The 115,343-nt window shown below is 37.6% G+C and carries 107 protein-coding genes, 1 tRNA gene and 3 pseudogenes (2 of these 111 cut by a window edge); 93 read left to right on the forward strand and 18 right to left on the reverse strand.

Annotation, left to right across the window (positions count from 1 at the left end; translation table 11 throughout):
• The 10 genes from typA to holA all read left to right on the forward strand — a co-directional run.
• On the forward strand, positions 1-1,435 hold the 3' portion of the coding sequence (gene typA, locus H5R88_RS04730) for a translational GTPase TypA (protein ID WP_182578223.1). It extends 410 nt beyond the left edge of the window; 1,435 of the gene's 1,845 nt are visible here — the last part of the coding sequence; its start codon lies beyond the left edge, outside the window; its stop codon occupies positions 1,433-1,435.
• Between the two features lie 91 nt (positions 1,436-1,526).
• Positions 1,527-2,750, forward strand: a complete 1,224-nt coding sequence (locus tag H5R88_RS04735; protein ID WP_182578224.1) for an FtsW/RodA/SpoVE family cell cycle protein — start codon at positions 1,527-1,529, stop codon at positions 2,748-2,750.
• On the forward strand, positions 2,743-3,027 hold the full coding sequence (locus tag H5R88_RS04740) for a YlbG family protein (RefSeq protein WP_182578225.1): 285 nt from the start codon (positions 2,743-2,745) through the stop codon (positions 3,025-3,027). Before H5R88_RS04735 ends, H5R88_RS04740 begins: the two co-directional genes overlap by 8 nt.
• Positions 3,024-3,587, forward strand: coding sequence for a 16S rRNA (guanine(966)-N(2))-methyltransferase RsmD (gene rsmD, locus H5R88_RS04745; protein ID WP_182600387.1), 564 nt, complete (start codon positions 3,024-3,026; stop codon positions 3,585-3,587). The genes H5R88_RS04740 and rsmD overlap by 4 nt, the downstream gene beginning before the upstream one ends.
• Entirely contained in the window at positions 3,587-4,108 is a 522-nt protein-coding gene (gene coaD, locus H5R88_RS04750; protein ID WP_182578227.1) for a pantetheine-phosphate adenylyltransferase, read from the forward strand. Before rsmD ends, coaD begins: the two co-directional genes overlap by 1 nt.
• Positions 4,092-5,144: a SepM family pheromone-processing serine protease gene (locus H5R88_RS04755; RefSeq protein ID WP_182578228.1), complete on the forward strand. Its 1,053-nt coding sequence runs from the start codon at positions 4,092-4,094 to the stop codon at positions 5,142-5,144. The genes coaD and H5R88_RS04755 overlap by 17 nt, the downstream gene beginning before the upstream one ends.
• Before the next feature lie 1,308 nt (positions 5,145-6,452).
• Entirely contained in the window at positions 6,453-7,085 is a 633-nt protein-coding gene (locus H5R88_RS04760) for a helix-hairpin-helix domain-containing protein (protein ID WP_182578229.1), read from the forward strand.
• A gap of 63 nt (positions 7,086-7,148) precedes the next feature.
• Positions 7,149-7,634 carry a ComE operon protein 2 gene (locus tag H5R88_RS04765; RefSeq protein ID WP_182578230.1) on the forward strand — a complete coding sequence of 162 codons (486 nt, stop codon included), beginning with the start codon at positions 7,149-7,151 and terminating at the stop codon, positions 7,632-7,634.
• A 165-nt stretch (positions 7,635-7,799) separates the two neighbouring features.
• Positions 7,800-9,911, forward strand: coding sequence for a DNA internalization-related competence protein ComEC/Rec2 (locus H5R88_RS04770; RefSeq protein ID WP_182600446.1), 2,112 nt, complete (start codon positions 7,800-7,802; stop codon positions 9,909-9,911).
• On the forward strand, positions 9,881-10,918 hold the full coding sequence (holA, locus tag H5R88_RS04775; RefSeq protein WP_182578231.1) for a DNA polymerase III subunit delta: 1,038 nt from the start codon (positions 9,881-9,883) through the stop codon (positions 10,916-10,918). The genes H5R88_RS04770 and holA overlap by 31 nt, the downstream gene beginning before the upstream one ends.
• A gap of 177 nt (positions 10,919-11,095) precedes the next feature.
• On the opposite strand, the gene rpsT is transcribed toward holA, so the two are convergent.
• Positions 11,096-11,350, reverse strand: coding sequence for a 30S ribosomal protein S20 (gene rpsT, locus H5R88_RS04780; RefSeq protein ID WP_003666832.1), 255 nt, complete (start codon positions 11,348-11,350; stop codon positions 11,096-11,098).
• A 261-nt stretch (positions 11,351-11,611) separates the two neighbouring features.
• Here rpsT and rpsO point away from each other — a divergent pair, with 261 nt between their 5' ends.
• The 8 genes from rpsO to H5R88_RS04820 all read left to right on the forward strand — a co-directional run bounded on the left by rpsO (position 11,612) and on the right by H5R88_RS04820 (position 20,113).
• A complete protein-coding gene (rpsO, locus tag H5R88_RS04785) occupies positions 11,612-11,881 on the forward strand; it encodes a 30S ribosomal protein S15 (RefSeq protein ID WP_003666833.1) in 270 nt (89 codons plus the stop codon).
• Positions 11,882-12,060: 179 nt separating this feature from the next.
• Positions 12,061-13,842: a ribonuclease J gene (locus H5R88_RS04790; protein ID WP_182578233.1), complete on the forward strand. Its 1,782-nt coding sequence runs from the start codon at positions 12,061-12,063 to the stop codon at positions 13,840-13,842.
• 153 nt (positions 13,843-13,995) lie between these two features.
• A complete protein-coding gene (locus tag H5R88_RS04795) occupies positions 13,996-14,901 on the forward strand; it encodes a hypothetical protein (RefSeq protein ID WP_182578234.1) in 906 nt (301 codons plus the stop codon).
• Positions 14,902-15,079: 178 nt separating this feature from the next.
• Positions 15,080-16,270, forward strand: coding sequence for an elongation factor Tu (tuf, locus tag H5R88_RS04800; protein WP_182578235.1), 1,191 nt, complete (start codon positions 15,080-15,082; stop codon positions 16,268-16,270).
• A gap of 195 nt (positions 16,271-16,465) precedes the next feature.
• The gene (gene tig / locus H5R88_RS04805) at positions 16,466-17,776 is read left to right on the forward strand and encodes a trigger factor (RefSeq protein WP_182578236.1); all 1,311 of its coding nucleotides are present in this window, start codon (positions 16,466-16,468) and stop codon (positions 17,774-17,776) included.
• Between the two features lie 177 nt (positions 17,777-17,953).
• Entirely contained in the window at positions 17,954-19,204 is a 1,251-nt protein-coding gene (gene clpX / locus H5R88_RS04810) for an ATP-dependent Clp protease ATP-binding subunit ClpX (protein ID WP_182600388.1), read from the forward strand.
• 17 nt (positions 19,205-19,221) lie between these two features.
• Complete coding sequence (gene yihA, locus H5R88_RS04815; protein ID WP_182578238.1) at positions 19,222-19,812, forward strand: ribosome biogenesis GTP-binding protein YihA/YsxC; 591 nt, start codon at positions 19,222-19,224, stop codon at positions 19,810-19,812.
• Position 19,813: 1 nt separating this feature from the next.
• On the forward strand, positions 19,814-20,113 hold the full coding sequence (locus tag H5R88_RS04820) for a nucleoside triphosphate pyrophosphohydrolase family protein (protein WP_182578239.1): 300 nt from the start codon (positions 19,814-19,816) through the stop codon (positions 20,111-20,113).
• 113 nt (positions 20,114-20,226) lie between these two features.
• On the opposite strand, the gene H5R88_RS04825 is transcribed toward H5R88_RS04820, so the two are convergent.
• Complete coding sequence (locus H5R88_RS04825) at positions 20,227-20,364, reverse strand: SPJ_0845 family protein (RefSeq protein ID WP_182578240.1); 138 nt, start codon at positions 20,362-20,364, stop codon at positions 20,227-20,229.
• Between the two features lie 143 nt (positions 20,365-20,507).
• Here H5R88_RS04825 and uvrC point away from each other — a divergent pair, with 143 nt between their 5' ends.
• The 7 genes from uvrC (at position 20,508) to H5R88_RS04860 (ending at position 29,222) form a co-directional block, all read left to right on the forward strand.
• On the forward strand, positions 20,508-22,319 hold the full coding sequence (gene uvrC, locus H5R88_RS04830) for an excinuclease ABC subunit UvrC (RefSeq protein ID WP_182600389.1): 1,812 nt from the start codon (positions 20,508-20,510) through the stop codon (positions 22,317-22,319).
• 64 nt (positions 22,320-22,383) lie between these two features.
• Positions 22,384-23,700 (forward strand): GTPase ObgE, encoded by a 1,317-nt coding sequence (gene obgE, locus H5R88_RS04835; protein ID WP_182578242.1) that lies wholly within the window; start codon positions 22,384-22,386, stop codon positions 23,698-23,700.
• A 32-nt stretch (positions 23,701-23,732) separates the two neighbouring features.
• The gene (rnz, locus tag H5R88_RS04840; protein WP_182600390.1) at positions 23,733-24,662 is read left to right on the forward strand and encodes a ribonuclease Z; all 930 of its coding nucleotides are present in this window, start codon (positions 23,733-23,735) and stop codon (positions 24,660-24,662) included.
• Positions 24,663-24,678: 16 nt separating this feature from the next.
• On the forward strand, positions 24,679-25,512 hold the full coding sequence (locus H5R88_RS04845) for an SDR family NAD(P)-dependent oxidoreductase (RefSeq protein WP_182578244.1): 834 nt from the start codon (positions 24,679-24,681) through the stop codon (positions 25,510-25,512).
• A 125-nt stretch (positions 25,513-25,637) separates the two neighbouring features.
• Positions 25,638-27,965 (forward strand): single-stranded-DNA-specific exonuclease RecJ, encoded by a 2,328-nt coding sequence (recJ, locus tag H5R88_RS04850; protein ID WP_182600391.1) that lies wholly within the window; start codon positions 25,638-25,640, stop codon positions 27,963-27,965.
• 16 nt (positions 27,966-27,981) lie between these two features.
• On the forward strand, positions 27,982-28,500 hold the full coding sequence (locus H5R88_RS04855; protein ID WP_182578246.1) for an adenine phosphoribosyltransferase: 519 nt from the start codon (positions 27,982-27,984) through the stop codon (positions 28,498-28,500).
• Positions 28,501-28,610: 110 nt separating this feature from the next.
• Entirely contained in the window at positions 28,611-29,222 is a 612-nt protein-coding gene (locus H5R88_RS04860) for a DUF308 domain-containing protein (protein ID WP_182578247.1), read from the forward strand.
• A 1,125-nt stretch (positions 29,223-30,347) separates the two neighbouring features.
• Here the strand turns inward: H5R88_RS04860 and H5R88_RS04865 are convergent.
• Positions 30,348-31,178: an alpha/beta fold hydrolase gene (locus H5R88_RS04865; RefSeq protein WP_220477569.1), complete on the reverse strand. Its 831-nt coding sequence runs from the start codon at positions 31,176-31,178 to the stop codon at positions 30,348-30,350.
• A gap of 622 nt (positions 31,179-31,800) precedes the next feature.
• Between H5R88_RS04865 and H5R88_RS04870 the strand changes: the two genes are divergently transcribed.
• The 4 genes and pseudogenes from H5R88_RS04870 to H5R88_RS09885 form a co-directional block, all read left to right on the forward strand.
• Positions 31,801-32,820, forward strand: coding sequence for an amidohydrolase family protein (locus H5R88_RS04870; RefSeq protein ID WP_182600392.1), 1,020 nt, complete (start codon positions 31,801-31,803; stop codon positions 32,818-32,820).
• A 3-nt stretch (positions 32,821-32,823) separates the two neighbouring features.
• A complete protein-coding gene (locus H5R88_RS04875; protein ID WP_182600393.1) occupies positions 32,824-33,681 on the forward strand; it encodes an SDR family NAD(P)-dependent oxidoreductase in 858 nt (285 codons plus the stop codon).
• Positions 33,682-33,703: 22 nt separating this feature from the next.
• Positions 33,704-34,306: a nuclear transport factor 2 family protein gene (locus H5R88_RS04880; protein ID WP_182600394.1), complete on the forward strand. Its 603-nt coding sequence runs from the start codon at positions 33,704-33,706 to the stop codon at positions 34,304-34,306.
• Between the two features lie 121 nt (positions 34,307-34,427).
• A pseudogene (locus H5R88_RS09885) lies at positions 34,428-35,091 on the forward strand (transposase); the annotation flags it as partial.
• Here H5R88_RS09885 and H5R88_RS04890 read toward each other — a convergent pair.
• The 4 genes from H5R88_RS04890 to H5R88_RS04905 form a co-directional block, all read right to left on the reverse strand.
• Positions 35,078-35,500, reverse strand: coding sequence for a MarR family winged helix-turn-helix transcriptional regulator (locus H5R88_RS04890; RefSeq protein ID WP_182578250.1), 423 nt, complete (start codon positions 35,498-35,500; stop codon positions 35,078-35,080). The pseudogene H5R88_RS09885 and the gene H5R88_RS04890 sit on opposite strands and share 14 nt — an antisense overlap.
• A gap of 153 nt (positions 35,501-35,653) precedes the next feature.
• Positions 35,654-36,265, reverse strand: a complete 612-nt coding sequence (locus H5R88_RS04895) for a hypothetical protein (RefSeq protein ID WP_182600395.1) — start codon at positions 36,263-36,265, stop codon at positions 35,654-35,656.
• Positions 36,266-36,356: 91 nt separating this feature from the next.
• On the reverse strand, positions 36,357-36,968 hold the full coding sequence (locus H5R88_RS04900; RefSeq protein ID WP_182578252.1) for a hypothetical protein: 612 nt from the start codon (positions 36,966-36,968) through the stop codon (positions 36,357-36,359).
• A 44-nt stretch (positions 36,969-37,012) separates the two neighbouring features.
• Entirely contained in the window at positions 37,013-37,648 is a 636-nt protein-coding gene (locus tag H5R88_RS04905) for a nuclear transport factor 2 family protein (protein WP_182578253.1), read from the reverse strand.
• 379 nt (positions 37,649-38,027) lie between these two features.
• Between H5R88_RS04905 and H5R88_RS09850 the strand changes: the two genes are divergently transcribed.
• A complete protein-coding gene (locus H5R88_RS09850) occupies positions 38,028-38,186 on the forward strand; it encodes a helix-turn-helix domain-containing protein (protein WP_372457369.1) in 159 nt (52 codons plus the stop codon).
• 869 nt (positions 38,187-39,055) lie between these two features.
• On the opposite strand, the gene H5R88_RS04915 is transcribed toward H5R88_RS09850, so the two are convergent.
• A tRNA-Ser gene (locus H5R88_RS04915) sits at positions 39,056-39,143 on the reverse strand.
• Between the two features lie 153 nt (positions 39,144-39,296).
• Here H5R88_RS04915 and H5R88_RS04920 point away from each other — a divergent pair.
• Positions 39,297-39,968 (forward strand): ribonuclease H family protein, encoded by a 672-nt coding sequence (locus H5R88_RS04920; RefSeq protein ID WP_182578255.1) that lies wholly within the window; start codon positions 39,297-39,299, stop codon positions 39,966-39,968.
• A gap of 25 nt (positions 39,969-39,993) precedes the next feature.
• Positions 39,994-41,151, forward strand: coding sequence for a hydroxymethylglutaryl-CoA synthase (locus H5R88_RS04925; RefSeq protein ID WP_182600396.1), 1,158 nt, complete (start codon positions 39,994-39,996; stop codon positions 41,149-41,151).
• 43 nt (positions 41,152-41,194) lie between these two features.
• On the opposite strand, the gene lexA is transcribed toward H5R88_RS04925, so the two are convergent.
• Positions 41,195-41,821, reverse strand: a complete 627-nt coding sequence (gene lexA, locus H5R88_RS04930; protein ID WP_182578257.1) for a transcriptional repressor LexA — start codon at positions 41,819-41,821, stop codon at positions 41,195-41,197.
• Positions 41,822-41,949: 128 nt separating this feature from the next.
• On the opposite strand from lexA, the gene H5R88_RS04935 reads away from it, so the two are divergent.
• Both H5R88_RS04935 and H5R88_RS04940 read left to right on the forward strand, forming a co-directional pair.
• Complete coding sequence (locus H5R88_RS04935; protein WP_003674333.1) at positions 41,950-42,201, forward strand: DUF896 domain-containing protein; 252 nt, start codon at positions 41,950-41,952, stop codon at positions 42,199-42,201.
• 73 nt (positions 42,202-42,274) lie between these two features.
• Positions 42,275-42,502: a YneF family protein gene (locus H5R88_RS04940; RefSeq protein ID WP_003666855.1), complete on the forward strand. Its 228-nt coding sequence runs from the start codon at positions 42,275-42,277 to the stop codon at positions 42,500-42,502.
• 43 nt (positions 42,503-42,545) lie between these two features.
• On the opposite strand, the gene H5R88_RS04945 is transcribed toward H5R88_RS04940, so the two are convergent.
• Positions 42,546-43,184, reverse strand: coding sequence for a lysophospholipid acyltransferase family protein (locus H5R88_RS04945; RefSeq protein ID WP_182578258.1), 639 nt, complete (start codon positions 43,182-43,184; stop codon positions 42,546-42,548).
• Positions 43,185-43,279: 95 nt separating this feature from the next.
• Here H5R88_RS04945 and H5R88_RS04950 point away from each other — a divergent pair, with 95 nt between their 5' ends.
• From H5R88_RS04950 to ribF, 20 genes are all read left to right on the forward strand, one after another.
• Entirely contained in the window at positions 43,280-44,035 is a 756-nt protein-coding gene (locus H5R88_RS04950) for a tRNA1(Val) (adenine(37)-N6)-methyltransferase (protein ID WP_182578259.1), read from the forward strand.
• Positions 44,025-44,315, forward strand: coding sequence for a GIY-YIG nuclease family protein (locus H5R88_RS04955; protein ID WP_182578260.1), 291 nt, complete (start codon positions 44,025-44,027; stop codon positions 44,313-44,315). The genes H5R88_RS04950 and H5R88_RS04955 overlap by 11 nt, the downstream gene beginning before the upstream one ends.
• A gap of 7 nt (positions 44,316-44,322) precedes the next feature.
• Positions 44,323-45,315, forward strand: coding sequence for a D-2-hydroxyacid dehydrogenase (locus H5R88_RS04960; protein WP_182600397.1), 993 nt, complete (start codon positions 44,323-44,325; stop codon positions 45,313-45,315).
• A gap of 162 nt (positions 45,316-45,477) precedes the next feature.
• On the forward strand, positions 45,478-46,266 hold the full coding sequence (gene rpsB / locus H5R88_RS04965; RefSeq protein ID WP_003666860.1) for a 30S ribosomal protein S2: 789 nt from the start codon (positions 45,478-45,480) through the stop codon (positions 46,264-46,266).
• Positions 46,267-46,363: 97 nt separating this feature from the next.
• Complete coding sequence (gene tsf / locus H5R88_RS04970; RefSeq protein ID WP_003666861.1) at positions 46,364-47,239, forward strand: translation elongation factor Ts; 876 nt, start codon at positions 46,364-46,366, stop codon at positions 47,237-47,239.
• An 81-nt stretch (positions 47,240-47,320) separates the two neighbouring features.
• Complete coding sequence (gene pyrH / locus H5R88_RS04975) at positions 47,321-48,043, forward strand: UMP kinase (protein ID WP_003666862.1); 723 nt, start codon at positions 47,321-47,323, stop codon at positions 48,041-48,043.
• Positions 48,044-48,047: 4 nt separating this feature from the next.
• On the forward strand, positions 48,048-48,611 hold the full coding sequence (frr, locus tag H5R88_RS04980; RefSeq protein ID WP_003666863.1) for a ribosome recycling factor: 564 nt from the start codon (positions 48,048-48,050) through the stop codon (positions 48,609-48,611).
• Between the two features lie 205 nt (positions 48,612-48,816).
• Positions 48,817-49,596, forward strand: a complete 780-nt coding sequence (gene uppS, locus H5R88_RS04985) for an undecaprenyl pyrophosphate synthase (RefSeq protein WP_182578280.1) — start codon at positions 48,817-48,819, stop codon at positions 49,594-49,596.
• 19 nt (positions 49,597-49,615) lie between these two features.
• Complete coding sequence (locus H5R88_RS04990; RefSeq protein WP_086142607.1) at positions 49,616-50,401, forward strand: phosphatidate cytidylyltransferase; 786 nt, start codon at positions 49,616-49,618, stop codon at positions 50,399-50,401.
• 22 nt (positions 50,402-50,423) lie between these two features.
• Positions 50,424-51,698, forward strand: a complete 1,275-nt coding sequence (gene rseP / locus H5R88_RS04995) for an RIP metalloprotease RseP (protein ID WP_182578262.1) — start codon at positions 50,424-50,426, stop codon at positions 51,696-51,698.
• Between the two features lie 29 nt (positions 51,699-51,727).
• Positions 51,728-53,461 carry a proline--tRNA ligase gene (locus H5R88_RS05000; RefSeq protein ID WP_182578263.1) on the forward strand — a complete coding sequence of 578 codons (1,734 nt, stop codon included), beginning with the start codon at positions 51,728-51,730 and terminating at the stop codon, positions 53,459-53,461.
• Positions 53,462-53,536: 75 nt separating this feature from the next.
• On the forward strand, positions 53,537-57,868 hold the full coding sequence (locus H5R88_RS05005) for a PolC-type DNA polymerase III (protein ID WP_182578264.1): 4,332 nt from the start codon (positions 53,537-53,539) through the stop codon (positions 57,866-57,868).
• A gap of 133 nt (positions 57,869-58,001) precedes the next feature.
• Entirely contained in the window at positions 58,002-58,475 is a 474-nt protein-coding gene (rimP, locus tag H5R88_RS05010) for a ribosome maturation factor RimP (protein WP_003674323.1), read from the forward strand.
• Positions 58,476-58,495: 20 nt separating this feature from the next.
• Positions 58,496-59,677, forward strand: a complete 1,182-nt coding sequence (gene nusA / locus H5R88_RS05015; protein ID WP_182578265.1) for a transcription termination factor NusA — start codon at positions 58,496-58,498, stop codon at positions 59,675-59,677.
• Between the two features lie 28 nt (positions 59,678-59,705).
• A complete protein-coding gene (rnpM, locus tag H5R88_RS05020; protein WP_182578266.1) occupies positions 59,706-60,008 on the forward strand; it encodes an RNase P modulator RnpM in 303 nt (100 codons plus the stop codon).
• Complete coding sequence (locus tag H5R88_RS05025; RefSeq protein WP_182600398.1) at positions 59,995-60,306, forward strand: L7Ae/L30e/S12e/Gadd45 family ribosomal protein; 312 nt, start codon at positions 59,995-59,997, stop codon at positions 60,304-60,306. The genes rnpM and H5R88_RS05025 overlap by 14 nt, the downstream gene beginning before the upstream one ends.
• Positions 60,307-60,319: 13 nt before the next feature.
• Positions 60,320-62,566, forward strand: a complete 2,247-nt coding sequence (gene infB / locus H5R88_RS05030) for a translation initiation factor IF-2 (RefSeq protein WP_182578268.1) — start codon at positions 60,320-60,322, stop codon at positions 62,564-62,566.
• A gap of 19 nt (positions 62,567-62,585) precedes the next feature.
• Entirely contained in the window at positions 62,586-62,945 is a 360-nt protein-coding gene (rbfA, locus tag H5R88_RS05035; protein ID WP_003665800.1) for a 30S ribosome-binding factor RbfA, read from the forward strand.
• Positions 62,946-63,139: 194 nt separating this feature from the next.
• Positions 63,140-64,045 (forward strand): tRNA pseudouridine(55) synthase TruB, encoded by a 906-nt coding sequence (gene truB, locus H5R88_RS05040; RefSeq protein ID WP_182578269.1) that lies wholly within the window; start codon positions 63,140-63,142, stop codon positions 64,043-64,045.
• Between the two features lie 12 nt (positions 64,046-64,057).
• The gene (gene ribF, locus H5R88_RS05045) at positions 64,058-65,005 is read left to right on the forward strand and encodes a riboflavin biosynthesis protein RibF (RefSeq protein WP_182600399.1); all 948 of its coding nucleotides are present in this window, start codon (positions 64,058-64,060) and stop codon (positions 65,003-65,005) included.
• A gap of 60 nt (positions 65,006-65,065) precedes the next feature.
• On the opposite strand, the gene H5R88_RS05050 is transcribed toward ribF, so the two are convergent.
• Positions 65,066-65,437: a hypothetical protein gene (locus H5R88_RS05050; RefSeq protein WP_182600400.1), complete on the reverse strand. Its 372-nt coding sequence runs from the start codon at positions 65,435-65,437 to the stop codon at positions 65,066-65,068.
• 120 nt (positions 65,438-65,557) lie between these two features.
• Here H5R88_RS05050 and hrcA point away from each other — a divergent pair, with 120 nt between their 5' ends.
• The 5 genes from hrcA to lepA all read left to right on the forward strand — a co-directional run bounded on the left by hrcA (position 65,558) and on the right by lepA (position 72,334).
• On the forward strand, positions 65,558-66,610 hold the full coding sequence (gene hrcA / locus H5R88_RS05055) for a heat-inducible transcriptional repressor HrcA (RefSeq protein WP_182578272.1): 1,053 nt from the start codon (positions 65,558-65,560) through the stop codon (positions 66,608-66,610).
• Positions 66,611-66,622: 12 nt separating this feature from the next.
• Complete coding sequence (gene grpE, locus H5R88_RS05060) at positions 66,623-67,195, forward strand: nucleotide exchange factor GrpE (protein WP_182578273.1); 573 nt, start codon at positions 66,623-66,625, stop codon at positions 67,193-67,195.
• Positions 67,196-67,219: 24 nt separating this feature from the next.
• On the forward strand, positions 67,220-69,085 hold the full coding sequence (dnaK, locus tag H5R88_RS05065) for a molecular chaperone DnaK (protein ID WP_182578274.1): 1,866 nt from the start codon (positions 67,220-67,222) through the stop codon (positions 69,083-69,085).
• A gap of 128 nt (positions 69,086-69,213) precedes the next feature.
• Positions 69,214-70,365, forward strand: coding sequence for a molecular chaperone DnaJ (gene dnaJ / locus H5R88_RS05070; protein ID WP_003665811.1), 1,152 nt, complete (start codon positions 69,214-69,216; stop codon positions 70,363-70,365).
• Positions 70,366-70,498: 133 nt separating this feature from the next.
• Complete coding sequence (gene lepA, locus H5R88_RS05075; protein ID WP_182600401.1) at positions 70,499-72,334, forward strand: translation elongation factor 4; 1,836 nt, start codon at positions 70,499-70,501, stop codon at positions 72,332-72,334.
• 158 nt (positions 72,335-72,492) lie between these two features.
• Here lepA and H5R88_RS05080 read toward each other — a convergent pair.
• Positions 72,493-73,278: pseudogene (locus H5R88_RS05080) on the reverse strand (transposase); the annotation flags it as partial.
• A 75-nt stretch (positions 73,279-73,353) separates the two neighbouring features.
• On the opposite strand from H5R88_RS05080, the gene H5R88_RS05085 reads away from it, so the two are divergent.
• Complete coding sequence (locus tag H5R88_RS05085) at positions 73,354-74,430, forward strand: Ldh family oxidoreductase (RefSeq protein ID WP_182600402.1); 1,077 nt, start codon at positions 73,354-73,356, stop codon at positions 74,428-74,430.
• A gap of 128 nt (positions 74,431-74,558) precedes the next feature.
• Here the strand turns inward: H5R88_RS05085 and H5R88_RS05090 are convergent, their stop codons facing one another.
• Both H5R88_RS05090 and H5R88_RS05095 read right to left on the reverse strand, forming a co-directional pair.
• Complete coding sequence (locus tag H5R88_RS05090) at positions 74,559-75,518, reverse strand: L-lactate dehydrogenase (protein WP_182579022.1); 960 nt, start codon at positions 75,516-75,518, stop codon at positions 74,559-74,561.
• Between the two features lie 107 nt (positions 75,519-75,625).
• Positions 75,626-75,805, reverse strand: a complete 180-nt coding sequence (locus H5R88_RS05095) for a hypothetical protein (RefSeq protein ID WP_182579023.1) — start codon at positions 75,803-75,805, stop codon at positions 75,626-75,628.
• A 197-nt stretch (positions 75,806-76,002) separates the two neighbouring features.
• Between H5R88_RS05095 and H5R88_RS05100 the strand changes: the two genes are divergently transcribed.
• The 6 genes and pseudogenes from H5R88_RS05100 to dtd all read left to right on the forward strand — a co-directional run bounded on the left by H5R88_RS05100 (position 76,003) and on the right by dtd (position 81,199).
• The gene (locus H5R88_RS05100; protein WP_182579103.1) at positions 76,003-76,308 is read left to right on the forward strand and encodes a hypothetical protein; all 306 of its coding nucleotides are present in this window, start codon (positions 76,003-76,005) and stop codon (positions 76,306-76,308) included.
• Between the two features lie 77 nt (positions 76,309-76,385).
• Positions 76,386-77,345 (forward strand): 50S ribosomal protein L11 methyltransferase, encoded by a 960-nt coding sequence (gene prmA, locus H5R88_RS05105; RefSeq protein ID WP_182579024.1) that lies wholly within the window; start codon positions 76,386-76,388, stop codon positions 77,343-77,345.
• Positions 77,346-78,086: a 16S rRNA (uracil(1498)-N(3))-methyltransferase gene (locus H5R88_RS05110; protein WP_182600403.1), complete on the forward strand. Its 741-nt coding sequence runs from the start codon at positions 77,346-77,348 to the stop codon at positions 78,084-78,086.
• 78 nt (positions 78,087-78,164) lie between these two features.
• Complete coding sequence (locus tag H5R88_RS05115; protein WP_182579026.1) at positions 78,165-78,500, forward strand: hypothetical protein; 336 nt, start codon at positions 78,165-78,167, stop codon at positions 78,498-78,500.
• Positions 78,501-78,518: 18 nt separating this feature from the next.
• Positions 78,519-80,756 (forward strand): RelA/SpoT family protein, encoded by a 2,238-nt coding sequence (locus H5R88_RS05120; protein WP_182579027.1) that lies wholly within the window; start codon positions 78,519-78,521, stop codon positions 80,754-80,756.
• Between the two features lie 10 nt (positions 80,757-80,766).
• Positions 80,767-81,199, forward strand: a pseudogene (gene dtd, locus H5R88_RS05125) (D-aminoacyl-tRNA deacylase).
• A 195-nt stretch (positions 81,200-81,394) separates the two neighbouring features.
• On the opposite strand, the gene H5R88_RS05130 reads toward dtd, so the two are convergent.
• On the reverse strand, positions 81,395-82,243 hold the full coding sequence (locus tag H5R88_RS05130) for a fructosamine kinase family protein (RefSeq protein WP_182579029.1): 849 nt from the start codon (positions 82,241-82,243) through the stop codon (positions 81,395-81,397).
• 381 nt (positions 82,244-82,624) lie between these two features.
• Here H5R88_RS05130 and aspS point away from each other — a divergent pair, with 381 nt between their 5' ends.
• Positions 82,625-84,427, forward strand: a complete 1,803-nt coding sequence (aspS, locus tag H5R88_RS05135) for an aspartate--tRNA ligase (protein WP_182579030.1) — start codon at positions 82,625-82,627, stop codon at positions 84,425-84,427.
• Between the two features lie 60 nt (positions 84,428-84,487).
• On the opposite strand, the gene H5R88_RS05140 is transcribed toward aspS, so the two are convergent.
• Together H5R88_RS05140 and H5R88_RS05145 are read right to left on the reverse strand one after the other, a co-directional pair.
• The gene (locus tag H5R88_RS05140; RefSeq protein WP_269448306.1) at positions 84,488-85,228 is read right to left on the reverse strand and encodes an amino acid ABC transporter ATP-binding protein; all 741 of its coding nucleotides are present in this window, start codon (positions 85,226-85,228) and stop codon (positions 84,488-84,490) included.
• Positions 85,218-86,732, reverse strand: coding sequence for an ABC transporter substrate-binding protein/permease (locus H5R88_RS05145; RefSeq protein ID WP_182579031.1), 1,515 nt, complete (start codon positions 86,730-86,732; stop codon positions 85,218-85,220). Before H5R88_RS05145 ends, H5R88_RS05140 begins: the two co-directional genes overlap by 11 nt.
• 301 nt (positions 86,733-87,033) lie before the next feature.
• Between H5R88_RS05145 and rpsU the strand changes: the two genes are divergently transcribed.
• The 20 genes from rpsU (at position 87,034) to pepT (ending at position 107,687) form a co-directional block, all read left to right on the forward strand.
• On the forward strand, positions 87,034-87,222 hold the full coding sequence (gene rpsU, locus H5R88_RS05150) for a 30S ribosomal protein S21 (protein WP_182579032.1): 189 nt from the start codon (positions 87,034-87,036) through the stop codon (positions 87,220-87,222).
• Between the two features lie 60 nt (positions 87,223-87,282).
• Positions 87,283-87,729 carry a GatB/YqeY domain-containing protein gene (locus H5R88_RS05155; RefSeq protein ID WP_182579033.1) on the forward strand — a complete coding sequence of 149 codons (447 nt, stop codon included), beginning with the start codon at positions 87,283-87,285 and terminating at the stop codon, positions 87,727-87,729.
• Between the two features lie 91 nt (positions 87,730-87,820).
• Positions 87,821-88,798, forward strand: a complete 978-nt coding sequence (gene bsh / locus H5R88_RS05160) for a choloylglycine hydrolase (RefSeq protein ID WP_182579034.1) — start codon at positions 87,821-87,823, stop codon at positions 88,796-88,798.
• A gap of 47 nt (positions 88,799-88,845) precedes the next feature.
• On the forward strand, positions 88,846-90,084 hold the full coding sequence (locus tag H5R88_RS05165) for an argininosuccinate synthase (protein ID WP_182600404.1): 1,239 nt from the start codon (positions 88,846-88,848) through the stop codon (positions 90,082-90,084).
• A complete protein-coding gene (gene argH, locus H5R88_RS05170) occupies positions 90,074-91,459 on the forward strand; it encodes an argininosuccinate lyase (protein WP_182579036.1) in 1,386 nt (461 codons plus the stop codon). Before H5R88_RS05165 ends, argH begins: the two co-directional genes overlap by 11 nt.
• Before the next feature lie 123 nt (positions 91,460-91,582).
• The gene (locus H5R88_RS05175; protein WP_182600448.1) at positions 91,583-92,146 is read left to right on the forward strand and encodes a biotin transporter BioY; all 564 of its coding nucleotides are present in this window, start codon (positions 91,583-91,585) and stop codon (positions 92,144-92,146) included.
• A gap of 4 nt (positions 92,147-92,150) precedes the next feature.
• Positions 92,151-93,131, forward strand: a complete 981-nt coding sequence (locus H5R88_RS05180; protein ID WP_220477571.1) for a biotin--[acetyl-CoA-carboxylase] ligase — start codon at positions 92,151-92,153, stop codon at positions 93,129-93,131.
• Positions 93,132-93,230: 99 nt separating this feature from the next.
• On the forward strand, positions 93,231-94,238 hold the full coding sequence (locus H5R88_RS05185) for a PhoH family protein (RefSeq protein ID WP_182579038.1): 1,008 nt from the start codon (positions 93,231-93,233) through the stop codon (positions 94,236-94,238).
• Complete coding sequence (ybeY, locus tag H5R88_RS05190) at positions 94,238-94,717, forward strand: rRNA maturation RNase YbeY (RefSeq protein ID WP_182579106.1); 480 nt, start codon at positions 94,238-94,240, stop codon at positions 94,715-94,717. The genes H5R88_RS05185 and ybeY overlap by 1 nt, the downstream gene beginning before the upstream one ends.
• A complete protein-coding gene (locus H5R88_RS05195) occupies positions 94,701-95,096 on the forward strand; it encodes a diacylglycerol kinase family protein (protein WP_182579039.1) in 396 nt (131 codons plus the stop codon). The genes ybeY and H5R88_RS05195 overlap by 17 nt, the downstream gene beginning before the upstream one ends.
• A gap of 11 nt (positions 95,097-95,107) precedes the next feature.
• Positions 95,108-96,013: a GTPase Era gene (gene era, locus H5R88_RS05200; RefSeq protein WP_182579040.1), complete on the forward strand. Its 906-nt coding sequence runs from the start codon at positions 95,108-95,110 to the stop codon at positions 96,011-96,013.
• A gap of 15 nt (positions 96,014-96,028) precedes the next feature.
• Complete coding sequence (recO, locus tag H5R88_RS05205) at positions 96,029-96,814, forward strand: DNA repair protein RecO (RefSeq protein WP_182579041.1); 786 nt, start codon at positions 96,029-96,031, stop codon at positions 96,812-96,814.
• Between the two features lie 263 nt (positions 96,815-97,077).
• Positions 97,078-98,064, forward strand: coding sequence for a glycine--tRNA ligase subunit alpha (glyQ, locus tag H5R88_RS05210; RefSeq protein WP_182579042.1), 987 nt, complete (start codon positions 97,078-97,080; stop codon positions 98,062-98,064).
• A gap of 1 nt (position 98,065) precedes the next feature.
• A complete protein-coding gene (gene glyS / locus H5R88_RS05215) occupies positions 98,066-100,141 on the forward strand; it encodes a glycine--tRNA ligase subunit beta (protein WP_182579043.1) in 2,076 nt (691 codons plus the stop codon).
• Positions 100,142-100,275: 134 nt separating this feature from the next.
• Complete coding sequence (gene dnaG / locus H5R88_RS05220; protein WP_182600406.1) at positions 100,276-102,141, forward strand: DNA primase; 1,866 nt, start codon at positions 100,276-100,278, stop codon at positions 102,139-102,141.
• Position 102,142: 1 nt separating this feature from the next.
• Positions 102,143-103,285, forward strand: coding sequence for an RNA polymerase sigma factor RpoD (gene rpoD, locus H5R88_RS05225; protein ID WP_182579045.1), 1,143 nt, complete (start codon positions 102,143-102,145; stop codon positions 103,283-103,285).
• Positions 103,286-103,610: 325 nt separating this feature from the next.
• Entirely contained in the window at positions 103,611-104,795 is a 1,185-nt protein-coding gene (locus tag H5R88_RS05230; protein WP_182600407.1) for an aminotransferase class I/II-fold pyridoxal phosphate-dependent enzyme, read from the forward strand.
• Positions 104,796-104,892: 97 nt separating this feature from the next.
• The gene (locus tag H5R88_RS05235) at positions 104,893-105,600 is read left to right on the forward strand and encodes a tRNA (adenine(22)-N(1))-methyltransferase (protein ID WP_308183020.1); all 708 of its coding nucleotides are present in this window, start codon (positions 104,893-104,895) and stop codon (positions 105,598-105,600) included.
• A complete protein-coding gene (locus H5R88_RS05240) occupies positions 105,587-106,411 on the forward strand; it encodes a Nif3-like dinuclear metal center hexameric protein (RefSeq protein ID WP_182600409.1) in 825 nt (274 codons plus the stop codon). Before H5R88_RS05235 ends, H5R88_RS05240 begins: the two co-directional genes overlap by 14 nt.
• A gap of 25 nt (positions 106,412-106,436) precedes the next feature.
• Positions 106,437-107,687 (forward strand): peptidase T, encoded by a 1,251-nt coding sequence (pepT, locus tag H5R88_RS05245; RefSeq protein ID WP_182600410.1) that lies wholly within the window; start codon positions 106,437-106,439, stop codon positions 107,685-107,687.
• 56 nt (positions 107,688-107,743) lie between these two features.
• On the opposite strand, the gene H5R88_RS05250 is transcribed toward pepT, so the two are convergent.
• Positions 107,744-107,986 (reverse strand): YjzD family protein, encoded by a 243-nt coding sequence (locus H5R88_RS05250; RefSeq protein ID WP_182579050.1) that lies wholly within the window; start codon positions 107,984-107,986, stop codon positions 107,744-107,746.
• 83 nt (positions 107,987-108,069) lie between these two features.
• Between H5R88_RS05250 and dnaE the strand changes: the two genes are divergently transcribed.
• From dnaE to H5R88_RS05280, 6 genes are all read left to right on the forward strand, one after another.
• Positions 108,070-111,417: a DNA polymerase III subunit alpha gene (dnaE, locus tag H5R88_RS05255; protein ID WP_182600411.1), complete on the forward strand. Its 3,348-nt coding sequence runs from the start codon at positions 108,070-108,072 to the stop codon at positions 111,415-111,417.
• 185 nt (positions 111,418-111,602) lie between these two features.
• The gene (gene pyk / locus H5R88_RS05260) at positions 111,603-113,024 is read left to right on the forward strand and encodes a pyruvate kinase (protein WP_065867783.1); all 1,422 of its coding nucleotides are present in this window, start codon (positions 111,603-111,605) and stop codon (positions 113,022-113,024) included.
• Positions 113,025-113,164: 140 nt separating this feature from the next.
• Positions 113,165-114,046, forward strand: a complete 882-nt coding sequence (locus H5R88_RS05265; protein WP_182600412.1) for a CvfB family protein — start codon at positions 113,165-113,167, stop codon at positions 114,044-114,046.
• On the forward strand, positions 114,046-114,939 hold the full coding sequence (locus H5R88_RS05270) for a tyrosine-type recombinase/integrase (protein WP_182600413.1): 894 nt from the start codon (positions 114,046-114,048) through the stop codon (positions 114,937-114,939). Before H5R88_RS05265 ends, H5R88_RS05270 begins: the two co-directional genes overlap by 1 nt.
• Positions 114,940-114,957: 18 nt before the next feature.
• The gene (locus H5R88_RS05275) at positions 114,958-115,314 is read left to right on the forward strand and encodes a reductase (RefSeq protein WP_182600414.1); all 357 of its coding nucleotides are present in this window, start codon (positions 114,958-114,960) and stop codon (positions 115,312-115,314) included.
• On the forward strand, positions 115,307-115,343 hold the 5' portion of the coding sequence (locus H5R88_RS05280) for a segregation and condensation protein A (RefSeq protein WP_182600415.1). The gene runs 755 nt beyond the window's last position; only the first 37 of its 792 coding nucleotides appear in the window; the start codon lies at positions 115,307-115,309; its stop codon lies beyond the right edge, outside the window. The genes H5R88_RS05275 and H5R88_RS05280 overlap by 8 nt, the downstream gene beginning before the upstream one ends.

The following is a 115,343-nucleotide window of genomic DNA, read 5'->3' on the forward strand; positions in this document are numbered from 1 at the left end:
TCGTCCAGAAGAAGTTGTTGATGAAGTTCTTGACCTCTTTATCGAATTGGGTGCAGATGAAGATCAACTCGACTTCCCAGTTGTTTACACTTCAGCAATGAACGGTACTTCAAGTTATGATTCAGATGTTTCTACTCAAGAGCACACAATGAAGCCATTGTTTGACACTATCATCAAGACCATTCCTGCTCCAGTAGATAATGCTGATGAACCACTCCAATTCCAAGTTGCTATTTTGGATTATAATGACTTTGTTGGTCGTATCGGTATTGGTCGTGTCTTCCGTGGTAAGATTAAGGTCGGCGATAATGTTACCTTAATGAAGCTTGATGGCTCAAAGAAGAATTTCCGGGTTACTAAGCTTTTTGGTTTCTTCGGTTTGAAGCGGTTAGAAATTAAAGAAGCTAAAGCTGGTGACTTAATTGCGGTTTCTGGTATGGAAGACATCAACGTTGGTGAAACTGTGACTGATCCAGAACATCCAGAAGCAATCACTCCATTACGGATTGATCCACCTACATTACAAATGACTTTCCGGACTAATGATTCTCCGTTTGCTGGTCGTGAAGGTAAATTTGTTACTGCCCGTCAGCTTGAAGATCGTTTGAAGCGTGAAATGCAAACTGATGTATCCTTAAAGGTTGAAGATACTGATGACCCAGGTGCATGGACTGTTTCTGGTCGTGGTGAATTGCATCTTTCTATCTTGATCGAAACTTTACGGCGTGAGGGATATGAATTGTCTGTATCACGTCCACAAGTTATTTATCGCGAAATTGATGGAGTAATGAGTGAACCATTTGAAGAAGTTCAAATTGATACTCCAGATGAATATACTGGTGCAGTTATTGATAGCCTTTCTAAGCGTAAGGGTGAAATGAAGAACATGGAACCAGGTGAAAACGGACAAACTCGGCTTATTTTCTTGGCACCATCACGTGGCTTGATTGGGTATTCAACTGAATTTATGACTATGACCCGTGGTTACGGAATCATGAGTCATACCTTTGAAAAGTACGCACCAGTTATTAAGAACTGGAATCCTGGACGTCAAAAAGGTACTCTTGTATCAATGAATGCTGGTAAGGCTACTACCTACGCAATGATGGGTATCGAAAGTCGTGGTCAATTATTAATTGATCCAGGTACTGAAGTTTATGAAGGTATGATCGTTGGTGAAAACAGTCGTGAAAATGATATTACTGTTAACATCACCAAGGGTAAGAACTTAACTAACGTTCGTGCTGCCGGTTCTGATGAAATGGCTCACATTAAGACACCTACACACTTCTCCCTTGAAGAATCACTAGAATTCTTAAATGAAGATGAATACTGTGAAGTAACTCCAGAAAACATCCGTTTACGAAAGAAAACCCTTAACACAAATGCTCGTGAAAAGGAAGCTAAGCGTCGTCGTGCTGCTTCACGAAAGTAAATATTTAAAAAGCTTGGGAGGCTAATTGGCTTTCTGAGCTTTTTTTTGTTGTATAATAATGATTGTATTTTGTTTTAGGTAGGTGCACTTTGTGAAGAAAAAGAAATTAAGATTCCGTAAGATTCGTTCTGTATGGAATAACGTCCGCTACCTTGATTATTATCTTTTAGTTCCTTATCTTGCTTTATGCTTAGTAGGAATTGTAATGGTCTATTCAGCGAGTGCTTCCATTGAAATGCAAAATGGTGGGACCCCATTGGGATATTTAATAAAACAAACAATATATGTTGTGATGGGAGTCATGGTAATGACATTTATGGCAAATTATCCTTTACGGCATTATCGAACACCAAGGTTTTTACGCGATTCAACACTAGTGGTAGGGCTTCTCCTTATTATTGTTTTGGTTTTTAGTCGGGCAGTTAATGGAGCTAAGGGTTGGATATCTTTAGGTTTCTTTAATATTCAACCAGTGGAAATTTGTAAGCTATATTTTATCTTATATTTAGCTGATCGAATGGCTAAAATTCGGCAACGTGGCCAACATTTTACCACTGATGCCAAAGGCCCCTGGCTCATAATTGCAGTCTTTCTTGGGTTAATTATGATTCAACCAGATATTGGGGGAATGGCGATTAACGGGGCAATTATTGCAATTATGCTTTTAGCAGCGGACTATAAATGGGGTGTTGGTTTGGGAATAATTCTTGTTTTGCCAGCAGTGGGCTATCTTGGATTGGAACGACTAGTTGAAAGTGGTTTACTCCAAGGTGGTGGATACCAGGTTGCACGTTTTGTTGCCTTTTTAAATCCCTTTGGAAATGCTAGTGGTTCCGGAAGCCAACTGGTTAACTCTTATTATGCAATTAGTAATGGAGGAGTGTTTGGGGTAGGATTAGGAAATAGTATCCAGAAAATGGGTTATTTACCTGAGCCCAATACTGACTTTATTATGTCAATTACTAGTGAGGAATTAGGCTTAGTTGGTGTAACTGCAATTTTGATCACTTTACTCTTTTTGATTTGTCGGATTATTCAAGTGGGTGTTCGTGCAGATAGTTTGTACCAAACACTAATTTGCTATGGTTCCGCAACATTCTTTACGGTTGAAACTCTTTTTAATATCGGTGGGGTTCTCGGCCTCTTGCCGATTACCGGGGTTACCTTCCCCTTTATTAGTTATGGAGGATCAAGTATGTTGATTCTTTCTGCAACGGTGGGAATTATAATGAATATTAGTATGCAACAGAATCGTGATCGTTTGGTAATGGGAAAACCATTTATTCCTGAATCAGGAGGCGTAAAGAATGTTTAACTTAATTCCACGGCGTTCTCTGATAATTTATATTAATAATCATCGTGTGATTCGTTCTCTCCGTCATTACGGCCAGATTGATTATATTTCTCGTCGAATGCATTATGTGGTGATGTATGTGGACCAGAGTGAGGTAGAAAAAATTAAAGAGAAAGTAAGTCGGTTACGTGCAGTAAAGAAAGTTGAATTATCAGCACGGCCTGATTTAGATCCAACGTTAGCTGACCTTGAATTAACGGGGGTCTATCAATTACATGATGAGGATGATAAAAAATGAGAATTGTTGCAGGAGATTTTGGTGGGCGGAAACTTAGTGCTGTTCCAGGAATGGCAACTCGTCCAACGACTGATAAAGTTAAAGAAGCATTGTTTAATATAATTGGTCCCTACTTTAATGGTGGAAACAGTCTCGACTTATTTGCTGGAAGTGGCGGCTTAAGTATTGAGGCTGTCTCGCGTGGAATCAATCAAGCAGTTTTAGTTGACCGTCAATATCAAGCAATCAAAACAATTAAGAAGAATATTGATGTTACAAAACATGTTGAACAATTTAAAGTCTATAAAATGGATGCTCACAAAGCATTGAATTTATTAGCAAAAGACGAAGTGAAATTTAATTTAGTTTTTTTAGATCCGCCATATGCTAAACAGCAAATTGTTAATAATATTGAGCAGATGGTTAAAAATAATTTGTTAGCTAAGAAGGCCATAATTGTGGCAGAAACTGATCAAAATGCAAACTTACCAATAAATTTGGCTGGCTTTAACTTTATTCGACGTCAGGAATATGGAATTACGGTTTTAACAATTTATCAATATGAAGGAGAATCCAAATAATGAAAGTTGCAGTTTTTCCGGGATCATTTGACCCATTAACACTTGGACATTTAGATTTAATTAAACGAGGAAGTGCATTATTTGATCAATTGGCAGTAGCAGTGATGACTAATGAAAGTAAAAATCCGCTGTTTACCGTTGAAGAACGGGTAGCTCAGATTAAAGAAGCTGTTAGTGGGTTAGATAACGTTTCTGTTATTACAACTGAGGGTTTAACTGTTGATCTAATGAATCGGATTGGTGCAGACTACTTAATGCGCGGGTTGCGTAATACTACTGATTTTCAATATGAACGTGATATTGCAGCGATGAATAATTTTTTAGATGATCAGTGTGAAACCGTCTTTTTCCTTGCTAAACCTGAATATCAGCACTTATCTAGTAGTTTATTAAAAGAAGTCACATCAGCGGGGGGAGATATCTCAGCTTATCTTCCCGCTAATATTAATGAAGCACTGAAAAAGCGGTTAATGAAACGAGAAATGTTGCGGGTTAAGAAAGATAATGAAAAAGCAAGATAATGTAATATTAAGACGAATAGGAATTGTTTTAGGACTTGTCCTCTTGTTGGGATGCTTTTTGTTCTGGCCCCTAAATTCCTATATCGAGAGTCCAGGAACTGCGGCTGATTTGCAGTCCTTTGTTAAAATAAAGGGGCATCCAGATCGATATAAAGGTAGTTTTATGTTGACGTCTGTGGCGATTCAGCGTGCTCATCCGGCAACTTATTTATATGCCAAAATGGTGCCCTATATGTCAATTGAAAGCGTTGAGGATGTAACTGGTGGTCAAAATAGTGCGACTTATGACCGTGTTCAGAAATTTTATATGGATAGTTCAATTAATGAAGCGATTGCGGTTGCCTACAATGCTGCTCATCAAAAAGTTACACGACGCTATCTAGGAATTTATGTCTTGCAGGTTCAGCCTAATTCTAAATTTAAACATGATATTCATGTTGGAGACACGATTACCAAAGTAGATGGCCATCACTTTAATACTGCTCAAGGCTTTCAAAAATATATTGGTACTAAAAAATTAGGAACGCCATTAGCGGTTACTTATATTCGGGATGGAAAAACTAAAACTGTAACTCACCCGCTTGTTAGAATTGCTAATACTAATAAGCCTGGAATAGGGATCATTCTTACTAATAATATGCAAGTTAAAACTAAGATTCCCGTAAAAGTTGATGCCGGTCAATATGGTGGTCCATCTGGTGGCTTAATGTTCAGTTTACAAATATATCAACAGATTAGTGGAAAAAATTTGCAGCATGGACGTAAAATCGCCGGAACGGGAACGATAAATTCAGATGGAACAGTTGGAGAAATTGGTGGGATTGATAAAAAAGTAATCGCTGCGCACCGTGCAGGAGCCACGATTTTCTTCGCTCCTTATATAAAGCCAACGAAAGAGATTCTTAAGTATGAAGAAGACCATTTGACTAATTACCAAATGGCTAAAAAGGCAGCTAAAAAATATGCACCGGGGATGAAGGTTGTCCCTGTCACCTCCTTTGATGACGCGGTGAAATATTTACAAACTCATAAGTAAAATAAAACAGCCTAAGATTAGTTCAGGACAAAAATAATTATTGTCCTGGACTTTTTTGTTACTTTGAAGATAGAGCTAAGATCGATCATGCTCCAGGGACTTCGGGTTCGTATCAAAAAATGACCTTCGCTATCTTTGATTTGATATTTTGCTTTTAGGTTACGAGAACCGCAAGTTCGAGTATTTAGGAAATGAAGTGCAAATTTAAGATGGTGGTTAGCTCTATTTCTATAAAGTAAGTCTTCTTATGACCGATATAATTGCTTTGGATGTTTCAATGGGGGGAAAGGTTATAGCGTCTGGTAGCGGGGTAAACAGTGCATAAAAGAATTTCAGCTAGTCCATACTAGGTCAAGCTTTTTCAATTTGCTTGATATGGTTAAGCAAGCACAAACTCCGATTATTTACTTTGAAGCGGCCGGAATTTATTCTCGAGTGATCGAACATTTCTGTGAAACTAATGGTCTCTGCTTTTGCCGTTTTAATCTACTAGAGCTTCATTTAAAATTCGCAAGTCTACGACGAGTTAAGACCGACCAGAAAGATGCTCATCGAATTGTCCTTACTGTCCAAGAAAACTCTTTGCGGCTAACAGTTTCTTGACCAAAGGACTATCTTACTCTTCATGAACTTAGCCGGTTCTACAATCAGTTTAATGCCTTTGGCGAAATTGATATTCGTCGTTACCTATCTGGAATCCATTTAGGTCAAGACCACATTAATAAGCGTGGAACCTCGATTGTCCGTAAGCTCTTATATTTTACTGTAGGTAATGTGGGCTGCCAACAACACGCTAATTCTAGTCATATCGTTGACTATTAAAAGAAAGACGACCTTATCCAAAACTGAATAAGGTCGTCATGGGAGCTTGTATGAATAAAACTCTGAAATGTCTCTTATCTATGATTAAGCACCATGAAAAATACCACTATCGGTATACTCAATGGTCCTTGTGAAGGCATAATCCCCTCACAAATTTAATATACTACTAATTTAATTCTCGATTCTTGAATAAGAACCGGGTTGGTTTAGGATACTCTTCTTTTCTAAATGTTTTTTCTTGACCAATCGTAGGAAGGGAGCGAGACAGAATTCACTTGTGGCTTCGTTATTCGACGTGAAGTTAGCCTCTAGGAACCTCTGTAAACAACAATAGTTCTCTAATGTTCGGTTTTACCGAGCAATGGAGAACTATTGTTGTATAGTACTATTTATCTTTTATGAAAGGAACCTAACTTATATCACAGCACCTTTTTTAGTGCAAAATTGCTTTCTTTACGTATTTATATTTATAGGGAGGTGAGAAGTGTGCAGCAATTGTCAGAACTATGGATAAAATACCGAATGCAAATGCTTATGATAGTGATTGCTGCAGTGGTTGGTGGATATTGGATATTTAATAAAAACAATAACGATGCTTTGATTTCAAATACCAATGCCGTTTTAACAAGTAGTGAAACGGGAAGCAGTTTAACTTCTACCAGTACAATGAAAGAAACTATCGCAATTGATATAAAAGGAGCTGTAAAAAGGCCAGGAGTTTATGAGCTGAAAGCGGATGATCGGGTGAACGAAGCATTGAAAGTCGCAGGTGGGCCCTTACCAAATGCAGACTTACGCCAGGTAAATCTAGCTAAACAATTAACCGATCAGCAAATGATCTATATTCCGTTGCAAGGTGAAAGTTCAGCAGCCCCTAGCAGTACGGAACCATCAGCATCTAATAATGAAAGTGAAAGCGATGGTTCTGCAAAGGTAAATCTAAATACTGCTACAAAAGAACAATTATGTCAAATTACTGGAATTGGCGATAAAAAAGCAGATTTAATATTGCAATACCGTCAGGAACATGGTCAGTTTAAAAGTATTGACGAACTTAAAGAGATAAATGGTTTTGGCGAAAAAACTGTTACTAAACTAAAAGATCATCTATCTATCTAGTTTTTATTTTTTTGATGAAGATATTTGTTATACTATATTTCAATTATAGAGGAGTGAAATAATATGAAACAGAGAATTGATTGGGACCAGTATTTTATGATTCAAGCAGCATTATTAGCGTCGCGGAGCACCTGCAATCGACTATCAGTAGGGGCAGTTTTAGTTCGTGACAAACGGATAATTGCTGGTGGATATAATGGCTCGGTTGCTGGCGATGCGCATTGCATTGATGAAGGATGTTATTTACGTGATGGACATTGTGTGCGAACTATTCATGCAGAAATGAATGCTCTTTTGCAGTGTGCTAAATTTGGCGTTTCTGCTGATAAAGCAAGCCTTTATGTAACGGATTTTCCTTGCCTGCAGTGTACTAAAAGTTTGTTACAGACCGGAATCAGGGAGATAAATTATATTCGTAATTATCACAATGATGATTACGCAATGAAATTAATTAAACTAAAAAATGTTGCGCTTCATCAAATCAAATTAGATAGTAATATTTTAGAAGAGGTCGATCTGGATCAATATATTAACCCAGATCAAAAATAGATTATTCAACACTTTTGGTTTTTCCCGACGATAATTGCCAGTTTAGTAGCAGTTAGTTTCTTTGGACCACATTGGGTAATTTTGCTATTGATTGCCTTATTTTATCGAATTGCGATATTAAAAAGACCAATAGTACTTGAAATTGGAATATTAACTTGTTTATTGATGATGGTTTGGTGTTACAGTTTACAAAAAAATTGGACAACTATTACGGCAAATAGACAAATGGAAGTTACCAAAAGAATATTAGTTTACCCCGATGAATTAAAATTTAATGGAAATTTTATGACGGGTATGGTAACTGATGTTCAAACAGGACAACGGGAAGTTGTAATAATGTCGTTTAAGTCACCACAGATGCTTAAAAAGATTGATAAGCTTACCACACCATCGATATGGCTTATTAACGGTCAATTAAAACCGCTGATTCCTCATACAAACGAAAATCAATTTGATAATTTAACTTATAATCATCATCGAAGAATTTGTAATCAAGTCCAAATTACTCAAATAGAACAAGTAAATGAGCAAAAGCAGGGAATAATCGGCTGGTGTCATACATTAAGAAAACGACTCAGCCTTTATTTTGAAACCTTACCTTACCCTCTTAGTACGTATTGTCACCAATTAATAATTGGTAGTAGTAATGAAGATTCAGCTGGATTAATGGTAAGTGTTAAAAGGCTTGGTCTGTTACACCTTTTTTGTATTTCAGGAATGCATATCGTCCTTTTTACTGATTTATTCCGGCGACTTTTAGCTCATTTATGGTGGCGTAAAGAATCAATTGATATATTTTTAATTATTATTTTACCATTTTATCTGCTCGTTGGCGGTGGAGCAACAAGCTTGGTCAGAGCAGTCATTATGGCTGAACTTGGTCTTCTTCATCGGTATTTAAATTTAGACCGTCTTGATGGGTGGGCGCTAAGTTTATTGATTGGACTAGTCCTTGATCCATTATTATTACTTACATTAGGTGGGCAATTAAGCTATTTACTTTCTTTTGTTCTTCAAGTTCTTCCGGAATCAGTACGTGGGTTTAAGCAGTCTTTATTATTAAATTTAATTAGTTTACCTTCGTTATTGAGTTATGTATATGAGGTTCATCTGTTGAGCTTTGGAGTTAGCTATTTAATAATTCCATTATTTTCTACAGTTATTTTCCCGGCAGTCTTAGTTGGAGCACTTAGTTTTAGTTTTTTTGAACCACTCGCATATTTAATTAATGCTGGTTTAAGATGTTTTCAGTATATTTTAAATTGGCTAGCTGATTTTCCGGGAATGATTCATTTTGGGAAGCCGCCGCTAATTTTGGCGCTTTTATTATTTTTCGCGTCCTTATTTGTTATTTCTCAAGATGCATCCTTAAAATCATGGAAAATACTAGCTTTGTTGTATGTAATTACCGGTGGAATAATTCATTTTCCGCTTAATGGGGAGGTTACTTTTATTGATATTGGACAAGGAGATTCAATTCTTATTAGAGAACCCTTTAATCACCGAGTAACAATGATTGATACAGGAGGTAAATTAAGTTTTAAAAAGCCAAATTGGGCAACTGCAAGGCATTCTCAAGATGATGCTCAGCGAATAACCATTAATTATTTGAAGAGTAAGGGGATAAGTCAAATTGACACTATTTGTTTAACCCATCACGATGCAGATCATATTGGCTATTTAACAACAATTTTAGAGAATATAGCGGTGAAAAGAGTGATTGTACCAGCGGGAATGGAAAAACAACCAGCGCTTCTTAATAAAGTAAGGAATGTTACGAATACAACCCCAATAATAATTCCAGTAACTGATAGTGTTAAGTTATCATCATTTCCGTTACAAATCTTGCATCCTTTCTTTCCTGGAGAAGGAAAAAATGAGGATTCCTTAGTGCTAACCGGGAAATTTGGCGGGAAAAAATTTCTTTTTACTGGGGATTTGGACCAGCAAAATGAGGAAAAGGTTATTCAAAAGTATCCACAACTAAAAATAGATATCCTAAAAGCTGGTCACCATGGTAGTAAAACTGCTAGTAGTTATTCATTTTTACAGACAATTACTCCTAAGTATGCGATAATTTCAGCTGGACGATTTAATAGATATCATCATCCCGATGAAATAACAATAAAAAACTTTCAGAAATTAAATATTAATTACTTATCAACGCAGCAATTTGGAATGATACAATATGTATACTATGGCCATAATGGAAAAATAAAAACTACATTGAGGGGAGATGAAACGAGTTGGACATTGCCCAATTATCTACACAATTAAAAACTAAAGCCCCAGCAATGGTATATTTAATTTTGGGAAAACAACAGGTTCTCCAACAACAGGCGCTTGATGCTTTTACAAAACTTATTCCAGAAAATGAACAGGTGATGAATGTTGGTCGATATGATATGGAGGTTACACCATTGGCAGTTGCTTTGGATGATGCAATGGCGACTCCATTTTTTGGTGAACGCCGATTAGTTATCGTCAATAAACCGTTCTTTTTAACCGGTGAAAAAAAACATTCAAAGATTGAACATGATCTCGACAGCCTAAAAAAGTATCTTGAACATCCGGAACCTTCTACAATTTTAGTCTTTGCAGCTCCCTATGAAAAACTTGATGGACGAAAAGGGATTGTAAAGCAATTAAAAAAGACAGCAGTGTTAGTAGACACTAGCCCTCTTAATGAACAAGCAGCTCGTCAAAGAGTAAAAAAGCAATTGTCGACTGCTGGCTTTGAGATATCAGAAGCGGCCTTGGATGAGTTAGTCCAACGAACTAATGCAGATTATGGGATGATGGATGCAAGCTTAACTAAATTAAAAATTTTATCTTATTATGAAAAAAAGATTGATCAAAACATGGTAGCCGCTTTAGTTCCCCAATCACTAGATGAAAATATTTTTGATTTAGTCACTGCAGTCCTTAAACATAATCAAATAAAGGCCTTAGATCTTTATCAACAGCTATTAGCAGGACAACAACCACCATTAAGAATTAATGCGGTGCTAGTAGGACAGTTTCGTCTGTTGATTCAAATAAAGGTATTGAGCAAACGTGGCCTTACACAAGGGAGCCTAGCAAGTCAGCTTAATGTTCATCCTTATCGAATTAAATTGGGATTAAAAACTGTACGTAATTTTTCAATGCAATCTTTAGAGAATGCCTACTTGGGATTGATTCACATTGAACAGTCGTTAAAAACAACACAACGTGATCCATCGCTCCTGTTCCAGCTATTCATGTTGCAATATTCTCAACAGAGTAAAAAGACTGGGGCATGAGATGCAAAAAGGAGGCGGGTAATTAAAACTCGACCTCCTCATTATTTTAAAATTATTAATTTGATAGCAGAATAGGCGGCTAGCAATAGAGAGTGGGGGAAACATTTATCTTTTCCATTCTGCTCTCGTTACGCTAAGTAATAAAAAAAGCAACTAACTTAATAGTTGCTTTTTTTATTACTTAGCGTAACGTGCTGAAAGACGTGACTTGTCACGTGCAGCCTTGTTAGCTTTGATAAGACCCTTAGAGTGGGCACGGTCAATTGCTGAGATAGCAGCCTTGTATAAGTCATCAAGGTTATCTGCGCCAGCAAGCTTTGCCTTATCGAACTTCTTAATAGCAGTCCGCATTTGGCTTAATTGTGAAGCATTACGTGCTTCAGCTTTTTCACTAGTCCGAACACGTTCAATTGCTGATTTGATAATTGGCATGAGTTTCACCTCCGTTACCCGAATTTCAGTTGACCAGAATTTTCAACATTTGTCATTATACAAAAGACTAGCGAGCAATGCAATAGCTAACGTCAATCAAGTCAAAATTTCACAGAAATAGTTGCAACATTGATAAATTTTATGTATATTTATATAGGTTACTTTAAGCAAGTAATTAATTGCCTCTTCTCAGTTTAACGATCCTCACCGACGTTATACTTAGATCTTAGGCGCATTAATATTGAAAGGTGGGAAAATAGCATGGCTATTTCAAAAGAACGTAAAGATCAAATTATTAAGGAATTTGCAACTCACGAAGGGGACACTGGTTCTACTCAAGTTCAAGTTGCCGTTTTAACTGCTGACATCAACGAATTGAATGATCACCTTCGTACACACAAGCATGATTACCACTCACAACGCGGTTTAATGAAGAAGATTGGTCACCGTCGTAACTTATTGGCTTACTTACGTCGGACTGACTTACCTGCTTACCGTGAACTTATCCAAAAGTTAGGTTTACGTCGATAATATTACATTATCAAAGCACTTTGCCTTTTGCTGGGGCAAGGTGTTTTTTTGTTTTTGCTCCATTATTTTCATTGATTGTGGTAAGATATTTATAGCTATAATGAACGATATAAAATTCTTATCGTTACACATTGTAATTGATAAGAGGTTCAAAACTAAATATTAAAGGAGCCAAATCAATGGATAATAATATTAAAATTATTCCTTTTGGTGGTGTACGTGAGAATGGAAAAAACATGTATGCCGTAGAGATTGAAGACCAAATTTTCATTTTGGATACAGGATTAAAGTATCCAGAAAATGAATTAATGGGAATTGATGTTGTCATTCCTGACTGGGAATATCTTCGTGAACATAAAGATAAAATAGTTGGGGTATTCTTAACACATGGACATGCAGATTCAATTGGCGCATTGCCATATTTCTTAATGGATTTTAATGTTCCAGTATTTGGAAGCGAGATGACAATTGCCTTAGCAAAGCTGGCGGTTAAAAACCATAAGGAAGTTAAGAAGTTTAATGATTTTCATGTTGTTGATGCTTCAACAGCAATTGATTTTAATGATGTTACGGTTTCATTCTTTCAGACGACTCATACTATTCCTGAAACTTTAGGGGTTGTTTTAGAAACCAAAGCAGGGAACATTGTTTATACTGGTGATTTTAAATTCGATCAGACAGCTAAAAAAGGTTATCAAACAGACCTTGCTCGTTTAGCAGAGATTGGATCACAAGGTGTATTAGCACTTTTGAGTGATTCTGCTGGTGCCGGAATTACGGGTGCATCTGCTCGTGAGCAAGATATTGGAGAATATATTAAAGAAACCTTTAAATATCAAAATGGACGAATTATTGTTGCTAGTGTTGCTTCAAATATTATGCGTGTACAGCAAATTATTAATGCTGCTGTTGCTGTTGGACGGAAGATTGTTTTATCTGGTAAAGATATTGAACAGATTATTGATACAGCAATGTCTTTAGGGAAGCTACACTTACCAGACGACTTGTTTATTAGTCGTAAGGAAGCAGAAAAGCTTGAACCAAAACAAGTTGTTATTTTGGAAACTGGTAAAATGGGTGAACCGATTAAGTCATTACAGCAAATTGCAAATGGTGATAATCCTAATTTACAGTTAACAGGTACCGATCTCGTCTTTGTTACTACTACTCCTTCCTATGCTCAGGAGACCGAGGTACAAAAGACAAAGGATATGATTTATCGTACGGGAGCAGAGGTTAAGTTTATTTCTGATGATTTGAATCCTTCTGGACATGCTAATCAAAATGATGAACAGTTAATGTTGAATTTCATGAAGCCAAAGTTCTTCATCCCAATTCAAGGTGAATTTCGTCTATTAGATCGTCATGCAGAATTAGCAGAAGAAGTAGGGATTCCAAAAGAAAATATCTTCCTCGTTAATAAAGGCGATATCCTGACTTACAAAAATGATAAGTTCTATGTTGGTGAACATATTGATGTAAGTAATACCATGATTGACGGTACGGGTGTCGGTGATATTGGTAATATTGTTTTACGTGATCGGCGTGTATTGTCAGAAGATGGAATTTTTGTTGTAGTAGCAACTATTGATCGAAAAAAGAAAAAGATTGTTGCTCGGCCACAAATTACGTCACGGGGATTTGTGTTTGTAAAGACTAATCGTCAACTAATGCAGCAGAGTGCTGATTTAGTTGAAAAGATTGTTCAAGAAAATCTTGATCAAAAAGAATTTGATTGGAGCCACCTGAAACAGGATGTTCGTGACAAATTAAACCGGTTCTTGTTTGACCAAACTAAACGACACCCAGTTATTTTGCCAGTTATTATGGAAGTCAACCAGCACGCAAAGAAGGCTAAAAATAGTACTGAAAAAAAGGAAGATAAATCTACAAAATCACGATCAACTAAAGAACATCACCGTGGTCGTGGAAAAAAACGGATGGCAAAAGAGAAAAAGTAATTATTTAACATGAACTGAGTGAAGGGAGGCTGGAAGAAAGCAAAAGTTTTCTCCCAACCTCTATTTTTAATGAATAGTTGCAATTTGACGTGGAATTGACTTGGTATCGCTGTAAAGAATGTAAGTATGAATGAAATATAAAGGGTGATAAAAATGAATGAAACCCAACAAGATCAGTACCTTCAGGCTCAAAAATTAATTGCTGAAGAAAAATGGCAAGAAGCTAGTGATATTCTAGAAGATCTTATAAGCGATGTTGATGATTCAGAAATTGGTCGATTAACGATCATTGCTTTGTATCATTCTCAACAATATATACGGGCCTGCACCTACTTGTTTGAATATTTAGAAGTAATGTTTGATAGCTTTTCGGATGCCCAGATTGCCATTACTATTTTATGTCAAAACGAATTATTTGTTCTAGCAAGAGAGGTAATTAGTAGCCTTTCTCAATGGCAAGAAGACTTGCTACCAATTGTTGTAAGGGGGGAAGAAAAATCTCGTCTGGATTATCAAGAGACTTTGCAAACACGTTTACGAGACTTTTATCATTTAGGCGATTATTCTCTTCAAGAGCAACAAAGTAGGTTACAGGCAGCTTTTAAGCTTCCGTTAAATGAATTTGTTACAGGTGCTAAATTTTTACTTCGCGATCCATACACTCATCCACTAGTGAAATCTAGTTTAGTTGAGTTGCTTAGTAAGTTACAAGTTACAGATCCAGTCACCATTTATTGGTTAGATAAGAATGAATATACAATTGTTCCGGCTGATATCGAGCCATTGAATTTATTACCAATAGTTAGTGAAGGGAAAAAATTAATTGCAGAAAAATGTGGAAATCAAAATCCACAAACAGAAAAAATGGCAATACAAGAATTTCAATTACAGGCAATGTTTTTGTACCCACGAGTTAATCAAATCATTAAAGATATTGATGAATGGACAGATGTTTTAATTGCTAGAATTGAAGGGAAAAAAGTTGTAACAGATACGTTTTCTAGCACATGGCAGGAGCGACTAAGTAAGGAGATTGATGAATTAATAGAAAAACATTAGTCAAATACATTTACAAATGAACAGATAGTTGATATTATATTTAAGAATTCTTCTTCAGAGCCTAAGATTAAAGCTTTCAATTGGCGAAAAGAAGTTGTACAATATGTATAAGGGTATGTCAGTCATCAAGCTAGATGGCCTGGCATTATACTTGTAAATTATCAGGAGGTTTTCATTAATGGCTGAAAAAGAACATTATGAACGTACAAAACCCCACGTTAACATTGGTACTATTGGCCACGTTGACCACGGGAAGACTACTTTAACTGCTGCTATTACAAAGGTATTGGCAGCCAAAGGTTTAGCAAAGGCGGAAGATTACGCTGATATCGATGCTGCTCCAGAAGAAAAGGAACGTGGTATCACTATCAACACTGCCCACGTTGAATACGAAACTGAAAAGCGTCACTATGCACACATCGATGCTCCTGGACACGCTGACTACGTTAAGAACATGATTACTGGTGCTGCACAAATGGATGGTGCTATCCTTGTTGTTGCTGCTACTGATGGTCCTATGCCACAAACTCGTGAACATATTCTTCTTGCTCGTCAGGTTGGTGTTCAATACATCGTTGTCTTCTTAAACAAGACTGACTTAGTTGACGATGACGAATTAGTTGACTTAGTTGAAATGGAAGTTCGTGACTTGCTTAGTGAATACGATTTCCCTGGTGATGATATTCCAGTTGTTCGTGGTTCCGCTCTTAAGGCACTCGAAGGTGACCCAGAACAAGAAAAAGTTATCCTTCACTTAATGGATGTTGTTGATGATTACATTCCAACTCCAAAGCGTCCTACTGACAAGCCATTCATGATGCCTGTCGAAGACGTATTTACTATCACTGGTCGTGGTACTGTTGCTTCTGGTCGTATTGATCGTGGTACTGTTAAAGTCGGTGACGAAGTTGAAATCGTTGGTTTAACTGATGACGTTCTTAAGTCAACTGTTACTGGTTTGGAAATGTTCCACAAGACTCTTGATCTTGGTGAAGCTGGGGATAACGTTGGTGTACTTCTTCGTGGTATTTCACACGACCAAATCCAACGTGGTCAAGTTTTGGCTGAACCAGGTTCAATCCAAACTCACAAGAACTTCAAGGGTGAAGTTTATGTTATGACCAAGGAAGAAGGGGGACGTCATACTCCATTCTTCTCAAATTATCGTCCACAATTCTACTTCCACACAACTGATGTTACTGGTACTATCGAATTACCAGATGGTGTAGAAATGGTTATGCCTGGTGATAACGTTACATTCACTGTTAACTTACAAAAGCCAGTTGCTCTTGAAAAGGGTCTTAAGTTCACTATTCGTGAAGGTGGACACACTGTTGGTGCCGGTGTTGTATCCGACATTTTAGACTAATTTTTGAGTACAAATGTGCTAAAAGACTTGGGGGAACCCAAGTCTTTTTTCTTTTGTAAAAAGATTTGAAAATAACTTAGGGATCAGCCGGCAATAAGTTGCAATTACTGGTCTCCTACGGTAAACTAATATAGTATGTAAAGACTAATTATAAATATTAATTAGTCAAATTGATTTGTTATTGGAGGAAATAAAATGTCAGCAAAATGGGAACGCGATAGCGATGCCAGCAAAGGTACATTGACATTTGAAATTGATGTCGACACTATTAACAAGGGAATTGACGAAGCTTTCGTTGAGACTCGTAAAAAGATCACAGTTCCGGGATTCCGGAAAGGTCGTGTCCCTCGTCAAATCTTTAACCAAATGTATGGTGAAGAATCATTATATCAAGATGCCCTAAACAAGGTTTTACCGGATGCATATAATGAAGCAGTAAAAGAAACTGATATTCAACCTGTAGATCAACCTAAGATTGATATTAAGAGTATGGAAAAGGGCCAACCATGGGTATTGACTGCTGAAGTTGATGTTATGCCAGAAGTTAAATTAGGTGAATACAAGGGTATGGAAGTTCCTGCTCAAGATACCACTGTTACTGATGCTGATGTTGATGATGCACTTGAAACTAAGCGTCAACAACAAGCTGAACTTGTATTAAAAGAAGGTAAGCCAGCCGAAAAGGGTGACACTGTTGTTATTGATTACAAGGGTAGCGTTGATGGTGAAGAATTTGATGGTGGTTCAGCTGAAAATTACTCACTTGAATTAGGTTCAGGATCTTTCATTCCAGGTTTCGAAGATCAATTAATCGGTCACAATGCTGATGAAGATGTTGATGTAAATGTTACCTTCCCAGAAGATTACCATGCTAAGAATCTTGCTGGTAAAGATGCTCTATTCAAGGTTAAGATTCACGAAATCAAGGAAAAGCAATTACCAGAACTTGATGACGACTTTGCTAAGGATGTTGATGAAGACGTTGATACTTTAGCTGAATTAAAGGAAAAGACTAAGAAGCAACTTCAAGAAGAAAAGGATAATCAAGCTAAGGCTGCTATTGAAGATGCTGCTATTAACAAGGCAGTTGCCAATGCTGAAATCCAAGATATTCCACAAGCAATGTTGGATGATGACACTAACCGTCAAATGCAACAATACTTAGCAGGAATGCAACAACAAGGTATCAGTCCTCAAATGTACTTCCAAATTACTGGTACAAAGGAAGAAGATTTGAAGAAGCAATTTGCTAACGATGCTGCTCAACGTGTAAAGACTAACCTTGTCTTAGAAGCAATTGTTGACGATGCTAACTTAGATGCTACTGATGAAGAAATCACTAAAGAAATTTCTGACCTTGCAAAGCAATACGGTATGGAAGAAGATGCTGTAAAGAAAGCATTATCTAAAGATATGTTAATGCATGATATTAAGATCCGTAAGGCTGTTGACTTAGTTGCTGATTCAGCAAAGCAAGTTAAGGATGACAAAAAGTCTGACAAGTAATTTGTTAAATAATTACTAATCAATGAGGCTGGGAGAAAACAGTAGTTTTCTTCCAGCCTCGCTATTTTAATCGAACACTAGTAAGAGAAAATAGTAGATAATTTACTGAGTAATTTATTCGAAATTAAACAGTAATTTTGTTACTATATTTTAATAAGTCTTAGAGGAGGTTCATTTATGTTTGAAGATACCACTGGGATGGATTCAGTTCACTGTTCATTTTGTGGAAAATCACAAGATGAAGTAAAAAAAATTGTTGCTGGTCCTGGCGTTTATATTTGTAACGAATGTGTTGACCTTTGTAAACAAATTATTGATCAGGAATTAGCAGAAGATGAAGCCAAAAAAGCTTTCCGTGTGCCAACTCCAGAAGAGATTGTTAACGAACTGGATGACTATGTAATTGGTCAAGGTGATGCAAAAAAAACATTGGCAGTTGCTGTTTATAACCACTATAAACGGGTTAATGCAATGATGAGTGGTGATAATAATGATACGGAACTTCAAAAGAGTAACATTGCCGTAATTGGTCCAACTGGTTCTGGGAAGACATATCTTGCCCAATCGTTGGCTCGTATTCTAAATGTTCCGTTTGCAATTGCTGATGCTACAACCTTAACTGAAGCGGGATATGTTGGTGAAGACGTTGAGAATATTATCCTTAAATTACTTCAAGCGGCTGATTTTGATGTAGAACGTGCCGAAAAAGGAATTATTTATATTGACGAAATTGATAAGATTGCAAAGAAAAGTGAAAATGTATCAATTACGCGTGATGTTTCTGGAGAAGGGGTTCAACAGGCTCTCTTAAAAATTCTCGAAGGAACAATTGCCAATGTTCCACCTCAAGGAGGGCGAAAGCATCCACAACAAGAGTTTATCCAAGTTGATACGAAGAATATCCTCTTTATTGTTGGTGGAGCTTTTGATGGAATCGAAACAATTGTTAAGGAACGACTTGGGGATAAGACAATTGGATTTGGGACAGATTCGCGGGAAGCAGAAAAGGTTACTGATAAAAATATTTTGCAACATGTTATTCCAGAAGACCTTCTTAAGTTTGGATTAATTCCAGAATTTATTGGACGGTTACCTGTGATGACTGCGCTTGAAAAACTTGACGAAGATGACCTTGTTCGAATCCTTACTGAGCCAAAGAATGCATTAGTTAAGCAATATCAAGAGTTAATTCGCCTTGATGGAAGCGAGTTGACTTTTACAGATGGTGCATTACGAGCAATGGCACAACTAGCAATTAAGAGAAATACAGGTGCTCGTGGTCTGCGTTCAATTATTGAAGATGTAATGCGGGATGTAATGTTTGATTTGCCAAGTCGTAAAGATGTAGAAAAGGTAATTATTGATAAACGATGTGTAACACAACATACAGAACCTCGTTACGTTTTAAAAGATGAACAGGCTTCTTAATGAAATGAGGTGAGCAAATGGAAGTTCACAATGTAGATTTAACAATCAGTGCCGTGAGTAATGAACAATATCCTAAAACAAATATTCCAGAAATTGCTTTAGTTGGTCGTTCAAATGTTGGAAAATCATCGTTGACAAACGTCCTAATCAATCGTCGCAATTTTGCTCATACGTCTAGCCAGCCAGGAAAAACTCAGACATTAAATTTCTATGACGTTGAAGATAAGGTATATTTTGTCGACGTTCCAGGATATGGGTATGCTAAAGTCTCGAAAAAAGAGCGAGAACGATTTGGAAAAATGATCGAACAATACTTAACTCAACGTGAACAATTGCGCGGAGTTATTCAATTAGTTGATGCACGGCATGAACCCACCCCTGATGATGTAAATATGTATAATTGGTTACAGTACTACAATATTCCAACATTAATTGTAGGGACAAAGATTGATAAGGTAAAACGGAGTGCATGGAATCGACAACTAAGTCTTATTAAAAAGGCCCTTGATGTTGAAAGTTCAACACCAATTATTCTATTTTCAGCAACAGAGAAAAAGGGTAAAGATGATGTTTGGCAGTGGATTGAAGAGCGAATGGGGAAGAACTAAGTTGGATTTTAATGAATACCAAAATGCGGCAAAACGAACCTTATATGGAAATGAACAAGTTTTAACAAATTGCGCATTAGGATTAGCCGGAGAATCAGGACAAGTCGTTGATTTAGTAAAGAACTATACTTTTCGTAGTCGGAAATTAGATCGTAAGGAACTAATTCACGAAATGGGTGATGTCTTATGGTATTTATCTCAAATTGCAGAATGGGCAGATATTCCATTTGAAGAAGTCGCCAAAGCAAATATTGAAGAATTGAATCAGCGCTATCCGACTGGTTTTAAAAAACAGAATTAAAAAATAAGATGGCAGAGAAACAATCGTCTTGAAGGTGCTTCCACGTTATCTTGTGATTGTTCATGAAAATAGTAGCGGGTGGAAAAACTTTGCTTTTTCCACCCGCTTTTGTATTATTTCTTTTTGTTTTCTTTACTATCCTTTTCTTTTTTCTCATCGTTCTTTTTAGTTGCTTTTGGCTTTTTAGGGTCAACCGCAAATTGATCAAATAATTTGTCAAGCTGCTCGCTTCTTCTAGTAACTAATCCCATTTTTTTAGCTCCTTTTTTATATTTGACAAAATGCTAGCATAAATTTTACTAAATGTACAATTATTTCTAAACACTTTCTTTGCTTTAATGATGATTTTTCAGATATAATATATTGTTAGATAATTTTTCGGAGGGATTTTGCGATGGCCAGTGAACATTTGGAACATAAACTAGCATTGTTACCTGATAAGCCAGGTTGCTACCTGATGAAAAACATTAATGATCAGATAATTTATGTTGGCAAAGCTAAAAATTTAAAGAATAGGGTTCGCTCTTACTTTAAGAGTAGTCATAACGGTAAAGTAGCTAAAATGGTTTCGGAAGTTGCGGACTTTGAAACCATTGTGACTTCGACTAATAAGGAGTCGTTTTTACTTGAAATAACGTTGATTCAAAAACATCAACCTTATTTCAATATTAAATTAAAAAAGGGAACTGGTTATCCCTACATAAAAATAACGAATGAGCGGGATCCGCAAATTAAGATTGTTAGTAAAATAAAAAAAGACGGTGGATATTATTTTGGCCCCTATCCAAATGTCTATGCTGCAGAAGAAACAATGCATTTCATTCAAAAGGTCTACCCATTAAGGCGATGTAATGGGTATCAAGGCCGGCCATGTTTGTATTACCATATGGGACAATGCTTAGGAGCTTGTTTTAAAGAAGTTCCTAAAAGTGAATACGAAGAGCAAATTAAGAAAATCAAGTCATTTTTGAACGGAAACACAGCGACAGTTAAGCAACAATTAACTAAGAAGATGCAACGAGCAGCAGAAAATATGGAATTTGAACGAGCTGCTGAAATTCGGGACCAGCTTCACTATATTGAAGTGACGGTTGAAAAACAAAAGATTATTTCAAATGATAAAACCCCTCGTGATTTATTTAATTTCTATATGGACAAAGGGTGGCTTTCTATTCAAATTTTCTTTATCCGGCAGGCGCGGCTAATGAAGCGAGAAAAACGCCTATTTCCAATCGTGGATACGGCGGTCGAAGAAATGACTAGCTTTATTCTCCAGTTTTATAATCGACGTAATAATATTTTGCCTCACGAAATTCTCCTTCCCAAAGGCCTCCCCAATAAAGAAATAAGCGAGATACTAGGGATACCAGTCCGGACACCAGTTCGTGGTGAAAAACGAGATCTTTTAGCAATGGCACATGAAAATGCTCAGTTGTCTTTAGATGAAAAATTTCGGCTGCTTGAGATGGACCAGAGTAAAACCACTGGTGCGATGAAGGAGATTACGGATGCCCTTGGACTTCCAGAGGGTCACCGGATTGAAGCATTTGATCATTCTCATATTCAAGGAGCTGATCCTGTTAGTGCAATGGTTGTATTTATTAACGGAGAGCCTGCTAAAAATTTTTACCGGAAGTATAAATTGAAAACGGTAATTAATCACGCTGATGAAGCTGCTAGTACCCGTGAAGTTATTCGGCGGAGGTATTCGCGTCTCTTAAAAGAAAATAAGCCAATGCCGGATATGATTTTTATGGATGGTGGCGAAATTCAGATGGATGCAGCCAAAGATGTTTTAGAGAATGAACTTGGTCTTGATATTCCTGTAATAGGGATGGTAAAGAATGATAAACACCAAACAGCTGACTTACTGTTCGGAGATGATGACCACCATATTAATTTAAATCCACGTAGCCAAGGCTTTTACTTAGTTCAGCGCATTCAAGATGAGGTTCACCGGTTTGCGATTACTTTCCACCGGCGAGTTCATACCAAACATTCTCTGAGTTCACGTTTGGATGAAATCAAGGGAGTGGGGCCACGGACTCGGACAAAATTACTAAAAAAATATGGCTCAATTACCAAAATTGCGCAAGCATCGGTTGATGAAATCCATTCACTAGGGATTAATCGACCTACAGCCCAGTTAATCAAAGTTTCATTGCAGAAAAATGCGGAAGTGGCTAAGGGAAGTAGTCATGATTGAGTTTTGACAGGTTTGTAAATTTTAAATATACTAAATAATAGACTAAAGAACGGAGACAATCATTATGAATATGTTTGTTGATCAAATAAAAATTGAAGTACATGCAGGTAAGGGTGGCGATGGAATGGTTGCATTTCGTCGTGAAAAATATGTTCCTAACGGTGGCCCAGCTGGTGGTGATGGAGGCCAGGGTGGCAGTATTATTTTAAAAGTTGACGAAGGATTACGAACTTTAATGGATTTCCGTTATCACCGAATTTTTAAAGCTAAAAATGGTGGCAATGGGATGAGTAAACAGATGACTGGTCCAAGCGCCGAAGATACAATTATTGCTGTTCCTCAAGGTACTACTGTTAGGGATTTGGATACTGGTGAGATTATTGGAGATCTTGTTGAAAAAGATCAAGAATTAGTAGTTGCTAAGGGTGGTCGTGGAGGCCGGGGCAATATTCACTTTGCCAGTGCTAAGAATCCTGCTCCTGAAATTGCTGAAAATGGAGAACCAGGTGAGGACCACTACTTAGAATTGGAATTGAAGATGCTTGCGGATGTCGGATTAGTTGGATTCCCTTCTGTTGGAAAATCCACTTTATTATCAGTAGTAACAGGTGCTAAACCTAAAATTGCTGCATATGAATTTACAACCTTAGCTCCTAATCTGGGGATGGTAATGTTACCAGATGGTCGTGATTTTGCAATGGCTGATATGCCCGGTTTAATTGAAGGAGCATCTAAGGGTGTTGGTCTTGGATTGAAATTCTTACGACACATTGAACGTACGCGCGTTCTTCTTCACCTAGTTGATATGAGTAGTGAAGACCCTCATCAAGCAATTGAACGTTACCGGCAAATTAATAAAGAACTTGCTAATTACGATCCCGAGTTATTAAGGCGACCACAAATTGTAGTAGCGACGAAGATGGATTTACCAAATTCTGCTAATAACTTGGCCACTTTTAAAGCTGATTTGGCAGCGGATAAGACTTTAGAAAAACAGCCAGAAATTTTTCCTATTTCAGCAGTTACTCATCAAGGGGTACAACAATTAATGCAATTAACTGCTGATCTCTTGGACAAGACGCCCGCATTTGATAGTGAGAGTCATGATAAAGAATTAGTCGCTGAATACCGTGCGGCCGCCCCTGTAAAGGATAATAAAGCAGACTTTACTATTACCAAGGATGAAGATGGTACTTGGGTATTGGGTGGCGAAAAGCTTATTCGGTTATTTAAGATGACTGATTTAACTCATGAAGAAAGCCAATTACGTTTTGCTCGTCAACTTCGCCGGATGGGGGTTGATGATGCGTTAAGAGCTAAAGGCGTTCAAGATGGCGATCTTGTAAGAATTGAAAAATTTGTTTTTGAATTTATTCAATAAAATTATACGTAGCAAAGGTAGGAAATATATAAATGCAACTTGAATTTTTAGGAACAGGCGCTGGTTCCCCAAGTAAGCAACGTAATGTAGCAAGTGTTGCATTGCGGTTGTTAGAAGAACGAAACGCAATTTGGCTATTTGATGTGGGAGAAGCTACTCAACATCAAATTCTCAATACGACAATTAGGCCACGAAAGATAGAAAAAATTTTTATTACGCACTTACATGGTGATCATATCTTTGGTTTACCTGGTTTGCTAAGTTCCCGCTCTTTTCAAGGAGGAACCGAACCGCTAACTATCTATGGACCAGTAGGAATAAAGCGATATGTTCAGACTTCTTTACAAGTAAGTGAGTCACGTCTCAGTTATCCTTTGCATTTTGTTGAAATAACAGATGACGGGGAACTATTTAATGATCATGGCTTCAGAGTGATTGCACGGAAGTTAGATCATAAAATTGCGTGTTTTGGCTACCGAATTGAAGAAGCGGATCATCCGGGAGAATTACAGGTTGAAAAATTACGAGAACAAAAAGTACCATCTGGACCAATTTATGGTCAACTGAAAGCTGGAAAAAAGGTTACCCTTCCAGATGGTCGAGTATTAGATGGTCATGACTTTATTGGTACCCCCCAACCTGGACGTACTGTTGCAATTTTAGGTGATACTAGACAAACGAAGAATGCAATTCTGTTAGCGCAAAATGCAGATGTATTAGTGCATGAAAGTACTTTTGCTAAAGATGAGACAAAGATGGCCCATAATTATTATCATTCAACCAGTAAACAAGCGGCTGAAATTGCAAAAAAAGCTGGTGTTAAAAAATTATTGTTAAATCATATTTCGGCACGCTATACTGGTAAAGCCGCTTATCAATTAGCATATCAAGTTCGTAATATTATTCCCGATACTCGCGTTGTTAATGATTTCGATGTGATTGATATTCCGTTCAAAAAATGAAAAGAGATGGCAAAAGATGCTGAGAAGAGTAAAGACGTTACGTTTCCTGCGAAATGAAGTTGTATTAATTACTGGTGGGTCTAGTGGAATTGGCAAGGAGTTAGCTTTTGAGGCTGCTCGTCGTGGTGCCATTGTTGTCGTAGCTTCGCGTAATCTCGAGAAGTTACAAGAAGTAGCCAAGAAATGTTTGATTTTATCTGGCCGTCCAGCCTTCGCCTATCAACTAGATGTTACCGATCCTGATCAGATTGATGCTGTACTTTCAAAAGTTCAACATGAAGTTGGCGGAATCGATGTGTTAATTAATTCTGCCGGGCTCGGTGACTTTATTCCTGTAGTTAAAGAATCATACAGCTCGATGGAAAAAATGGTCCATACAAACCTTTTGGCCTTGATGTATATTAGTCGGTGTGTGGCTAAACAAATGATGGATCAAGGGTATGGTGCCATTATTAATATGGGTTCATTAGCTGGTAAACTACCTACACCAAATAGTGCTGTATATTCAGCAACGAAAGCTGGAGTAATTCAGTTTGATAATGTTTTACGAATGGAGGTTGCTGATTATGGTGTCCAAGTGTTAACAGTAAATCCTGGACCAATCGATACACCTTTCTTTGATAAAGCGGATAATGACTATACATATCGAGCACATTTACCCAAATGGATGTTTATTTCTCCCGAAGACTTGGCTCAAAGAATTTGGAATAATGTTGGGTACAAGACAAGGGAAATCAATGTTCCAGGGTATGTTGCTTATCTTGGCTGGGCTTATCAAGTTATTCCAGGTTTAGGTGACTGGGCAATTAAGAAATTTTTTGATTTCCAACAAGATAAGAAGAACTTATAATATGCTCCTTTGTTTTCTAAGGATTGCAGGATTTAGTAATTTCTTTCAAGAAAGGGACAAACAAGAGACTGAGTTTATCCCAGCCTCTTGTTTAATTTAGGCGTTGAAATGGTGGTTAATTTTAAATGATTGATGCAAAATTTAAGTGGGAACTTGCAGATACTGCTTCCTCAGCAACTATTGATAATCTTGAAAAAAGGCTTGGTATTTCTAAGATATTAGCAACCCTATTGGCTCAGCAAGGAATCACTTCAACTGAACAAGCAAAAAAATTCTTTGAACCATCGATAGAAGATATTCATGATCCAAGATTATTACATGATATAGATAAAGCGGTTGAGCGAATTGAGCAGGCAGTTGAAAGACAAGAACAAATTACTGTTTACGGTGATTATGATGCAGATGGAATTACTAGCACAGCTTTAATGTATGAAACGTTATTATCCGTCGGTGCAAATGTTAATTATTATGTACCAAATCGTTTTACAGATGGATATGGGCCTAACATGGAGGCTTATCAACGGCTTATTGATAATGGCACCCAGCTTTTTATTACAGTCGATAATGGAGTTAGTGGGAAAAATGTTATCGATAAGGTTATGGAAGCAGGAATAGATGTTATAATTACTGACCACCATGAATTACCGGCTGATTTACCTAATGCAGTTGCCATCGTTCACCCTCGTTATCCAGGTAGTAGTTATCCTTTTCCAGATTTGTCAGGAGTTGGGGTTGCGTTTAAGGTAGCATGGGCGTTAACTGGTGAATTTCCCGTAGAAGAGCTGGATTTAGTTGCGATTGGCGAAATAGCCGATGTAGTAAACGTGATGGACGAAAACCATGCCTTAATTTCCTATGGTATTCAGCAATTACGGCAAGGGTTGCGTCCGGGTTTAGCAGCCCTAATGAAGTTGGCCGATATTAAAGCTAACAATCTAACTGATCAGGATATTGGCTTTGGAATTGCGCCACGACTAAATGCACTTGGCCGAATTGCAGATGCTAATGATGGAGTTAAGTTACTGACGAGTTTAGATGATAATGAATCACAAGAATTAGCTAAAGAGGTAGATCAGGCTAATAAAGAACGCCGAAACCTGGTTACTGATATTATGAAAGAGGCAGAAAAACAGGCCAATAGTTCAGATAACCGGCAGAAAAAGACCTTATTAATTGTTGGTAATGGCTGGCATCAAGGTGTATTAGGGATTGTTGCCAGTCGCATTATGAATGAGACAGGGAAACCAACTATTGTTGCATCAACCGACCAAAATAATCCAAACTTAATAAAAGGGTCCGGCAGAAGTGTTGATAGTTTTAATCTGTTCAATGCCTTGGCAGCTCATCATGAACTATTTACAACATTTGGCGGTCATCCTGCTGCTTGTGGTCTTTCTTTTGATCAGGTAAATATTGCACCGCTACAAACAGCCTTGGAAGAAGAAGCGGTCAAACAAGAATTCGACCCAACTGCCAAGCAACCACTTTCAATCGCGATGCAACTTAAACCAGTAGATATTACTCAACAGTTATATAATGATATTCAGCGGGTTGCTCCATTTGGCCCGGGAAATCTGGAACCAATTTTTGAATTAAAGAACGTTAAAGTTGTTGATGTCAAAACAATGGGGCAGGAACACCAGCACTTAAAATTTTCAATTATAAGTGATAAAGGGAATTTAACAGTTATCGCTTTTGGTCAAGGAAATTTGGCGCCATTATTATCGGCGCCAACCGGACAAATTAATTTAGCTGTTAAGGTTGGCCTTAACGAATGGCGTGGAAAAAAAAGCATTCAACTGATGTTAGAAGACCTTCAAATCAATGGAACGGTAATTATTGATGAACGAACCAATAAACTAACCCCTCAGCTTTTCAATTCTTCAGATTATTACATTGTAAGAGAACCAAAATTACGAGAAAATATTGCTCCTCATGTTGTCCCCGGCCATACTTTATCGATCGAAGAAGCAGTTAAGACTGATTTTACCGGCCAACGAGTAACGCTGGTTGACTGTCCACCCAGTGAAGAAATACTAAAACAAATTTTTGCGCGGGATGACGGGGAGCCAGCAACTATTCGTTTATTACTGTATCAGCGCAAGAGTGCTTACTTAGTTGGACTTCCAACGCGAAATGATTTTGCACAACTCTATCGCTTTATTTATAAGCAAAAGAAATTAACATGGCCAATGCAATCCAAAGCAGTTAGTAATTATTTAAAAATTAATGTAGATCGATTAAATCTAATGATTCAAGTGTTTTCTGAAGCAGGATTTGTTACAATAAAAGGTGACGTGTTAAAGTTTAATGAGCCAGCTAGTAAGATTGATTTAACGCGAACTAAACGTTATCAAAAACAATTAGCACAATATAAAGTTGAACAACAGTTGCTTTTTAATGATGCGGCAACAGTTGCTAAATGGCTATTGAAATATTTAAATTTAGAATAAGGAGACTATTTATCTCATGGCTTTAGACCTTTATAAATATGTAGCTAGTGTTCCTGATTATCCCGAAAAAGGTGTTATTTTTCGGGATATCTTGCCGTTAATGGCTGATGGAGCCGCCTTTAAGCAAGCTACTGACGAATTAGTTAATTATGCTAAAGATAAAAAGGTAGACATGGTAGTAGGACCGGAAGCACGAGGTTTCATTGTTGGTTGTCCTATTGCTCGTGAATTAGGTGTTGGATTTGCGCCAGCACGGAAAAAGGGTAAGTTGCCAAGAAAAGCAATTAGCGCATCTTATAACTTAGAATATGGAACAGCTACCTTGCAAATGGAAGCCGATGCAATTAAACCAGGTCAACGGGTTCTCGTTGTGGATGATCTCTTAGCGACAGGGGGAACAATTTCTGCAACAATTGATATGGTTGAACAAATGGGTGGCATTGTTGTTGGTTGTGCATTCTTAATCGAATTAAAAGATCTTCATGGCCGTGATAAACTTAAAGATTACGACATGAAGGCCTTGATGGAATTTTAATTAGGAGGAGGCTGGGTATACTAGCCTTCTTTCTTTTTAAATTTTAGTTGTATATATAGAACGAATGCGGGACAATAACATTACGTAGATAAAAAGGAGCCAGTTAATTTATGATTTTCTTAGTAATAATGGGAGCCCTGTTTTTAATTTTGGGTGGTTTTTATCTTGCTAATTCATGGCAGCAATATCGTGAATGGAAAAGCGGGACAATCATTGTTGTATTGAGTATTATCGCAATTGTTTATGGTGTAATTAATTTACCTTATTTCCATCATAATAATTCTGCTAGCTCAAGCCAAAGTATTTCATCTTCACAAGTTGCTCGGTCTAGTAGTTTTTCATCATTCTCAAATGGATTGACACTTGGCAATTCAAGTGAAAATGAAGCTCAACAAGAAGGTAAGACAATGGCAGTTTTGCGGCAAATGCAGAAAGGTTATTCGAAATTAGGTTCAGTTGACTATAACGAAGATAGTAAGACATTCCAAATCACGCCAACTGATGATAATACGGTTGAAGCGTTAAAGGCTTTAGCACAAGATCCAAGCCAAGCTGAACAAATGGGATGGTCTAACTTAACTAAGTCGATTAAAAGCAATTCAGGACAAGTAGAAAAAGCATTAGGTGATGGCTATTCAATTAGTATTATGAATCCAAGTGATTCTAGCAAGGCGTTATACACTGCCAAAGATGGTAAAACTTCATACAATATTGCAGATTAAAACTAAGTCAAGTTTCTGCTGAGAAGGATAGTTAAAATGCCTTTCTGGAAAAGTGAATAGTAGTAAAAATAAAGGCCGGATGATAAAGCTAAAAAATGGTTTATCGTCTGACTTTTATGTATACAAGAAATCATTTGCTTTACATCAAGTAGTGTTGATACGCAAATATGAATCATCGCCAATCAAATTGGTCTAGTTAGAACTGTCATTCGTGGCGGTTCTTTTTAGTTAGTTTGAATTTGATGGCCAACAATTAAATAAATCCGAGTTTTAAATGCCGTGAAGTAATGATAACCACAGGCAACTCGATCGATATTCTTAATTTGATTATTAATCCTTCGGTTCGACCATTGGAGAAATTTGTTTCAAGGTCACGCCTAATACCCTCTTTATAACGTCCTAAACGCGATAACAGTGGATTAATGACTAACACCATCTGATCGAAGTTTAAATAATTGAATAAAGTTGTAAAATCACGTTGATTGTAAGCACGCTTCAAGGACAATATCTTTAATTGTTTGAATCCGCGTTAACCGAAGAATAACTTCACGCCTCAAATCACGATAAATTATCCGCTGATGTTCAAAAAAGCAACTAGTTGTGTTAAATGTTGTATGACAGCCAGGACATTGAAAATGGTGGATATTAACAAGCATCATCAATGACCTAAATTGTCCATCTTTGTGTTTCGCTTGATAAAACCCATATTTTAAGATTTTACTGTGATTAATACCTCTCCCCAGTTTAGGTTTAGGCAAGCCCGCGGGGTATAAGAAAGGGTACAAGATATTTGGGCCACACGAATTTTTTAATTAATATATATTTAAGCTAATGATGAGGAAAAATTAAATGAGGATCTGTTAATTGAGGGGAGTTTTTGTATCATTATCCATGGAGGTTACCTTCTTTTCTATGTGATTTGCCGATTGCATTGTATCAGAGGGCGCGTTTTTAGTTTAAAAATAAAAAAATCTGATATTGATATAGAAAGTAATATTTTTATATCAACACCAGATATTGTATAGTCATTTTTAATTTTATCTGTGTACTCAGAGAAACATTATAGCAAGTATTCCATCAGTTTCTCGAAATCTAGTTTAACAATAATATAAAATAAGAACTTCTTTAAGCAAATTTTACTAATCGGTTCAACCAATTTTTAACTAAAACATTAAATACAGTTGGTTCCTCAATCTGTAAACTATGATCTGCTACATCTAGAACGGTAAATGTAGCGCGTGGGAAAAGTTCGAATAGTTTCCATTGATCCTTGTAACCAACTCGCGTATCTTGATGACCAGTTAAAATTAAGCTTGGCTTATCATAATTCATGGCTGCTATAACCTCATCTACATTTGTAGAAAAAGTATAATCCTTTTGTAACGCCTTTAAGAATTGCTGATCGGCCTTGGCTAATCCTGAAAGGACTTCTTTTTGCTGTCTTTCAATTGTTTGTTTATTAGCAATAATTAAATTTTCTTTAATCAATTTTGCCAGTTTTTGATCAAAGGTTTTTAAATACTTTTCATCAGCAAAACTTAAATATTGCTGAGGTAAATCTCTGTCAGCAGATGTAGGAATAATAACTGGACAAAGTAAAGTTAAACCATTGACCTGGAATCGGTAATGAGCGAGCAATCCCCGTGATAAATATCCACCAAATGACTGACCCACTAATAGAAAATGTTCTTTTCCTATAATTTTATCTACAAATTTTTCTAGAATTGTTAAAATTTTGTCTGACGAAGCGTATGTTAAAGTTTTACTTGATTCTCCCATTCCTGGCAGGTCAACATAAATTCGTTTATAATTTCTAGTTTCATTTGTAAAAATTGGTTCAAAGGCATCGATCATTAAATTCATATCGCAACCTAAACCATGAATTAATAAAACAGGGGTTCCATCACCCCTAATATCGTAATGTAATTTCATATCTGATGCATATTCGAAAAACATCTAGAACATCTCCTTCTATTTTTATTAGATATTATAATGGGAATGAATAAAAATCCACTATAATATATACGATGTAAACAATAAAGTAGTCACCGATTATTTGATATATCTACTATGTTAGTTATTGATGTATTTTTATTTTGGCTTTTTAAAACAGTGATTCCATTTCATAATTTAATAACCAGTAATAAGGTTTGCAGTTAAAAGAGATTCTTTTAAAGCAGACTTAATTTTTTGCTTTAAAATGCTCTTCATTATTAGAAGGCCTTTATTTTTTTCTGTTAAAGTAGGGACTATGGGTACGGAAAACATGTTGATCAACCAATTTATTCATATAAGCTGAAATTCCGGCTTGAATATTAAATTGATAGGGATCCGTCAACTATTTTCACGAACAATAGCAAGATAACGTGGAAAATAACCATAAGGCTCTAGCTTAGCCCACCGCCTTATCGCGAAGGTTATTTCCCACTCTCATGTGGTGGCCCCTTTCATTTTAAAATTAGTTATTTTATAAGTGTATTGATTGAAGTTATAACTTAAACAGATTAAAATGCAACTATAAAAGATAATTAAGTTGTAGTAAAACAAAGCTAGAAGCAAAAGATGAAGGTGGAAATTTATGAGATTAATTACTCTTGAAGAACACTACATGTCTAAAAAAGTTAATGATCAAGTTGAAAAGATCTTACTGAAGAATAATAGTGTGAATCCAGCAATGTTTAAATTTATTAATGATTTTGTTAATAGTAGCTTAATTACTGATATTGGTGATAAGCGTATTGCTTATATGGATAAAGTTGGTGTTGATACACAAATTTTAGGTTATGGTAACAATACGCCTGGTAATTTGGCTGATGAAGCTGCTATCGAACTTTGCCAACAGGCTAATAATGAAGTATATGAAGCTACTCAAAAATATCCAGGACGTTTTTACGGTTATGCAACTTTACCATTAGAATTTCCCGATGCCGCAGTTGCGGAATTAGAACGTTGTGTTAATGAATTAGGCTTTGTAGGAGTAATGGTCGAAGGACAGGTTAATAACCGCTTTATGGATAATCCAAAGTTCTACCCAATTTTAGAAAAATGTGCAGAATTAGCTGTTCCTTTATATGTTCACCCAGGAATTGTTTCTCCTGATATTCAAAAGCTTTATTATCAAGGAAATTGGTCTCCTCAAGTAGCTAATAATTTTGCTGGATATGCAATTGGTTGGCATTATGATACTGGTGTCAACGTGATGCGGATGATTTTGGCTGGTATTTTGGATAAATTGCCTAATCTTAAAATTATTGATGGTCACTGGGGTGAAGGCTTACCATTTTATTTTGATCGGATTGATATGGGGTTACCAACCAAATTAACGGGTCTTAAGCATAAAGTTTCCTGGTATTTCCAACATCAAATTTATACTGATCCTTCAGGAATGTTCTTCAGAAATGACTTGGAATTTACTGTTAAAACAATAGGAGCAAATCAAATAATGTGGGCTCAAGATTTCCCATACTTAAATGGTACTTTTGATCAAATTGATGATGTTCGACCATTTATTATTAATTCTGATCTACTTCCTGAAGATATAGAGAAAATTACTCATAAAAATGCAGAAAAATTATTCCACTTGGATTCAAAGGAGTAGCTTATGAAAAATGTAATTATTACTGGGGCTAACTCTGGTTTAGGTTTTGAAACGGCTAAAAAAATTGCTGCTAATAAAGAATATCGCATAATTTTAGCTTGTCGAAATATGGGGAAAGCTCAGGCTGCAAAGGAAGATATTATTGCGGCAACTGGTAATGAAAATGTAGAAGTACAAATTATTGATACTTCTTCTTTTGAATCAGTGCACAATTTTGCCAAAAATATTATTGATTCTGGTATCAGAATTGATGTTTTAATTAATAATGCTGGTATTTCACCAATGCGCGGCACAGGATTGACTGCAGATGGATTTGACATTGTTTTTGAGACTAATTATTTAGGTCATTTTTTGCTAACCCAATTACTTCTACCAGTAATGAATGCTGATTGTCGAATTATTAATATTACTTCTGATATGCATAATCCACCATATGGCTTAACTTGGCCAGGAGTAGAGAAAATTGCTTATGGGGATGTAGATACTAGATCAAGATATGCCTATTCAAAATTATGTATGATTTATTTCACTCATGCATTGGTAAACTATTTTGAAAAGACAGATAAGACATTCGTAGCTAATTCATTTAATCCTGGCTTTATGGCTGATACTAACTTCTCACAAGGTAGTGGTAAGGCACGTGAACAAATGGTTAAGCTAACTGCGCCAGATCGCTATAGTACTTTAGCCCAATCTTCTACTGCTTTAGCGGAAGTTGCTACTAGTCCAGCCTTAGCTGATGTAACTGATCAATATTTTGATCGTAGTACTAATACGATTCGTTCTTCTGCGTTATCTTATAATCAACATAATGCGATTGAATTATGGAACGATAGTTTAAAGTTTTGCCATCTTTTATAGTTTAAGAAGGGAAGTAGTAATTATGAATGATTATGAATCTGTTGAACAATTAGTTTTAGGTGAAAGAGATGCCCGTGGTCGTGGACTACACGATAAAATGGTGAAATCATACTGGCCAGATGCTACAGTTTCTACTAGCTGGATTTCAGGTAGTGCGACTGATTATATTAATGCCGGTCATGGTCGTAATTTGCGTCCAGAGGCCAGTGCTAATGAACGAATTGTTGGCCTTGATTGCGCACCAATTATTCATCTTAATAATTCCCGTGCCTATGTGGAATTACCAGTTGAAGCAAATCACTGGATAACTGTAAATGGTGAAAATGCAGTCTGGACCTCTTATATGAAACTACTATATCGTTGTGAAAAACGCGATGGTGAATGGCGTATTAGTGATCTGACTTCTATTTTCAATAATGATAAGTTAGCTCCCGTTGTTCCAGGAACTGATTTACATATTGATCCTGACGATCTTAAAGGATTGCGCTCTGCTTATCTTTGGATGTCATACATTCGCAAGAGTGATGGAGGCAGCGTCAGTCAAGATCTTCCGGGTACTGATCAACCAGAAAAAATTGATAAAATTTACCAGTATGATGAAGAATGGATAAATGAAAAAAAGTAAAATTGGATTGATTCTTGTTATTTAAAAAGAACAATAAAAATCAATTCAAACTAAAAAGTCGAGTAATGAATCTAATAATGATTCAGTGCTCGATTTTTTAATGAACTATTTTATTAATTACTACTTAATGATTCTTGATCAGTTTGAAAAGCGGCCTGTTATTCCATACACAACTTATCAAAAGGAACAGAAATGTAAACGATCCAACTAAATCACAAAATTGGCAGTATAATGCCGAAGATGATTATTACATCGATCATTTAGGGGTCCGTTTTAGTTTTTATCGGTATAGTACGGACCGATAAATATGGTTTCAAACGTGATTTCAAACTCTATCGGACGGACCAGCACCAACTGTCAGCGCAATTGGATGAGTTGGCAAAATACTAAGTGGTAAGCAACACTACATGCAGGTGAAGTCGACGTGGCATTATTAGAAGGCTAAAGTAAAAGCAACCCTCTCAAGTGATGAAGGCAAGGCAATTTATCGTCGACGGAAATTCGATGTTGAGCTAGTCTTTGGTCACATGGAGATGGATTTTGGTATACGCCGAACTCATCTACGTGGATATCGGACTGGCCCTGATGTCATTAAATCTAACGAAATTAAGCTCCAATCAATTAGCCGATTGTAATTTCATAAATAATTTAAGATCCGGACTGCGATTTTGAATCGATCAAAAATCATAGTCCGGATCTTACCGTTAGAGAACCAAGAATTAATAGTTAATTCCCAGCCTCTTGATAAATTAAATGATAGAATATTATATTTTATAATGAATTAATAATACGATGTAAATTTTTTACAAAACTTACTCGCTCATCTTGAGGAATAAGTTGTTTTACTTCTTGTTCTAATGATGTAAACACTTCGTTGATGGATTCAACTAATTTTTCTCCCTTAGGTTCAATAAAAATTTGTTTTTGTCTTTCATTATCTGCAGGAATTTTTCTATTTAAGTAACCTTTCTTTTCCATACCCTTTAACATATTGGTCATGGTAGCAGTTTGACGATTTAAATATGTTGCAACGTCCTTCTGAATAGTTCCTGGATGGTCAGCAATATATTTAATTAAACGTGCTTGTTGAATGTTTAAACCAAGTTGTTGTAACTTATCATGAACAAATTTTTCTTGTGCAACTTCGGCAAGACGTAAATGCTCTGAAATATTATTTGGATCATTTGTTTCCAACGGTATCCCTCCTTAATTAAATTATAGCTAATTTTATCATGAGGTGTGAGTTTAATTGTTAGATAGAAATACTGTTGTACCGCATAACAGTTGTAAATAAAAATAGCTTATCTGGTTTTAAAATCAAGTAAGCTATTTTTATTTTTTAATTAGTTAACGTTGTATAAGGTGAGGACGAGTAGTTTCAGTATGATCTTCATTATCAAGGTTTTGTTTTACTTGATTTTCAAATTGTTTTTTGATATCCTCCCAACTACCAGTAAATTGCTCTACAGGATTGAAGTTACTATATTCAGTACCAGGGATTTTGGTCCCTTCAAAGCAAACAAAAGTATCACCAGTATCTTCGGGAGCAGTTGCCCAAATTAATAAATTTGAAAAAGCGTCATATTGTAAAATCCATGAATTATCAGTTTGTTGAGTAAATTGACCCCAAATCTGTCCATTTACAGCTATACTAACTCTAAGAGGATCTTCACTTTCAAGATTATAAGTAATATGCTTATTTTGAATTTGTTCTTCAATTAAAGCCAAGGCGGCACGAACGCTTGAACTTTCACCTTCCATAGTTACTCCAGGTTCATCAAAAACCCAATTATTTTGAGTTGGAAACCATTCACGTGTTACAGCATAATGGTGACTATATGGATCGTATTTTAAGTAACCATAAAAAAAGTTATTAATATAAATTAACCATTTGACCGAACCATCAAAACAATAAAGTTCTTTATGAGTTGCATGTAAATCAAGACCTTCTAGGTTCATCAAATTACCTCCTGATTGATATTTTTCTAACAGTTGTATTTTAATGTGTTTTAGCAATAAGTACAATTGATATGCTATCTTTGGAGGTACATTAACGTCTTGTAAAATCGAAAGGAGCAGTTACGCTATTTTCTTCATTATCAAAATTTTGACTTATTTGTTTTTCAAATTGTTCCTTTACTTCTTTCCAGGTACCAACGAAATTTTTAATTGGTTTAAAAGCCTTAAATTCGGTACCAGGAACTTTAGTACCCTCAAAACAAACAAAAGTAGTCCCGGTATCTTCAGGGGCAGTTGCCCAAATTTGTATTTTGGGAAAGGCATTATATTGTAAAGCCCACAAATTGTCATCTTGTGCTGTGAAGTAACCCCATTTTTGACCATTTATAGCTACGCTGATTTTAACAGGATCTTCGTTAATAATATTATAAGTGATATTTTTATTTTGAATTTGTTCTTTAATTAAAGCCAAAGCATCATCTGCACTTGTACTTGAACCCTTCATCTCTACTCCAGGCTCATCAAATGGCCAGTTGGTTTGACTAGGGAACCATTCCCGTGTTACATCATAATGATGTGTTAATGAATTATATTTTAAATATCCATAAAAGTAATTATTTATATAAATTAACCATTTAGTTTGAACATCAAAATAAGTAAATTTTTTATGAGTTGCATGTAAATCAAGACCTTCTAGGTTCATATGAACACCCCCAATTAATATATTCTTTGTTTTTGAGTTATTGATTAATGATCAGATCTTTCAGCACCATCGAGCCATTTATCTAATTGATTATAAAGCCTTTGTACCATTTCTGGTTTATCAATGCCCACTAAATTATCATTAATTTTATTACCCATTTTTTCCATATTATAAGCGATACAAGCATAACTGGGCCGATATTTTTCTAAAACTTTACTATCAATATTTAAAGCATTATTTGGTAAAATAGGCACTATCCTATCTTGTTCGTAAATTGATTCAAAACGGACAATATACCACTGTCCATTAATTTTTTCAGTTGAAAAAATTAACTGTGAATCACTAGAAAGGTTACACTTCACACCTTCTAAAATAGTTTCTGCCACGACGGTTGCCATAATAATGGTTACAGCACGATCTCCATTGATCCAAGTTAAAGAATTATGGAGAACATGGCGAGTAGGCAATTTCATTTTTGAGGATGCTGTTACGAATCCTTCGCCACTACCATGATACCAAGAAATATCTACATAAGAATTTTTAGCATAACATTTATACATTTCCTCCCATTTATTATTATCACGGCAATAGCGCTCAAAATTGATCAATGAGATGATATCGTCTTTGTCTTTAACTTGTTGTTCACTTTGTGCAAGTGGACGTTTTAAAAAGTTACTCATTTATAATTACCTCGTAATTGAATATTTTTCTAACAGTTGTATTTTAATCTGTTACAGTAATAAATACAATTATATTGCTTTTTAATGTATATTAATAAATAAAATTGTTTTTAATAAAATGAAGGCAGAGAATAAATGTTACTTAAAATAAAAAAGAGACATGTTTATGAAGTACCCTACAATTGTTGGACAAGAATCTAATGATTGTGAGGTACTTTTTTCTATGAGTAAATATAATGCAATATTTAAAGCACAAATTATACAAAAATGCTTAACCGGATTAGGTAGGGACCAACAACTAGCGAAAAAATACTGTCCTAATAAAAGTTAAATTGCCGACTGGGGTGATCAATTTAACTGATTAGGAAGTGAAGGGTTAATTCGACAACTAGGGAAAAGAAAATTCTCTCTTAATTTTAAACTTAGTGTGATAAACTACTACCAAAATCATAAGGAATCTTTAGCGGAAATTGCCATTAAATTTGACGTTCTCAGTAGCCAAGTGTACTTATGGAAGAACGACTTCGAAAAAGAGTGAACTTGAACGACATAAAGAAGAACTGGCAAAGAAAGATAAGAATTCTATGAAGATCAGCCTTATCGTCTCATTCATACTGATGTAACACAAGTCCGCTCAGCTGATCAGCAGTGGGCTTATGTTAATGAACCTAGTTAAGAGATTTTTGTCTTTCAGACTAGTATTAATCCCAATAAAGAACTTATCATGCGCACTTTAGAAGAATTAATTAGTAACTTATCTGATGAGGCCAATCTGACTATCAATTCTGAGCAAGGTTGACATTACCAGTTAGCTTACTATACTCAAAACCTTAGAGGGCATCGGTTTATTCAAAGTATGTCCTGAAAGGGAAACTGTTTAGATAAGCCCTTATAGAAAATTCCTTCCCCTATATAAGACTGAACTACTAGCTGGAATCCCATCATGTAAGAATATCAGCGAATTAATGGAGTTTTCTCAAGACTATACTCAGTACTTTAACATGTTAGGACAACTTAGAAAGCAAAAGGTATAACTCTGGTTGAATACCAGAATCACACCTTAGTAACTTAATGTTTTACTTTTGTCTTGCACCTCAAAATAGGTTTAATTGATTATTTAAATCGAACTGGTTGGGGCCATTTACACTTAATAGGTATTTTTTGTGTAATAAGAAGAGAGTGGGAAATAGCCTTGTGGCGACGGAAAGCTAGTTTCGCATTATTTTGCTGTTGTTTGTGAAAGCAGTTGAGGCTGAGAGAAAATAAAAGTTTTCTCTCAGCCTCAACCTTGCCTGTTAGTTTTTTCCGTACTTTTCTGCAGAATTGGTTATTAATGTAACTCAAAAAATAAAAAGCTGATATACCAACGTTTTAACAACTATTGAATACCAGCGAAACTTTAGATAAAGGAGACAAGGGGATTTGAACCCCTGCACGTTTTTACACGCCTAACGGTTTTCGAAACCGTCCTCTTCAGCCACTTGAGTATGTCTCCATTTCAACCTTATCATTGTAACAAAAAACTTGTAAAGCGTAAAGAGAATATCAATTAAGGAAAGAGCAATTTAATAATTTTGCAGAAATAATTTCTTGCTGATATGATATTCATAATATATGATGTAACTTAAAATTTAATTAGGGGTTTTTTATGGTAAAAAAATATTATGCGGTCAAAAAGGGTCGTCGTCCAGGAATATATAAAACTTGGACGGAATGTCAAAAAGAAGTTAATGGGTATCCAAATGCTAAGTTTAAAAGTTTTTTAACGTTTAAAGCTGCTAACGAGTGGCTTCAGACTACAGGAGCTACCATGATATCGAAAAAAAGAATAGTTAATTATTCTAGTAATATTTTTGTTTATACTGATGGAGGATCTCGTAATCATGGTAATAAGTTAGGACAGCATGTGAAAGTAGATGATAAAGCGGCCTGGGCTTATTTTATTCAAACTAAAGATCAAGCTTATACAGGAACTGCTGGCGAATTTGGGGCTACTAATAATAAAATGGAGATTACAGCTTTGATCCAAGCACTAACTAAACTATTAGAACTTGGCCTCCAAGATCAACCAATTACAGCGATTTTGGATTCACATTACGTACTAGACCCAATTATGAAAGGCTGGTTAACTAATTGGCGGCGTCGGGGATGGTTAACAGCTAGTGGGAAGCCAGTAGCAAATCAAAAGCTATGGAAAGAAATTGCTGTCCTTTTACCCCAGTTCCCTAATTTACATTTTGATTGGACGAAGGGACATGCAACAAATGCTGGAAATAATAAGGTCGATGAATTACTAAATAAAACCATGGATCAGTTATAATTATTTGATAAGAGGATGATAGAAAATGAGAATTGGTATTGATAAAATGGCCTTTGCAACAACAAATGATTATTTAGACCTTGTTGAATTAGCAAAGGCACGAGGTGTTGACCCTAATAAATTTACCATTGGAATTGGCCAAGATCTGCAAGCGGTTGTCCCGCCTACACAAGATATTGTGACTTTAGGGGCTACAGCAGCCCAAAAAATGCTTACTCCTGAATTAGAAAAAAATATTTCAACAGTAATTGTGGCAACCGAGTCAGGAATTGATAATTCAAAAGCAAGTGCAATCTACATCAAACGTTTATTAGGACTTAGTGACTTTACCCGAACTGTAGAAATGAAAGAGGCGTGTTATTCTGCAACTGCCGCGATTCAATTTGCAAAGGGAGTAGTGGCCCTTAACCCCCAAGAAACCGTCTTGGTGATTGCTACTGATATTGCTCGTTATGGATTAAATACGCCAGGAGAGGTGACACAGGGGGCTGGAGCAGTTGCAATGTTGATTTCACGAAATCCTCATATCTTGGCGCTTGAAGATACAACTGTTGCTTACAGTAAAGATATCATGGATTTTTGGCGACCATTATATGCAACAGAAGCCTTAGTAGATGGAAAATATTCTACTAATGTTTATATTGAATTTTTCCTTCAAACTTTTACTCGTTACCAGCAACTAACTGGCCGAAAATTAGCGGATTTTGCTGCCCTTACATTCCACATGCCCTTTACTAAGATGGGTAAGAAAGGATTAGAAGGATTGCTTAAAGATCGTAAGGACGAGGTGGCTCAACGATTACGAACCCAATTGACAGCAAGTCAGCTCTATGCTCGCCAAGTTGGTAACCTTTATACTGGTTCGTTATACTTATCATTAATGTCTTTGTTACAAAATAGTGATTTAAGTGCCGGAAGTAGGATTGGGTTGTTTAGCTATGGTTCTGGTGCGGAAGGAGAATTCTACACGGGTATTTTAGAAGATGGTTACGAGAATTATATGAATAATATTCAAGAACAACTAAACCACCGTCATCAGGTTTCAGTGGTAGAATACGAAAAAATATTTAATAGTCAATTAGGAATGAATGATATGGATATCGAATTTGATACCACTAATGATCTGTTACCTTTCGTTCTTAAAGGACAAAAGAATCATCAACGGATTTATGAAGCTAAATAGCATAATAAAAAGGGACCTCATTTTGGGCCCCTTTTTATTATGCTTAGAAAATATGATCACGAAATAATCCCACGACTTTACCAAGGATTTTTACATTGTCTAAAAAGATTGGCTCCATCGTATCATTCTCTGGCTGTAAACGAAAACGTGTTTTTTCTTTATAGAATCGTTTACAAGTAGCTTCATTATCATCATTCATTGCAATAACGATATCACCATTTTTAGCTGTGGATTGTTTACGCACGATTACTTGGTCACCATTAAAAATCCCTGCTTTAACCATACTGGTTCCACGAATAGTGAGCATAAATAAATCATTATTATCTTGGATAGAAGGAGGTATCGGGAAAAAATCAGTAGCATTTTCAACTGCTAAAATTGGTTGTCCAGCTGTAACAACGCCAAGCATTGGAATTTCTTTTTGGGTAGGCTTTACGCCTAAAATATCAAGACCTTTAGATGTAATCTCAAGTGCGCGAGGCTTTGAAGGATCTTTTTGTAAGAATCCTTGTTCAATTAAGCGGGAGATGTGTCCATGGACTGTTGAAGTTGAAGATAGTCCAACAGCACTGCAAATTTCACGAACAGTTGGTGGATAGCCATGATCTTCAACTTGTTTATGAATATAATTTAGGACGGCCATTTGTTTATTTTTTGCTACCTTTGCCATATTGACACCTCATTATCATTAATTGTGTTAAGCTTATCATAGATAGATGCATATTTCAAACGTACGTTCGTGATTTGCATTGATTTTATAAAATAAGTAAAATCGACTTTATTAAGGAGATGATTATAATGGCTGAATCGAAAGAACAAGATGCTTTATTGAAGCGAATTAATGAACTTGCTCATAAGAATAAAGAAGAAGGTTTAACCGAAGAAGAAACTAAAGAACGAGATCGTTTACGTAAGGAGTACCTAAAGAACTTTAGAGAAGCGATGCGTAGTAATATTGAAATGATGCGAATCTTTGATAAAGAAGGTAAAGAGGTTACTCCTGAAAAGGTTCGTGAAATTCAACGTAAAAAAGGACTTCGTGACGATTAACAGTGATTTGCTCTTTTCAAAAATTGCTCTTTCGTGTAAGATGGATAGGTAACGAGCAAAGGAGGAAGTAATTGTGGGTATGACGATCATGCTAATGATTCTTGCATTATTAGTCGGTTTAGTTATCGGCTTCTTTGGTGCACGTAAATACATGGAAAACTACCTCCGCAATAATCCACCGATTTCGGAAGAGATGCTGCGGACAATGATGCTTCAAATGGGTCAAAAACCATCTAGTCGTAAATTACATCAAATGATGCAAGCGATGAAAGCACAAGCTAAAAAGTCAAATCGTAAATAATATAAAAGGATGTGATTTTTATCACATCCTTTTATATTGGAAATTAAAATTCGTCATTCTTTGGTTTTGGAGGAACAATATATTTATAATTAGGATCAATTTGTCTATCTAATTGGTCAAAGGCATCCTGCATTTGCTTTTCTAAATCAGCTTGTACTTCAGGAGTAAGTCGTTGCTTTCGGTCAATGTAAATAGGCTTCCCAAATGCAATTTGGCGTGGCTTACGAGTAAATAGCTGACTGAATTTTAGAGGACCTTGGTAAACAGCAGGAACTAAGGGGACGTTTGCCATTTTAGCGATAATGGTGGCCCCACCTTTTAATTTAGATGAGTAGCGTGATCCACTAGGAAAAATAATGGTCGATAGATCAGTTTTCTTTAAAATTGTAACTGGCTTTTTAATCGCAGACGGGCCTGGATTTTTTCGATCAACCGGATAGGCATTTAGCGCTTTTAAAAATTTGCTAGCAATTGGATTCTTAAAAAGTTCTTTTTTAGCCATGAAGCTAAATTTCTTTGGCCATACGGCAAGCGCTAATAAGACAGGATCCATCCAAGTACGATGTGGTGCAATTATAATATAATTGCCCTCAGGGATATTTTCTTGATTGTATATTTTAGTTCGCCCGTTAATCAAATTTAAAAATGGATTAACGATTTTTACGAGGAAAGTGTACAACATGTTAATCTTCCAATCTATAACAAAATTAAGTTTTCGTCCCTCAGTATGACGAAAAAAAGTGAATCTTGCAAGTACAAAAAATAATGGAGGGAATAATGGAAAATAAAAATATTCTAAAAAAAGGTGAAAGAATTGATCAATTATATAGTCAGGATGTACAGATAATCCAAAATTCCCATTATTTTGCTTTCTCATTAGATGCAGTCTTATTAGCAAATTTTGTGTACTCCAATCATCGACAGAAATTAAAAATTGTTGATTTGTGTGCAGGAAATGGAGCAATCGGCATTTTTCTCCACCATAAACTTGGTGGAATGTTTACCGAAGTTGAGTTACAACCACAGATTGCTGATATGGCCGAGCGAACAATTATGCTAAATAACTTACAAGATCGTTATACTGTTATTAATGATGATATTGCTAATATTAATAATTATATTCCTAAAGATTCGATTGATATTGTCCTTTGTAATCCACCCTATTTCCCAGTTACAGCACAAAGCCAGAAAAATCCAAATAAAGCTTTAGCAATTGCTCGTCATGAAATAGCGACTAATTTAGTAACTGTTGTTCAAAAGATGAGTGATTTATTAAAAATGAATGGTCATGGATATCTTGTGCACCGTCCAGATCGATTAGGTGAAATTTTACAAGTGTGCCAGGAAAATAGATTAGCACCTAAAAGAATTCAATTTATTTATCCTAAACCTAATCGTGATGCGAATATTTTGTTGCTTGAAGTGATTAAGGATGGCCGACCTGGTGGAGTAAAAGTAGTGCCACCATTGGTTGTTCATGGAGAAAATAACGAGTATACTCCGACCGTTAGGGAGTTATTATATGGCAAGTGAAAAATACTATATTTATGTATTGTATTGCGCGGATAATAGCTTTTATTGCGGCTTTACCAACAATGTTAAACGGCGCTTTCATACCCATCAAGCTTATCAGGGTGCAAAGTATACTCGTGTAAAAAAACGTCATCCACTAAAGCTTATTTATTCGGAGGAATTTGCATCAAAACATGATGCCTTGAGTGCGGAATATTATTTTAAACATCAAACCCGCCGCCAAAAAGAAAAATTTTTACTAGACCATGGTGTCGATTTATTAAAACTACGGAGGAATTAAAATTAATATGAAGATTTATATGTATGGTGTTTATCAGGATGAAGTTCCTTACATTAAGGAATGGCAAGCGGATCATCCCGAGGTAACTGTTGACACAACAACGGAACTGTTAGATGAAGATACTGTCAACTTATCTAAAGGGAGTGATGGGGTTGTAGTATTTCAGCAAAAGCCTTATTCAGATGAGGTTTTACGTCAATTAGCATTTAATGGTATTACGAAGATGTCGTTGCGGAATGTTGGAGTTGATAATCTTAACCATGAATTGGTGCGAGAACTTGATTTTCAAATTACCAATGTTCCGGTTTATTCACCAGCTGCGATTGCAGAATTTTCAGTTACCCAAGCACTTAACCTTTTACGGCGAACAAAAGAATTTTATTTAAAATTAGCGAAAGGTGATTATAGTTGGGCACCTCATATTGCTAAGGAAATGAACAAGCAGGTTGTTGGAATAGTTGGAACAGGAAACATTGGATCCGCAGCAGCTAAAATCTTTGCTGGTTTTGGTGCAAAAGTGATTGCTTATAGCCGTCATCAAAATAAGGAACTAGAAGGAATTGTTGAATACGTCAGCCTTGATGAATTATATAAACGAGCAACAATTATTTCACTTTATTTGCCCCATGTTCCAGCGACAGATAAAATGCTTAATGAAAAAACATTTGCAATGATGCAGGACGGGGTCTTACTGGTTAACACTGCCCGTGGACCATTAGTCGATGAAAAGGCATTGATTGAAGCGTTGAATAGCGGTAAAGTCGGAGGAGCTGCTCTAGACGTAATGACTGGTGAAACCAAGATTTTTAACCAGCAAATTAATTTCCAAGAAGTCGATTATGATGAATTTAAAGATTTAGTTGATCGACCAAATGTTTTAATCACGCCACATATTGCTTTCTATACTGATCAAGCAATCAAAAATATGGTTAAGATGAGTTTGTCTGCCAATCTAGATTTGATTAAAACTGGCACCTCAGATAAACTAGTTAAATTTTAAAATAAGTTAAGTGAAAAACCTTGTCAGTTTGCAAGGTTTTTTGTATACTATATTTCGGTGTTACGCGCCAATTTCACACCCAGAATGATGGTGGTGAGGGTGCTTAAATAGTCCCATTGCCAGAAGAGGTCTGGGGAGGAAAAACAATTTGGAGGTATATTTATGTCTGTTGTATCTATGAAGCAATTGCTTGAAGCCGGTGTCCACTTCGGTCACCAAACTCGTCGTTGGAACCCAAAGATGGAAGAATACATCTTTACTGAACGTAACGGTATTTACATCATTGACTTACAAAAGACTGTTAAGTTAATTGATACTGCTTACAACTACATGAAGGATGTTGCTGCTAACGATGGTGTTGCTTTATTTGTTGGTACAAAGAAGCAAGCTCAAGATGCTATTGAAGAAGAAGCTACTCGTGCAGGTCAATACTACGTTAATCACCGTTGGTTAGGTGGTACTTTGACCAACTGGAAGACTATCCAATCACGGATCGCTCGTTTGAAGGAACTTAAGAAGATGAGCGAAGATGGTACATTTGATGTTCTTCCTAAGAAGGAAGTTGCTGTCTTAACTAAGCAACGTGAAAAGCTTGAACGTTTCCTTGGTGGTATTGAAGATATGCCACGGATTCCAGATGTTATGTTCATCGTTGATCCTCACAAGGAACAAATCGCTGTTAAGGAAGCTCAAAAGTTACACATTCCAATCGTAGCTATGGTTGATACTAACACTGACCCAGACGACATTGATTACGTTATCCCATCAAACGATGATGCTATCCGTGCCGTTCGCTTAATCACTTCAAAGATGGCTGATGCTTTTGTTGAAGGTAAGCAAGGTCAAGACGATGCTCAACAAGAAACTGCTGATGATAACGCTGCTAACGAAACTGTTAGCGAAGATTCATTAAAAAACTTGAAGAACAGCGTTGAAGGTAAAGAAGACTAAAAGTATTAAATTCTTGGGCTGTTTTGTACGGACCATTCTGGCCTAAGTACTAAACAGCCCTTTTTCAAAAAAAGATTATAAAAGGAGAGATTTCGTCATGGCTGAAATTAAAGCTGCTCAAGTTATGCAATTACGTAAAAAGTCCGGTGCCGGTATCATGGATGCTAAGAAGGCATTAGTTGCTAGTGATGGTGACATGGATAAAGCAATGGACTACCTTCGTGAAAAGGGTATTGCTAAGGCAGCCAAGAAGAGTGACCGTGTTGCAGCTGAAGGATTAGCTGATATTGCTGTTAATGGTAATACAGCTGCAATCGTTGAATTGAATTCAGAAACTGATTTCGTTGCTGCTAGTGAACCATTTAAGGACTTATTGAAGAAGGTTACTAAGTTAATTAGTGAAAACAAGCCTGCTAATGTTGAAGAAGCATTAGAAATCAAGACTGAAAATGGTACATTAAATGATGATATTATCAGTACTACACAAAAGACTGGTGAAAAGGTTAGCCTTCGTCGGTTCACTGTTGTAGAAAAGGATGACGGTGATAGCTTTGGTGCATACTTACACCAAGGTGGTCAAATTGCTGCATTAGTTGTCTTAGAAGGTGCTGATGATGCTACTGCTAAGGATGTTGCAATGCACGTTGCAGCTATCAATCCTGAATTCATGACTCGTGATGATGTTTCTCAAGAACGTCTTGACCATGAACGTGCTATCTTTAAGGAAGAGACCTTAAATGAAGGAAAGCCTGAAAAGATCGTTGACAAGATTGTTGAAGGTCGTTTAAACAAGTTCCTTTCACAAATTTGTTTAGCAGATCAAGACTTTGTTAAGGATTCTGACCAAACTGTTGAACAATATGTTTCAAGTAAGAATGGTAAATTGAAGTCCTTCATTCGTTACGAAGTCGGTGAAGGAATCGAAAAAAAGCAAGATGACTTTGCTCAAGAAGTTAAGGACCAAATGAACTAAGCGTTCGGTCAAAAGGAGGACGTACTCAATGTAGTGCGTCCTTTTTTAAAAATTAACTTGCAAATTCAAGGAGGATATCATATGGCAGATATTAAATATAAGCGAGTGATTTTAAAGCTCAGTGGAGAAGCATTAGCTGGCGACAAGGGTTTTGGGATTAACCCTCCCGTTTTAAAAGATGTAGCCAAGGAATTAAAAGAAGTTCATGATTTGGGCGTTCAAATTGCCATTGTTGTTGGTGGTGGTAACATGTGGCGTGGTGTTACTGGTGCTGAATTAGGGATGGAACGTGCACAAGCTGACTATATTGGAATGTTAGCAACCATTATGAATGCCTTGTCACTTCAGGATGCGCTTGAATCAATTGGGGTTCCTACCCGAGTACAAACTTCAATTGAAATGCGCCAAATTGCTGAACCATATATTCGGCGGAAAGCTATTCGTCATTTAGAGAAAGATCGAATCGTTATTTTTGCTGGGGGAACAGGAAGTCCTTACTTCTCAACTGATACTACTGCCGCATTACGAGCAGCAGAAATCAACGCTGATGCCATTTTAATGGGTAAAAATGGGGTTGACGGTGTTTACTCAGCTGATCCAAATAAAGTTAAGGATGCTACTAAGTTTGATCATTTAACCCATATGGATATCATTGAAAAGAATTTACATGTAATGGATACTACTGCTAGTTCACTATCGATGGACAATCATATTCCATTGGTAGTCTTCAACTTAAACACATCAGGCAATATTATGAAAGTAGTAACTGGTCAAGAAGTTGGTACAACAATTGAAGGAGACTGATAATATGGCTACAGGAAAAGAAATTTTAAATGATGCCAAACAAAAAATGGCAAAATCAGGTGATGCACTTCAACGGACACTTGCTGATATTCGTGCCGGTCAAGCCAATGCAAGTTTATTAAATTCTGTTAAAGTTGAATATTACGGAGCACCAACTCCATTAAATCAAGTTGCATCAATCACAATTCCAGAAGCACGGCAATTATTAATTACTCCTTATGATGAGAGCGTGCTTGAAGAAATTGAAAAAGCAATCTATGCATCTAATTTAGGATTAACTCCTCAAAACGACGGAAGTTCAATTCGCTTAATCATCCCACAATTAACTGAAGATCGGCGGAAAGAATTAGTAAAAGACGTTAAGGCTGAGTTAGAAAAGGCTAAAGTTGCAGTTCGAAACGTTCGTCGTGAAGCGATGGATGACTTAAAGAAGGGCAACAAGAACGGCGACTTTAATGATGATGAATTCCATGATCTTGAAAAGAAAGTTCAAAACGAAACAGATGCTGGAATTAAGAACCTTGAAGATATTGCAAGTGCAAAAGAAAAGGAATTAATGGAAGGCTAGTTTTCAGAATTAAAAGGGTTGTGAACTTTGCGTAAGTCCACAACCCTTTTTTTGGCTAAAATTGAATTGTTATGATAAAACTATGTAACAATTTATTACGGATTGACAAATCGAAATTTGCCTCTGGTATAATAAAAGCTATAATTAGTTGGCAGACGTGAATTTTTAATAAATGTCTGTAATTAATCCTAAGTACATGATAAAAATGGAGGAACAATTAGTGTTTTCCAAAAGTAAACATGATGAAATAAATCAGCAACTTGATATGGAGCGTATTCCTAAACATATTGCAATTATTATGGATGGTAATGGCCGGTGGGCGCAGAAACGGCACCTTCCACGGGTCGCTGGCCATAAGCAGGGAATGCAAACGGTAAAAAAGATTACAATTGCTGCCAGTGAATTAGGTGTAAAAGTCTTATCATTATATGCTTTTTCAACCGAAAACTGGAAACGTCCTTCTTCAGAGGTAAGTTATTTAATGCAATTGCCTGTCCGTTTCTTCTCAACATTTGTTCCAGACCTTGTCAAACATAATGTTAAGGTAACAGTGATGGGAGATATTACGCAGTTACCTGAAGCTACGCAAAAAGCTGTTAAAGATGCAATGACTGATACGGCCCACTGTACAGGAATGATTCTCAACTTTGCTTTGAACTATGGGAGTCGAGATGAGATCACTCAGGCTGCTAAAAAGATTGCAGAAGACGTGCAAAATGAGAACTTGGCAATCTCGGATATTGATGAAGCAGCATTTGGTAAGTACTTAATGTCAGCACAACTAGGTCAATTTGCAGACCCTGATTTGTTAATTAGAACAAGTGGCGAAGAGCGCATTAGTAACTTTATGCTGTGGCAAATTGCTTACAGTGAATTGGAGTTTGTTCCAGAGCACTGGCCAGACTTTGATGAAGACTCATTGCGATCAGCAATAATTACCTATCAAGGACGTCATCGACGGTTCGGTGGATTAAAAAATCAATAAATAATAAGGGGATTTTGTTTTGAAAACAAGAATAACGACCGCGGTAATTGCACTTGCAATCTTTATACCGCTTATTATATATGGTCATTGGCCATTAACAATTGCAGCAGTTGCATTAGGAATCGTTGCAATGTCAGAAGTATTGGTAATGAAAAAAATGTTTGTAATTTCATTTGAAGCTTTGATTAGTTATCTGGGGGTTGCTTTATTAATATTACCGGATAGTTGGCTTGACTTCTTACCTAGCGTTGCAACTCGATGGTTCGGTTTCTATATTTTAGTTGTTTTACTTCTATTACATACAGTTATTCGAAAACAACGTTTTACTTTCGACGACGCCGGGGTTTTAACATTAGCAATGCTCTATATCGGAATGGGATTTCGCTATTTTATTGCTGCTCGGGCAATCAATTTTCAAACGCTATTATATGGAATGCTAATCGTTTGGATTACAGATAGTGGAGCATATTTAATTGGCCGAAAACTCGGTAAAAATAAACTTGCTCCTAAGATTAGTCCTAATAAAACTTGGGAAGGTTCAATTGGCGGTACATTAGCTGCTGTTATTATTTTGGCTATTTATTGCTACTTTATCCCTGTTGGTGCAGGTTGGGTAACAATGATATTCGTTACATTGATTCTTTCAATCTTCGGTCAATTTGGTGACTTAATTGAATCATCATTAAAACGCTACTATGGTGTGAAGGATTCAGGAAAAATTCTTCCAGGCCATGGTGGGATTTTAGATCGGTTTGATAGCATGTTAATTGTTATGCCAATGCTTCATTTATTAGGGATCATTTAATCAAACGTAAGGAAGAGATTTTTTGATAATAACAATTATTACATTTATTATTGTTTTTGGAATCCTTGTCCTTGTTCATGAATATGGTCATTATTATTTTGCTAAACGAGCAGGAATTCTGGTTCGTGAATTTTCAATAGGAATGGGTCCCAAAATTTGGTGGAAACGAAAAAATGGTACTACCTATACTATTCGAATTTTGCCCCTTGGTGGATATGTTCGATTAGCAGGGGCTGATGATGAGGACCAAGATGAGCTAAAGCCAGGTACCCCAATCACAATTCAATTAAATGATCAAGATAAAGTTATTAGCATTAATGCTAGTGATAAAACAACCTTGTTTCAGGGGATCCCTCTTCAATTAGTTGCTTGTGATTTAGAAGATGGCTTATGGATAAAAGGATATGTCAATGGGGACGAAGATCAGCTAAGGGTATATAGCGTTGACCATGATGCAATGATTATTGAACGAGACGGAACCGAGGTACAGATTGCCCCACGTGATGTCCAATTTCGTTCAGCAAGTCTTCCTGCCCGAATGATGACCAATTTTGCTGGTCCAATGAATAATTTTATTTTGTCCTTAGTAGTATTTATTATCCTTGGTTTCACCTTAACGGGCGTACCAACTAATAGCAATCAGTTAGGGCAAGTTAATGCAGGTTCCGTAGCTGCCAAAGCGGGCTTAAAAGCAAACGATCGGATTGTTAAAGTTAACAACCAAAAGATCAATAATTGGACTGACCTTTCAACTAACATTTCAAATAAGCCTAATAAGACAGTGTCAATAACGTATGAGCGTGGTAATAAGACATATCATACTAAGTTAACACCAAAAGCAGTTGAACGCGGTCATCAAAAAGTTGGTCAAATTGGAATTGTTGAAAAACAAGAAAAGAGTTTAGCTGCTCGATTGAAGTTTGGCTGGCAACAATTTATTCAAGCGGGAACATTAATCTTTAGTGTTCTTGGGCACATGATTACGCATGGATTTAGCTTAAATGACCTGGGAGGACCGGTAGCAATTTATGCTGGAACATCACAAGCCACCTCATTGGGAATCAATGGAGTTTTAAATTTCTTAGCCCTCTTATCAATTAATTTAGGAATTGTTAACTTATTACCAATTCCAGCATTAGATGGTGGGAAATTATTATTGAATATTGTTGAAGCGATCATTCGGCGACCAATTCCTGAAAAGGCTGAAGGAATTATCACAATGATTGGTTTCCTAATCTTACTAACACTTATGGTTCTAGTAACATGGAACGATATTCAAAGATATTTTATTCGGTAATTTAATAAAATAAAGGAGTATATTTTTTAATGAAACAGTCAAAGGTATTAATTCCAACAAAAAAAGAGGCCCCGAGCGATGCGGAAGCCTTAAGTCACAAAATGATGATTCGTGCCGGGTACATTTACCAAGTATCTGCGGGGGTGTGGTCATATTTGCCATTAGCTTACCGGGTTATTCGAAAAGTGGAAAATATTATTCGTGATGAAATGGACAAGGCAGGAGCAGTTGAAATGCTTATGCCGGGTCTTCTTCCAGCTGATTTATGGAAGGAATCAGGTCGTTACGAAAGCTATGGGGATAATCTTTTCAAACTTAAGGATCGGCGTGACCGTGACTTTATTTTAGGCCCAACTCATGAAGAAACTTTTACTGAAGTATTGCGCGATAGTATTAAGTCTTACAAGAAGCTTCCATTAGTAGTTTATCAATTACAAGATAAGTTCCGTGATGAAGATCGCCCTCGTTATGGAATTCTTCGTGGGAAAGAATTTGAAATGCTTGACGGTTACTCTTTCTCAGCGGATCAAGAAGGATTAGATGAAGCCTACAATAATCAAGCAAAGGCCTACCGGAATATTTTTGATCGGATTGGTTTAAACTATAAAGTTATTCTCGCAGATTCGGGAACAATGGGTGGTAAGAACTCACAAGAATTTTCTGCACCTGCTGAAGTAGGGGAAGACATAATCGCTTATACTGATGGTGATTATGCTGCCAATATTGAGAAAGCTGAAAGCAAATTTGTTGGTGTACAACAAACAGCTGCTCCTGCACCAATTGAGAAAAAGGCTACTCCAGGTGCTCATACGGTGGATGAAGCTGCGGAAAGTTTAGATCTTGATCCTAATCAAGTTATCAAATCAATGCTTTACATGGCTAAAATGAGTGAAGATGAATACCAGCCAGTCTTAGTTTTAATGCGTGGAAACGATGAAGTTAATGAAGCAAAGGTAACGAACGCTATTGATTGTGAAGAACTTGAATTAGCTACAGAAGAAGATGCCGAAAAGTACCTCAATGCTCATCCAGGATCACTTGGACCTGTAGGAGTAGGTGAAGAAGTTAAGATTCTTGCTGATAATTACGTTAAGGTCTTAGTTAATATGGCATGTGGTGCCAATGAAGATGGATATCACTATGTTAATGCCAATATTGATCGTGATTTCCGAGTTGACCAATTTGGTGATTTCCGGAACGTTAAAGAAGGAGAAATTGCTCCTGATGGTAAACCACTTAAATTTACTCCCGGAATTGAAATTGGTCATATCTTTAAGTTGGGTACTCATTACTCAAGCAAACTTGGTGCCCAAGTTCTTGATAGCAATGGTCGTTTGACAGACGTAATCATGGGAAGCTACGGTATTGGTGTAACCCGTTTATTATCAGCTGTTGCAGAACAAAATGCTGATGAAAATGGTCTTGTCTGGCCTGATAGCATCGCTCCATTTGATGTTCACGTAATTCCGGTTAATGCCAAGAAAGAAGACCAAATGGCCATGGCTGATAAGATTGATCAACAATTAACTGAAGCTGGTTATGAGGTATTAGTAGATGACCGGAAAGAACGAGCAGGGGTTAAGTTTGCTGATTCAGACTTGATTGGTATTCCAATTCGGGTTACTGTTGGTAAGAAAGCTCAAGATGGCATTGTTGAAATTAAGATCCGTAAAACTGGTGAAACTGTTGAAGTTAAACAGGAAGAATTAGTAAATACGGTGGGGATTTTACTCAAGCAATTGAACGAAGAAAAAAACAAATAATTTAAACTAATGTGGCTGCGATGTTAAGATAGGTAACGTTACTCGCACCACATTTTTAAGTAGGAGGATTAGAACGTGGGATTAAGTCGCCAAGAATTATTTGGAAAACTATTAGAACAAATTCACTTTCCGGAAAAAGACAATTCTGCATTCAGAAATGCCGCAGTTCAATCAGTTATTGTTCATAAAAAGTCTCGGCAGTGGGAGTTTCACTTAATCTTTAATAAAGCTTTGCCGTATGACCTATTTACACAGTTCAATCAGAGCTTACAACTCGGGTTCAAAGATATTGCTAAAGTTAGCTTAAAGATTAGTACTCCCATGACAGAACTTGATGAATCACAGATAGCTAATTATTGGCAGTTCATCATTAATAAAGCAATTAGTGATACACCAATGCTCCAACAAGCTTGCTTACAAACAGCTCCCGAAGTTAAGGATGGCCGTGTGACGCTGGTTGTCGAAAATGAGGTAATTAAAGACTTACTAGCGCAGAAAGCATTAGATAAGATTGAAAAAGCATACCAAGAGCTAGGTTTTCCTAAATTTAGGATTCACCCATTTGTTGACCAGTCAGCCTCGCAAGCAAAAATTGAAGAATTAAAGGCTAAACATGAGAAGGCGGATGCTGCGCTTGCTGCCAAGGCGGCTGCCCGTATCAAGAAAAATGAGGCCGCAAAGAAGACAGCAAAGAAAAGTGCACCAGTCGCACCTGCCGATGGTCCAGTCCAACTTGGTCGAATGATTGATAGTAAGCAGAATGTTATTCAAATGAAAGACATTGAGGGTGAAGAGCGGTCTGTGGTTGTTGAAGGATATGTATTTAATGCAGAAATTCGGGAACTGCGCTCAGGTCGTCAATTATTAACGTTTGAAATTACGGACTATACTTCTTCTTTTGCTGTAAAGAAATTCTCACGTAACAGTGATGAAGAAGCACAATTTGCCAATATCAAAGCAGGAATGTGGTTGAAAGTTCGCGGACCGGTGCAAGAAGATACCTGGATGCGAGACTTAGTAATCACGGCTTATGATGTTAATGAAGTAACTCATACAGCGCGTCAAGATAAAGCTCCTCAAGATGATAAACGAGTTGAGCTTCATACGCATACAACAATGAGTCAGATGGATGCCACTAATTCGATTACTGAGCTTGCAACTCGTGCTCATAAGTGGGGACATCCAGCAATTGCAGTAACCGATCATGGAAATGTCCAGGCGTTCCCAGAAGCATTTAGTGTGGCTCAAAAAACGGGTATTAAAATGCTATATGGGATGGAAGCTAATGTTGTTGATGATGGAATTCCATTGGTATATAACGAGAATCATGAAGAACTCGCTCATCAGACCTATGTCATTTTTGACGTGGAAACGACAGGGTTATCAGCAATTTACGATAAGGTAATTGAATTATCTGCGGTTAAAATGCAAGATGGGAATGTCTTAGAACGTTTTGATGAATTCATCGATCCTGGTTTCCCATTATCAGAACAAACAACTAATTTAACTAGTATCACTACTGAAATGGTTCAGGGTTCCAAAACTGAAGAAGAAGTTTTTCAGATGTTCAAGGACTTTTGTAAGGGTTGTATTATTGCTGGCCATAACGTTTCATTTGATATGGGCTTTATGAATACTGGCTATGAACGTCATCAAATGGGAAAAATCGCGGAACCAGTAATCGATACATTACCACTGGCGCGATTCTTATATCCTGACATGCGCGGTTATCGATTAAACACGCTTAGTAAAAAGTTCAAAGTCGCGTTGGAACATCACCACCGTGCTAATTATGATTCGGAAGCTACAGGACACTTACTTTATAAGTTCCTGAAAGATGCTGAGGCCCGTTATGATGTGAAATATGTGGATGATTTAAACAAGCATATGGAAGAAAATAATGCTTATCGTCATGCTCGACCTTTTCATGTAACAATTTTTGCTCAGACCCAGGCAGGCTTGAAAAACTTATTTAAGTTAGTATCGCTATCAAACGTTGAATATTTTTACCGGGTACCCCGGATCCCGCGGACAGTGTTAACGAAATATCGTGAAGGACTGCTTTTGGGAACTGCTTGTTCATCGGGGGAAGTATTTACCGCGATGATGGAGAAAGGTTACGATCAAGCATTAGAAAAGGCCCGTTATTATGATTTTATTGAGGTTCAGCCAAAGCCAAACTATGCACCGTTGCTTGAACAACACGTGATTGCAGATGAAGAGCATCTTGAAGATATCCTCAAAAATATGGTCAAGCTAGGGGATGAGTTGGAAAAAACAGTGGTTGCCACTGGGGATGTTCATTACCTTGATCCGCATGATGGCATTTACCGTAAGATCTTGATTAATTCGCAAGGTGGCGCAAACCCGTTAAATCGAACTGAGCGTCCAGAAGTTCACTTTAGAACGACTGATGAAATGTTAAATGAATTTGCTTTTCTCGGTGAAGAAAAGGCTCACGAATTAGTTGTGGAGAATAGTAATAAGATTGCCGCCGAGATCGATGACAATATTCGGCCAGTAAAAGATAAACTTTATCCGCCACATATGAAAGGGGCCGAACAGGAAATTCAAGATCGGACATGGAATACCGCTAGAAAATGGTATGGTGATCCTTTGCCACAACTAGTGCAAGACCGGATTGAATTAGAGTTAAACAGTATTGTTAAGAACGGTTTCTCTGTTCACTATTTAATTGCTCAACGACTAGTAGCTAAGTCTAACAAAGATGGTTACTTAGTAGGTTCACGGGGATCTGTTGGCTCAAGTGTAGTTGCAACTCTTTCGGGAATTACAGAAGTTAACCCCTTGCCACCACATTATCGTTGCCCAAACTGTCAATTTACCCACTTCTATACGCAAGGGGAATATAGTTCAGGTTTCGATTTACCAGATAAAAAATGTCCAAAGTGTGGCACGTTAATGGTAAAAGACGGTCATGATATTCCATTCCAAACCTTCCTTGGGTTTAAGGGTAATAAGGTGCCGGATATTGATTTAAACTTCTCTGGTGATTACCAGCCAATTGCCCATAACTATATGAAAGTCTTGTTCGGTGAAAAGAACGTATTCCGTGCCGGAACGATTGGTACGGTTGCCGATAAGACGGCATATGGGTATGTGAAGGCTTACGAACGAGATACAGAAAAGGAATTTAGAAAGGCAGAAGAGGATCGCTTAGCAAAGGGAGCTACTGGTGTTAAGCGAACTACTGGTCAGCACCCAGCAGGGATTATTATTGTCCCTGATGATATGGACATTTATGACTTTACACCCGTTCAGTATCCTGCTGATGACCAAACAGCTGCCTGGGAAACAACCCACTTTGATTTCCACTCGATTCACGATAACATTCTTAAAATGGATATTTTGGGACATGATGACCCAACGATGATTCGTGCCTTGCAAGATTTATCAGGAATTGATCCTCAGTCGATTCCAATGGATGATCCAGGGGTGATGGCCTTATTCTCTAGTCCTAAGGTATTAGGAGTAACTGAAGAACAAATTCAAAGTAAAACTGGTACGCTAGGATTACCGGAATTCGGGACGCGGTTTGTCCGGGGGATGCTGGAGGATACTCATCCGAAAAACTACTCGCAATTATTACAAATTTCTGGTCTTTCACATGGGACTGGTGTGTGGCTAGATAATGCCCAGGAACTAATCAAACAGGGAATTGCTACTATCGCTAATGTGATTGGTTGCCGTGATAACATCATGACCGACTTAATTCACTATGGGATGGATTCAGAAATTTCTTTCCAAATTATGGAACACGTACGGAAAGGACGCGGAATTCCAGACGAGTGGCAGGAAAAGATGCATGAAGCTAATGTTCCCCAATGGTATATGGACTCATGTTTGAAGATTAAGTACATGTTCCCACGGGCGCACGCGGCTGCTTATGTTTTGATGGCCCTACGAATTGCTTACTTTAAGGTTTACTTCCCATTAGTTTATTATTGTGCATTCTTCTCTGTGCGCGCAGATGACTTTGATGTAGTAGCGATGTCTCATGGTAAAGATGCGGTTAAGCAACGGATGAAAGAAATCAATGAAAAGGGAAACGATGCTAGTGCAAAAGAGAAGAATCTTTTAACAATTCTTGAACTAGCTAATGAGATGCTGGAACGAGGATTTAAATTTAAGATGGTTGATATTGAAAAATCAGATGCCTCCGATTGGTTAATTGATGGTGATTCATTAATTGCACCATTCCGGGCAGTTCCTGGATTAGGACTAAATGTTGCTAAGCAAATTGTTGCTGCACGTGAAGAACGGCCATTCCTTTCTAAAGAAGATTTGGCAGAGCGCGGAAAGGTTTCGCAGACACTGATTGACTTTTTAACGAATAATCATGTATTAGATAAATTGCCTGATGAAAATCAGCTTAGCTTGTTTTAAGGAATAACGATGAAAACATGCTTCACTGCTTGCCAGTAGTCACGTTACATGCTACAATTAATTATGGTAAATAACTCGTGGGAGTGAGCAGAGATGCTCGCTCTTTTTATTGCAAGTAATGGAGGTGACACGTTTGAGCAGTGTTGTAGAAACTGTAACAGATCTTGTAACGCCGATTTTACAGGACCATGATTTTTACTTATATGACTTAGAGTTTGTAAAAGAAGGTAAAAGCTGGTACCTCCGCGTTTATATTGATAAAGACGGTGGGATTACGCTAGAAGATTGCGCACTTGTCAGTGATGAATTAAGTGAGGCATTGGATAATGTTGAACCTGATCCAATTCCACAGGCTTACTTTTTAGAAGTTTCATCCCCAGGTGCTGAACGCCCACTGAAGAAAGAGGAAGATTATCAACGAGCAATTGACCATTATATTCACATCTCTCTTTACCAACAGATTAATGGTCAAAAGGTTTATGAGGGTACATTAACGCAATTATCTGATAAAGAAATTACGTTGGATTATTTAGATAAGACTCGTCATCGGCAAATTACGATTGATCGTCAGAAAATTGCCCAAGCCCGATTAGCGATTAAATTCTAGTATTAAAGGAGTGTCGAAAGGTGAGTAAACCAAAAATTAACACTGAGATGATTGGCGCCCTTGATTATCTTGAAAAAGAAAAGGGTATAAAGAAAGAGATTGTTATTGAAGCGTTAGAACAAGCACTTGAATCAGCCTACAAACAAAATTATGGTGATAAGAATGTTGAAGTAGAATTCAATTCTTTAACTGGTAATATCAAGGTCTATGCTGTAAAAACAATTACTGATGATGAAGAGGCTGTAGAAGCAGATAGCAACGAATTTATGAGCTTAGCTGATGCACGGAAGCTTCCTCATGGCCAAGGTTATGATATTGGCGATGAAATTCGTGAAGAAGTTACCCCTCGTGACTTTGGTCGAATTGCTGCCCAGACTGCTAAACAAGTGGTAATGCAACGTCTTCGTGAAGAAGAACGGAAAATTATTTACGACAAGTACAAGACTTATGAAAATGAGATTATCACTGGTGAAGTTTCACGAGAAGATAAGCGCTTCACGTATGTTGACCTAGGAGATGGCGTAGAGGGTGCGATGGGCTTTAGAGATAAGATGCCTAATGAACACTACCATGTCCATGATCGGATTCAAGTATACGTAACGAAAGTAAATGACGATCGGCGGGGGCCACAAATCTTTGTTAGCCGGACTGCTCCAGAACTTTTAAAGCGATTATTTGAACGGGAAGTACCTGAAATCAAGGATGGTACTGTCTTGATTGAAAATATTGCTCGTGAAGCAGGTGATCGTGCTAAAGTTGCGGTATATTCGAATGATCCCAATGTTGACCCAGTTGGTACTTGTGTTGGTCCGCGCGGCTCTCGTGTACAAGCAATCGTTAATGAACTTGATGGTGAGAATATGGATATTGTTGAGTACGTTAAGGATCCCGCTAAATTTATTGCTAATGCATTAAACCCCGCGGAAGTACTTGATGTAATCTTTGACGAAGAGAAGCCGGCAGCAACTACTGAGGATAGTGAAGAAGTAACTGAAGGACAAACAGAACGTTCTTGTACTGTCGTTGTTCCAGATAGTCAATTATCCTTGGCTATCGGAAAGCGCGGTCAAAATGCTCGTCTTGCTGCTCGTTTGACTAAGTATAAGATTGATATTAAATCTGAATCTGAAATGGCCGAAAATGATCAGGAAACTGAAGAAGTAGCTGATTCGGAAGAAAATATTGAAAATAACGAAGAATAACTAAAAATTAAGCAGCGGGGTGAAAATAGTGAAAAAGAGAAAAATACCGATGCGTAAAGACATTGTTACTGGTGAAATGATGCCTAAGCGGCAATTAATTCGGGTAGTTAAAAATAAGGAAAATGAAGTATCCTTAGACCCAACTGGTAAGAAACCTGGTCGTGGAGCATATGTTGCAGTAGATGTTGAGATTGCTAGACGAGCAAAAAAAGAGAAAACTTTTGAAAAAGCTTTCCATGTTCAACTTGATGAATCATTTTATGATGAATTAATCAAGTACGCAGACCACCTACAGGCACGACAAGAGTTATTTGGTAATGATCAGAAATAAAGAACAAGTCTTAAACCTCCTTGGAATTGCCCGGCGTGCCCGACAGCTTCAAAGTGGTGAAGAGATTGTCTTAAAAAATATTCAAACTAAAAAGGCAATGTTTGTATTTCTAGCTTCAGATGCTGGAAAGGCTAGTGCAAAAAAGATTACTGATAAATGTAAATTTTATAGCATTCCTTTTTCAACAGATTTCACTAGGGAACAGCTTAGCCAAGCAACAGGGCAAACACGAACAGTTTTTTGTGTAATGCAATCAGGTTTTGCAAGAAAGTTTGAGGAACTACTGACTATGAGATAAGGAGTGTGAGCATATGGCCAAAGAACGAATTTATGAATTGGCTAAGGAATTGAAAATGCCTAGCAAAGACTTAGTTAATATGGCTAATCGGCAAGGGATGGGTGTTAAAAGTCACATGTCTTCTGTTACCCCAGATCAAGCACAACAATTACGTCAACTTGCGAAGGGTGGACAAAAAACAATTAATAATCAACACCAACCAGTAAAGAAAAATGATGGTCATAATAAACAAAATAACCATCAACCACAAAATCACGATCACGATAAAGCTCAAAAGGAACGACCACAAAAGAAAAATAATAACCGGCAAAATAACGGAACAAAAGATAATAACCAACGCCAAAACAAAGGTGGTCGATTTGGCGGCAACTTAAATAACGATCAAGGTCGTAATGGTAAACGCTTTAATAAGAAAAACAAGAAGAATAAGAAACATAATAAGAATAAACGGTTGCGTGAGGTAGCACACAAACAACCAACGCAACGAAAGGATAAGCCGCTTCCAGAAGTATTAGAATATACTGATGGTATGAATGCTCAAGACTTAGGGAAGATCTTACACCGTTCACCAGCGGAAATCGTTAAAAAGTTATTTATGCTTGGTGTAATGATCAACCAAAATCAGTCACTTGATAAGGATACGATTGAATTATTGGCAACTGATTACGGTATTGAAGCGAAGGAAAAGGTTCAAGTTGATGTTTCAGATATTGACAAAATGTTTGAAGATGAACAAAATAATACTGAACATCAAGTAACACGGCCAGCTGTTGTTACCGTTATGGGCCACGTTGATCATGGTAAGACAACCTTGCTTGATAAATTACGTCACTCACATGTTACAGAACATGAAGCGGGGGGAATTACCCAGGAAATTGGTGCTTATCAGGTTCACTATAATGACCAATTAATTACCTTCCTTGATACCCCTGGACATGCTGCTTTTACTGAAATGCGGGCACGAGGAGCTAATATTACTGATATCACGGTCCTTGTTGTTGCAGCTGATGATGGAGTTATGCCCCAAACAGTTGAAGCTATTCACCACGCTCAGGCTGCCCATACACCAATCATTGTTGCCGTTAACAAGATCGATAAGCCAGGCGCAAATCCAGATCGTGTAACTGAAGAATTAGCAAAATACAATTTGATTCCTGAAGACTGGGGTGGAGATACAATCTTTGTTAAGATTTCTGCCAAATTTGGTAAGAATCTTGATGAATTACTTGATATGATTCTCCTTCAAGCTGAAATGCTAGAATTGAAGGCTAATCCAGAACAAAATGCGGCTGGGTCAGTTGTTGAAGCTCGTCTTGACCAAGGTCGCGGATCAGTTGCTACTGTTTTAGTGCAACAAGGAACTCTTCATGTAGGGGACCCAATTGTTGTTGGTAACACGTTTGGTCGTGTACGAACAATGACCAATGAAAATGGGCGTCGGATTAAAGAAGCTACCCCATCTACTCCGGTTGAGATTACTGGGCTAAATGAAGTACCAGAAGCCGGGGACCGTTTTGTTGTCTTTGATGATGAAAAGACTGCCCGTGCAGCAGGTGAAGAACGTGCTAAACGTGCAATGGAAAAGGAACGTCAAAAGACTTCTCACGTTACATTAGACAACCTTTTTGCTACTATGAAGAAGGGGCAAATGAAGACCTTACCAATTATTATTAAAGCCGATGTTCAGGGATCGGTTGAAGCTTTAAGTCAAAGTCTTCAAAAGATTAAAGTTGACGGTGTTCGTGTTGATATTATTCACCAAGCCGTTGGGGCCATTAATCAAAGTGATGTTACCTTAGCTGAAGCATCTAATGCGGTTATCATTGGATTTAATGTTCGTCCAACCGCCGTAGCGAAGACATTAGCTGATTCTAATAGTATTGATATCCGTCTTCACCGTGTTATTTACGATGCACTTGAAGAAGTTGAAGATGCGATGAAGGGGATGCTTGAACCTGTATACAAAGAAGAAACAATTGGTCAAGTAGAAGTTCGTCAAATCTATAAGGCATCAAAAGTTGGTACAATTGCCGGGGGAATGGTTACTTCTGGTAAGATCACTCGTGATGCAAAGGTCCGTTTAGTTCGTGATGGCGTTGTTATTTATGAAGGTGAATTAGGGAGTCTTAAGCGCTTCAAAGATGATGTCAAAGAAGTTAAACAAGGTTACGAATGTGGTTTGACAATTGAGAACTACAATGACATCAAGGAAATGGATGTCATTGAAGCCTATAAGATGAAGGAAGTTCCAGTTAAGTAAAAGCTGAGGAGAGATAAAGATGCCAAGTAAACAATATCGAGTAGATCGTTTAGCTCAAGAAATTCAAAAAGATGTTGATGAAATCTTGTTAAAACGTGTTCGTGATCCACGGGTACAAAATGTTACGATTACGGGTGTGGATGTTACTGGTGATCTCCAGCAAGCAACTATCTATTACAGTATCTTGTCAGATCTTGCTTCTGATGCGGAGAAGGCACAGGCTGGATTAGATAAGGCGACTGGGTTAATTCGGAGTGAATTAGGCGCACGTCTTAATATTTTTAAGACTCCAGAAATCAAATTTGTAAGAGACCCATCAGTTGCTTACGGTAGTCGAATTGATCAACTCATTAACGACTTACACAAAAAAGAAAAATAATTAGCAAAAGGGAGCGAGACAGAAGCCACTTATGACTTCGTTTTTCGACGCGAAGTTAGCCTCTGGGAGCCCCCGCAAGCAACAATATAGGCCTCCAACGTTCGGTTCGAACGATGGAGGCCATTGTTGTACTGCACTATTTGTCTTTTGTGAAAATAACTTGACTTATATCATAACCCCTTGGAGGAATAACGATGGATGGAATAATACCCTTATATAAAGAACGTGGGATGACTAGTTTTGCCTGTGTTAGTCGACTACGACAAATTTTAAAAACTAAAAAGATTGGTCATTCAGGAACACTTGATCCAGGTGTAGCGGGTGTTCTGCCAATTTGTGTTGGAAATGCTACCAAGGTTGTTGATTATTTGATGCAATCGGGGAAACAATATCAAGGTGAGCTTTTAATTGGGTTTGCGACTACTACTCAAGACCTTGATGGAGACAAAATTGAGGAAAAAGTAGTTGCAAATGAAATCCCTACTAGTGAAATACTATCAGCCATGAATTTATTAACGGGGACAATAATACAAATCCCACCGATGTATTCGGCGGTAAAAGTAAATGGAAAAAAACTTTATGAATATGCAAGAGCTGGTGAAACTGTTGAGCGGCCCAAACGACAAATAACTATTAGTAAATTTGAATTACTAAGCTCAAAGTATGATGAGGAAAATAAACAGCAACGAATCCGCTTTAATGTTGAATGTAGTAAGGGTACTTACATTCGGACACTTGTTGTTGACCTTGCACGTAAACTAGGATATCCAGGAGTAATGAGTTTGTTAACACGGTTGAAGAGTGGAGGCTTTACGCTTGATCAGACTCTAAGTTTAGACGACGTTCGCGATGCTGTTGCGACCCAAACTCTCCAGCAATACTTGTATCCTTTAGATTATGCTTTGAAGGACTATCCGCAATTAACGATTCAAGAGGCTCAATGGAAAAAGGTTCAAAATGGAGGATGGCTTTCTCCAAGTGAACTTAATACTAGTGAGAAGAAAATTGTGTTATCATTTGATGGACAAGTAAAAGCACTATATCATTTTGATCCGAAAAATAAAATGTATAAGCCAACTAAAATGTTTGCAGTTAATTGAGGAGTGTAGGAGTTGCAAGTTATAAAAATTCACCATCCTTTGGAAAAAAGACTAATTCCTGCGGGGCCAATTGTACTTGCAATGGGTTTTTTTGATGGTGTTCATCGGGGACATCAGGCAGTAATCAAATGTGCCCGCAAAATTGCCCGTGAAAAAGGATTGCCGTTAGTCGTTTTGACATATGATCATGCTCCTGGAATTGTTTATCGTCAATATAAGGGTGGCTTTAAATATTTATCAACGGTCGATAGAAAGCTCGAATTATTAAATGACCTTGATGTCGATCGGGTTTACCTAATAAGTTTTACATCGTCATTTGCAAGCCTTTCTCCTCAGCAATTTGTTGATGAGTATTTGGTAGGCTTTCATGCTCAAACGGTCGTAGCAGGATTTGATCATACTTATGGAAAAGAAGATATTGCATCAATGAAGTTGCTTCCTAAGTATGCAGCGGGACGGTTTGAAGTTATAACTGTGCCTAAATTTACTGAGAATGGAAGTCAAGAAAAGGTCGGTTCTCGAGAAATTCGGAAATTAATCGATATTGGTAATGTGGAAGCAGCCAACCAGGCGTTAGGGTATCCTTATCAAACAACTGGCTTAGTAGTTCATGGCTTAGCTCGTGGACGAACGCTTGGTTTTCCTACGATCAATGTTGAGCATCCGGAAAAGGAGCGAATCCCTGGGATTGGGGTCTATGCTGTCAAAGTTAAACTCGATAAGAAGTGGTATGACGGGATGGCAAGTGTTGGACACAACATAACATTTGGGGATGCTAATCAATTAACGGTTGAAATTAACTTATTTGATTTTCAACAAATGGTGTATGGCGAGGAAGTAGTTGTTCGTTGGTATCAGTACCTACGTGGCGAAGAAAAGTTCACGGGAGCGGATGCATTAGTTGCACAGATGAAACAAGATGAACAAAATTCCCGTCGTATTTTAGAAAAATATAAATAAAAGAGGTTTGGATTGATCTTTTGTAGCATTTGCGCCGTCAAGATTCGTCAAACCTCTTTTTTAATGCCGACTTCCACGATGACTGGTAGTCTGGTTAATCTTATGAATGTTTCGTTCAAATTTGAATCCGCCATCAGTTATTAATTTGAAATGCCGCATTTTCCCATTAAAGGGCTGACCATTTAATCGCACTGTTGTCCACTTACGCATAATTTCGGTCATGGAAGCAAGTGCCTTAAGTTGATTAGGATTATTCTCTTTAATGGCTTCGTCTTTAATATCTGACTGTAAGCGATAGATTAGGTTATTATGGTATTCTAGTAGTTCATTCGTTAGGGGTGCATTACGGTATTTATTAAATAACTTCTGAATTAGTAACATTGCTTCTTGAGTATTCTGGGGTTGAATATAGCGATGTTCTTTATGTTTCATGAATAAAGCTCCTTTAAAAAATTGTTTGACGTTTCTTGACTTTTAGGGTAGTAATTGGTATATTATACAGTGTGTTTAGCACTTGACCCTAATGAGTGCTAAAAGGGGAAGTGATATACGATGCTAACACAACGACAGAAAAAGATTCTGCAAGCGATTGTACGTCAATACACATCAACTGGTCAACCGGTTGGATCAAAACATTTAGCAGAAAAGTTGCCTTTTAAGGTCAGTTCAGCAACTGTCCGTAATGAGATGGCAGTTTTAGAGGACAATGATTTGATCTTAAAAGAGCACTCTTCATCAGGTCGGATTCCATCGAAACAAGGTTACCGTTATTATGTCGATAATTTGCTTGATCCCCAAGCAGTTACTGATAATGACCTAGTAGTGATTCAAAATTCACTTGGAACTGGCTTTCAAAAGATTGACGAGATTATTTCACACTCAGCAGATATCTTATCAAATTTAACTTCATATACTGCTTTTACATTAAAGCCTGAGCAAGAAAGTGTTCGTTTGAGTGGCTTTCGAGTTGTACCACTGGGGAATCATAAGGTTATTGCGATCTTGGTTACCGATAGCGGTGAGGTTGAAAATCAGTCGTTCACTTTGCCGACTGACATTGATACGGATGCAATGCAGGCTGTAATTAGAATGATTAATGATCAATTAGTTGGGTTGCCACTATCAGAAGTGATAAAGCGATTAAAAGATGATATTCCACTTCAGGTTCTGCATTATATGCATAGTCCCGATGGCTTCCTTGATATTTTTGATAATGTCTTATCTCAAGCAGCCCGTGAGCGATTCTTTGTTGGTGGTCGATTGAACTTACTAGATTTTGCCAGTACTCATGACCCTCACGCAATTCAATCATTATATGGACTGTTAGATAAGAATGACAACTTATCGAATATTCTAGATTCAACACTTACCTCAGATAATGGAGTTAATGTTAAAATCGGTCAAGAAATCTCTAAGAATAAGCTTCTTGATGATTATAGCCTGATTACTGCAAGTTATAATGTTGAACAATATGGACGAGGAATTATTGCAGTCCTTGGTCCAACAAGGATGCCTTATTCACGGACAATTGGAATTGTAAATGCCTTTCGCCAAGAATTAGCAAAACGGCTATTAGATTTCTACCGTCACTATTATGATTCATAGGAGGCGAGTTAATTGGCCAAGGATAAACAAGAAGATCAACAAAAACAAACAGCATCTGAAAATGAAAAGGTGCCTGAAAAAGATATAAAAAAAGAGACTTCAGATAAGAAGGATGATCAAATTTCTAAATTAAAAGAAGAGGTCACTGATTTGAAGAAGCAGCTCGCTGATAAAGATGACAAATATCTCCGAGCAGAAGCAGAAATTCAAAATATGACTAATCGTTTCAATAAAGAGCGGGCTCAAATCCTTAAATATGATGGTCAGGATTTAGCAAAGTCAATTTTACCGGTGCTTGATAACCTTAAGAGAGCATTAGCAATTGAGGTTGTAGACGATAATGGTAAACAACTTAAAAAGGGTATTCAAATGGTCCATGATCACCTTGTCAAGGCATTAAATGACCATGGCATTACTGAGATCAAAGCTGATGGTGAAACATTTGATCCTACCCTTCACCAGGCAGTTCAAACTATTCCAGTCGAAGAAGGTCAGAAGCCTGAAACCGTTGTTAATGTTCTTCAAGCAGGATATCAACTTAAGGACCGGGTATTACGCCCAGCAATGGTCGTTGTAGCTCAATAAATTTGTGAGAGAAGGAAATAAATTATGGCAAGTAATAAGATTATTGGTATTGATTTAGGTACTACTAACTCTGCGGTTGCTGTTATGGAAGGTAATGAACCTAAGATTATCACCAACCCAGAAGGAAGTCGGACAACGCCATCTGTTGTCTCATTTAAGAATGGTGAAACTCAAGTTGGAGAAGTAGCAAAGCGTCAAGCAATTACTAATCCCAACACTATTTCATCAATTAAGAGTCACATGGGTGAAGCAGGATACACTGTTGAAGTTGATGGCAAGAAATATACTCCACAAGAAATTTCAGCAATGATTTTGCAATACCTTAAGAAATATGCTGAAGACTACATTGGTGATACTGTTACTCAAGCAGTTATTACTGTTCCTGCATACTTTAACGATGCTCAACGTCAAGCTACTAAGGATGCCGGTAAAATTGCGGGCCTTGATGTTAAGCGAATTATTAACGAACCTACTGCTTCATCACTAGCGTACGGTCTTGACAAGAAGGACAAAGATGAAAAGATCCTTGTTTATGACCTTGGTGGTGGTACATTTGATGTTTCCATCCTTGAATTAGGTGACGGTGTCTTCCAAGTTCTCTCTACTAATGGTGATACTCATTTAGGTGGGGATGACTTTGACCAAAAGATTATGGATTGGTTAATTGATGGCTTTAAGGAAGAACATGGTGTTGATCTTTCTCAAGATAAGATGGCTCTTCAACGCTTGAAGGATGCTGCTGAAAAGGCTAAGAAAGACTTGTCAGGTGTTCAAGAAGCTCAAATCAGCTTACCATTTATTTCAGCCGGCGAAAACGGCCCATTACACTTGGAAAAGACATTAAGTCGGGCACAATTTAACCAATTAACTAATGACTTAGTTGAACGGACAAAGCAACCAGTATTGAATGCTTTGAAAGATGCTGATCTTACTTTTGATGACATTGATGAAGTTATCTTAAATGGTGGATCTACTCGTATTCCTGCCGTTCAAGAAATGGTTAAGGAATTAACTGGTAAGGAACCTAACCACTCAATTAATCCTGACGAAGCCGTTGCCCTTGGTGCAGCCATTCAAGGTGGGGTTCTTACTGGTGATGTTAAGGATGTCGTATTACTTGATGTTACTCCACTTTCACTTGGTATTGAAACCATGGGTGGTGTCTTCACTAAGTTGATTGACCGGAATACTACTATTCCTACTTCAAAGAGCCAAATCTTCTCAACTGCTGCTGATAACCAACCAGCTGTTGACATTCACGTTCTTCAAGGTGAACGTCCAATGGCAGCAGATAATAAGACTTTAGGTAACTTCCAATTAACTGATATTCCTGCTGCTCCTCGTGGTGTTCCTCAAATCAAAGTTACATTTGATATCGATAAAAACGGTATTGTTAATGTTTCTGCTGAAGATCAAGGAACTCACAAGAAGCAAAACATCACTATCAAGTCTAACTCCGGCTTAAGTGATGAAGAAATTGAACGGATGAAGAAGGATGCTGAAGAGCATGCTGAAGCCGACAAGAAGAAGAAGGAAGAAGTTGACTTGAAGAATGAAGTTGACCAAGAACTCTTCCAAGTTGATAAGACTTTGAAGGAAGTTAAGGGTAAAGTTCCTGAAGATGATATTAAGAAGGCTGAAAGTGCTCGTGACGAATTAAAGAAGGCTAAAGAAAGCGGCAACCTTGATGAAATGAAAGCTAAGAAGGATGCCTTGAACAAGGTTATTCAAGATCTTAGCGTAAAGCTTTATCAACAAGCTCAAGGTGCACAAGGTGGCGCTGCTAATGGTCAACCTGGTGATAACCAACAAAATGGTAGTGACAACGGTAATGATGACAATACTGTTGATGGTGATTTTAAGGACGTTACACCAGACGACAAGAAATAGCCTACGGTAAACAGTCTTAAAATGTTAGTGTAAAAGCCAAAGGCCAGGAAAAAGGACTTTGGCTTTTACTTTCGTTTGCTGGCTGTGGTATAACTAAACAAGCAATAAAGTAATGAGGTATTTATTATATGGCAGAACAAGATTATTATGACATTTTAGGTGTCTCTAAGGATGCATCCGAAAAAGACATCAAGCGTGCATATCGTCGGCTTGCGGCAAAATACCACCCAGATGTTAACCACGAGCCTGGTGCAGAAGAAAAGTTTAAGAAGATTAATGAAGCATATGAGACATTAAGTGATAGTCAAAAACGTGCTCAATATGATCAATTTGGTTCGGCTGGTCCACAAGGTGCTGGTGGTCAAGGCTTCGGCGGCTTTGGTGGTGGTCAAGCTTATTCTAACTTTGGTGGCGGCTTTGACGACATCTTTAGTCAATTTTTTGGTGGCGGCGGTCGTACTCGTCGTGACCCAACAGCCCCGCGTCAAGGGCGTGATTTGCAATATGCAATGACTCTTGATTTTATGGATGCGGTTTTTGGTAAAACAACTACTATCAAGTATGACCGTGATGCAGAATGTAAGACTTGTCATGGAACTGGAGCAAAGCCTGGTAAATCGCCAATAACTTGTCCACGGTGTCATGGTGCCGGAGTGATTACGAGTGTTCGTCAAACACCACTAGGCAATATGCAAACTCAAACCACTTGTCCAGAATGTAATGGAACTGGAAAGATTATTAAGCCAGAGGATCGTTGTGATACTTGCCATGGGGCAGGACATGTTCACGAACGTCATGAGCTAGAAGTGAAGGTGCCTGCTGGTGTTGATGATGGTCAACAAATGCGACTCCAACATCAAGGGGACGCTGGTGAGAACGGTGGTCCAGCCGGAGATTTGTATATTGTCTTCCGGGTAACACCAAGTCGAGAATTCCGTCGTGATGGTTCAACAATTTACGTTGATCGTGATATTTCGTTTGCTCAAGCAGCCTTAGGAGACGAAGTAAAAGTTAAAACAGTTCATGGTGATGTCAACCTTAAAATTCCGGCTGGAACACAATCAGAAACTAATTTCCGCTTGCGTGGCAAAGGTGTTCCACATCTTAACGGTAATGGTAATGGTGACGAGCATGTTACTGTCCATGTTAAGACCCCCAAGAGTCTCAACAAACGGCAGCGTGAAGCAATGTTGGCTTTTGCGGCTGCTAGTGGTGAAGATGTTAAGGGTGTGAAGAAGACAGTTCTTGATAAATTACGTGATGCCTTTGAGGATAAGTAAATAGTTCTTATGAAGCAGGAAAAGCTTAATATTTTTCCTGCTTTTTGTATATCTACTAGTAGAAGGTTTCCCATTCTAAACGATGATTTGGTATACTAGATAAAGAATATTCGTTGAAAGTGAGTCTTTTTAAATGAACCTAGAAGAAATGAAAGAGCGGCAAAAACACATTCGAAATTTTTCAATTGTTGCCCACATTGACCATGGAAAATCAACGCTTGCTGATCGTATTTTAGAAATGACCGATTCAATCAGCAAACGTGAAATGAAAAACCAGATTCTTGATGATATGCCTCTAGAACGAGAACGGGGCATTACAATCAAATTAAATGCTGTTGCCTTGACATATCATGCTAAAGACGGTGAAGATTACATTTTCCATTTAATCGATACACCAGGGCACGTCGACTTTTCTTATGAAGTATCACGATCTCTTGCTGCCTGTGAAGGTGCTGTCTTAGTAGTTGATGCAACTCAAGGGGTAGAGGCACAGACCCTTGCTAACGTCTTTTTAGCACTTGACAATGACCTTGAAATTTTACCTGTTATCAATAAGATCGATTTACCGTCTGCTGATCCTGAGGGTACTAAGAAGCAGATTGAAGATGAAATTGGTTTAGATACTGATGAGGCAGTTGATATTAGTGCTAAAACTGGAATGGGTGTTGAGGAAGTCCTGGAAAAAATCGTTAAGGATGTTCCAGCACCAACAGGAGATTTAACTGCGCCTTTGAAAGCTCTTATCTTTGATTCAAAGTATGATGATTATCGGGGAGTGGTTCTTAGTGTCCGAGTGGTTGAAGGAACTGTCAAAAAGGGTGACCGGATTAAATTAATGAACGGTGGTACCGAATATGAAGTTGCTGAAGTAGGGATTAACTCTCCTAAACCATTGGCACGTGATGTATTAATGGCCGGGGATGTAGGTTACATCACCGCGGCAATTAAAGATATTAAAGATACCCGGGTCGGTGATACGGTTACGAGTGCGGATAATCCTACAGATAAGCCACTAGAAGGTTATCGGCAAATGACGCCAATGGTATATGCTGGACTCTATCCGACCGATAATGCTAAGTTTAATGATTTGCGTGATGCGTTGGAAAAACTTCAACTTAATGATGCAGCATTAACTTTTGAACCGGAATCATCGCAAGCATTGGGATTTGGATTCCGTTGTGGTTTTCTTGGATTGCTACATATGGATGTTATTCAAGAGCGACTTGAACGTGAATTTAACCTTGATTTAATCACGACTGCACCATCTGTTACTTACCATGTTGAATTAGCGGATGGGACAACGAAGGAAGTTGAAAATCCGGCTGAAATGCCAGATGCTTCTTCAATTAAAGCGATAAAGGAACCATATGTTCGAGCTTCAATTATGGTACCAAATGATTATGTTGGTCCAGTAATGGAACTTTGCCAACGTAAGCGGGGAGACTTTGATACGATGGAATATCTAAGTGATACCCGGGTAAACGTTATTTATCATATTCCGTTGTCAGAGATTATTTTTGACTTCTTCGATAAGTTAAAGAGCTCTACTCGTGGATATGCTTCCTTGGATTATGAAATTGACGGCTACCGTCCAAGTAATTTAGTTAAGATTGATATCTTGCTTAATGGCGATAAGGTGGACGCATTAAGTTTTATTGCTCACCGTGACTTTGCGGCAGAGCGCGGTCGAGAAATTACTGCTAAATTAAAGAAGATTATCCCACGACAAAACTTTGAAATTCCAATTCAGGCAGCAATCGGCTCAAAGATTATTGCTCGGACTAATATTAAAGCCTACCGCAAAGACGTTACTGCCCGTATTCATACAGGAGATCCCGACCGGCGTGCTAAGTTATTAGATAAGCAGAAACGCGGAAAGAAACGGATGAAGGCTGTCGGAAAAGTTGATATTCCTCAAGCTGCTTTTATGGCCGTTTTGAAGACCGATGAGCAATTGGACGAGAAGTAAACGTTGATGTAAAGGTGTTTGTTGGCTTTGAATAAAACAAAAAATATACAAAATCAGTGATTTTTACCACATTATTACCACATGAGCTTAAAATGTGGTAATAATGGAGCTTCGTCAAGAAGTACTGATGAAAAAATAAAATAATTTTACTAAGCAGCTTATGCCTGGATTTTGGCATGAGCTGTTTGTTTATTTCTCCAGTTTATTGCGATATAGGTATTTGGTAATGCAAGAAGGATTCTGATTCGGAAATTAAAGAAATTACGAAAGCCATAAGCAGTTCGTTTAATAACTTTAATTTTATTGTTAGTTCCTTCAACAGGACCGTTTGTATAAGTGTCATATTTGAAACTATTATAGATTTCTTGTTTGTGACTACGAAGAGTACGCTGAACTTTTTGTAGTGCTTGAGGAAACTGTATCCATTTAACTACGGGTAAGTTTTCTAATTCTTTCTTACTACGATGAGCAATCGCCATAATTAAGTTTTGATAGTATTCATAAGTTTTTTTCAACTCATTATCAAAACTTAGGAGACGATGAATAACCTCAACATCGGTTAATTGAGCGTAACTAAAGTTATGTCTTGAACAATAATTATCATATTTAAGCTTATTAGCAGGTGTGAGGAGTAATTTTCAAAAATGCTTAAGCACACGCCACTCATGAGTGCCAGCACCAGCACGATTCATTACTTGGATTCTAATTTTATTTAATGCACGATAGGCTTGAACAACGATATGGAAATGATCAGCTATAATTAAAGCGTGGGGAAAAGTTCATGAATTAAGTGTCGGTAAGGCGTGTATAAGTCACCCGTTACTGTTTGGACTGCTAGGAGTGCTGAACGATCATATCGAAGAAAGTAGTTTACTTTTGCGTGACCAGATAATATCAAGTGTCCGTTTATTTTCAATATTCATTAGAATCATACTCATTTCACTTAAGATATTTTGAATATTGACATTTCTCACTTTATTATTAAAATATAATTAATATAAAATGAGAGAAGGATAAAAATGAGAATTCAAGCAACCGATGAACGGCATTATCTAGTAGAAGTTTTTACAAAATTGGGATTTAACCAAGATGACAGTCAATTATTAGCAGACACTCTAGTTGATGCGGATTTGCGTGGGATCTCATCTCATGGGATTCAACGACTAGCATGGTATCGTCAAATGGTTAAAGAGGGAACAATTATTCCACAAAATAAAGCAAAAATCATTCGTGAATTACCAGGATCTGTCCTCGTTGACGCTAATCAGAATATGGGACAACTAGCAACGGTTTTAGCTACTCAAAAGATAATTGAAAAAGCTAAGCAGACAGGGGTAGCAATTGCTGTAATTCGGAATTCAAATCACTTTGGTACTGCTGGTTATTACACAAGGTTAGCACTAAAAGCAGGTTTAGTAGGAATTGCTCTTACTAATACACGTCCTTTAGTAGTCCCAACTAATGCCACTCAGGCTTTTCTTGGGTCCAATGCTTTTGCGTTTGGCTTTCCTGCTTCTCCACATCCATTTATGTTTGATGGTGCCACTTGTGTTGTTTCAGGTGGAAAAATTCAAGTTCATGCTAAAAAAGGCGAACCGCTACCAGGTGAATGGGCAGTTGATAAAAATCGGCAGGTAATAACTGATGCGCAAGAGGCAGAAGATATTCTTGCAACCGCGGCCTTTACTGAGGGGGAACAAAAGGGTGGGGGAGTTCTCACTCTTGGCGGAAGCAATGAGGAAAATTCTAATTATAAGGGGATGGGAAACTCTATCGTAATTGAATTATTGACGGGAATATTGGCACAAGGCTCTATTTCTGCTGATACTGTTAGTGGTAAACATGACTTTAGCCAATTTGTAATGGTTCTTAATCCAGCATTCTTTGGTGATCCAGAGGTATTGAAGAAAGATGCCACGTCAATGTTAGATCGAATTCGCCAGCTTGAACATATTCCTGGTAAAGAAATTTGGGTACCCGGTGACCGTGAGTATCGTTTATTAGCAGAGAATAAAGAAAAAGGCGTCACAATTGATGAAAAGACTTATCAAGAAATGAAAGAAATCGGGGATGAGCTTAGCATTGCTGTTCCTTAATAATTGATATACTCCTTCAAATTCTGATAAGTGAAAGTGCCACATTGATTAACAATAGGTATGAAAAAACTCCCAACGTTTATTAAACGCTGGGAGCCTTTTTAGTGGCACGATATCATAAATATGGCTTAGTTGTTACCTTGTAACTTTGCCATACCGTTCTTAGCAACTTCTTCTAATTGCTTAGCAGAGTCGGCCATAGCCTTCTTTTCACGGTCGTTAAGTGGAACTTCAATAACCTTGGCAACACCAGAAGCGTTAACAACAGCTGGAGTACCGATGTATAGGTCGTTAAGTCCGTATTCACCGTTCATTGGGGCACCGATAGGGAGAACAGAATTTTCATCACGAAGAATAGCTTTTGAAATCCGCATTAAAGCAGTAGCAACACCGTAGAAGGTAGCACCTTTACGGTTAATAATTTCGTATGCCTTGTTACGAACATTATCTTCAATCTTAAGTAATTCGTCTTCTGAAATACCTTCATCCTTAGCAATGTCAAGTAATGGCTTGCCACCAACAGTAGCACTTGAGTAAGCAGCAAATTCGGAATCACCGTGTTCACCCATAATGTTAGCAATAACATCGCGAGGGTCAACATGAAGCTTCTTACCAAGAGCGACCCGAAGACGTGCGGAATCAAGTGAAGTACCTGAACCAACAACCTTGTTCTTAGGGAAGCCAGAAAGCTTTTGAACAGCATAGGTAAGGATGTCAACGGGGTTAGCTGCAACTAAGAAGATTCCGTCAAAACCAGACTTAACGATTGGTTCTACAACGGACTTAATGATCTTCAAGTTCTTATCAACTAATTGAAGACGAGTTTCACCAGGCTTTTGTGGAGCACCGGCAGTAATAACAACTAAATCAGCATCCTTGCAAGTGTCGTAATCTGCTGAGTAGATGTTCTTAGGAGCAGTGAAGGCAGTAGCGTCTTCGAGGTCCATTGCGTCCCCTTCAGTCCGTTCCTTAATAATATCAACAATAGCAAATTCTTCAGCAATTCCTTGTTGAGCCATTGCAAAGGCGTAACTTGAACCGACAGCACCGTCACCAACAAGAACAACTTTTTGATGATTCTTAGACATAATAAACAGTCTCCCTTTCATCTTATGTAATACAATATTTGAGATTTCTCTCACAATAATGATTATAACATTCCGCAGGAAAATTACTATAAGATTTTGTACATAAATCAGTTAGTAAACAAACCAGCTCCTAGGATAATGACTGCTAAAAGGGTTGCTGGTAACAGTAAAACATGGATTAATGTTCCAATTAAGAGAATGAGAAGAATTAAGCCAATGAACTTAACTGTTAAAACACCGACCTTCCATAACAGCCAGCAGATAAGAATAGCAATTAAGAGACTCACTATTGCAATCACCTTTCATTAAAATATTTTGAACATAGTATAGCATTTTTTTGAAAATTAAAGTTTTAAACATAGATTAAACTTTGGAACGTTGGTGACCTGTGCTAAAATATACCTATCTAGGGAGATTAATTTAATGTTGATCAGGAATAATAATAGAGGAGGTGGTTACCATTCTGAATCGAACAAAGCAGTTTATGCGTGATAATGATTTAATGTATAAAAAAGAGTACATTCGGCCAATGATGACACCCCAACACGTATATGTGTTCCGTTTCGGTAAGCACAAATTAAATAATCGGGTAATTGTTCGTTATTCCCATACTTGGACTGGACGATTAAAAATTAACGAGATTGATGTTCGTTTACACCACCAACATCATCCCCGTATTTTCTTGACCGAATCCGACTTAATTAATTACTTAAGTCATCATTTAGAAAAAGAAAAGAAACGTGAACAAGAGCGACCACATATTAGTAAAGTTGATAATAAAAATGATTAGACTTTATTAAGTTGGTATTTATCGTGACCATTTATTATTATTGTGGTCACGATTTTATTATTTAAGGAGGTCATTAAATGAATTGGACAGCAATAAAGGTAATCACTTCTAGTGAGGCAGTTGAAGCAGTTAGCTATATTTTGACAGATATGGGAGCACAAGGCGTTCAAATTGAAGATGCCGCCGATTTTGAAAACTTGCATGAAGGAAAGTATGGAGATCATGGTGAATTTATCGATCCATCGTCAATCCCGCACCGAAAAAGTGGTGCAGCAGTATCTGGATATTTTCCACAAAACGTATTTGTTCCTGAACTATTGCCGACTATTCATCAACGGGTAGCAAAATTAAAGGATTACGGCCTGAATCCAGGAGAAAATGATGTTTCAGCAGCGACCGTCGATAATCAACAATGGGCAACGGTTTGGCAAAAGTATTATCACCCATTAAGAGTAACGGATCAGTTAACGATTGTTCCGCAATGGGAAGAATATCAGCCAGCAGATCCTAAAGAAAAATTAATCTTTCTTGACCCAGGAATGGCTTTTGGTACCGGGACCCATCCCACTACTCGTTTAATGCTTGAAGCCCTTGAAAAAACAATTGTTGGTAATGAATATGTAATCGATGTTGGGACAGGTTCTGGTGTTTTAAGTATCGCTGCCAAGCACTTAGGAGCAGGAAAAGTTGATGCATATGATATTGACAAAGTAGCGGTCAACTCAGCAAAAAAGAACCTTGCACTAAACCCGATCGCTAAAGATGTTAAGGTTGGCGTAAATAGCTTGTTAGACGGAATCCATATCCAGGCAGATTTAATTGTGGCTAATATTCTTGCGGAAATTATCGTACCTCTTATTCCGCAGGCATACGAAAATCTTAAACCGGGTGGTAAGTTCCTTGTTTCTGGAATTATTGATGATAAGGCTCCGTTGATTCGTCAAAAGTTGCAAGAGCAAGGATTTATAATTGATGATGAGCAGCAAATGAAGGACTGGCACGGAATGATTGCCCACAAGCCACACGAGGTGAAATAAATGCAACGCTATTTTGTTAATGTAAATCCGGCCGATGAAATAACATTGCCATCTGAAGCAGCTCACCATTTGTTAAAGGTAATGCGTGCAGAAGTTGGCACAACTGTTGAACTTGTGTTAGCTGATCACTGTGTTTACCTCGCAACTCTTAGTGCTACAGAACCAACTGCGACATTAAAAATTCATCAGAAGTTAGATGCTAATAGTGAATTGCCAGTTTCGGTGATACTTGCCTGTGGACTTCCAAAAACTAAAGAGAAACCAGAATTAATTGTTCAAAAAGCAACTGAATTGGGGGCAGACAAAATTGTTTTCTTCGACGCTACTCGTTCCATTAGTCACTGGCAGGGGAATAAGCAGAAACGAAAAATCGAACGGCTGCAAAAGATAGCTGAATCAGCAGCGGAACAATCTCATCGAAATAAGATTCCACAGGTTGAATACAGTGCTAATCTTGATCAATTATTAGCTAATTATCCTGCTACCAAACGGATAGTTGCTTGGGAAGAATCAGCTAAACAGGGAGAGACAAGTGCTTTAGCACAGCAATTTAATGCCCTTAAACCAGCAGATTCGATTCTTGCTATTTTTGGTCCAGAAGGTGGGTTAACAGAAAATGAAATTGCTAAAATGAATGAAGCTGGAGTAGCAGCAGCAGGTTTAGGACCACGAATTTTACGGACCGAAACGGCACCTTTATATTTCATGGCGGCTATTTCATATGCAATGGAATTGTCATAATGTAGTTGGCTTACTTATGGTAAAATAAAGAACAGCTTTAATCGGTAATTTAAAACTGAATATAGGTGTTGAGAGAGAATGAATTTTATGAAAAAAGCATGGGAACATTTAGATAAACCATTATGGCTAGCTAGTATTTTAATTGGGATTGTATTGACGTTCGTTGTTGATAAGCTTCCATTTGTTACGTGGGTAGTAATGGTAGAGATTGTCTTAATCCTTATTAATGGTATTTTTAGTATTTGGTCAGGTTATTGGATTTATAAGCACCAGCGAAAATGGGGCGAGTTATTCATTTTTCCAATCCTTTACTTGATAACTGCATATTTCTTTATGCCACGATATACTTATTATTTTGCCCTTGCTTACTTAGCCCTTGCTTACTTATCATGGGCAATGCGTCAACAAAAGTAATTGAAAGGAGGTCGTCCAATGTCAAAAGAAAAGGAATTGACACATGAAGATGTTCAAAAGATAGTTAGTTCTTATATGAATGAAGAACATGTTGCTTTAGTTGAAAAGGCCTATCATTTTGCTGAGGTAGCTCACCATGACCAACGACGCAAATCTGGGGAACCGTATATTATTCATCCTATCCAAGTGGCGGGGATTCTTGCTAATCTTCATATGGATCCAGAAACGGTTTGTGCAGGATATTTACATGATATTGTAGAGGATACTGGAGCAACCTTAGACGATATTAAAGTACTCTTTGGCCCAACTATTGCAATGATTGTTGATGGTGATACAAAGCTCGGTAAAATTCGTTACAAATCAAATAAAGAACAGATGGCTGCCACTCATCGTAAATTATTACTTGCAATGTCAAAGGATATTCGGGTAATGATTGTTAAACTTGCAGATCGTCTCCATAATATGCGAACCCTTAAGCATTTGCGACCTGATAAGCAGCGCCGAATCTCAAATGAAACCCTTGAAATTTATGCTCCAATTGCAGACCGATTGGGTATCAGTACTATTAAGTGGGAGCTAGAAGATCTGTCATTACGGTACTTAAATCCGCAACAATATTATCGGATTGTTCATTTGATGAATTCACGACGCGATCAGCGAGTTGACTATATTGATGAATCAATTAAGTTGATAAAAAAGGCAATTGCGGATTTGGATTTGGGACCGAACGTTGAAATTTATGGTCGGCCCAAACATATTTATTCTATCTACCGTAAAATGGTTACTCAGCATAAGCAATTTAGCCAAATATATGACCTCCTTGCGGTTCGAATTGTTGTTGATTCAATTCGAGACTGTTATGCTGCTTTAGGAGCTATCCATACCAATTGGAAACCAATGCCTGGACGGTTTAAAGATTATATTGCGATGCCTAAGACAAACGGGTACCAATCCTTGCATACGACAATTATTGGACCAGAAGGACGACCATTAGAAGTACAGATTCGAACTCATGAGATGCATGAAATTGCTGAATATGGGGTTGCTGCTCACTGGGCATATAAAGAAGGTAAGACTAATGGGATCCAACAAACTCAGGATAGTCAAAAGCTAAATGTCGTCAAAGAAATCCTTGAATTGCGAAGTGAAAGTCAAGGGACAGACGAATTTATGCAGGGGATTCAGAGTGATATATTTACTGATAAGGTCTATGCATTCACTCCTAAAGGTGACGTAATTGAAATGCCTAAGGGGTCTGGACCACTTGATATGGCTTACCAAATTCATACTGAAGTTGGTAACCATACAACTGGGGCTAAAGTAAACGGACGAATTGTCCCCCTCGACTATGAGATCAAGAATGGTGATATTGTTGATATTTTGACATCACCATCATCAGCAGGTCCAAGTCGTGATTGGTTTGATTTGGTTTCAACTCGGCGCGCTCGTAATAAGATTCGTCAATTCTTTCGTGCACATGATCGGGAAAAGAATATTGAAGAAGGTAAACAACTTCTTGAAAATGAACTTCGTGAAGCAGGATACTCCCCGACCGAATTAATGACTGATGAAAAATGTGAGGAAGTTGCGCAAGAGACTCATTATAATAGTAGTGATGATATGTTTGCCGCATTAGGATTTGGCGATTTGGCCCCCGTTGGAATTCGTAATCGTTTCACTGCTGATATTCGTCAACAGGTGGAAAGCGATCGTCAACAGGCGGCAGAAAAAGCTGTCTTAGAGGATCATCAGACTCTTGAAAAGCCAAATGAACGCGAAAAACAAAAGCAGGCTAAAGCGTCTAGTGAGGGGGTAGTTGTTGAAGGTGTTGACAACCTCCTTGTCCGCTTAAGCCATTGTTGTAGCCCAATCCCAGGAGATGCTATTACTGGCTACATTACAAAAGGCCGTGGAGTATCGGTGCACCGTGATGATTGTCCGAATATTAAAGCTGCCCGTAAAAATGGCGAACGAATTGTTAGTGTATACTGGGCAAACCCAAATGGTGACAAAACAAACTATAATGCTGACTTAGAAGTTCAGGGATACAATCGAAATGGCTTATTAAATGATGTTTTACGTTCCGTAAATAACAGTACTCGCTTCTTAAATTCAATTAACGGAAAAGTTGACCATAATAAGATGGTAACGATTAGTTTGATTATCGGAGTGCGTAATTTGCGACAGTTACAATTGATCATGGATGGTTTAAAGAACATTCCAGATGTGTACGTTGTCAAACGAATTATTCGATAGGAGGATAATTGTGCGAGTTGTTTTACAAAAAGTAAATCATGCAGCAGTGTCAATTGATGATGAAGTTGTTGGTAAAATTGGCCCTGGCTATTTTCTCTTAGTTGGTTTTGCCCCAGATGATACCGAAGAAAAATTAGACTATTTAGTGCATAAAATTACTAATTTACGGGTTTTTGAAGATGAAAACGGTAAGATAGGGGCTCCGAGATGTGAATGGGGCGATTTTATCAGTCTCTCAATTTACCCTTTATGCTGATACTAAGCATGGAAATCGTCCTGGCTTTTCACAAGCGGCTCGTCCTGAGATTGCTGAACCGTTATACAATCTGTTTAATCAGAAATTAGCTGCTACTGGTATCTCTGTTGCAACTGGGCATTTTGGAGCAATGATGAAAATTGATCTTGAAAATGATGGTCCAACAACGATTATTTATGAACGCTAAAAAAACTAAAGAGGCTGAGAGAAAAAACTTTCTCTCAGCCTCAATTGTTTTCACGAACAATAGCAAGATAACGTGGAAAATAATCACAAGACTCGAGTCTAAGTACGAACGCTAATTAACTCGTAACGTGATAATTAGCGTTCTAGCTTAGTCCACCGCCTTGTCGAGGAGATTATTTCCCACTCCCTTTGATTTTTAGTATTGACTTAAAATTTGATCCACCGCACCACCGTAGCTTTCGCCAAATAGGATTAAATGCATGCATAGGTAGTAAAAGCGATACCAAGAAAGACGTTCATTAAGCTGATCATCAAATGGAAAAACGCTGCTATATGCCTGATAAAAACTATTATCGAAACCGCCAAAAACAGTTGTCATGGCTAAATCAAATTCACGATCACCAAATAATGCATCTGGATCGATTAAGTATGGTTTATGATCGCCAGCAAATAAGAAGTTGCCGGCCCATAAATCACCATGAAGAAGACTAGGGATGACTTCATGGTGTTGATAGTAATCAGTAAATTTATTAACCATTTGTTGGTAATGTTCTTGCCGCCATTTATTCCATCGTCCACGTTGGCTTGCGACTTGAACTTCTGGTTCTAATCGCTGATTAATGTAAAAATCAAGCCAACTTGAATTCCAGGAATTATCTTTTACAAGGGCTTTGGTTTGATGATTATCCATAAAGCCGAATTTGTCAGTATGTTGTTGATGCATTTTGGCAACCGCCAAGCCAAGATCTGTTTGCTTACCCCAGGTTTCGTCGAGCCAATTTAAAATTAAATAGGCATCCCCATTAATTTCACCATGATGAAGCGGAGTTGGGGTATTAATAACTTTACCGATCGCGTTAAGACCATTAATTTCATGGTCAAAATAATCTTGCGAATGATTAGGTTGAACCTTGATAAAGTACCGATTTCCGTCAGTAGTTGTGGCTTGATATGCTAAATTAATATCACCACCACTAACTGGCTTAACAGAAGTGATATTTTTTAAAGGAAGGTGCTTAAACCATGCTGTATTTGGACTTACCAATTGATGTTCCTCCTTTATTAAATTACTTTATTTATACCATTTTTAGGTAAGTATTGTTAAATAAAGTTGATTTATAAGGCACTAATTAACCTTAGTATTGACATTTATGAGGGGATCGAGTAAGGTAAAAATGTAAATTAAAGATATTAATAGCTGTTGATAAAGAATGCTCGGGTACTTGAAATTATCAGCGATTGGAGAAAGGTGAGAGCTCCAAATATTTCAGTCTCGATTGACACTTTTGAAGCTGAGCAATACGCTCCGTTGTTTAGACGTTATTTTTGAGTGATACCAAGGTGGTACCGTGCATTTGCACCCTTGTAATTTCAAGGGTGCTTTTTATTTAAACTGCTATTAAAAATTGAAAGAGGTAAGCGGAGAATGAAGAGAACAAATTATGCTGGGGATACAAATGAACAGCAAGTTGGGCAAGAAGTTGTCTTAAAGGGTTGGGTAGCTAAGCGTCGTAACCTAGGCGGACTTATCTTTATTGATTTATGGGATCGGGAAGGAATCGTTCAACTAGTATTTAACGAAAAAGAAAATCCAGAAGCATTTGAAACCGCAAATGCGGTTCGTAACCAATATGTTCTTGAGGTTCAAGGAAAAGTTCAGTTACGGGCAGAAAAAGAAATTAATCCGGATATGAAGACTGGTAAAGTCGAAGTAGCTGTTGATAAGGTTAAGGTATTAGCAAAGTCAGAAACAACGCCATTTGATATTACTGATGGTGTTGATGCTTCTGAAGATTTACGGATGAAGTACCGTTACCTTGATTTACGGCGACCAGAAATGATGCGTAATTTGAAGTTGCGGAGTAAGGTTGCTTCGATCGTGCACAATTACTATGATAATGAAGGCTTTATGGATGTTGAAACCCCTGATTTAACACGGTCAACACCAGAAGGGGCACGTGACTATATTGTTCCATCACGTGTTTACCCCGGTCATTTCTATGCTTTACCACAATCACCACAATTATTTAAGCAATTGTTAATGGCAGCCGGAGTTGATAAGTACTATCAATTAGCACGTTGTTTCCGAGATGAAGACCTTCGTGGTGACCGTCAACCAGAATTTACGCAAATCGATACTGAAATGAGTTTTGCAACTCCTGAAGACATCCAAACAGTTACAGAAGGTTTAATTAAGCGGGTAATGAAGGAAATCGTGGGGGTAGATGTTAAGACTCCATTCCCACGGATGGAATGGCAAGAAGCCATGGACAAGTACGGTTCCGATAAGCCTGATACCCGTTTTGGGATGTTGATTCATGACCTTTCTGACATTGTAAAGGATAGTTCATTTAAGGTCTTTGCTAATACGGTTGCTGATGGTAACTATGTTCGTGCAATTCGTATTCCTGGTGGGGCAGATAAGTATTCCCGGAAAGATATTTCTAAGTATGAAGAATACATTAAACGTTTTGGTGCAAAGGGCCTTGCATGGGTTAAGGTAACTGCTGATGGTTACAATGGTCCAGTTGCTAAGTTCTTAAATGATCAGGTTGCCCAAATCAATGAAGAAATGGATGCCAAAGAAGGGGACTTAATCCTTTTTGTTGCTGGTAGTTTCCATGTTGTATCGGATTCACTTGGCTATCTTCGGCGGGCAATCGCTGAAGAGCTAGATATGATTAAGCCTGACCAATGGAACTACTTATGGGTTGTTAATTGGCCAATGTTTGAATATGATGAAGGCTTTGGAAAGTGGATTGCCGCTCACCACCCATTCACAATGCTAAATGAAGAAGACTTACATTATCTTGAAGATGGGGAAGATCCTCATAAAGCTCATGCTCAAAGTTACGACATTATCTTGAATGGTAACGAGATCGGTGGGGGATCAATTCGTATCCACGATCCAAAGATTCAAGAAAAAGTTCTCAAAGCTCTTGGCTATACAAAGGAACGTGCAGAAGCTCGCTTCGGATTCTTACTTAAGGCCTTAACAATGGGAATGCCACCTGAGGGAGGACTTGCCTTTGGTTTGGACCGATGGGTTATGTTATTAGCTCAAGCTGATAGTATTCGGGATGTTATTCCATTCCCTAAGAACTCGAAGGCAGTTGAACCATTAACAGCTGCGCCTGGTAAAGTTAGTGAACAACAACTTGATGATCTTAAAATTGAATTTGATGAAAAGATTGATTATAAGCTCGATCAAGATCCAGATGAACAATAAATAAAGCAAAAATAATCCTCGTGAAAAGGTACTTGAAGTGTACTGTTCACGAGGATTATTTTATTTCAAAATCTTTTTCAGAAAGTCTTGTGCCCGTGGACTAGTAGGGTGGGCAAAAAATTCTTCTGGATCCCCAGCTTCCTGAATATACCCATCGGCCATGAACCATATTTGGTCTGCTACTTCACGAGCAAACCCCATCTCATGGGTAACAACCACCATTGTCATTCCCGATTCAGCTAAATCGCGCATTACTTTTAGTACCTCATCAACCATTTCGGGATCAAGGGCACTAGTTGGTTCGTCAAAGAGCATCACTGCTGGATTTATCGCAAGGGCCCGCGCAATTGCAACCCGTTGTTTTTGCCCTCCTGACAGTTGATCTGGGTATTGTTGAGCCTTATCGCTTAAACCAACTTTTTCTAGTAGTTCCATCGCAGTTTTAGTTGCTTCTTTTTCATTGATATTTTTTACTTTAACTGGTGCAATTGTGATATTTTTAAGGACTGTCATATTAGGAAAAAGATTGAAACTTTGAAAAACCATTCCCATCTTTTCTCGCAACTGATCGAGTTTTTTATCACTTAAGTCAATCAGATTCTGTCCTTCAAAAAGAACTTGTCCACTTGTTGGTTGTTCAAGTGCATTTAAGCAACGGAGAAAAGTACTTTTACCTGCTCCTGAAGGGCCGATCACACAAATTACTTGACCCTTATCAACATGTTCTGAAATATCTTTTAAGACAATATTATTTTTGAATTTTTTCTGTAAGTTTTTGATTTCAATCATTTTAGTGGACATGTTTCATTCTCCCTTCAAAGTAAAATAAGATTCTGGATAGTGTAAATGTAAGAACAAAGTAGATAATCATTGTGATGAATAAAGGTAAAACCCCTTTATAAGTTGCCGATTGAACTAATTGTGTTTGGTACATTAATTCGGAAACACCAATTACAGAAACTAATGAACTATCTTTCAACAAGGTAATCAATTCATTCCCTAATGCTGGCCAAATATTTTTCAGTGCTTGTGGCATAATCACATATCTGAATGTTTCGTTTTTACTCATTCCTAGGCTGCGGGCAGCTTCTGTTTGACCGAGTGGAATGGATTGGATACCAGAACGAATGGTTTCAGCAACGTAGGCACCAGAGTTTAGTGAAACGGCAATAATCCCAGCGAGGAGGGCCGGAAGCGATTGAATAATTGCACCAATTCCAAAATAAACAAACATGATTTGAACCATCATTGGCGTGCCTCGGAGAAATTCAATGTAGCAAATAGCAATTGAATGAAAGAACTTGTTTTTCGAAAGACGCATTAATGCAAAGAGAGTTCCTAATAGGAAACCGAAAATAACGGATACCACTGTAATAATTAATGTATATTTAATTCCCTTAGCAAAGTAACGCCAATAACTAAGAACGGTATTTTGTTTTTTATAGCTCTTCATGTATTGAGACGCTTCAGGAATCCATTTTTTATTAATCAGCTGTTCCTTATTAACTTTTTTAATCGTTTGGTTGGCGGCGTTGACTAATGAGGTATCACCTTTCGGAAAGGCCATGGCAATTCCACCAGCAGTATTTGGCAATTTTGAATCAAAGGCATAAAGACTTGAATTATTAGCCATATAAGCTTTAGCGGTAGCAGCATCCATTAAAATACCATCATATTTATGTGATTGAAGCCCGATTACTAGGGAAGAAAGTTTAGCAAGACCTTTGCCATTTGCTTTAGGCATTTCCTTTGAAATTAGGGTTGATTGGAGCGTACCGTTTTGTGTCCCCACAGTTTTCCCATTAAAGCTTTTGGCATTAACTAATTTATCTTTATCTCTTTTATTAATTAAGAAGTAACTGTCACCGGAATAATATGTATTTGAAAAGTCAACGCTCTTCTTTCGTTCGGTCGTAACGTTCATTCCAGAGATAATAGCATCGATTTTGCCGGTTTCTAGAGCAACTAGAAGTGAGTCAAAATCCATATTTTTAATAACTAACTTTACACCAAGGTCTTTAGCAAATTGTTTGGCAAGAGAAACTTCAAAACCGACATATTTAGTTTTCCCATTTTCTTTCGTTGTGAATTCGTAAGGCGGATAAGCAGCGCTCATTCCAACAACTAATGTTCCTTTTTGTTTAATTTCCTGCACTGAATCATTACTAGCGGTTTGTGATGGATTATTGCCTGATGAAGAACTGGTTGAACTACTTCCATTAGCGGCTAATGCAGTAATAGGTACGCATAATAATATTGGAAATGCAATTATTGTTAGCAGTAGTAAGCGTTTAAAACCTTTCATAAATAATAGCTCCTTTTAGAATAGTAAGAATTAAATTGATATTGAATATACACTGTAATGCTTATTTATGCAATGTAAAATCGTCAAAAAGAATAAATATTCATATAATTGTATAATGATTGGGAACGATTTCTTGATTTGTAGAGTAGTGAAATAGTAAAAGAATAAGAAATTTAAATTTTTATTTAAAAGTAATGTTGACAGTGTAGGTCATGTTGGGTAAAATGTTTTTTGTAGTGAAAAGGAAGCAGTCTGCCTGCTACCTCGATACGTAACTTTAAGCTCGGAGGGAGGGATCAACATGTCAAAAACAGTCGTTCGTAAGAATGAATCTTTAGACGACGCTCTTCGACGCTTTAAACGTTCAGTTTCACGTAACGGAACATTGCAAGAATATCGTAAACGTGAATTTTACGAAAAGCCAAGTGTAAAACGCAAGTTGAAATCTGAAGCGGCACGGAAGCGTAAGAATAAGCGTGGACGTCGTTAATGAAGTGAATTACTCTCACCTGTATCGGGTGGGAGTTTTCTTGCGTGAAAGAAGGATAAAATGAGCTTATTACAACAATTAACATCAGATATGGTTACAGCAATGAAGAAAAGGGATAAAGAAACCTTAAATGTTGTACGGATGTTAAAAGCAGCGGTACAAAATGAACAAATTGAGCTGGGACATGATTTGGACTCCAACGAAGAACTTGCAGTAGTGTCTCGGGAATATAAGCAACGTAAAGAATCGTTAGAAGAGTTTGAAAATGCTGGACGTGTAGATTTGGTTAATCAGACTAAGAAGGAATTAATGATTGTCGAAAAATATATGCCAAAGCAATTATCTCAAGAAGATATTATTACGGTTGTTCAAGGAGTTATCGCTGAGCTTGATGCTGAAAATATAAAGGACTTTGGACGGGTTATGCGTTCTGTAATGTCTAAAGTTAAGGGGAAAGCAGAAGGAAAAGTTGTAAATAAAATTGTAAAAGAACAGTTGAGTAAATAACAGAAGGTGCAATTAGCTACATAGCATGTCCTGCTATGTAGCTAATTGCACCTTCTGCTTTTTAAATTTAATATACTAGGGGGAATTTTTTATGTGTACATCAATTATTTATACTGCCGGAGATAAGTATTTTGGTCGAAATCTTGACTTAGAGGTGGGGTTTGGTCAAAAAGTAGTTATTACACCGCGTAATATGCCATTAGAATTTCGTGAAATGCCACGACTTGAACATCATTATGCTATTATTGGAATATCAATTGTTCGTGATAATTATCCATTGTACTTTGATGGGATAAATGAAAAAGGAGTTGGGATGGCAGGCCTCAATTTTGATGGCCCTGCTCATTATTTCCCGGCTCAAAAAGGAAAAGATAATATTGCTGCTTTTGAAATCATCCCATATATTCTTGCAAATGCGGCATCAGTAGCTGAAGCAAAGAAACTGCTTGCCAATGCAAATATTACTAATGCTAATTTCTCAGACAAATTACCAGCGTCTCCTCTTCACTGGCTCATTGCTGATAAAACGGGGGCGTCAGTAACAGTTGAGTCAACTATTAAGGGCCTAAGCGTATATGATAATCCGGTTGGCGCTTTAACAAATAATCCAGAATTTCCTCGTCAATTAGTAAATCTTAGTAATTATCGTAGTATTTCTCCGGCTACTCCGAAGAACACAATTGCACCTGAACTTAATTTACCAGTTTATAGTCGTGGCTTTGGTAGTCATTTTCTGCCTGGTGGTATGGATTCAGAAAGCAGGTTTGTAAAAGTAACTTTTACTAAAATGCATGCCCCAGCTGGTAATTCTGAAGTAGAAAATATTACTAATTATTTCCACATTCTTCAGTCTGTAGAGCAACAAAAGGGATTAGATGAGGTTGCACCAGATACTTTTGAATATACGATTTACTCTGATGGTTCAAATCTATCAAAGGGCATTTTTTACTACAAGACTTATGACAATAGTCAAATTAATGCAGTTGATATGCATAAGGAAGACCTTGAATCAACAGAATTAATTACCTATCCCGTTCAAAATGAACAAGTAATTAACCAACAAAATTAAATATTATTTTATTGAAACTCTTTTTATGCACAAATATTTTGCAATTAATGCATAAAAAGAGTTTTTTTGAAAAAATTGTTTTAGCTTATTCTGGTGGTTTAGATACTTCAGTGGCAATTGCGTGGCTCAAAAATAAGGGGTATGACGTAATTGCATGTTGTATTGATGTAGGTGAAGGTAAGGATCTAGAGGCGATTAAATCAAAGGGTCTCCAAGTTGGTGCATGGAAGTCAGTAGTAATTGATGCTAAGCGTGACTTTGCCGAACAATTTGTATTGCCAGCACTTCAAGCCCATGCAAGCTATGAGCAAAAGTACCCGCTAGTTTCAGCGCTTTCTCGTCCGTTAATTGTTCAAAAATTAGTTGCAGTTGCCAATCAATATGGTGCAACTGCCATTGCCCATGGATGTACCGGAAAAGGAAACGATCAAGTTCGATTTGAGACAGGCATTCATGCTTTAGCGCCAGATATGAAGATTGAAGACCCAATTCGGGATTGGCACTGGTCACGGGAAGAGGAAATTCAGTATGCAAAAGATAATGGGATCCCGGTTCCAATTACTAAAGCTAGTCCTTACTCGATTGATGAAAATTTATGGGGACGGGCAAATGAATGTGGAATTCTTGAAGATCCATGGGCAGTTGCACCTGCTGATGCTTATGACCGGACAGTTTCAATTGAAGAAGCACCTGATACACCAACTACAATTGAAATTGCTTTTGATGAAGGGGTACCCACAGCAATTGACGGTGAAAAAATGCCTCTTGACCAGTTAATTATGAAGCTTGATCAATTAGCTGGTAGTCATGGGATTGGACGGATTGACCACGTTGAAAACCGGCTTGTTGGTATTAAATCACGGGAAATCTATGAGTGCCCAGCTGCAACTGTTTTATTAGCAGCACATAAAGATTTAGAAGATTTGACCCAAGAGCGTGAAGTAGCCCACTTTAAACCATTAATTGAACAAAAGATGAGTGAGATTATTTACAATGGACTTTGGTATTCACCACTAATGAAATCCTTAGTTGCTTTTATTGAGGAATCACAGGCAGTTGTTAATGGAGTAGTAAGAGTTAAACTATTTAAAGGCAATGTAATTTGTGAAGGTCGAAAATCACCAAACTCACTTTATGATAAAAACTTAGCAACTTACACTTCTGCTGATGAATTTGACCAAGAAGCTGCTAATGGCTTTATTAAGCTTTGGGAATTACCCGATAAAGTCTATGCTCAAGTACAAAATAAAAAGAAGGTAAAGGAGAATACAAGCGATGCCTATTAAGAGAATGTGGGGTGGTCGGTTTGAAGAAGCCGGTGACCAACTAGTTAATCAATTTAATGCGTCAATCAGCTTTGATCAAGAAATGGCTCAAGAGGATATTGAGGGATCATTAGCTCATGTAAAAATGTTGAGAGAAACAAAAATCCTATCAGCAGATGATGCTGACAAAATTATTGCTGGCCTCAAAAAATTACGCGACCGATTAACTAGTGAAGGACTCCCATTTTCGATTGACAATGAAGATATTCATATGAATATTGAGGCATTGCTAACAGAAGAAATTGGCCCCGTTGCCGGTAAACTTCATACTGGACGGAGTAGAAATGACCAAGTAGCAACTGATTTTCACTTATATGTAAAGCGGCGGTTACCCATTATTATTAATGAATTGAAGAACTTGCAAGCAAAATTGGTTGATAAGGCAGCCGAAAATGTTGAAACTATTATGCCCGGGTACACTCATATGCAACATGCTCAACCAATCTCTTATGGGCACTATCTTATGGCTTATTTCCAAATGTTTCAGCGGGATGTTGAACGTTTTGAGTTTAACCGGCACCACACGGATTTATCACCACTAGGATCGGCTGCTTTAGCGGGGACTACTTTCCCAATTGACCGGCAACTAAGTGCAAAGTATTTGGGCTTTGCTGAATCATATCATAATTCATTGGATGCTGTTTCCGATCGGGATTTTGCCCTTGAGTTTTTAAGTAATGCAAGTATTCTAATGATGCATTTATCACGGCTATGTGAAGAATTAATTTATTGGTGTAGTTATGAATTTGGCTATTTAGAATTGGCAGATTCATTTTCTACCGGTAGTTCGATTATGCCCCAAAAGAAGAATCCTGATATGGCAGAACTAATTCGTGGTAAAGTTGGGCGAGTTTATGGTGATCTTTTTAGCTTATTAACGACTATGAAGGGGCTTCCCCTTGCTTATAATAAGGATATGCAAGAAGATAAGGAGGGATTATTCGACGCGGTGAAGACGATTCTTCCAAGTATCAAGATCATGATCGGGATGATTACCACCCTTCAAGTAAAAAAAGAAGCAATGGAACATGCAACTCATCATGACTTTTCCAATGCCACTGAATTAGCAGATTATCTTGCTACTAAAGGAATTCCATTTAGGGAGGCGCATGAAATTGTTGGTGAGTTAGTATTGAAGGGCCTCAAGACAAGAACAAATCTTGTTGATATTCCATTAGACGAATATAAAAAGATTTCTCCTAAAATTGAAGAAGATGTTTACACTTACTTACAACCTAAAGTAGCGGTAGAACGACGGAATTCTTATGGGGGAACTGGTTTTGATCAGGTTCGTCAACAAATTAAAGATGCTAAGAAGCTTTTAGAAGGTAAATAATTTAGAAATTAGAGACTACAAAATACTTCAGTGGTCTCTAATTTTTGGTTCAATAGTAACCCTAATATTGAATTAAGGGTTATTATTGAATATAATTAATGCAAAAATAAAGGATTCACGATGATGATTAAGGAAAAGATAAGTTTATCAATTCACGAAATGACTGTTGTTGCCATGATGGTTGCAATTATTGCTATCTTAGGAGTTTTACCAGGAATTCCATTGGGATTTATTCCTGTCCCAATTATTTTGCAAAACATGGGAATCATGATTGCTGGAGAATTACTTGGACCAAAATTAGGGACAATTGCTGTATGGCTTTTCTTATTCCTAGTTGCCCTTGGTTTTCCCCTGCTTTCAGGCGGACGGGGTGGAATGGTGACAATATTAGGCCCAACAGGTGGATACATTCTTACCTGGTTATTTGTCCCATTATTGATTGGTCTTAGCCTAAGATTAGGTTGGCGTTATGGGATAGTGGAGTGGATAACTGAATTTCTTATTGTTTGGTTATGGGGTGCAATTTTTGTGGAAGGGGTGGGAGCAATCTGGCTGGCTAACCAATTACGTACCACTTTTATTCCTGCTTTAGCGTCCAATATTTTATTTGTTTTTGGTGATACAATTAAAGCACTTATGGCCGTATCAATTACTCGACGGTTACGGCATATTAAGGTTGCTAGTTAAGGAGATGGTTAGAGTGCTTCATTCAACTGCACAGAAAATTTTATTGCAATTACTTTCAGAACCGGATTCATGGGTTTCTGGAAATGACTTAGCAAAGCAATTTAATATTAGTCGTGAATCTGTTTGGAAGGCCATCAATAGTTTACGAAAGGCTGGGAACAATATTGTAGGTCGTAAAAATCTGGGATATCACTTTGTTGGAAATTCGCAATTGAATGCTGACATTATTGATTTTTATACTCATAACCACTTTGCTAATCGTCTTTACGTTGAAGATCAGGTTAGCTCAACTCAAAGTATCGCTAAAGCATTTTTGAGTCACCACCTAATTACTGCGCCAACGGTATTTATCGCTGATCATCAAACTGCTGGTTATGGAAGACAGGGACGGTCCTTTTATTCTCCAGCAACAACTGGATTATACTTTAGTATGATTTTACCTAGCCCAACGGACAGACCGTTAGAAGCGGGGTTAATGACAACGACTTTTGCAGTTTTAATTGTGGACGTTCTTAAACAATTTTTCCCTGCTCAAGACTTCCAATACAAATGGGTTAACGATATTTATTTAGACTATAAAAAAGTCGGTGGAATTTTGACCGAGGCAGTAGTAGACCTTGAATCAAGGACAACGGCATCCTTAGTGGTAGGAATTGGTTTGAATATAGCTACAAAAAAATTTCCAAAGGGCCTTAAAGATAAAGCAACGGGAATAGCACCCGCAGATCGCAATCTTTTGGTCAGTCGGCTTATTGAGGCGATTGCTAATAATTATTCAGACTATGATAATCCACAGTATCTTGAGCAATATCGCCAAGGCTCAATGATTTTAGGGCAGAAGGTAGACTTGCTAGTAAATGGTGAGGTAATTACTGGAATTGCTAAAAAAATAGAAAATGATGGTTCGTTAACAATTGTCCTGGCAGACGGAAAAATGAAAACTTTTAATAGTGGGGAAGTAGTTAAAGTTAATTTTGAAAAATAACTCAAATCCCTTAGGGAAGCTTGCAGTAGTGAGGTTAAAGGTGATCTATGATATAATTATTATTAAATAAAATCTGCTAAATTAAAGGAGATTGTATAGGTGGGAGAACAAAAAACGATTGAACAAACTTTTCAAATTGAAAGTCCAGAAATAGAAGTTGGCTTATTAGGAACGCAGGATAAGTTTGTGAGCCTAATTGAACAAGGAATGGATGTTGAGATCCGGCCATTTGGTGAAGATCTTAAAGTAAGTGGGCAAGAAGAAGATGTTAAACTTACGATTGATGTATTTCGTGCGCTTATTTCATTGTTAAAACAAGAAATTCAGATCCATAGTACAGATATTGTTAGTGCAATGAAGATGGCACATCGAGGCACCTTAGAATATTTTGCTGACCTTTATAGTGAAACGATTATTAAAGATCGTCGTGGAAGGGCTATTCGGGTAAAGAATTTTGGTCAGCGGCAGTACGTTAACGCGATGAAACATAATGATATTACCTTTGGAATTGGACCTGCTGGGACAGGAAAAACTTATCTAGCAGTAGCAATGGCTGTAGCATCCTTAAAGCGGGGTGAAGTGGAACGGATTATTCTAACGCGGCCAGCAGTTGAAGCTGGTGAAAGTTTGGGCTTTTTACCAGGCGACCTTCGTGAAAAAGTAGATCCTTATTTACGACCAATTTATGATGCACTAAATGATATTTTTGGTGCTGATCATACTCAACGGTTAATTGATCGGGGAATTATCGAAATTGCGCCCCTCGCTTATATGCGGGGACGAACTCTTGATGGAGCATTTGTGATTTTAGATGAAGCCCAAAATACAACTAACGCTCAGATGAAGATGTTCCTTACTCGTTTGGGCTTCGGTTCAAAAATGGTTATTAATGGGGATATTTCACAAATCGATCTTCCTCATGGAACTCGCAGTGGCCTTGTAAACGCACAACGAATTTTAAATAACATTAAATCAATTAAGTTCGTTAAATTTAGTGCGGAAGATGTTGTTCGTCACCCAGTTGTAGCGCGGATTATTACCGCTTATGAGGACCAAACGTCAAAACGATTAGCAGAAAAAGATAAAGAGAAAAAAGAGGAAAAATGATGGATCTGGAAATTTTCGATCAAACAACAGCACAGCTTCCAAATGAACAATTGAAGATGGTAAGTGACTTATTACAGTATGCTGCTAGAGAACTATCTTTATCAGAAAATACTGAAATGTCCTTAACATTTGTAAACAATCCGGAGATAAAAAAATTAAATGCCCAGTATCGTAATGTTGACCGGGCAACCGATGTTTTAAGTTTTGCTGCAGAAGAAGTGGGGGATGAAACACCAATTATTATGGATCCAGAAATGGTCGCTGAAATTCCCGCTAATCTTGGTGACTTGTTTATTTCTATCGATAAGGTAGCGGAACAGGCAAAGTTTTTGGGCCATTCAGTTGATCGAGAGTTAGGATTCTTAGCTGTTCATGGTTTTCTTCACTTAAATGGATATGATCATGAGGAACCGGCAGATGAAGAAAAAATGTTTAAATTACAACGGGAGATATTGGACGGCTATGGACTCACGCGATAAACATCAAACGGAGAAAAATCATCACTTAATTCAAGCAATGCGCCATGCAATCGATGGAATTATCCAGGTATTACGTGAAGAACGTAATATGCGGTACCATCTTTTGGCTGCCTGTTTGGCCATTATTATGTCGGCCTTACTGCATATTTCAGCAATGGAATGGTTATGGATTTTATTGGCAGTCTTTGTTGTTTTTACATCTGAATTTCTTAATACTGTTACCGAAGCTGTTACAGATTTGCTTGTTGACCACCATTACGAATTAAATGTAAAAAAAGCTAAAGATGTGGCGGCTGGTGGGGTACTGATTTCAGCGATATTTTCAGTTTTGGTGGGACTAATTATTTTTATTCCCCGTATATTAGCAATTATTAGATAGGAAGTTTTAATATGGATAATCCAAATTATAAGTCTGGCTTTGTGGCAATTATTGGGCGTCCTAATGTTGGAAAATCAACTTTATTGAATTATGTTGTTGGTCAAAAGGTAGCAATTATGAGTAATGTTGCCCAGACGACGCGTAATAAGATTCAAGGAATTTATACAAGCCCAGAAGCACAGATTATTTTTATTGATACGCCAGGAATTCATAAACCATCTACTAAGTTAGGTGATTTCATGGAAAAATCAGCATTGTCAGCATTAGATGAAGTAGATGCTGTCTTATTTGTTGTGAGTGCAACTGAAAAGCGCGGTCCTGGTGACGACTTTATTATTGAACGCTTAAAAAAAGTTAATCAGCCAATTTTTTTAGTTGTTAATAAGATCGATCAAATCAATCCTAATGATCTGCCTGAAATTGTTGACCAGTATAAAGATGCTCTTCCATTTAAGGGCATTGTGCCAATCTCGGCTTTGCAGGGAAATAATGTGAATAATTTAATCAATGATCTTATTAAGATTCTTCCAAATGGTCCGCAATACTACCCAGCTGATCAGGTGAGTGACCACCCTGAACGCTTTGTAATTGCAGAAATGATCCGTGAAAAGGTCTTTTTACTAACTAGGCAAGAGGTTCCCCATTCCGTAGCAGTTGATGTAACCTCAATTAAGCGTGAAGATGAAAATCATATTCATATCTCAGCTAATATTATTGTTGAACGTCCTGGCCAAAAGGGAATTATTATTGGTAAAGGTGGCAAGATGCTAAAGAAAATTGGGACAATGGCACGACAAGATATTGAAAGATTACTTGGTGACAAGGTATTCCTACAATTATGGGTAAAAGTTGTTCCTGACTGGCGTGATAAATCTGCAATGTTAAAGGACTATGGTTATCGGAACAAAGACTATTAAAGGAATGATGGTTACATGGCGCGCGTAACCACACAGTTTACTGGGATCATTATGTACCGACAGGATTATCGTGAACGTGATCTATTAATAAAAATGCTCACTGATAAAATTGGAACTGCAATGTTTTTTGTGAAAAATGCTAAAAAACGTGGCTTTCGAATGACTGCTGATATCTTACCATTCACTCACGGTACATACATTGGATCCCTTGACGAAAATGGCTTAAGCTTTATTAATACCGCAAGTGATACTAGCCAATACAAGAATATTGCAAGTGACATTAGCAAAAATGCATATGTTACGTATATTTTGGCATTAGTTGACAGTGCTTTTAAAGATGGTCGCAGTATTGGTGGCTGGTTTAATCAAGTTGCTGCAGCATTAGACTTAATCGAAAAAGGATTAGACGAGCAAATAATTACAAATATTATTGAAACACAGCTGTTAGTTGCTTTTGGGGTAGCGCCAATTTGGGATCGGTGTGTTATTTGTGGTCGTAATGATCTGGCTTTAGACTTCTCTGAACAATATGGAGGGATGCTTTGTCAGAATCACTGGTCACTTGATAAACACTGTCTTCATCTTGACCGCAAAACTGTTTATTACCTCCAGCAGTTCGCTACAATTAACTTGCAAAAATTGAATTCTATTCGGATTAATCCAGCTACTAAACGACGCCTTCAACAAGTTTTGGATACTCTTTATGATAACCAAGTCGGATTAAACTTGAAGTCAAAGCGCTTCATCAGACAAATGAATAAGTGGGAACAAAATATCGGAAAGTTATCAATGAACGATTGACATTTGTAAAATATTTTTCTATTATAAGAGCGTAATTAATTGAATATTGGCGATGACAGAGATTGTGGATAAAACAAATCAGCGATCAGGGGATAGTGCAAGCCTTGTAGTTTTTTATTTATCCTTGGCACTCTAACAGCCACTTAAACTAAGCTGTTTTACAGAAATGTAAAAAAGTAGGGTGGAACCGCGATTAACTTCGTCCCTACAGTATCTATTTTTTGGTACTGTAGGGGCTTTTTCATTGGAAGGAGAAGTAAAGTATGACGAAAAAACTAACCGTGCAAGATATTATCTTTACATTGGAACAATATTGGACAGATCAAGGCTGTATGTTGATGCAAGCTTATGATAACGAAAAGGGTGCTGGGACCATGAGTCCTTACACCTTCTTACGGGCAATTGGTCCTGAACCATGGAATGTGGCTTATGTTGAACCTTCACGTCGTCCTGCCGATGGACGTTATGGTGAAAACCCTAACCGTCTTTACCAACACCATCAATTCCAGGTACTAATGAAACCTTCTCCTGATAATATTCAAGAATTATACTTAGGTAGTTTGAAAAAGTTAGGAATTGATCCTTTAGAACACGATATCCGGTTTGTTGAAGATAACTGGGAAAATCCTTCAATGGGTTGTGCTGGTGTTGGTTGGGAAGTTTGGCTTGACGGAATGGAAGTTACCCAATTCACTTACTTCCAAGTCGTTGGGGAATTGCCTATGAGTCCAGTAGCAGCTGAAGTTACTTATGGGCTTGAACGATTGGCTGAATATATTCAAAATGTTGACTCAGTTTATGACTTAGAGTGGGCAGATGGTGTTCTGTATGGCGATATCTTCCAAGAACCTGAATATGAACATTCTAAGTATGCCTTTGAAGAAAGCAACCAAGACATGCTTCTTCAAGACTTTAATGATTACGAAAAAGAAGCTAAACGTTTAATTAAGCTTGGATTAGTTCACCCAGCTTATGATTATGTCTTAAAGTGTAGTCATACCTTTAACTTGTTAGATGCGCGTGGTGCTGTTTCAGTTACTGAGCGTGCTGGGTACCTTCACCGTATTCGAATTATGGCAAAATCAATTGCTAAGGCCTTTGTTGAAGAGCGGCGTAAACGTGGCTTCCCATTGATTCATGATGAAGCAGTTCGCCAAAAGACAGTTGAAGAATATACAAAAAAAGCGGAAAAGGCAAAGGAACGGGCTGAAAAGCAAGCGGCTAAGAAAGCACAAAAGGGGGAAAAGTAAGATGGCAAATACATACTTATTAGAAGTCGGTGTTGAAGAAATGCCTGCTCACGTTGTAACACCAAGTATTAAGCAGTTACACGCACGAGTAGCAAAGTACCTTAAAGAACAACGGATCACTTTTGATGATATTCAAGAATTCGCTACTCCACGACGGATGGCATTATTAATCCATGGCTTAAGTGATAAGCAACCTGATATTGATGAATCAGTTAAGGGTCCTGCAAAGAAAATTGCTCAAGATGCCGACGGAAATTGGACAAAGGCAGCAATCGGTTTTACCCGGGGACAAGGTGCTTCTGTTGAAGATATTGAATTCAAAGAGGTAAAAGGTGTTGAATATGTTTTTGTTGAAAAGCATATTACTGGAAAAACTGTTGCTGAAGTTCTTCAAGGATTACCAGCTGTTATTACTTCAATGACATTTCCGACCTTGATGAAGTGGGGATACAATAACTTACAATTTATTCGGCCAATTCGGTGGCTAGTTTCATTATTAAATGACAAGGTTGTTCCGTTTAGTATTTTGGATGTTAAAGCCGGTCAAGAAACACAAGGTCATCGGTTCTTAGGACACCCAGTTGAAATTACTACGGCTGATGATTATGAAGAAACCTTAAGTAATGATTTCGTTATTGCTGATCAAACAAAGCGAAAAGATTTAATTAAGGATCAAATTACTAAGATTATTAATGAGAACAACTGGCAAGTTGATTGGGATGAGGACTTACTAGAGGAAGTTAATAACTTAGTTGAGTGGCCAACTGCCTTTGCTGGATCTTTTGATGAAAAGTACTTAGCATTACCTGATCCGGTCTTAATTACTTCCATGAAGGATAACCAACGTTTCTTCTGTGTACGGGATAAGGATGGTAATCTTTTATCACACTTTATTTCTGTTCGTAATGGGAACAAAGATTATCTTGATAATGTTATTAAAGGAAATGAACGGGTCCTTGTTCCTCGGCTTGAAGATGCTCAATTCTTCTATCAAGAAGACCAAAAGTTGACAATTGATGAATATGTGGAACGGCTTAAAAAGGTTAGCTTTCATGATAAGATTAGTTCAATGTATGATAAGATGCAGCGAGTCGCAGTGATTGCAAATGTACTTGGTAAGCAACTGAACTTTTCAGATGAAGAACTAGCAGACCTAGATCGTGCAGCGCATATTTATAAATTTGACCTTACTACGCAAATGGTGGGTGAATTTGCTGAATTGCAGGGAATTATGGGTGAAATCTATGCTAAGTTATTCGGCGAAAAAGATGATGTTGCCACAGCTATTCGCGAACACTATATGCCAATCTCAGCAGAAGGAGAATTACCACACACTAAGATTGGAGCGGTTTTAGCAATTGCCGATAAGCTTGACAGTATTATGAGCTTCTTTGCGGTTGATATGATTCCAAGCGGTTCGAATGATCCTTATGCTTTACGTCGGCAGGCATTTGGAATCGTTCGGATTATCGCCGATCGTGGTTGGCACCTTCCGTTATTAAGTATTCAATCAGAAATTATCTCATCCTTTGAAAATGCTGAAATCAATGTTTCTTTTGATTTGAATAAAAATAGGGATAAAGTCCGTTCGTTCTTCTTAGACCGGATTAAACAATTATTCCATGGTCAAAAGGTTCGTCACGATATCATTGATGCAGCTACAGATACTCGTCAAAATGATATTGCCAACGTTCTTGAAGCCATTCAAACTATTGACGATCATAAGAATGATGATAACTTTAAAGAAGATATTGAAGCTCTTACCCGGGTATTACGGATTGCAAAGAAGGATAAGCGGTTAGTTAATGAACTTTCTGTAAATCCTAATCTGTTTGAAAATCCATCTGAAAACAAGATGTATACTGCTGTTTCAGAATTACTTAAAGAAAATAATCAAACAGTAAGTGAAAACTTTGCAGCATTACGAACATTAACACCAATAATCAGTGAATACTTTGATGAAAATATGATTATGGATAAGAATGAAGATATTCGTAATAATCGTTTAGCCCAATTAAGTATTTTAGCTCATCAAGCATCATTAATTGGTAACCTGGATAACTTGATTGTAAAATAAAATGTTTTAATTGTATTACTGCTGACTTGTGGTATTATAGATATTAGTTAAATATAAAAATAGGTGGAGGTCGCATTCCGTTAGGTTGCGACCTTTCATTTCGTTGCTGTTCGCTTACTAAGTGAGGTGGATCAATGGCAAAGATACCGCGTAATGTAATTGATGAAATACGAAATTCAGTTGATATTGGTGATGTAATTGGTCGCTATGTTCAATTACATCAGGCTGGAAAAAATCTAATTGGGTTGTGTCCCTTTCATGATGAAAAGACACCATCATTTTCAGTGAATGAGGAAAAACAATTTTTCTATTGTTTTGGATGCCACCGGAGCGGAAATGTATTTCAATTTTTAATGGAGTTAAAGCATATCGATTTTGTAGATGCAGTTAAGGAGATTGCTAACGATAGTAATATCAAGATTCCAGAACAATATGTTAGTGTTCCGTCTAAACCATTAAATAATGAGAATCAACAGCTGTTTGATCTTCACGATAAAGCAGCTAAACTTTATCACCATATATTGGTAAATACACCGGCTGGGCAAGTTGCGCTTAATTATTTAAAAAAACGGGGAATGAGTGAAGAGCTAATTGAACAATTTGGCTTAGGATATGCTCCCGATCAACGAATTTTAAAGCCGTTTTTCCAGCAGCAAAAGGTTGATTACCAATTGCTAAGAAAAAGTGGACTTTTTAGTGAAGATCAACAGGGAGAGTTACGAGATCGGTTTATTGAACGAATAATGTATCCAATAAAAAATGGTCAAGGCCAGGTAATTGCTTTTTCTGGACGATTAATCGATACTAGCAAAACAAATTTACCTAAATATTTAAATAGTCCTGAGACACCGATTTTCAATAAACGGCGAACATTATTTAATTTTGACGTTGCGCGAAAAGCAGCTCGTAAAGATGGTCGATTATATTTATTTGAAGGATTTATGGATGTGATTTCTGCTTTTGATGCAGGGATCGAAAACGGAATTGCTTCAATGGGAACCAGTTTTACTGAAGAACAAGTAGCGATTATTGGTCGAGCTACTAAACAATTAGACATTTGCTATGATGGGGATCAACCGGGACAAAATGCAATTGATCGCGCAATTAGTCTCGTTAACGATCATCGACCTAATCAATTGCAGGTGAAGGTTGTCCAATTGCCGGCTGAGATCGATCCAGATGAATATGTTCAAAAGTATGGTCCACAGCAATTTAATGCCTATCTTACTAATAAAGAAGAAACAACAACAGAATTTTACCTGCGCTTTTTAAGAAATGGAAAAAATTTAGATAATCAGAATGAACGAATGCAATATCTTAATCAAGCACTGAAGGTAATTGCTCAAGTTCAAACTCCTTTAGAAGAAGATATGTACTTACAACAGTTGGCAGGTGAATTTAATTTAGATCGGCAAACCTTAAAGACGCAGTTAGATCAATTGCGACAACAACTGGGAATTCATAATCAGCCATGGATTAGGCAACAGCCTTCAGTAGCTCGTCATCAGCAATTTCAACAAACTAGCGAAGAAGAACAGCAAAAAATTAAACTTAGTAGGACTGAATTAGCGGAACAGATCTTACTGAGGTATATGCTATATGATCGTGAAGTGTGGATGCACGTGACAGCAGATCACAATTTTCATTTTGCGCATGAGAAATATCAAACTTTATATTTGTTAGCAGCAAGTTATTTTTCTGAAAACGGATCATATTCAACTGCTGACTTTCTTGATTATTTAGACAAAAGTAGTTTACAAGGTACTCTTGGACAAATTGAAAATTTAAATGTTGACCAAGAAGTTGATATGCGGGCAATTGATGATTGTATCCATATGATCACAGAACAAACACCGTTAGCTGCGCAAATTATAGATAAGCAAGCCCAGTTAAAAGAGGCTAATTCGTTGCATAATACAGAATTAGCTACGCAATTAACGATTGAACTGGTAAAATTATTAAAGCAGCAACAACGCTTAAAAACGGAGGAGACTAATTAATATGGCAAAAAGCAAGAAAAAAGATATTGTTATTTCTAACAGTACTGATTTCGATCAACAAGAATATGACACCGCAGTTGGGAAGTTAATTCGTAATTACAAGAAACAAAAGCAGATTGAATATGATGAATTAACTACTAAAATTGCTAAACCATTTGAATTGAATGCTGATGGGATTGATAATTTACTTCAAAATATTGAAGATGCCGGAATTAGTGTTGTCGATGAAAATGGTGATCCAGATCCTCGTGCTTTAAAAGCTACTGAAAAATTATCACAATCTGCCATGAAGGATACATCAGCACCAACCGGGGTTAAGATTAATGATCCAGTGCGGATGTATTTGAAAGAAATTGGTCGAGTAAATCTTTTGACGGCTGATGAAGAAGTACAGCTTGCTTTACGAATTGAAAAAGGTGATGAGATTGCTAAGCAAGAACTAGCAGAAGCAAACTTACGATTGGTTGTTTCAATTGCAAAGCGGTACGTTGGTCGTGGGATGCAGTTCCTTGATTTGATTCAAGAAGGTAACATGGGACTTATGAAAGCCGTTGAAAAATTCGATTATCGACGAGGATTTAAGTTCTCAACTTATGCCACATGGTGGATTAGGCAAGCGATTACTCGGGCAATTGCTGACCAAGCACGGACAATTCGAATTCCAGTTCATATGGTTGAAACTATTAACAAATTGATCCGGATTCAACGGCAATTACTTCAAGATTTAGGGCGTGAACCATTACCAGAAGAAATTGGTGCGGAAATGGATATGCCAACTGAGAAGGTACGGAATATTCTTAAAATTGCCCAGGAACCTGTTTCCCTTGAAACACCTATTGGTGAAGAGGATGACTCTCATTTGGGAGACTTTATTGAGGATCAAGATGCTACAAGTCCTGCTGACCATGCTGCTTATGAAATGATGAAGAAGCAACTTGAAAATGTTCTAGATACATTAACTGATCGCGAAGAGAACGTTCTTCGTCTTCGTTTCGGGTTAGATGATGGTCGGACACGAACACTTGAAGAAGTTGGAAAAGTCTTTGGCGTGACGCGGGAACGGATTCGTCAGATTGAAGCTAAGGCACTCCGAAAATTACGACACCCATCACGTTCTAAGCAATTAAAAGATTTCCTAGAATAATAATCTTCTTTATTAATATATACGTAAAAAAGATTAATTTACACTAAAAAAGTGACTGTGACATAAGTTTACAGTTATAAAAAATGAACACTATAGGATAATAATGGCCTCCATCGCTCTGCTTTACTGAGTTTGGAGGCCATTATTGCTTGAAGAGACACGAAAGAGCGATCACGAATAACCGCTGTTTTGCACTTTTTAATTTTTATTTAAAATAAATGAGAGAAATTTAATTTTTTGTTGAAAACATTTGATTGTTCGGGTAAAATTTTTATAAAGCGTTTTTTAAATCTATTAAAAATAAAAATCGAGGAGAGATCGAACAATGCCAGAGTTGTCTGCTGATTTATATGGAACTGTTAGTCACAAGTTAGATGCGTTACAGCCATCAGGTATTCGTGAATTCAACAAAGAAGTTTCAAAGATCCCAGGAATTATTAAATTAACATTAGGAGAACCAGACATGGCAACTCCTGAACACGTTAAGCAAGCAGCCATTAGAAGTATTGAGGAAGATGATTCTCACTATGCTCCTCAAATGGGAAAGCCAGAATTACTTGAAGCAATCAGTGATTATATTCAGAATACTCGTGATGTGCACTATGACCCGCAAACGGAAATAATTGCGACTGTGGGAGCAACTGAGGCCCTCGATGCCACCTTATTTGCAATTCTTAATACTGGAGATAAAGTTGTGGTTCCTACCCCAATTTTCTCCCTGTACTTCCCGTTGATTGAAATGACAGGAGCAACGGTTGTTCAGGTTGATACTTCAGCAGATAATTTTGTTTTAACTCCAGAAAAGCTTGAGGAAGTTCTTGAAGAAGAGGGAAAAGGCGTTAAAGCCGTTATTCTTAACTATCCAAGCAACCCAACTGGTCGTGAATATCCGCAAGAAGTTCTAGCAGGATTAGCGGAAGTAATTAAGAAGCATCATTTATATGCGATTGCTGATGAAATCTATAGCGAACTAGTCTATGGAGTAGAGCACTATTCAATTGCTACCATGATTCCAGAGCGGACAATTTTTATTTCTGGACTCTCAAAATCTCATGCAATGACTGGTTACCGTTTAGGATATGTTGCAGCTCCGGCTAAGATCATGGCTAATATTTCAAAGATGCATGCTTTCTTAGTCACAACAGTAACTAATAACGTTCAAGTTGCCGCAGCAGAAGCACTGACGAATGGTTTAGATGATCCATTAGAATTTCGAAAGATTTACCAACATCGCCGTGATTTACTCGTTGCCGGTCTTAAGGAATTGGGTTTTGAAATGTTAACTCCTGAAGGGGCATTTTACCTTTTTGCTAAGATTCCAACCCAATTTGGTACTGACGATGTTGCCTTTGCAAAGCAGCTTGCTAAAGAAGTAAAGGTTGGAGTAACACCAGGTAGCGCATTTGGTAAGGGTGGCGACGGCTATGTTCGTTTGTCATATGCCTCCTCTGATGAAAACCTAACAGAAGCTATTAAACGAATTGGTGAATTTTTAGATCATCTTGCGTAAATTAGAAGGAAGTAGGAATTGGACTCCTAAGTGGGCGCTATCTTACTTCCTCTTTTTGTTATAATTAACTTACTAAATAGATAAAGGAATGATTTTTATGGATGAAAAGCACTTATCAGCACGTCTGGCATGTGTGGCTTCGCTTGTTCCAACAGGTGCGCGGGTTGCCGATATTGGGTCTGATCATGCATATTTACCAGCGGCATTAGTGTTAGATGGTAAGATTGATTTTGCGATTGCTGGAGAAGTAGTAAAAGGTCCTTATGAAAATGCTGTTCATGAAATAAAAGACCACCAATTAGAAGGCCGGGTTATCCCGCGTTTAGCAGACGGCTTAGCAGCGATTGAACCGACAGATAAAGTCGATACAATTACGATTGCTGGAATGGGCGGGAGTTTAATTGCTTCTATTTTAGAGAAGGGTAAGAATAAGTTAACGAGAATTAAGCGGCTTATCCTTCAACCGAATGTAGGGGAAAGTCAATTACGGGAATGGTTAATGAATAATCATTACCAAATAATGACCGAAAAAATAATTGAAGAAGACAATCATATTTATGAGATTATCGTTGCTGAGCCATCAGTTGTCCCATTTAGATACAGTAAGTATGAGCTTGATTTTGGGCCATTTTTATTGGAAAGCAAAGGGCCTATTTTTAAGAAAAAATGGCAAGAATATCTTCAACGTGAAGCACATGTTATTGATCAGATGCAAAAGGCTCAACAGCCACCAGTAAAAAAGATTAATGAGATAAACCAGTTTTTATCACAAGTAAAGGAAGCGATCGCCGATGACAACCGGTAACCAATTAATTGCGCGTTTTGAAAAATTTGCTAATCCGCAACTAGCAGAAAAATGGGACCATGTTGGCCTGCAAATTGGCAATCCAGATCTCCCAATCACTCGCCTAATGACAACCCTTGATGTTCGCCCAGAAGTGGTTAATGAAGCAATTGAGCGAAATGTTAACTTTATTTTTGTTCATCATCCCATTATGTTTCATCCAGCAAAGGATCTAGATACGCGGGATCCGCAAAATGCAATGTACGCTAAACTTTTGGCGAATAATATTACTGTTTACGCAGCTCATACGAATTTGGATACTGCTAATGGCGGAATGAATGACTGGTTAGCAGATCAACTTCACCTAACCAATACTGTACCTTTAGTACCAGCGGGAAATGATCCAATAAGCGGTGAACCAGTTGGAATGGGACGTGTTGGTGAGCTGAATGAACCATTAACACCGCAAAAATTTGCAAAATATTGTATGGATGTTTTTGGCATTCGTGGCTTACGGTTGATTGTCAACCCGTTCGATCAAGAGAGAGCGATTAAACGTGTTGCAGTACTTGGTGGTGCTGGTCAGGGCTTTTATCAACAAGCTCTTGAAGTTGGAGCAGATGCTTATGTCACTGGGGATGTAAGTTACCACTTTGCGCACGATATGATTGCTAATCACCTTGTTGTTATTGATCCTGGACATCATATTGAAGTGATAGCCGCTCACCAGCTTGCTAACTTAATTACCCAGTGGAAGAATGAAAATAATTGGCAGTTTGAGGTGCTAGAGAGTAGAGTTAATACAGAGCCATTTACTTTTATTGCTAAATAGTTTTTAGATAAGGAGGATGCTAATTATGAGTGAGGAAAAATATGAGGGGTTATTACCACGGTTTTTGAAGTATGTTAAAACGGAAACAAGGTCAAATCCAGATTCGAAAACAATTCCTTCTGATCCTAAAGAAACTGCATTTTTAAATGAATTAAAAGATGAATTGATATCTTTAGGGTTGAGTGATGTTCATATTAATCCACAAAGTTCATATTTGGTCGCCACAATTCCAAGTAATATCGACAAGGATGTGCCAACGGTTGGCTTCATTGCCCATGTCGACACTGCAGATTTTAATGCTCATAATGTTAATCCACAGATTGTCGAAGATTACGATGGCAAGTCAGATATTAAACTTGATAAAGATGGCCAATACGTCTTAACTACTACTGAATTTCCATCATTGAAAAAATATCAGGGCAATACTTTGGTTACTACTGATGGGTCTACTTTGCTTGGGGCTGATGACAAGTCAGGAGTAGCGGAGATTGTTACAATGGCTGCTTACCTGATGGCTCATCCTGAAATCAAGCACGGAATAATTAAGATTGGTTTAGGACCTGATGAGGAAATCGGCACTGGAGCTGATCATTTTGATGTTAAAGATTTTGGGGCTGACTTTGCCTATACGGTTGATGGTGGCCCACTTGGTGAATTGGAATATGAAACATTTAATGCAGCTCAGGCAGAAATTGAGATTCAAGGAAAAGATGTTCACACCGGGGTCGCTAAGGGAACAATGATCAATGCTATTCAGGTTGCAATTGACTTGCAAAATAGTTTGCCAGCACATGATCGAGCGGAACGAACAGATGGACGGCAAGGATTCTATCACTTATACAAGTTTGACGGAACTGTTGATCATGCTTCAATGACTTATTTAATTCGTGATCATGATAAGCAAACGTTTATTGAACGGAAGCATTTACTCGAACGGATTGTTGCTGGCCTAAATGATGAACTTGGTGCAGACTTAGTAACGATGAATCTTTATGACCAATACTACAACTTAAAAGATGCGCTTAAGGATCACATGGAAGTTGTTGAAATTGCGAAGAAAGCTATGGAAAATCTAGACATTAAACCTGATATCTATCCAGTTCGTGGCGGGACAGATGGTTCAACAATTTCTTACAAGGGCTTACCAACGCCTAATCTTTTTGCGGGTGGAGAAAATATGCATTCCCGTTTTGAATATGTATCATTGCAGACAATGGAACGCGCATTGGACACCCTGCTTGAGATTGTGCGGTTGACTGCGGAAGAAGATAAATAAAGGGTTAGTAAATAAATTAAAAAGGATCGAGCCATTTTCGGCTCAATCCTTTTTAATTAATCTTCTTTTTTACTAGGATTTGCATCTGCGGTAATTTTATCTACGCAATTGATGACGATTAATCCCATAATTACGGAACACCAGCCGACAAGGGTATAGTCTGGTGTCATCGATTCTAGTTGACTTGTGATATAAGCTAGAACCTCACCCAGAATAAATGCCCAAATACCAGCCACAATATTCTTTGATAAAAAGTTCATGTTGGTCATCCCCTTTGAGGTCATACCATATTCTAGCATATTTATTAATATTTTTGAAAGGGGCTGGGTTAATTTCTCTATTTAGTCTGATTTGATATAATTCTATTGAGAGGTGAAATGAAGTGGATTTTACGCCTTTAGATGTTAAGAGTAGTTATAGTTTGCTAAAAAGTCCAACCCGGATTTCTGATCTAGTTACAACGGCTAAGGAACGAGGGTATAAGACATTAGCGTTAACAGATGAAAATGTTTTATATGGGGCCGTCGAATTTTATAATGCAGCTAAAAAGGCAGGGATTAAACCCATTCTCGGCTTGCGGTTGGCGGTTGCATTAAATGAGACGGATGGTACCAAGCTAGATTTAATATTTCTAGCTAAAAATCAACGGGGATACCAGCATCTGATGGACCTATCGACGCTTCAGCAAACACGCAAAGATAAAAAAAAGCCTTTAACGATTACGCAAATCAGTCCGTTATTGAATGATTTATTTATCATTATTCCTCCGCAAAGTACGGTTTTTAGTGTGCTTGCTCAGCCAACCTCAATTTTAACGGCGCTTGCTAAACGGGGGGATGACAATAGCATTCTATTAGGAATTAATGTACAGTTAGATGACGTTCAAATAGATACGTTGCAGCAATTATCAAAAGAGTTATCTTTACCATTAGTAGGGACATCTCCAGTTGATTATTTAAATGCTAATGATCTTTTTGCTAGTCGTGTCTTACAGGCAATTGATGCTGGCGTTGAATTGAAAGATCCGACGTTAGAAGCGGGGCGAAGAGGACAACATTACCTCCCTTCAAAAGAACAGGTTGTCCAAGAATATAATGCAAAGGGACTTAGCGCAGCTGCACAAAAGACGGTTGAAGTGGGAACACTGTGCAACGTTGAACTTCAATTTAAAGCCCCAGTTCTTCCTCATTTTAAAGATCAAGCAGGGGTATCATCTCAACAATATTTACGTTCTCTGTGTATTCAAGGATTAAAAAAAAGACGAGTAGCACCAGGGAAAACTGTTCAACAGTACCAAGAACGTTTAGCGATGGAATTAAAAGTAATCCATGAAATGGGCTTTGATGATTACTTTTTAATTGTATGGGATGTAATGAATTTTGCTCACCAGCAAAAGATTACGACCGACCCTGGACGGGGATCAGCTGCCGGATCATTAGTTGCCTATGCTTTAGCGATTACAGAAGTTGATCCTTTGCAATATGATTTATTATTTGAACGATTTCTGAATCCAGAACGAGCCCAAATGCCTGATATTGACTTAGATATTCCGGATAATCGGCGTGATGAAGTCTTGCAATATGTACATCAAAAATATGGTCATCAACGAGTAGCCCAAATTATTACTTTTGGAACGTTAGCTGCTAAACAAGTCGTTCGTGATGTGAGTCGAGTCTTTAACTTGCCTCGTTATGATATGCAAAGGTTAATTGATGCTTTACCACATGGTCTTCACGTAACGCTTAAAGACGCTTTAAATGAGTCACAACAATTAAAAAATCTTCTTGACGATAATCCTAAATTTCGTTTGCTGATTCAAGTTGCACAGCAATTAGAGGGGTTGCCGCGCCACTATTCAATTCACGCGGCAGGAATTGTTCTTTCTGAGCAGCCACTACATGAAGTCGTGCCGTTGCAAGATGGTAGTGATGGCTTATTAATGACGCAATTTGCTAAAGATACAGTAGAAGCACTGGGACTATTAAAAATGGATTTTCTAGGATTGAAGAATCTTTCAATTATGGATAATACCCTTCAAATGATTCGACAAGAAGATCCTGATTTTGATTTACAAAAAATTAACTTTAATGATCCGTTGACTCTCCAACTATTTCAACGAGGAAAAACTGAAGGGATTTTTCAGTTTGAATCAAGTGGGATCAGAAATGTATTAGCTAATCTTCACCCAACGAATTTTGAAGATATTGTGGCAGTGAATGCACTTTATCGTCCAGGTCCAATGGAAAACATTCCTCATTTTACCGCCCGTAAAGCGGGAAGAGAGAAAATTACTTATCCTGCTCCTTCACTTGAAAAAATTTTAGGACCAACTTATGGTATTTTGGTTTATCAAGAGCAGGTAATGCAGTTGGCCTCTGTAATGGCTGGTTTTACCTTAGGAGAGGCGGATCTTTTACGCCGGGCAATGAGTAAGAAGAAAAAGTCCACAATGGAGGATATGCGGACAAAATTCATTGCTGGCGCGACAGAACACGGCTATTCGGCGCAAGTTGCTCACCAGGTATTTGAATATATTGATCGCTTTGCTAATTATGGTTTCAATCGTTCACATGCAGTTGCTTATTCTATGATGGCGTTTGAGATGGCATATTTGAAAGTTCATTATCCTGCGGCTTTCTTTACTGCCCTAATGAATGCAGAAACTAACATTGAGAAATTGAAGCGTCATGTAGGGGATGCAAAACAATTTGGTGTCAAAATTAGCGGTCCGCGAATCAATATCAGTGAAAGTAGCTTTTTATTACATGATGGAATAGTTTACTTTGGCTTTTCTGCTATTAAAGGAGTACGTCGTGATTTTGTCGCCGCAATTCTTGAAGAACGGCAGGAGAATGGCAAGTTTACAGATCTTCGTAATTTTATTACCCGTATTCCAGAACGTTGGCAAAAGCAAGAATTGATCGAGCCATTAATCTATAGTGGGGCCTTTGATAATATGGGATATAATCGGGCAGAGATGATCGATGCCCTCCCTAAATTAATTTCAGGGATTGAGTTGTTTGCTGGCTTTGCTAATTTTGATGATCCTACGCTTCAAACCGTAATCGATCAACGAAGCGAATTTTCTCTATTAACTCGTTTGACTAAGGAAAATGAGTATTTAGGAGTGTATCTTTCAGGACACCCAGTCACTCAATATTACCAATTAGGGCAACAGCTCCATGTAACTAAAATTGATGATTTATATCCAAATTCGGAAGCGACGATAATTGTCCTTACAAATCACGTTAAAACCATTTATACAAAGCGTGAACACCGGGAAATGGCCTTTGTTAATGGAACAGATGAAACGGGAGCAGTTGATATTACCGTCTTTCCAAAACAATATCAGCAGTTCAAGGAGCAACTAGAAACAAATAAAATATTAATTGTCAGAGGCCGAGTAGAATATCGTGAGGGTCGGGGCCTACAATTAGTTGCTAATCAATTACAGGATGTTAAAAAAGTTCAACAGGAGTTCCTTAATCAACGGTGGGTTTTGCGAATCTTACCGCCGATAGATACTGAGATGGTGCATCGAGAGTTAAATAGTATTTTTAATGAATACCATGGTTCAATTCCTGTCCTGTTATTTTATCCAGCAAACGATAAGAAGATTCTGCTTGAACGGCAACGGTGGTTAAAAAATTCTCAGAAAGTAAAAAAAGCGCTTATCGCCGTTCTTGGCCAAGAAAACGTTGTCTTACAACAGCTAAATAGTAATCATTAAAAGACGTAAAATTAAATAACGGTTAGAGAAAATAACTAATTTTAGAATGATAGCGCTTTTTTAAAACCTTTTGCATAAAAAATAAAGACACGTTATTTGAAAAGTGCTATCATAACAGTGTGCAAATGAGGCATACAATTACAGGTTGTGATTGATGCTATAGATGCAAAAGGAGAGATTCATTTATGAAGAAAACCAAGATTGTAAGTACACTTGGTCCTGCAAGTACTGATGTTGATACGATCGTTAAGTTGATCAATGCGGGAGCTAACATTTTCCGTTTCAACTTCTCACACGGTGACCACCCAGAACACTTGGGTCGAATCGAAAACGTACACAAGGCTGAAGAAATTACTGGCAAGCACGTTGGTCTTATGCTTGATACTAAGGGTGCCGAAATTCGGACTACTGTTCAAAAAGAAGGTAAGATCAACTTTGAAATTGGCGACAAGGTTCGCATTTCAATGGATCCTTCAATTGAAGGTACTCATGACAAGATTGCTGTTACCTACCCAGGCTTATACGATGATACTCATGTTGGTGGCCATGTTCTTTTTGATGATGGTTTAATTGACATGGTTATTGATGAAAAAGACGATGCAAACAAAGAACTTGTATGTCACGTCTTAAACCATGGTGTTCTTGGTTCTCGGAAGGGTGTTAATGCCCCTGGTGTATCAATCAACTTACCAGGTATTACTGAAAAGGACAGTAGCGATATTCGTTTTGGTTTGGAAAACAAGATTAACTACATTGCTGCATCCTTCGTTCGTAAGGCTCAAGATGTTCTTGACATTCGCGAATTACTTAAGGAAAAGAACATGGAAGACGTTCAAATTTTCCCTAAGATTGAATCTCAAGAAGGTATCGACAACTTTGAAGAAATTATTGCTGTTTCTGATGGTTTAATGGTACCTCGTGGTGACATGGGTGTTGAAATTCCTGCTCAAAATGTGCCAATTGTTCAAAAGCACATGATCAAGCGTTGTAACGAATTAGGTAAGCCAGTTATTACTGCTACTCAAATGCTTGACTCAATGCAAGAAAACCCACGTCCAACTCGTGCCGAAGTATCAGACGTTGCTAACGCCGTATTTGATGGTACTGATGCTACTATGCTTTCTGGTGAAAGTGCTAACGGTGACTACCCAGTTGAATCTGTTGCGATGATGAATGCTATTGATATCAAGGCTGAAAACCACCTTTGGGAATTCGGTACTGAAAAGTTCGATTGGGACAAGTCTGACGTAACTGAAACTATCGGTTCTGCTGTTGCTAACGCAGCTAAAGACTTAGATATTCACACAATTGTAGCTTACACTGCTTCGGGCTACACTGCTAAGATGATTTCTAAGTACCGTCCTAATGCTGATATCGTTGCATTAACTCCAAACGAACGTGTAGAACGTGGACTTATGATCAACTGGGGTGTTCAACCATACGTTGTTGATGAAATGAAGAACACTGATACAATGTTCGACTTAGCTGCTAAGAAGGCTGTTGAACTTGGCTTTGCTAAGAAGGGTGACAAGATTATCATCGTTGCTGGTGTTCCTTTAGGTGTGCCAGGTGCAACTAACATGATGCGTGTTAAGACTATCGACTAGTATTTTATAATATTGTCTGCAAAAAGATCGGTCATTAGTAACCGGTCTTTTTTTATATAATGATAATCATTGATCTTACTAGCAAAATAAGTCTTTACCGTGTAAAATCGATATAGAATAAAAAAGGATAAGTGATAAAAATGAATTCAGCATTAGGAAAAGTTGTTACGGCGGTAATGATTGATGAAAATGATACCGATTATTTTGTTCAACCAGATCGTAATGGACAAACGTATCGATTACCGAAAAATGAAAGTCCCCAAGAGTTACATATTGGTGGACAGGTACGAGGCTTTGTTTATGAAAATGAGGACCATCAACTACAGATGACCTGTGAGCATATTCCAACGATCCGGGTTGACCATTATGATTATGGTACAGTAGTTAATGTTCGTCGTGATCTAGGAGTTTTTGTTGATATCGGTCTTCCCAATAAGGATATTGTTGTCTCTTTAGATGACTTGCCAAGCTTGAAACACTTATGGCCACAACCGGGTGACCGTTTATTGATGTCCCTTCAGGTTGATGATAAGGACCGTCTATGGGGTAAGTTAGCAGATGACCAAATTTATCAAACTATTTCAGCGGCCCCGGATAAACACTTACTAAATCATGATACTAATGCCACGGTTTATCGTCTCAAGATGAGTGGAACCTTTGTGATCACTGATGACTATCGTTTAGGATTTATCCATCCGAGTGAACGGGACCAAGAACCGCGATTGGGTCAACGAGTTAAAGCGCGGGTTATTGGTATTTCGTCACATGGTAGTCTTAATCTTTCACTTAAGCCTCGCGCCTACCAAGCTATTGATGAAGATGCACAGATGATTTTGACAATGTTAGAACATGATATAAATCATCGCTTGCCATATACTGATAAGACAGACCCGGCAATTATTCGGGACGTCTTTGGGATAAGCAAGGGACAATTTAAACGTGCTATTGGGCATTTGCTTAAAGAAAAATTAGTAAAGCAAGAAAATGGCCAATTAATTCTAGTAAAAGAGAATCAAGATTAATGAATAATGAAGTGGCTGCGTTTTTAGCTTTTTTAAAAGATGAACGACAATTAAGTGATAATACCTTGATGAGTTATCAACGTGACTTGGAACAAACTGTAACCTATTTAAAAGATCAAGGAATCACTGATTGGCAACAGGTTGACCATTATTTACTAATTGACCTTCTTAATAGTCTTCGTCAGCAGAGGAAAGCTAATTCAACAATTAACCGTATGATTTCAAGTTTACGGCAATTTTATAAATACATGATCCGTCACCATAATTTGACCATTAATCCAATGGAAATGATTGATCATCAGTATACTTTCAATCAACCACCTGCACCGGTAATTTTAACTGAAAAAGAAATTGAACAACTACTAGTAGTCCCTGATATTTCTACTCCAATCGGCCTTCGCGATCGAGCAATGTTAGAAATTATGGATGCAACGGGAATGAGAGTTAGTGAAGTAATTGCCTTGGATCTGACAGCGCTTCATCTCGATGTTAAACTTTTACAATTAACAGGAAAGAATGAACGTGAACGGATAATTCCTTTAAGTCAACCAGCAGTTAAATGGCTTACCGCTTATTTAGAGCGTGGTCGGCCACGGTTGCTCAGAGATGATCACGAAACGAGGGTATTTTTAAATGCCCATGGTTATCCTTTAACACGGCAGGGAATTTGGAAAAAAATGAAAGAATGGGTTTGCAAGGCTAAAATCAAAAAAGAGGTTACTCCTCAAACCATGCGTTATTCTTTTGCTGTGCATTTAATAGAAAATGGCGCTGATGTTCAATTAATTCAAGAAATTCTTGGCTATAATGCGATGAAAGCTCTCCAACCATATTTGCAGGTGTCGCCACAACAGTTATCTGCTAACTATATGAAATATCATCCTCGTGCATAGAATAGAAAGGAAAATCCGATGTTAGTTCGTTATCGAAAAGATTACCAAAAAATTGCCTTTGGTTTATTGTCCTTACTAAAAGATCTTCGAAAAGATAATCGTTTTATGGAGGAACTGGACTGGGCACTTGCTAATGACTGGCCAATCTTTTTGTGGAAAAACATGGATGATGGTCACTTTATTGGAATCGTGATTCTCGAAATAGGAGATTATTACGTCCTGGTTCGCCGCTTATCGTTTACACCAAGTGAACGATCTGGTCATAATATTTTTTCCTTATTAAATGGGGTCCACGATCAGTATCCTCATAAGCGTCTTGTGGGAACCTTAACGACCCAACCAATAATTAGTATGTGGGAGAGAAATAATGAGTAAGCAAGTGCAACCGCAAAATCCATTTCAAC

This window comes from Limosilactobacillus agrestis (assembly GCF_014145585.1).
GTDB lineage: Bacteria > Bacillota > Bacilli > Lactobacillales > Lactobacillaceae > Limosilactobacillus > Limosilactobacillus agrestis.

Coding starts and splice junctions, on each gene's coding strand:
- H5R88_RS04740 (WP_182578225.1), top strand. CDS start 2,743: ATGTTTAACTTAATTCCACGGCGTTCTCTGATAATTTATATTAATAAT.
- rsmD (WP_182600387.1), top strand. CDS start 3,024: ATGAGAATTGTTGCAGGAGATTTTGGTGGGCGGAAACTTAGTGCTGTT.
- coaD (WP_182578227.1), top strand. CDS start 3,587: ATGAAAGTTGCAGTTTTTCCGGGATCATTTGACCCATTAACACTTGGA.
- H5R88_RS04755 (WP_182578228.1), top strand. CDS start 4,092: ATGAAAAAGCAAGATAATGTAATATTAAGACGAATAGGAATTGTTTTA.
- H5R88_RS04765 (WP_182578230.1), top strand. CDS start 7,149: ATGAAACAGAGAATTGATTGGGACCAGTATTTTATGATTCAAGCAGCA.
- H5R88_RS04770 (WP_182600446.1), top strand. CDS start 7,800: ATGATGGTTTGGTGTTACAGTTTACAAAAAAATTGGACAACTATTACG.
- rpsT (WP_003666832.1), bottom strand. CDS start 11,350: ATGCCAATTATCAAATCAGCAATTGAACGTGTTCGGACTAGTGAAAAA.
- rpsO (WP_003666833.1), top strand. CDS start 11,612: ATGGCTATTTCAAAAGAACGTAAAGATCAAATTATTAAGGAATTTGCA.
- H5R88_RS04790 (WP_182578233.1), top strand. CDS start 12,061: ATGGATAATAATATTAAAATTATTCCTTTTGGTGGTGTACGTGAGAAT.
- H5R88_RS04795 (WP_182578234.1), top strand. CDS start 13,996: ATGAATGAAACCCAACAAGATCAGTACCTTCAGGCTCAAAAATTAATT.
- tuf (WP_182578235.1), top strand. CDS start 15,080: ATGGCTGAAAAAGAACATTATGAACGTACAAAACCCCACGTTAACATT.
- tig (WP_182578236.1), top strand. CDS start 16,466: ATGTCAGCAAAATGGGAACGCGATAGCGATGCCAGCAAAGGTACATTG.
- clpX (WP_182600388.1), top strand. CDS start 17,954: ATGTTTGAAGATACCACTGGGATGGATTCAGTTCACTGTTCATTTTGT.
- yihA (WP_182578238.1), top strand. CDS start 19,222: ATGGAAGTTCACAATGTAGATTTAACAATCAGTGCCGTGAGTAATGAA.
- H5R88_RS04825 (WP_182578240.1), bottom strand. CDS start 20,364: ATGGGATTAGTTACTAGAAGAAGCGAGCAGCTTGACAAATTATTTGAT.
- uvrC (WP_182600389.1), top strand. CDS start 20,508: ATGGCCAGTGAACATTTGGAACATAAACTAGCATTGTTACCTGATAAG.
- obgE (WP_182578242.1), top strand. CDS start 22,384: ATGAATATGTTTGTTGATCAAATAAAAATTGAAGTACATGCAGGTAAG.
- rnz (WP_182600390.1), top strand. CDS start 23,733: ATGCAACTTGAATTTTTAGGAACAGGCGCTGGTTCCCCAAGTAAGCAA.
- H5R88_RS04845 (WP_182578244.1), top strand. CDS start 24,679: ATGCTGAGAAGAGTAAAGACGTTACGTTTCCTGCGAAATGAAGTTGTA.
- recJ (WP_182600391.1), top strand. CDS start 25,638: ATGATTGATGCAAAATTTAAGTGGGAACTTGCAGATACTGCTTCCTCA.
- H5R88_RS04855 (WP_182578246.1), top strand. CDS start 27,982: ATGGCTTTAGACCTTTATAAATATGTAGCTAGTGTTCCTGATTATCCC.
- H5R88_RS04860 (WP_182578247.1), top strand. CDS start 28,611: ATGATTTTCTTAGTAATAATGGGAGCCCTGTTTTTAATTTTGGGTGGT.
- H5R88_RS04865 (WP_220477569.1), bottom strand. CDS start 31,178: ATGTTTTTCGAATATGCATCAGATATGAAATTACATTACGATATTAGG.
- H5R88_RS04870 (WP_182600392.1), top strand. CDS start 31,801: ATGAGATTAATTACTCTTGAAGAACACTACATGTCTAAAAAAGTTAAT.
- H5R88_RS04875 (WP_182600393.1), top strand. CDS start 32,824: ATGAAAAATGTAATTATTACTGGGGCTAACTCTGGTTTAGGTTTTGAA.
- H5R88_RS04880 (WP_182600394.1), top strand. CDS start 33,704: ATGAATGATTATGAATCTGTTGAACAATTAGTTTTAGGTGAAAGAGAT.
- H5R88_RS04895 (WP_182600395.1), bottom strand. CDS start 36,265: ATGAACCTAGAAGGTCTTGATTTACATGCAACTCATAAAGAACTTTAT.
- H5R88_RS04900 (WP_182578252.1), bottom strand. CDS start 36,968: ATGAACCTAGAAGGTCTTGATTTACATGCAACTCATAAAAAATTTACT.
- H5R88_RS04905 (WP_182578253.1), bottom strand. CDS start 37,648: ATGAGTAACTTTTTAAAACGTCCACTTGCACAAAGTGAACAACAAGTT.
- H5R88_RS04920 (WP_182578255.1), top strand. CDS start 39,297: ATGGTAAAAAAATATTATGCGGTCAAAAAGGGTCGTCGTCCAGGAATA.
- H5R88_RS04925 (WP_182600396.1), top strand. CDS start 39,994: ATGAGAATTGGTATTGATAAAATGGCCTTTGCAACAACAAATGATTAT.
- lexA (WP_182578257.1), bottom strand. CDS start 41,821: ATGGCAAAGGTAGCAAAAAATAAACAAATGGCCGTCCTAAATTATATT.
- H5R88_RS04935 (WP_003674333.1), top strand. CDS start 41,950: ATGGCTGAATCGAAAGAACAAGATGCTTTATTGAAGCGAATTAATGAA.
- H5R88_RS04945 (WP_182578258.1), bottom strand. CDS start 43,184: ATGTTGTACACTTTCCTCGTAAAAATCGTTAATCCATTTTTAAATTTG.
- H5R88_RS04950 (WP_182578259.1), top strand. CDS start 43,280: ATGGAAAATAAAAATATTCTAAAAAAAGGTGAAAGAATTGATCAATTA.
- H5R88_RS04955 (WP_182578260.1), top strand. CDS start 44,025: ATGGCAAGTGAAAAATACTATATTTATGTATTGTATTGCGCGGATAAT.
- H5R88_RS04960 (WP_182600397.1), top strand. CDS start 44,323: ATGAAGATTTATATGTATGGTGTTTATCAGGATGAAGTTCCTTACATT.
- rpsB (WP_003666860.1), top strand. CDS start 45,478: ATGTCTGTTGTATCTATGAAGCAATTGCTTGAAGCCGGTGTCCACTTC.
- tsf (WP_003666861.1), top strand. CDS start 46,364: ATGGCTGAAATTAAAGCTGCTCAAGTTATGCAATTACGTAAAAAGTCC.
- pyrH (WP_003666862.1), top strand. CDS start 47,321: ATGGCAGATATTAAATATAAGCGAGTGATTTTAAAGCTCAGTGGAGAA.
- frr (WP_003666863.1), top strand. CDS start 48,048: ATGGCTACAGGAAAAGAAATTTTAAATGATGCCAAACAAAAAATGGCA.
- uppS (WP_182578280.1), top strand. CDS start 48,817: ATGGAGGAACAATTAGTGTTTTCCAAAAGTAAACATGATGAAATAAAT.
- H5R88_RS05000 (WP_182578263.1), top strand. CDS start 51,728: ATGAAACAGTCAAAGGTATTAATTCCAACAAAAAAAGAGGCCCCGAGC.
- H5R88_RS05025 (WP_182600398.1), top strand. CDS start 59,995: ATGATCAGAAATAAAGAACAAGTCTTAAACCTCCTTGGAATTGCCCGG.
- infB (WP_182578268.1), top strand. CDS start 60,320: ATGGCCAAAGAACGAATTTATGAATTGGCTAAGGAATTGAAAATGCCT.
- rbfA (WP_003665800.1), top strand. CDS start 62,586: ATGCCAAGTAAACAATATCGAGTAGATCGTTTAGCTCAAGAAATTCAA.
- truB (WP_182578269.1), top strand. CDS start 63,140: ATGGATGGAATAATACCCTTATATAAAGAACGTGGGATGACTAGTTTT.
- H5R88_RS05050 (WP_182600400.1), bottom strand. CDS start 65,437: ATGAAACATAAAGAACATCGCTATATTCAACCCCAGAATACTCAAGAA.
- hrcA (WP_182578272.1), top strand. CDS start 65,558: ATGCTAACACAACGACAGAAAAAGATTCTGCAAGCGATTGTACGTCAA.
- dnaK (WP_182578274.1), top strand. CDS start 67,220: ATGGCAAGTAATAAGATTATTGGTATTGATTTAGGTACTACTAACTCT.
- dnaJ (WP_003665811.1), top strand. CDS start 69,214: ATGGCAGAACAAGATTATTATGACATTTTAGGTGTCTCTAAGGATGCA.
- lepA (WP_182600401.1), top strand. CDS start 70,499: ATGAACCTAGAAGAAATGAAAGAGCGGCAAAAACACATTCGAAATTTT.
- H5R88_RS05085 (WP_182600402.1), top strand. CDS start 73,354: ATGAGAATTCAAGCAACCGATGAACGGCATTATCTAGTAGAAGTTTTT.
- H5R88_RS05090 (WP_182579022.1), bottom strand. CDS start 75,518: ATGTCTAAGAATCATCAAAAAGTTGTTCTTGTTGGTGACGGTGCTGTC.
- H5R88_RS05100 (WP_182579103.1), top strand. CDS start 76,003: ATGCGTGATAATGATTTAATGTATAAAAAAGAGTACATTCGGCCAATG.
- prmA (WP_182579024.1), top strand. CDS start 76,386: ATGAATTGGACAGCAATAAAGGTAATCACTTCTAGTGAGGCAGTTGAA.
- H5R88_RS05110 (WP_182600403.1), top strand. CDS start 77,346: ATGCAACGCTATTTTGTTAATGTAAATCCGGCCGATGAAATAACATTG.
- H5R88_RS05115 (WP_182579026.1), top strand. CDS start 78,165: ATGAATTTTATGAAAAAAGCATGGGAACATTTAGATAAACCATTATGG.
- H5R88_RS05120 (WP_182579027.1), top strand. CDS start 78,519: ATGTCAAAAGAAAAGGAATTGACACATGAAGATGTTCAAAAGATAGTT.
- aspS (WP_182579030.1), top strand. CDS start 82,625: ATGAAGAGAACAAATTATGCTGGGGATACAAATGAACAGCAAGTTGGG.
- H5R88_RS05140 (WP_269448306.1), bottom strand. CDS start 85,228: ATGTCCACTAAAATGATTGAAATCAAAAACTTACAGAAAAAATTCAAA.
- H5R88_RS05145 (WP_182579031.1), bottom strand. CDS start 86,732: ATGAAAGGTTTTAAACGCTTACTACTGCTAACAATAATTGCATTTCCA.
- rpsU (WP_182579032.1), top strand. CDS start 87,034: ATGTCAAAAACAGTCGTTCGTAAGAATGAATCTTTAGACGACGCTCTT.
- H5R88_RS05155 (WP_182579033.1), top strand. CDS start 87,283: ATGAGCTTATTACAACAATTAACATCAGATATGGTTACAGCAATGAAG.
- bsh (WP_182579034.1), top strand. CDS start 87,821: ATGTGTACATCAATTATTTATACTGCCGGAGATAAGTATTTTGGTCGA.
- H5R88_RS05165 (WP_182600404.1), top strand. CDS start 88,846: ATGCATAAAAAGAGTTTTTTTGAAAAAATTGTTTTAGCTTATTCTGGT.
- argH (WP_182579036.1), top strand. CDS start 90,074: ATGCCTATTAAGAGAATGTGGGGTGGTCGGTTTGAAGAAGCCGGTGAC.
- H5R88_RS05175 (WP_182600448.1), top strand. CDS start 91,583: ATGATTAAGGAAAAGATAAGTTTATCAATTCACGAAATGACTGTTGTT.
- H5R88_RS05180 (WP_220477571.1), top strand. CDS start 92,151: ATGGTTAGAGTGCTTCATTCAACTGCACAGAAAATTTTATTGCAATTA.
- ybeY (WP_182579106.1), top strand. CDS start 94,238: ATGGATCTGGAAATTTTCGATCAAACAACAGCACAGCTTCCAAATGAA.
- H5R88_RS05195 (WP_182579039.1), top strand. CDS start 94,701: ATGGACTCACGCGATAAACATCAAACGGAGAAAAATCATCACTTAATT.
- era (WP_182579040.1), top strand. CDS start 95,108: ATGGATAATCCAAATTATAAGTCTGGCTTTGTGGCAATTATTGGGCGT.
- recO (WP_182579041.1), top strand. CDS start 96,029: ATGGCGCGCGTAACCACACAGTTTACTGGGATCATTATGTACCGACAG.
- glyQ (WP_182579042.1), top strand. CDS start 97,078: ATGACGAAAAAACTAACCGTGCAAGATATTATCTTTACATTGGAACAA.
- glyS (WP_182579043.1), top strand. CDS start 98,066: ATGGCAAATACATACTTATTAGAAGTCGGTGTTGAAGAAATGCCTGCT.
- dnaG (WP_182600406.1), top strand. CDS start 100,276: ATGGCAAAGATACCGCGTAATGTAATTGATGAAATACGAAATTCAGTT.
- rpoD (WP_182579045.1), top strand. CDS start 102,143: ATGGCAAAAAGCAAGAAAAAAGATATTGTTATTTCTAACAGTACTGAT.
- H5R88_RS05230 (WP_182600407.1), top strand. CDS start 103,611: ATGCCAGAGTTGTCTGCTGATTTATATGGAACTGTTAGTCACAAGTTA.
- H5R88_RS05235 (WP_308183020.1), top strand. CDS start 104,893: ATGGATGAAAAGCACTTATCAGCACGTCTGGCATGTGTGGCTTCGCTT.
- H5R88_RS05240 (WP_182600409.1), top strand. CDS start 105,587: ATGACAACCGGTAACCAATTAATTGCGCGTTTTGAAAAATTTGCTAAT.
- pepT (WP_182600410.1), top strand. CDS start 106,437: ATGAGTGAGGAAAAATATGAGGGGTTATTACCACGGTTTTTGAAGTAT.
- H5R88_RS05250 (WP_182579050.1), bottom strand. CDS start 107,986: ATGCTAGAATATGGTATGACCTCAAAGGGGATGACCAACATGAACTTT.
- pyk (WP_065867783.1), top strand. CDS start 111,603: ATGAAGAAAACCAAGATTGTAAGTACACTTGGTCCTGCAAGTACTGAT.
- H5R88_RS05265 (WP_182600412.1), top strand. CDS start 113,165: ATGAATTCAGCATTAGGAAAAGTTGTTACGGCGGTAATGATTGATGAA.
- H5R88_RS05270 (WP_182600413.1), top strand. CDS start 114,046: ATGAATAATGAAGTGGCTGCGTTTTTAGCTTTTTTAAAAGATGAACGA.
- H5R88_RS05275 (WP_182600414.1), top strand. CDS start 114,958: ATGTTAGTTCGTTATCGAAAAGATTACCAAAAAATTGCCTTTGGTTTA.